The organism is Streptomyces tropicalis, assembly GCF_029269835.1.
GTDB classification, from domain to species: Bacteria; Actinomycetota; Actinomycetes; order Streptomycetales; family Streptomycetaceae; genus Streptomyces; species Streptomyces tropicalis.
Genome location: NZ_JARJBB010000003.1, coordinates 345,348 through 459,141, shown reverse-complemented (window position 1 = coordinate 459,141; position 113,794 = coordinate 345,348). Strand labels below are relative to the sequence as shown.

At 74.3% G+C, this 113,794-nt stretch carries 103 protein-coding genes and 1 pseudogene (1 of these 104 running past the window's edge); 33 read left to right on the top strand and 71 right to left on the bottom strand.

Going from position 1 to position 113,794, the window contains the following annotated elements:
* Positions 1–439 precede the first annotated feature (439 nt).
* The 7 genes from ccrA (at position 440) to pssA (ending at position 8,201) form a co-directional block, all read left to right on the top strand.
* Positions 440–1,777, top strand: a complete 1,338-nt coding sequence (gene ccrA / locus P3H78_RS08595; protein WP_276108328.1) for a crotonyl-CoA carboxylase/reductase — start codon at positions 440–442, stop codon at positions 1,775–1,777.
* Positions 1,778–1,795: 18 nt separating this feature from the next.
* Positions 1,796–3,844 (top strand): protein meaA, encoded by a 2,049-nt coding sequence (locus P3H78_RS08590; RefSeq protein WP_276108234.1) that lies wholly within the window; start codon positions 1,796–1,798, stop codon positions 3,842–3,844.
* Positions 3,841–4,806, top strand: coding sequence for an HpcH/HpaI aldolase/citrate lyase family protein (locus P3H78_RS08585; RefSeq protein ID WP_276108233.1), 966 nt, complete (start codon positions 3,841–3,843; stop codon positions 4,804–4,806). The genes P3H78_RS08590 and P3H78_RS08585 overlap by 4 nt, the downstream gene beginning before the upstream one ends.
* Positions 4,807–4,810: 4 nt before the next feature.
* The gene (locus P3H78_RS08580; protein WP_276108232.1) at positions 4,811–5,323 is read left to right on the top strand and encodes a MaoC family dehydratase; all 513 of its coding nucleotides are present in this window, start codon (positions 4,811–4,813) and stop codon (positions 5,321–5,323) included.
* Positions 5,324–6,529 (top strand): acyl-CoA dehydrogenase family protein, encoded by a 1,206-nt coding sequence (locus P3H78_RS08575; RefSeq protein WP_276108231.1) that lies wholly within the window; start codon positions 5,324–5,326, stop codon positions 6,527–6,529.
* Positions 6,530–6,700: 171 nt separating this feature from the next.
* Positions 6,701–7,357: a phosphatidylserine decarboxylase gene (locus tag P3H78_RS08570; RefSeq protein ID WP_276108230.1), complete on the top strand. Its 657-nt coding sequence runs from the start codon at positions 6,701–6,703 to the stop codon at positions 7,355–7,357.
* Positions 7,358–7,379: 22 nt separating this feature from the next.
* Positions 7,380–8,201 (top strand): CDP-diacylglycerol--serine O-phosphatidyltransferase, encoded by an 822-nt coding sequence (gene pssA, locus P3H78_RS08565; protein ID WP_276108327.1) that lies wholly within the window; start codon positions 7,380–7,382, stop codon positions 8,199–8,201.
* Positions 8,202–8,381: 180 nt separating this feature from the next.
* On the opposite strand, the gene P3H78_RS08560 is transcribed toward pssA, so the two are convergent.
* The gene (locus tag P3H78_RS08560) at positions 8,382–9,533 is read right to left on the bottom strand and encodes a glycerate kinase (protein ID WP_276108229.1); all 1,152 of its coding nucleotides are present in this window, start codon (positions 9,531–9,533) and stop codon (positions 8,382–8,384) included.
* Between the two features lie 173 nt (positions 9,534–9,706).
* Between P3H78_RS08560 and P3H78_RS08555 the strand changes: the two genes are divergently transcribed.
* Together P3H78_RS08555 and P3H78_RS08550 are read left to right on the top strand one after the other, a co-directional pair.
* Positions 9,707–10,861 carry an ADP-ribosylglycohydrolase family protein gene (locus tag P3H78_RS08555; protein ID WP_276108228.1) on the top strand — a complete coding sequence of 385 codons (1,155 nt, stop codon included), beginning with the start codon at positions 9,707–9,709 and terminating at the stop codon, positions 10,859–10,861.
* Positions 10,858–11,349, top strand: coding sequence for an NUDIX domain-containing protein (locus P3H78_RS08550; protein WP_276108227.1), 492 nt, complete (start codon positions 10,858–10,860; stop codon positions 11,347–11,349). Before P3H78_RS08555 ends, P3H78_RS08550 begins: the two co-directional genes overlap by 4 nt.
* 121 nt (positions 11,350–11,470) lie before the next feature.
* Here the strand turns inward: P3H78_RS08550 and P3H78_RS08545 are convergent, their stop codons facing one another.
* The 7 genes from P3H78_RS08545 to P3H78_RS08515 all read right to left on the bottom strand — a co-directional run bounded on the left by P3H78_RS08545 (position 11,471) and on the right by P3H78_RS08515 (position 19,138).
* Entirely contained in the window at positions 11,471–11,953 is a 483-nt protein-coding gene (locus P3H78_RS08545) for a methylated-DNA--[protein]-cysteine S-methyltransferase (RefSeq protein ID WP_276108226.1), read from the bottom strand.
* A gap of 9 nt (positions 11,954–11,962) precedes the next feature.
* On the bottom strand, positions 11,963–13,468 hold the full coding sequence (locus tag P3H78_RS08540; protein ID WP_276108225.1) for an AlkA N-terminal domain-containing protein: 1,506 nt from the start codon (positions 13,466–13,468) through the stop codon (positions 11,963–11,965).
* Between the two features lie 202 nt (positions 13,469–13,670).
* Complete coding sequence (locus tag P3H78_RS08535; RefSeq protein ID WP_276108224.1) at positions 13,671–14,180, bottom strand: O-acetyl-ADP-ribose deacetylase; 510 nt, start codon at positions 14,178–14,180, stop codon at positions 13,671–13,673.
* Positions 14,177–15,586, bottom strand: a complete 1,410-nt coding sequence (locus P3H78_RS08530) for a phytoene desaturase family protein (protein ID WP_276108223.1) — start codon at positions 15,584–15,586, stop codon at positions 14,177–14,179. Before P3H78_RS08530 ends, P3H78_RS08535 begins: the two co-directional genes overlap by 4 nt.
* Before the next feature lie 121 nt (positions 15,587–15,707).
* On the bottom strand, positions 15,708–16,547 hold the full coding sequence (locus tag P3H78_RS08525) for an inositol monophosphatase family protein (protein ID WP_276108222.1): 840 nt from the start codon (positions 16,545–16,547) through the stop codon (positions 15,708–15,710).
* A 146-nt stretch (positions 16,548–16,693) separates the two neighbouring features.
* Positions 16,694–18,505, bottom strand: a complete 1,812-nt coding sequence (locus P3H78_RS08520; protein WP_276108221.1) for a gamma-glutamyltransferase family protein — start codon at positions 18,503–18,505, stop codon at positions 16,694–16,696.
* 213 nt (positions 18,506–18,718) lie between these two features.
* Positions 18,719–19,138, bottom strand: coding sequence for a hypothetical protein (locus tag P3H78_RS08515; RefSeq protein ID WP_276108220.1), 420 nt, complete (start codon positions 19,136–19,138; stop codon positions 18,719–18,721).
* 532 nt (positions 19,139–19,670) lie between these two features.
* On the opposite strand from P3H78_RS08515, the gene P3H78_RS08510 reads away from it, so the two are divergent.
* Positions 19,671–20,033 (top strand): helix-turn-helix domain-containing protein, encoded by a 363-nt coding sequence (locus tag P3H78_RS08510; protein ID WP_276108219.1) that lies wholly within the window; start codon positions 19,671–19,673, stop codon positions 20,031–20,033.
* A gap of 57 nt (positions 20,034–20,090) precedes the next feature.
* Here the strand turns inward: P3H78_RS08510 and P3H78_RS08505 are convergent, their stop codons facing one another.
* From P3H78_RS08505 to P3H78_RS08480, 6 genes are all read right to left on the bottom strand, one after another.
* On the bottom strand, positions 20,091–20,333 hold the full coding sequence (locus P3H78_RS08505) for a hypothetical protein (RefSeq protein ID WP_276108218.1): 243 nt from the start codon (positions 20,331–20,333) through the stop codon (positions 20,091–20,093).
* A 12-nt stretch (positions 20,334–20,345) separates the two neighbouring features.
* A complete protein-coding gene (locus P3H78_RS08500) occupies positions 20,346–21,113 on the bottom strand; it encodes an IS3 family transposase (RefSeq protein WP_276108217.1) in 768 nt (255 codons plus the stop codon).
* On the bottom strand, positions 21,110–21,367 hold the full coding sequence (locus tag P3H78_RS08495) for a helix-turn-helix domain-containing protein (RefSeq protein WP_276108216.1): 258 nt from the start codon (positions 21,365–21,367) through the stop codon (positions 21,110–21,112). Before P3H78_RS08495 ends, P3H78_RS08500 begins: the two co-directional genes overlap by 4 nt.
* 193 nt (positions 21,368–21,560) lie before the next feature.
* On the bottom strand, positions 21,561–22,241 hold the full coding sequence (locus tag P3H78_RS08490) for a hypothetical protein (RefSeq protein WP_276108215.1): 681 nt from the start codon (positions 22,239–22,241) through the stop codon (positions 21,561–21,563).
* A 32-nt stretch (positions 22,242–22,273) separates the two neighbouring features.
* Positions 22,274–24,070, bottom strand: coding sequence for a hypothetical protein (locus P3H78_RS08485; protein WP_276108214.1), 1,797 nt, complete (start codon positions 24,068–24,070; stop codon positions 22,274–22,276).
* Positions 24,071–24,361: 291 nt separating this feature from the next.
* Positions 24,362–24,574 (bottom strand): hypothetical protein, encoded by a 213-nt coding sequence (locus tag P3H78_RS08480; protein WP_276108213.1) that lies wholly within the window; start codon positions 24,572–24,574, stop codon positions 24,362–24,364.
* A 784-nt stretch (positions 24,575–25,358) separates the two neighbouring features.
* Between P3H78_RS08480 and P3H78_RS08475 the strand changes: the two genes are divergently transcribed.
* Positions 25,359–25,760 (top strand): hypothetical protein, encoded by a 402-nt coding sequence (locus P3H78_RS08475; RefSeq protein ID WP_276108212.1) that lies wholly within the window; start codon positions 25,359–25,361, stop codon positions 25,758–25,760.
* 117 nt (positions 25,761–25,877) lie between these two features.
* Here the strand turns inward: P3H78_RS08475 and P3H78_RS08470 are convergent, their stop codons facing one another.
* Complete coding sequence (locus tag P3H78_RS08470) at positions 25,878–26,141, bottom strand: hypothetical protein (protein ID WP_276108211.1); 264 nt, start codon at positions 26,139–26,141, stop codon at positions 25,878–25,880.
* Between the two features lie 344 nt (positions 26,142–26,485).
* Between P3H78_RS08470 and P3H78_RS08465 the strand changes: the two genes are divergently transcribed.
* Positions 26,486–27,169 carry a hypothetical protein gene (locus P3H78_RS08465; RefSeq protein WP_276108210.1) on the top strand — a complete coding sequence of 228 codons (684 nt, stop codon included), beginning with the start codon at positions 26,486–26,488 and terminating at the stop codon, positions 27,167–27,169.
* A gap of 33 nt (positions 27,170–27,202) precedes the next feature.
* Here the strand turns inward: P3H78_RS08465 and P3H78_RS08460 are convergent, their stop codons facing one another.
* The 8 genes from P3H78_RS08460 to P3H78_RS08425 form a co-directional block, all read right to left on the bottom strand.
* Entirely contained in the window at positions 27,203–28,735 is a 1,533-nt protein-coding gene (locus P3H78_RS08460; RefSeq protein ID WP_276108209.1) for an NCS1 family nucleobase:cation symporter-1, read from the bottom strand.
* 261 nt (positions 28,736–28,996) lie between these two features.
* Positions 28,997–30,019 carry a TIGR03842 family LLM class F420-dependent oxidoreductase gene (locus tag P3H78_RS08455; protein WP_276108208.1) on the bottom strand — a complete coding sequence of 341 codons (1,023 nt, stop codon included), beginning with the start codon at positions 30,017–30,019 and terminating at the stop codon, positions 28,997–28,999.
* A gap of 11 nt (positions 30,020–30,030) precedes the next feature.
* A complete protein-coding gene (gene hydA, locus P3H78_RS08450) occupies positions 30,031–31,431 on the bottom strand; it encodes a dihydropyrimidinase (RefSeq protein ID WP_276108207.1) in 1,401 nt (466 codons plus the stop codon).
* A 55-nt stretch (positions 31,432–31,486) separates the two neighbouring features.
* Positions 31,487–32,329 (bottom strand): nitrilase-related carbon-nitrogen hydrolase, encoded by an 843-nt coding sequence (locus P3H78_RS08445; protein ID WP_276108206.1) that lies wholly within the window; start codon positions 32,327–32,329, stop codon positions 31,487–31,489.
* 180 nt (positions 32,330–32,509) lie between these two features.
* Entirely contained in the window at positions 32,510–34,093 is a 1,584-nt protein-coding gene (locus tag P3H78_RS08440) for a PucR family transcriptional regulator (protein WP_276108205.1), read from the bottom strand.
* Between the two features lie 89 nt (positions 34,094–34,182).
* A complete protein-coding gene (locus P3H78_RS08435; protein ID WP_276108204.1) occupies positions 34,183–35,466 on the bottom strand; it encodes an aspartate aminotransferase family protein in 1,284 nt (427 codons plus the stop codon).
* Positions 35,463–36,305 carry a nitrilase-related carbon-nitrogen hydrolase gene (locus P3H78_RS08430; protein ID WP_276108203.1) on the bottom strand — a complete coding sequence of 281 codons (843 nt, stop codon included), beginning with the start codon at positions 36,303–36,305 and terminating at the stop codon, positions 35,463–35,465. The genes P3H78_RS08435 and P3H78_RS08430 overlap by 4 nt, the downstream gene beginning before the upstream one ends.
* 546 nt (positions 36,306–36,851) lie before the next feature.
* On the bottom strand, positions 36,852–37,103 hold the full coding sequence (locus tag P3H78_RS08425) for a helix-turn-helix domain-containing protein (RefSeq protein WP_276108202.1): 252 nt from the start codon (positions 37,101–37,103) through the stop codon (positions 36,852–36,854).
* 32 nt (positions 37,104–37,135) lie between these two features.
* Here P3H78_RS08425 and map point away from each other — a divergent pair, with 32 nt between their 5' ends.
* Together map and P3H78_RS08415 are read left to right on the top strand one after the other, a co-directional pair.
* Positions 37,136–37,912: a type I methionyl aminopeptidase gene (gene map, locus P3H78_RS08420; RefSeq protein WP_276108201.1), complete on the top strand. Its 777-nt coding sequence runs from the start codon at positions 37,136–37,138 to the stop codon at positions 37,910–37,912.
* Between the two features lie 146 nt (positions 37,913–38,058).
* The gene (locus P3H78_RS08415) at positions 38,059–40,623 is read left to right on the top strand and encodes an ATP-dependent Clp protease ATP-binding subunit (protein WP_276108200.1); all 2,565 of its coding nucleotides are present in this window, start codon (positions 38,059–38,061) and stop codon (positions 40,621–40,623) included.
* Between the two features lie 205 nt (positions 40,624–40,828).
* On the opposite strand, the gene ggt is transcribed toward P3H78_RS08415, so the two are convergent.
* Entirely contained in the window at positions 40,829–42,631 is a 1,803-nt protein-coding gene (gene ggt, locus P3H78_RS08410; protein ID WP_276108199.1) for a gamma-glutamyltransferase, read from the bottom strand.
* A gap of 104 nt (positions 42,632–42,735) precedes the next feature.
* Here ggt and P3H78_RS08405 point away from each other — a divergent pair, with 104 nt between their 5' ends.
* On the top strand, positions 42,736–43,533 hold the full coding sequence (locus P3H78_RS08405) for a hypothetical protein (RefSeq protein WP_276108198.1): 798 nt from the start codon (positions 42,736–42,738) through the stop codon (positions 43,531–43,533).
* A 147-nt stretch (positions 43,534–43,680) separates the two neighbouring features.
* Positions 43,681–45,252, top strand: coding sequence for a CocE/NonD family hydrolase (locus P3H78_RS08400; RefSeq protein WP_276108197.1), 1,572 nt, complete (start codon positions 43,681–43,683; stop codon positions 45,250–45,252).
* A gap of 425 nt (positions 45,253–45,677) precedes the next feature.
* On the opposite strand, the gene P3H78_RS08395 is transcribed toward P3H78_RS08400, so the two are convergent.
* The 10 genes and pseudogenes from P3H78_RS08395 to P3H78_RS08350 form a co-directional block, all read right to left on the bottom strand.
* On the bottom strand, positions 45,678–46,127 hold the full coding sequence (locus P3H78_RS08395; RefSeq protein ID WP_276108196.1) for a DUF6278 family protein: 450 nt from the start codon (positions 46,125–46,127) through the stop codon (positions 45,678–45,680).
* Positions 46,128–46,356: 229 nt separating this feature from the next.
* Positions 46,357–46,725 (bottom strand): annotated as a pseudogene (locus tag P3H78_RS08390) (GtrA family protein); the annotation flags it as partial.
* A gap of 299 nt (positions 46,726–47,024) precedes the next feature.
* On the bottom strand, positions 47,025–47,804 hold the full coding sequence (locus tag P3H78_RS08385; protein WP_276108195.1) for an exodeoxyribonuclease III: 780 nt from the start codon (positions 47,802–47,804) through the stop codon (positions 47,025–47,027).
* 74 nt (positions 47,805–47,878) lie between these two features.
* Positions 47,879–48,514: an MBL fold metallo-hydrolase gene (locus tag P3H78_RS08380; protein ID WP_276108194.1), complete on the bottom strand. Its 636-nt coding sequence runs from the start codon at positions 48,512–48,514 to the stop codon at positions 47,879–47,881.
* Positions 48,515–48,619: 105 nt separating this feature from the next.
* Positions 48,620–49,921, bottom strand: coding sequence for a bifunctional 3-oxoadipate enol-lactonase/4-carboxymuconolactone decarboxylase PcaDC (gene pcaDC, locus P3H78_RS08375; RefSeq protein ID WP_276108193.1), 1,302 nt, complete (start codon positions 49,919–49,921; stop codon positions 48,620–48,622).
* Positions 49,922–50,068: 147 nt separating this feature from the next.
* Complete coding sequence (locus P3H78_RS08370; RefSeq protein WP_438827922.1) at positions 50,069–51,460, bottom strand: diacylglycerol/lipid kinase family protein; 1,392 nt, start codon at positions 51,458–51,460, stop codon at positions 50,069–50,071.
* A 107-nt stretch (positions 51,461–51,567) separates the two neighbouring features.
* Positions 51,568–51,993, bottom strand: a complete 426-nt coding sequence (locus tag P3H78_RS08365; protein WP_276108192.1) for a DUF7144 family membrane protein — start codon at positions 51,991–51,993, stop codon at positions 51,568–51,570.
* A gap of 34 nt (positions 51,994–52,027) precedes the next feature.
* On the bottom strand, positions 52,028–52,504 hold the full coding sequence (locus tag P3H78_RS08360) for an SHOCT domain-containing protein (protein ID WP_276108191.1): 477 nt from the start codon (positions 52,502–52,504) through the stop codon (positions 52,028–52,030).
* A gap of 171 nt (positions 52,505–52,675) precedes the next feature.
* The gene (locus P3H78_RS08355) at positions 52,676–54,034 is read right to left on the bottom strand and encodes a hypothetical protein (protein ID WP_276108190.1); all 1,359 of its coding nucleotides are present in this window, start codon (positions 54,032–54,034) and stop codon (positions 52,676–52,678) included.
* A gap of 235 nt (positions 54,035–54,269) precedes the next feature.
* Positions 54,270–54,932 (bottom strand): HdeD family acid-resistance protein, encoded by a 663-nt coding sequence (locus P3H78_RS08350; RefSeq protein ID WP_276108189.1) that lies wholly within the window; start codon positions 54,930–54,932, stop codon positions 54,270–54,272.
* 306 nt (positions 54,933–55,238) lie between these two features.
* On the opposite strand from P3H78_RS08350, the gene P3H78_RS08345 reads away from it, so the two are divergent.
* Positions 55,239–55,724: a potassium channel family protein gene (locus tag P3H78_RS08345; protein WP_313884390.1), complete on the top strand. Its 486-nt coding sequence runs from the start codon at positions 55,239–55,241 to the stop codon at positions 55,722–55,724.
* Positions 55,725–55,740: 16 nt separating this feature from the next.
* Here P3H78_RS08345 and P3H78_RS08340 read toward each other — a convergent pair whose 3' ends face one another.
* The 12 genes from P3H78_RS08340 to P3H78_RS08285 form a co-directional block, all read right to left on the bottom strand.
* Positions 55,741–55,938 carry a DUF8691 family protein gene (locus tag P3H78_RS08340; protein ID WP_276108187.1) on the bottom strand — a complete coding sequence of 66 codons (198 nt, stop codon included), beginning with the start codon at positions 55,936–55,938 and terminating at the stop codon, positions 55,741–55,743.
* Positions 55,939–56,065: 127 nt separating this feature from the next.
* Complete coding sequence (locus P3H78_RS08335; RefSeq protein WP_276108186.1) at positions 56,066–56,584, bottom strand: hypothetical protein; 519 nt, start codon at positions 56,582–56,584, stop codon at positions 56,066–56,068.
* Positions 56,585–56,614: 30 nt separating this feature from the next.
* Positions 56,615–58,249, bottom strand: a complete 1,635-nt coding sequence (locus tag P3H78_RS08330) for an MFS transporter (protein WP_276108185.1) — start codon at positions 58,247–58,249, stop codon at positions 56,615–56,617.
* A 68-nt stretch (positions 58,250–58,317) separates the two neighbouring features.
* Positions 58,318–60,945 carry a winged helix-turn-helix domain-containing protein gene (locus P3H78_RS08325; protein WP_276108325.1) on the bottom strand — a complete coding sequence of 876 codons (2,628 nt, stop codon included), beginning with the start codon at positions 60,943–60,945 and terminating at the stop codon, positions 58,318–58,320.
* Between the two features lie 338 nt (positions 60,946–61,283).
* Positions 61,284–63,410, bottom strand: a complete 2,127-nt coding sequence (locus P3H78_RS08320) for an SWIM zinc finger family protein (RefSeq protein ID WP_276108184.1) — start codon at positions 63,408–63,410, stop codon at positions 61,284–61,286.
* A 689-nt stretch (positions 63,411–64,099) separates the two neighbouring features.
* On the bottom strand, positions 64,100–66,958 hold the full coding sequence (locus P3H78_RS08315; RefSeq protein WP_276108183.1) for an SCO1167/SCO6262 family helicase: 2,859 nt from the start codon (positions 66,956–66,958) through the stop codon (positions 64,100–64,102).
* A gap of 111 nt (positions 66,959–67,069) precedes the next feature.
* Entirely contained in the window at positions 67,070–67,654 is a 585-nt protein-coding gene (locus P3H78_RS08310) for a sugar kinase (RefSeq protein ID WP_276108182.1), read from the bottom strand.
* A complete protein-coding gene (locus tag P3H78_RS08305) occupies positions 67,651–68,799 on the bottom strand; it encodes an ROK family glucokinase (protein ID WP_276108181.1) in 1,149 nt (382 codons plus the stop codon). The genes P3H78_RS08310 and P3H78_RS08305 overlap by 4 nt, the downstream gene beginning before the upstream one ends.
* Positions 68,800–68,939: 140 nt before the next feature.
* Complete coding sequence (locus tag P3H78_RS08300; RefSeq protein ID WP_276108180.1) at positions 68,940–69,731, bottom strand: ATP-binding cassette domain-containing protein; 792 nt, start codon at positions 69,729–69,731, stop codon at positions 68,940–68,942.
* The gene (locus tag P3H78_RS08295; protein WP_276108179.1) at positions 69,728–70,777 is read right to left on the bottom strand and encodes an ABC transporter permease; all 1,050 of its coding nucleotides are present in this window, start codon (positions 70,775–70,777) and stop codon (positions 69,728–69,730) included. The genes P3H78_RS08300 and P3H78_RS08295 overlap by 4 nt, the downstream gene beginning before the upstream one ends.
* Entirely contained in the window at positions 70,774–71,778 is a 1,005-nt protein-coding gene (locus P3H78_RS08290; protein ID WP_276108178.1) for a sugar ABC transporter substrate-binding protein, read from the bottom strand. Before P3H78_RS08290 ends, P3H78_RS08295 begins: the two co-directional genes overlap by 4 nt.
* Positions 71,779–71,956: 178 nt before the next feature.
* Positions 71,957–72,694, bottom strand: coding sequence for a GntR family transcriptional regulator (locus P3H78_RS08285; protein WP_276108324.1), 738 nt, complete (start codon positions 72,692–72,694; stop codon positions 71,957–71,959).
* Between the two features lie 129 nt (positions 72,695–72,823).
* Between P3H78_RS08285 and P3H78_RS08280 the strand changes: the two genes are divergently transcribed.
* Positions 72,824–73,846, top strand: coding sequence for a Gfo/Idh/MocA family protein (locus tag P3H78_RS08280; RefSeq protein WP_276108177.1), 1,023 nt, complete (start codon positions 72,824–72,826; stop codon positions 73,844–73,846).
* 276 nt (positions 73,847–74,122) lie between these two features.
* On the opposite strand, the gene P3H78_RS08275 is transcribed toward P3H78_RS08280, so the two are convergent.
* The 9 genes from P3H78_RS08275 to allB all read right to left on the bottom strand — a co-directional run bounded on the left by P3H78_RS08275 (position 74,123) and on the right by allB (position 82,518).
* Complete coding sequence (locus tag P3H78_RS08275) at positions 74,123–75,307, bottom strand: cytochrome P450 family protein (RefSeq protein WP_276108176.1); 1,185 nt, start codon at positions 75,305–75,307, stop codon at positions 74,123–74,125.
* A gap of 293 nt (positions 75,308–75,600) precedes the next feature.
* Positions 75,601–76,512: a phosphotransferase gene (locus P3H78_RS08270; RefSeq protein ID WP_369015718.1), complete on the bottom strand. Its 912-nt coding sequence runs from the start codon at positions 76,510–76,512 to the stop codon at positions 75,601–75,603.
* Positions 76,509–76,928 carry a helix-turn-helix domain-containing protein gene (locus P3H78_RS08265; protein ID WP_276108174.1) on the bottom strand — a complete coding sequence of 140 codons (420 nt, stop codon included), beginning with the start codon at positions 76,926–76,928 and terminating at the stop codon, positions 76,509–76,511. The genes P3H78_RS08270 and P3H78_RS08265 overlap by 4 nt, the downstream gene beginning before the upstream one ends.
* Before the next feature lie 258 nt (positions 76,929–77,186).
* Complete coding sequence (locus tag P3H78_RS08260; protein ID WP_276108173.1) at positions 77,187–77,345, bottom strand: ATP-binding protein; 159 nt, start codon at positions 77,343–77,345, stop codon at positions 77,187–77,189.
* Between the two features lie 481 nt (positions 77,346–77,826).
* The gene (locus P3H78_RS08250; protein WP_276108172.1) at positions 77,827–78,222 is read right to left on the bottom strand and encodes a guanyl-specific ribonuclease; all 396 of its coding nucleotides are present in this window, start codon (positions 78,220–78,222) and stop codon (positions 77,827–77,829) included.
* Positions 78,223–78,374: 152 nt separating this feature from the next.
* Positions 78,375–79,001, bottom strand: coding sequence for a dihydrofolate reductase family protein (locus P3H78_RS08245; RefSeq protein ID WP_276108171.1), 627 nt, complete (start codon positions 78,999–79,001; stop codon positions 78,375–78,377).
* 116 nt (positions 79,002–79,117) lie between these two features.
* Positions 79,118–79,936 (bottom strand): AIM24 family protein, encoded by an 819-nt coding sequence (locus P3H78_RS08240; protein ID WP_276108170.1) that lies wholly within the window; start codon positions 79,934–79,936, stop codon positions 79,118–79,120.
* A gap of 60 nt (positions 79,937–79,996) precedes the next feature.
* A complete protein-coding gene (gene alc, locus P3H78_RS08235) occupies positions 79,997–81,127 on the bottom strand; it encodes an allantoicase (RefSeq protein WP_276108169.1) in 1,131 nt (376 codons plus the stop codon).
* Positions 81,128–81,180: 53 nt separating this feature from the next.
* Entirely contained in the window at positions 81,181–82,518 is a 1,338-nt protein-coding gene (gene allB, locus P3H78_RS08230; protein ID WP_276108168.1) for an allantoinase AllB, read from the bottom strand.
* Positions 82,519–82,796: 278 nt separating this feature from the next.
* Between allB and P3H78_RS08225 the strand changes: the two genes are divergently transcribed.
* Positions 82,797–83,597: an IclR family transcriptional regulator gene (locus P3H78_RS08225; protein WP_276108167.1), complete on the top strand. Its 801-nt coding sequence runs from the start codon at positions 82,797–82,799 to the stop codon at positions 83,595–83,597.
* A 139-nt stretch (positions 83,598–83,736) separates the two neighbouring features.
* Here P3H78_RS08225 and P3H78_RS08220 read toward each other — a convergent pair whose 3' ends face one another.
* Together P3H78_RS08220 and P3H78_RS08215 are read right to left on the bottom strand one after the other, a co-directional pair.
* Positions 83,737–84,417 (bottom strand): ABC transporter ATP-binding protein, encoded by a 681-nt coding sequence (locus tag P3H78_RS08220; protein WP_276108166.1) that lies wholly within the window; start codon positions 84,415–84,417, stop codon positions 83,737–83,739.
* Positions 84,414–85,448 carry an ABC transporter permease gene (locus P3H78_RS08215; RefSeq protein WP_276108165.1) on the bottom strand — a complete coding sequence of 345 codons (1,035 nt, stop codon included), beginning with the start codon at positions 85,446–85,448 and terminating at the stop codon, positions 84,414–84,416. Before P3H78_RS08215 ends, P3H78_RS08220 begins: the two co-directional genes overlap by 4 nt.
* 134 nt (positions 85,449–85,582) lie before the next feature.
* On the opposite strand from P3H78_RS08215, the gene P3H78_RS08210 reads away from it, so the two are divergent.
* Positions 85,583–86,794, top strand: coding sequence for a sensor histidine kinase (locus P3H78_RS08210; protein WP_276108164.1), 1,212 nt, complete (start codon positions 85,583–85,585; stop codon positions 86,792–86,794).
* Positions 86,791–87,426 (top strand): response regulator, encoded by a 636-nt coding sequence (locus P3H78_RS08205; protein ID WP_276108163.1) that lies wholly within the window; start codon positions 86,791–86,793, stop codon positions 87,424–87,426. The genes P3H78_RS08210 and P3H78_RS08205 overlap by 4 nt, the downstream gene beginning before the upstream one ends.
* 229 nt (positions 87,427–87,655) lie before the next feature.
* Here the strand turns inward: P3H78_RS08205 and P3H78_RS08200 are convergent, their stop codons facing one another.
* On the bottom strand, positions 87,656–87,979 hold the full coding sequence (locus tag P3H78_RS08200) for a DUF5955 family protein (protein ID WP_276108162.1): 324 nt from the start codon (positions 87,977–87,979) through the stop codon (positions 87,656–87,658).
* Between the two features lie 198 nt (positions 87,980–88,177).
* Between P3H78_RS08200 and P3H78_RS08195 the strand changes: the two genes are divergently transcribed.
* Both P3H78_RS08195 and aceB read left to right on the top strand, forming a co-directional pair.
* The gene (locus P3H78_RS08195; protein ID WP_276108161.1) at positions 88,178–88,801 is read left to right on the top strand and encodes a nucleotidyltransferase family protein; all 624 of its coding nucleotides are present in this window, start codon (positions 88,178–88,180) and stop codon (positions 88,799–88,801) included.
* A gap of 240 nt (positions 88,802–89,041) precedes the next feature.
* Positions 89,042–90,667, top strand: coding sequence for a malate synthase A (gene aceB, locus P3H78_RS08190; RefSeq protein WP_276108160.1), 1,626 nt, complete (start codon positions 89,042–89,044; stop codon positions 90,665–90,667).
* A gap of 57 nt (positions 90,668–90,724) precedes the next feature.
* Here the strand turns inward: aceB and P3H78_RS08185 are convergent, their stop codons facing one another.
* From P3H78_RS08185 to P3H78_RS08175, 3 genes are all read right to left on the bottom strand, one after another.
* A complete protein-coding gene (locus P3H78_RS08185) occupies positions 90,725–91,639 on the bottom strand; it encodes a HipA family kinase (RefSeq protein ID WP_276108159.1) in 915 nt (304 codons plus the stop codon).
* Between the two features lie 217 nt (positions 91,640–91,856).
* A complete protein-coding gene (locus P3H78_RS08180) occupies positions 91,857–92,216 on the bottom strand; it encodes a hypothetical protein (protein WP_276108158.1) in 360 nt (119 codons plus the stop codon).
* A 235-nt stretch (positions 92,217–92,451) separates the two neighbouring features.
* A complete protein-coding gene (locus tag P3H78_RS08175; protein WP_276108323.1) occupies positions 92,452–93,996 on the bottom strand; it encodes an IucA/IucC family protein in 1,545 nt (514 codons plus the stop codon).
* Between the two features lie 99 nt (positions 93,997–94,095).
* Here P3H78_RS08175 and P3H78_RS08170 point away from each other — a divergent pair, with 99 nt between their 5' ends.
* The 6 genes from P3H78_RS08170 (at position 94,096) to P3H78_RS08145 (ending at position 99,972) form a co-directional block, all read left to right on the top strand.
* A complete protein-coding gene (locus tag P3H78_RS08170) occupies positions 94,096–95,628 on the top strand; it encodes an IucA/IucC family protein (protein ID WP_276108157.1) in 1,533 nt (510 codons plus the stop codon).
* Between the two features lie 9 nt (positions 95,629–95,637).
* Positions 95,638–96,903 (top strand): VWA domain-containing protein, encoded by a 1,266-nt coding sequence (locus P3H78_RS08165; RefSeq protein WP_276108156.1) that lies wholly within the window; start codon positions 95,638–95,640, stop codon positions 96,901–96,903.
* Entirely contained in the window at positions 96,903–97,706 is an 804-nt protein-coding gene (locus P3H78_RS08160) for a hypothetical protein (protein ID WP_276108155.1), read from the top strand. The genes P3H78_RS08165 and P3H78_RS08160 overlap by 1 nt, the downstream gene beginning before the upstream one ends.
* Positions 97,707–97,908: 202 nt before the next feature.
* Entirely contained in the window at positions 97,909–98,511 is a 603-nt protein-coding gene (locus tag P3H78_RS08155; RefSeq protein WP_276108154.1) for a histidine phosphatase family protein, read from the top strand.
* A 224-nt stretch (positions 98,512–98,735) separates the two neighbouring features.
* On the top strand, positions 98,736–99,443 hold the full coding sequence (locus tag P3H78_RS08150; protein ID WP_276108153.1) for a hypothetical protein: 708 nt from the start codon (positions 98,736–98,738) through the stop codon (positions 99,441–99,443).
* Positions 99,444–99,549: 106 nt separating this feature from the next.
* Complete coding sequence (locus tag P3H78_RS08145) at positions 99,550–99,972, top strand: acyl-CoA thioesterase (protein ID WP_276108152.1); 423 nt, start codon at positions 99,550–99,552, stop codon at positions 99,970–99,972.
* A 24-nt stretch (positions 99,973–99,996) separates the two neighbouring features.
* Here P3H78_RS08145 and P3H78_RS08140 read toward each other — a convergent pair whose 3' ends face one another.
* Together P3H78_RS08140 and P3H78_RS08135 are read right to left on the bottom strand one after the other, a co-directional pair.
* Positions 99,997–100,944 (bottom strand): serine hydrolase, encoded by a 948-nt coding sequence (locus P3H78_RS08140; RefSeq protein ID WP_276108151.1) that lies wholly within the window; start codon positions 100,942–100,944, stop codon positions 99,997–99,999.
* A complete protein-coding gene (locus tag P3H78_RS08135; protein WP_276108150.1) occupies positions 100,941–102,146 on the bottom strand; it encodes a LysR family transcriptional regulator in 1,206 nt (401 codons plus the stop codon). Before P3H78_RS08135 ends, P3H78_RS08140 begins: the two co-directional genes overlap by 4 nt.
* A 156-nt stretch (positions 102,147–102,302) precedes the next feature.
* Here P3H78_RS08135 and bla point away from each other — a divergent pair, with 156 nt between their 5' ends.
* Positions 102,303–103,232: a class A beta-lactamase gene (gene bla, locus P3H78_RS08130; RefSeq protein WP_276108149.1), complete on the top strand. Its 930-nt coding sequence runs from the start codon at positions 102,303–102,305 to the stop codon at positions 103,230–103,232.
* A 55-nt stretch (positions 103,233–103,287) separates the two neighbouring features.
* On the opposite strand, the gene P3H78_RS08125 is transcribed toward bla, so the two are convergent.
* From P3H78_RS08125 to P3H78_RS08095, 7 genes are all read right to left on the bottom strand, one after another.
* Complete coding sequence (locus tag P3H78_RS08125; protein WP_276108148.1) at positions 103,288–104,655, bottom strand: nucleobase:cation symporter-2 family protein; 1,368 nt, start codon at positions 104,653–104,655, stop codon at positions 103,288–103,290.
* A gap of 181 nt (positions 104,656–104,836) precedes the next feature.
* On the bottom strand, positions 104,837–106,216 hold the full coding sequence (locus P3H78_RS08120; protein WP_276108147.1) for an 8-oxoguanine deaminase: 1,380 nt from the start codon (positions 106,214–106,216) through the stop codon (positions 104,837–104,839).
* A 130-nt stretch (positions 106,217–106,346) separates the two neighbouring features.
* Positions 106,347–107,294 carry a factor-independent urate hydroxylase gene (gene pucL, locus P3H78_RS08115; protein ID WP_276108146.1) on the bottom strand — a complete coding sequence of 316 codons (948 nt, stop codon included), beginning with the start codon at positions 107,292–107,294 and terminating at the stop codon, positions 106,347–106,349.
* Positions 107,295–107,298: 4 nt separating this feature from the next.
* A complete protein-coding gene (gene uraH / locus P3H78_RS08110; protein ID WP_276108145.1) occupies positions 107,299–107,700 on the bottom strand; it encodes a hydroxyisourate hydrolase in 402 nt (133 codons plus the stop codon).
* Positions 107,697–108,212, bottom strand: coding sequence for a 2-oxo-4-hydroxy-4-carboxy-5-ureidoimidazoline decarboxylase (gene uraD, locus P3H78_RS08105; protein WP_276108144.1), 516 nt, complete (start codon positions 108,210–108,212; stop codon positions 107,697–107,699). The genes uraH and uraD overlap by 4 nt, the downstream gene beginning before the upstream one ends.
* A 177-nt stretch (positions 108,213–108,389) precedes the next feature.
* The gene (locus P3H78_RS08100; RefSeq protein ID WP_276108143.1) at positions 108,390–108,755 is read right to left on the bottom strand and encodes a helix-turn-helix domain-containing protein; all 366 of its coding nucleotides are present in this window, start codon (positions 108,753–108,755) and stop codon (positions 108,390–108,392) included.
* Positions 108,752–109,000: a YkoF family thiamine-binding protein gene (locus P3H78_RS08095; RefSeq protein ID WP_276108142.1), complete on the bottom strand. Its 249-nt coding sequence runs from the start codon at positions 108,998–109,000 to the stop codon at positions 108,752–108,754. The genes P3H78_RS08100 and P3H78_RS08095 overlap by 4 nt, the downstream gene beginning before the upstream one ends.
* A 182-nt stretch (positions 109,001–109,182) precedes the next feature.
* Between P3H78_RS08095 and P3H78_RS08090 the strand changes: the two genes are divergently transcribed.
* The 3 genes from P3H78_RS08090 (at position 109,183) to P3H78_RS08080 (ending at position 111,919) form a co-directional block, all read left to right on the top strand.
* Entirely contained in the window at positions 109,183–110,022 is an 840-nt protein-coding gene (locus P3H78_RS08090; RefSeq protein WP_276108141.1) for a TIM barrel protein, read from the top strand.
* A 185-nt stretch (positions 110,023–110,207) separates the two neighbouring features.
* Entirely contained in the window at positions 110,208–111,116 is a 909-nt protein-coding gene (locus P3H78_RS08085) for a 2-hydroxy-3-oxopropionate reductase (protein ID WP_276108140.1), read from the top strand.
* Between the two features lie 566 nt (positions 111,117–111,682).
* Positions 111,683–111,919: a hypothetical protein gene (locus P3H78_RS08080; RefSeq protein WP_276108139.1), complete on the top strand. Its 237-nt coding sequence runs from the start codon at positions 111,683–111,685 to the stop codon at positions 111,917–111,919.
* 186 nt (positions 111,920–112,105) lie between these two features.
* Here the strand turns inward: P3H78_RS08080 and gcl are convergent, their stop codons facing one another.
* Positions 112,106–113,794, bottom strand: partial view of a glyoxylate carboligase gene (gcl, locus tag P3H78_RS08075; protein WP_276108138.1) — the 3' portion only. The gene runs 96 nt beyond the window's last position; the window shows 1,689 of its 1,785 coding nt (coding positions 97–1,785); its start codon lies beyond the right edge, outside the window; the stop codon is at positions 112,106–112,108.

The following is a 113,794-nucleotide window of genomic DNA, read 5'->3' as shown; positions in this document are numbered from 1 at the left end:
GTACGCCGCTGTGATGACGGCCACCCTTCGGGGTGGCCGTTTTGGCATGTCGGAGCCCCTTTTCTGGCGGCTCCAGGACACCATTCGATCGATCATCGCTCATATGTTGCGTAAAAATTTCATCTGAGAGAAAGTTCTGGCACTCAGTGCCTTGCGAGGTGACACGCGGTGTCATACGTTGAAGGAGTCCGGGCGGCCGGCGTGCAGAGACCGATCGCACGCCGGCTGTCCCAGCAAGCCACCCCTGGCTCCCGGAGCAGGGAAACCCCCGGCCTGCCCGCCCGGACGCCTGCGTCACAGGCACCTCCCGCGCCACAAAGCGCTGCCGAAGTACCACCCGCCGAACCGACGGCACCCCCTCACCGACCCTCAGCAGCACCGACGTAACCCTCAGCGCCCCTCCCTCAGGGCGCTCTTCGCCGGAGGCAACACCGTGACCGTGAAGGACATCCTGGACGCGATCCAGTCCGCGGACGCCACGTCCGCCGACATCGCCGCCCTGCCGCTCCCCGAGTCGTACCGCGCGATGACCGTGCACAAGGACGAGACGGAGATGTTCGCGGGGATGCCCACCCGCGACAAGGACCCGCGCAAGTCGCTCCACCTGGACGACGTGCCGCTGCCCGAGCTGGGCCCGGGCGAGGCCCTGGTGGCCGTCATGGCCTCCTCGGTCAACTACAACTCCGTGTGGACCTCGATCTTCGAGCCCCTGTCGACGTTCGGCTTCCTGGAGCGCTACGGCCGCACCAACGAGCTGGCCAAGCGCCACGACCTGCCGTACCACATCATCGGCTCCGACCTGGCCGGCGTCGTCCTGCGCACCGGCCCGGGCGTGAACGCCTGGCAGCCGGGCGACGAGGTCGTCGCGCACTGCCTGTCCGTCGAGCTGGAGTCCTCGGACGGCCACAACGACACGATGCTCGACCCCGAGCAGCGCATCTGGGGCTTCGAGACCAACTTCGGCGGCCTCGCCGAGATCGCGCTGGTGAAGTCCAACCAGCTGATGCCCAAGCCGGACCACCTCAGCTGGGAGGAGGCCGCCGCCCCGGGCCTGGTCAACTCCACCGCCTACCGCCAGCTGGTCTCCCGCAACGGCGCCGGCATGAAGCAGGGCGACAACGTCCTCATCTGGGGCGCCAGCGGCGGCCTCGGCTCCTACGCCACGCAGTTCGCGCTGGCCGGCGGCGCCAACCCGATCTGCGTCGTCTCCAGCCCCGAGAAGGCGGACATCTGCCGCTCCATGGGCGCCGAGGCGGTCATCGACCGCAACGCCGAGGGCTACAAGTTCTGGAAGGACGAGCGGACCCAGGACCCGAAGGAGTGGAAGCGCTTCGGCAAGCGCATCCGCGAACTCACCGGCGGCGAGGACATCGACATCGTCTTCGAGCACCCCGGTCGCGAGACCTTCGGCGCGAGCGTCTACGTCACCCGCAAGGGCGGCACCATCACCACCTGCGCCTCCACCTCGGGCTACATGCACGAGTACGACAACCGGTACCTGTGGATGTCCCTGAAGCGCATCATCGGCTCGCACTTCGCCAACTACCGCGAGGCCTGGGAGGCGAACCGCCTCATCGCCAAGGGCAAGATCCACCCCACCCTGTCCAAGGTGTACTCCCTGGAGGACACCGGGCAGGCCGCCCACGACGTCCACCGCAACGTCCACCAGGGCAAGGTCGGCGTGCTGTGCCTGGCCCCCGAGGAGGGCCTGGGCGTGCGCGACCACGAGATGCGCGCCAAGCACCTCGACGCCATCAACCGCTTCCGGAACATCTGAGTGCGGCGGAGGCCATAGATGACTGAGCGTCAGCCTGCCGAGGCGAGGCGGGAGAAGGACCGGCCGTGGCTCATGCGCACGTACGCCGGCCACTCCACGGCCGAGGCGTCCAACGAGCTGTACCGGCGCAACCTCGCCAAGGGCCAGACCGGACTGTCGGTGGCGTTCGACCTGCCGACCCAGACCGGATACGACTCCGACCACATCCTCGCCCGCGGCGAGGTCGGCCGGGTCGGCGTGCCCGTCGCCCACCTGGGCGACATGCGCCGGCTGTTCCAGGACATCCCCCTGGAGCAGATGAACACCTCGATGACGATCAACGCCACGGCCATGTGGCTGCTGGCGCTCTACCAGGTCGTCGCCGAGGAGCAGGGCGCGGACGTCACCAAGCTCCAGGGCACGACCCAGAACGACATCGTCAAGGAGTACCTGTCGCGGGGCACCCACGTGTTCCCGCCGGGGCCCTCGCTCCGCCTGACGACGGACATGATCGCGTACACGGTCTCCCACCTCCCGAAGTGGAACCCGATCAACATCTGCAGCTACCACCTGCAGGAGGCCGGGGCCACGCCGGTGCAGGAGATCGCGTACGCCATGTCCACCGCGATCGCCGTGCTCGACGCCGTGCGCGACAGCGGCCAGGTGCCGCAGGAGCGCATGGGCGACGTGGTCGGCCGCATCTCCTTCTTCGTCAACGCGGGCGTCCGCTTCGTCGAGGAGATGTGCAAGATGCGCGCCTTCGGCCGCATCTGGGACCAGGTCACCCGGGAGCGGTACGGCATCGAGAACCCCAAGCACCGCCGCTTCCGCTACGGCGTCCAGGTCAACTCCCTCGGTCTGACCGAGGCGCAGCCGGAGAACAACGTCCAGCGCATCGTGCTGGAGATGCTGGCCGTCACCCTCTCCAAGGACGCCCGCGCCCGGGCCGTGCAGCTGCCCGCCTGGAACGAGGCGCTCGGCCTGCCCCGCCCCTGGGACCAGCAGTGGTCCCTGCGCATCCAGCAGGTGCTCGCCTACGAGAGCGACCTGCTGGAGTACGACGACCTCTTCGAGGGCTCGAAGGTCGTCGAGGCGAAGGTGGACGAGCTCGTGCGGGCCTCGCTCGCCGAGATGGAGCGCATCCAGGAGATGGGCGGCGCGATGGCGGCCGTCGAGTCCGGCTACCTCAAGTCGCAGCTCGTCGCCTCGCACGCCGAGCGCCGGGCCCGCATCGAGTCCGGCCGGGAGAAGATCGTCGGCGTGAACGCCTTCGAGGGCACCGAACCGAACCCGCTGACCGCGGACCTGGACACCGCGATCCAGACGGTCGACCCGGCCGTCGAGGCCCGTGTCGTCGAGTCCCTCCAGCACTGGCGCGACACCCGCTACCAGCCGCCCTTCAACCACCCGCGCCCCTGCAAGGCGCTGGAGCGCCTGAAAGAGGCCGCCAAGGGCACCGGCAACCTCATGGAGGCCACCCTGGAGTGCGCCCGCGCCGGCGTCACCACCGGCGAGTGGGCCGGGGCCCTGCGCGAGGTGTTCGGCGAGTTCCGGGCGCCGACCGGCGTGTCGTCCGCCCCGGTGGCCGTCGCCGCCGAGGAGGGCACCGCGCTGGCGGAGGTCCGCCGCCGGGTGGACGCCACCGCCCGGGAGCTCGGCGTCGGCAAGCTCCGCTTCCTGGTCGGCAAGCCCGGCCTGGACGGCCACTCCAACGGCGCCGAGCAGATCGCCGTCCGGGCCCGCGACGCCGGGTTCGAGGTGGTCTACCAGGGCATCCGGCTCACGCCGGAGCAGATCGTCGACGCGGCCCTCGCCGAGGACGTGCACGCGGTCGGCCTGTCCATCCTCTCCGGCTCGCACGCCCAGCTGGTGCCGGACGTGCTGGAGCGGCTGCGCGGGGCCGGCGCGGCCGACATCCCGGTGATCGCGGGCGGGATCATCCCGAACGCGGACGCCGACCAGCTCAGGGCCGCGGGAGTGGCCGCGGTCTTCACCCCGAAGGACTTCGACATCACCGGGATCATCGGCCGTATCGTCGACGAGATCCGGAAAGCGAACAAGCTCGACCCCCTGGAGGTCCCCGCATGACGACCCCTGTCAACCGCCTTCGCCCGCGGCGCTCCTGCCTGGCCGTTCCGGGCTCGAACCCCCGCTTCCTGGAGAAGGCCCAGGGCCTCCCCGCCGACCAGGTCTTCCTCGACCTGGAGGACGCGTGCGCGCCGCTCGCCAAGCCCGAGGCGCGGCACACGATCGTCAAGTTCCTCAACGAGGGCGACTGGACCGGTAAGACGCGGGTCGTGCGGGTCAACGACTGGACGACCGAGTGGACGTACCGCGACGTCGTGACCGTGGTCGAGGGCGCGGGCCCGAACCTCGACTGCATCATGCTGCCGAAGGTGCAGACGGCCCAGCAGGTCGTCGCCCTGGACCTGCTGCTGACCCAGATCGAGAAGACCATGGGCTTCGAGGTCGGCAAGATCGGCATCGAGGCGCAGATCGAGAACGCGCAGGGCCTGAACAACGTCAACGAGATCGCGCAGGCCTCCCCGCGCGTCGAGACGATCATCTTCGGCCCGGCCGACTTCATGGCGTCGATCAACATGAAGTCCCTCGTCGTGGGCGAGCAGCCGCCCGGCTACCCGGCGGACGCCTACCACTACATCCTGATGAAGATCCTGATGGCGGCCCGCGCCAACAACCTCCAGGCGATCGACGGCCCCTACCTGCAGATCCGCAACGTCGAGGGCTACCGCGAGGTCGCGCAGCGCGCCGCCGCCCTGGGCTTCGACGGCAAGTGGGTGCTGCACCCGGGCCAGGTCGAGGCGTCCAACGAGATCTTCTCGCCCTCCCAGGAGGACTACGACCACGCCGAGCTGATCCTGGACGCGTACGACTACTACACGTCCGAGGCGGGCGGCAAGAAGGGCTCCGCGATGCTCGGCGACGAGATGATCGACGAGGCCAGCCGCAAGATGGCCCTGGTCGTCTCCGGCAAGGGCCGTGCCGCCGGCATGCAGCGCACGTCGAAGTTCGAGATCCCGGAGGCCTGAGGCGATGCAGTTCGGACGCACCTACGAGGAGTTCGAGGTCGGGGCGACGTACAAGCACTGGCCCGGCAAGACGGTCACGGAGTACGACGACCACCTGTTCTGCCTCCTCACCATGAACCACCACCCGCTCCACATGGACACCAACTATGCGGAGAGGACGACGGACTTCGGCAAGAACGTCGTCGTCGGGAACTACATCTACTCCCTGCTGCTCGGCATGTCGGTCCCGGACGTCTCCGGCAAGGCGATCGCCAACCTGGAGATCGAGTCGCTCAAGCACGTGGCGCCGACCTTCCACGGCGACACGATCTACGGCGAGACGACCGTCCTCGACAAGTGGCCGTCGAAGTCGAAGAACGACCGCGGCATCGTCCACGTCGAGACCAAGGGCTACAAGCAGGACGGCACGCTGGTGTGCGTCTTCCGCCGCAAGGTGATGGTGCCCACCGAGACGTACATCAAGGAGCGCGGCGGCGAGCAGCCGGGCCGCCCCGAGCCGAAGGCACAGGAGAAGTAGATGAGCCGTCTCGCCGAGACCCACGGCCTCACGGACGTGCAGCGGGAGATCGTCTCCACCGTCCGCGACTTCGTGGACAAGGAGATCATCCCGGTCGCGACCGGGCTGGAGCACCGCGACGAGTACCCGCAGGCGATCGTCGACGGGCTGAAGGAACTGGGCCTGTTCGGCCTGATGATCCCCGAGGAGTACGGGGGCCTGGGCGAGTCGCTCCTCACCTACGCCCTGTGCGTGGAGGAGATCGCCCGCGGCTGGATGTCGGTGTCCGGCATCATCAACACGCACTTCATCGTGGCGTACATGCTCAAGCAGCACGGCACGCAGGAGCAGAGGGACCACTTCCTGCCGAGGATGGCGGCCGGTGACATCCGGGGCGCCTTCTCGATGTCGGAGCCGGCCCTCGGCTCCGACGTGTCGGCGATCTCCTCGAAGGCGGTGAAGGACGGCGACGAGTACGTCCTCACCGGCCAGAAGATGTGGCTGACCAACGGCGGCACCTCGTCCCTGGTGGCCGTCCTGGTCCGCAGTGACGAAGGTCACCCCGAGGGCACCGCGCCGCACAAGTCCATGACGACCTTCCTGGTGGAGAAGGAGCCCGGTTTCGGCGAGGTCCGGCCGGGGCTCACCATCCCCGGCAAGATCGAGAAGATGGGCTACAAGGGCGTCGACACCACCGAGCTCATCATGGACGGGCTGCGCGTCCCGGCCGACCGGGTGCTCGGCGGTGTCACCGGCCGCGGCTTCTACCAGATGATGGACGGTGTCGAGGTGGGCCGTGTGAACGTCGCGGCCCGTGGCTGCGGTGTCGCGCAGCGCGCCTTCGAGCTCGGTGTCGGGTACGCCCAGCAGCGCCACACCTTCGGCAAGCCGATCGCCCAGCACCAAGCCGTGCAGTTCAAGCTGGCGGAGATGGCCACCAAGGTCGAGGCCGCGCATGCGATGATGGTGAACGCCGCCCGCAAGAAGGACTCCGGGCAGCGCAACGACCTCGAGGCGGGGATGGCCAAGTACCTCGCCTCCGAGTACTGCAAGGAGGTCGTGGAGGACGCCTTCCGGATCCACGGCGGGTACGGCTTCTCCAAGGAGTACGAGATCGAGCGTCTCTACCGCGAGGCGCCGATGCTGCTCATCGGTGAAGGTACCGCCGAGATCCAGAAAATGATCATCGGCCGCAGGCTGCTCGAAGAGTATCGGGTCCAGAGCTGATTGTCCGGGTACGGGGTGTTTTCTTCGAGAAGAAGATCACACCCCGTCATGGACCGTCGGCAGCCGACTCGGCTGCTCGGCTTACCCAGTTACGGCCCTGAACCGCTACGATCGCCGGAAAGCCGCCGTCCCCCGTCGAGAGCGCGGCATCATCCGCTACGAAGGTCATCCATGCCCCACAGCCAAACCTCTGCACCACGCGACAGCCGAGTCGGCGTACGCCTCGCGCGCGGAGCATCGCCGTGGCTTCTTCCGACCGTCGCCACCGCAGCCCTCAGCCTGGCCCGCGCCCGCCGCTCGGGCGCAGCCAAGGCCGTGGCCCTCCCCGCCACCGCGCTCGCGGCGGGGATGCTGTGGTTCTTCCGCGACCCCGAGCGCGAGATCGCCCCCGGCCGGATCATCTCCCCCGCCGACGGCGTGGTCCAGAGCATCATGCCCTGGAAGGACGGCCGCACCCGCGTCGCGATCTTCATGAGCCCGCTCAACGTCCACGTCAACCGCGCTCCCCTCGCCGGCACCGTCACCTCCGTCGAACACATCCCCGGCGGCTTCGTCCCGGCGTTCAACAAGGAGAGCGAGAACAACGAGCGCGTCGTCTGGCACTTCGACACCGAACTCGGCGACATCGAGATGGTCCAGATCGCCGGAGCCGTCGCCCGCCGCATCGTGCCCTACATCCCCCGCGGCACGAAGGTCGAGCAGGGCGACCGCATCGGCCTCATCCGGTTCGGCTCCCGCGTCGACATCTACCTCCCCGCCGACGTCGAGGTCGCGGTGGAGGTCGGCCAGAAGACCACGGCTGGGGTGACTCGCATTGACCGTGATTGATCCCGACACACAGGCCGGCTGGGTGCCCGAGGCCGACGAGGGCGACGGCGAGGAGGAGATGCCCCTCTCGCTCCGCCTGTCGATAGCGGACACCCTCACCCTCGGCAACGCCACCTGCGGGTTCATGGCGGTGTACTTCACCACCACCGGCATCCTGATCCCGCACCTGACCGGCAACGACGAGTCGACGGGCATGGCCCGGCACAGCGCCGCCACGGCGGTCATCCTGATGCTGTGCGCGGCGGTCTTCGACCTGTGCGACGGCCTGGTGGCCCGCAAGCTGCGCTCGTCGCCGATGGGCGCCGAGCTGGACAACCTGTCCGACCTGATCAGCTTCGGCCTGGCTCCGGCGTACTTCGTCCTCGTCTACGGCATGGTCGCCGACGACGCCCACCAGCGGGTCGCCGCGCTGGGCGCCATCGTCGTCCTGCTGGCCGTGGTGCTCAGACTCGCCCGCTTCAGCTGCGTGACGATGAAGGACGGCATGTTCCAGGGCATGCCCTCGCCGTTCGGCGCGCTGACGGTGGTCTCCATCGTCCTGCTGGAGCTCCCCTTCGTGGCGACGCTCCTGGCGATCCTGGGCATCGCGTGGCTGATGGTGAGCCGCGTCGAGTACCCGAAGCCGCGCGGCCGCCTCGCCGTGGCGATGCTGTCCTGGATCGTCCTGTCGATGGGCCTCCTGGCTGCCTGGGCCTTCGACGCCCCCAGCGGCCAGCTGCTCCTCCAGACCGGCTGCGCCCTCCAGCTGGTCATGGGCGCGGTGATCCCGCTGTTCGCCACCGCCCGCCGGGTGAACAACTTCCGCGACAACCGCCGCGAGGCGAGGGCAGCGCAGCTGCCGTAGCGCGTGGGACGCGCACCGGAGTGACAAGGGGTGGGCCCCGGACCAGTGGTCCGGGGCCCACCCCTTTCGGCGTGCGGCACGCGGGGTCCCCGCGCAGGGTCCGGGGCGAGGCCCGGCCGGCTACGGGGGGGGCGGCACGTCCCGGGGGTCCGGGGCGGGGTCTCGGCGGGGGCCGTCCCGTCAGGACAGGACGTCCCGGGCGATCCCCGCCGCGACGTCCTCCAGGATCCGCCCCGCCTCCGCCACGCACCGCGCGACGTCCGGCTCGGCGTCGGTCAGCGCGTACGCGCGCCGGATCCCGGCCCCCGCGAGCTGCTCCGGGGTGAGGGCCAGCCGCCCGCACACCGCGACGACCTCCTTGCCGGCCGCCCTCGCCGCCGCGGCGACGCCCGCCGGCGCCTTCCCGTGCAGCGTCTGCTCGTCCAGCGACCCCTCGCCCGTGATCACCAGGGACGCCCGCGCCAGCGCGGGAGCGAAGCCGAGGACCTCCAGCATGACCTCGATCCCGGCCCGGAAACGCGCCCCGAGCAGCAGCGCCCCGTACCCGAGGCCGCCCGCGGCCCCGGCGCCCGGTGCGAGCGCGTGCCGGACCGCCCGCTCCCCCACGGCCTCCTCCAGCACCTTCACGTAGTGCGCCAGCGCCGCGTCGAGCGCCGCCACGTCGTCCGGCGAGGCGCCCTTCTGCGGCCCGTACACCGCGGGCGCCCCACTGGGCCCGGTCAGCGGATTGTCGACGTCACTGGCGAGCACGAGGTCGACCCCGGCGAGCCGCGGGTCGAGCCCGGACAGGTCGGCCCGGTGCAGCCGGGCCAGTCCGCCTCCGCCGGGCGGGACGGGCTCGCCCCGGGCGTCGAGGAACCGCGCCCCGAGCGCGCGCAGCATCCCCGCGCCGCCGTCCGTGGTCGCGCTGCCCCCGACGCCGAACACGACGGTGCGGGCCCCCGCGTCGAGGGCGGCGCGCAGCAGCTCCCCGCTGCCGTACGTGCAGGCCGTGAGGGGGGCGAGGGCGCCGGCGGGAAGCCGGTGCAGCCCGCCGGCCTCCGCCATCTCCACGACCGCGGTGTCGCCGCGCAGCGCGAACGCGGCCGTCACCTCGTCCCCGAGGGGGCCGGCGACCCGTGCCTCGCGCCGTTCGAATCCGGCCGCGACCGCCGCGTCCACGGTCCCGTCGCCGCCGTCGGCCACGGGCAGCGCCTCCACCGGGACGTCCGGCACGACCCGGTGCAGTCCGGCCGTCACGTGCTGCGCGACCTGCACGGCCGTCAGTGATCCCTTGAACTTGTCCGCGGCAACCAGCACCCTGCGGGTGCCCTGCTCTGCAGCGTCCGCCACCTTGCGTCCCCTTGCTCTCCGGGCCCCGCGCGGCGGGGCCAGTCGCGCCGCTGCGACCCTAACCGCACACCGCCTCCGCCGTCATGCCCCGGCGCCGCACCCCGGACCGCACGGACCCGCCCCGAAGCGGCCGATGACGCTCGGACCCCGCCCGGGGCGGGTAGAACCCCGCCATGACCCCTGCACGCACGGAGCCGGACGTCCCCGCGGGCCCGGACCTCGCCGACCGCGTCCACGGGGGCTGGCTGGGCCGGATCGCGGGCAACATGCTCGGCAAGCCGGTCGAGCAGGGCGAGGTGTGGACCCGCGACCGCATCGACCGCTACCTGCGACGGGCCGCGGCCCTCCCGCTCACCGACTACCTCCCGGAACCGGCCACCGACGACGACGCCCGGGCGCTGCGCCCCGAGTGGCGCGCCTGCGTCCGCGGCCGCGTCCACGGCAGCTGCCGCGACGACGACATCGACTACTCGATCCTGGGCCTGGACCTCCTGGAGACGCACGGCTTCGGCTTCGGCACCGAGCAGGTCGGCGACCTGTGGCTGCGCCGGCTGCCGTACCTGCAGACGTTCACGGCCGAGCGGGCCGCGTACCGCAATCTCGCGGCCGGTCTCCGACCGCCCGTGACGGCCACGTACGGCAATCCGTACCAGGAGTGGATCGGCGCCCTGATCCGCGCCGACGTCCACGGCTGGACCAGCCCGGGCGACCCGCGGCGGGCGGCCGCCCTGGCCCGCCGGGACGCGGTGCTGTCGCACACCGGCAACGGCGTCCACGGCGCGATGTGGGCGGCGGCGCTGATCGCCGCGGCGTTCACCGCGCCGACGGTCCGCGACGCGATCGACACCGCGCTCGCGGTGGTCCCGGCGGGCTGCCGGCTGGCCCGCACCGTGCGCCGGACCGCGTCGCTGCACGAGGCAGGCCTCTCCTGGGAGGAGACGCTGGCCACGCTCGCGGAGGAGACCGCGGGGCTCGGCTGGATCCACGTCGTGCCGAACGCCGCCGTGCTCACGGCGGGCCTGCTCCACGGCGACGGCGACTTCACCCGCACCCTCGCGCTGACCGTGCGCGGCGGCCTGGACACCGACTCCAACGGGGCGACGGCGGGCTCGGTGGCGGGGGTGATGACGGGGGCGCGGGCGATCCCGCCGCAGTGGAGGGACCCGTTGGAGGACACGGTCCGCAGCGCGGTGTTCGGCTTCGACGGCGTGCGGATCAGCGAGCTGGCGTCCCGCACCCTGCGCCTGGCCACGGCGCGGGGCGCGGACGCCGGTACGGGTGCGGGCCCCGGCGCCGCTGCGGCCGGCCCGGTTACCCTGCGCGCATGACGACTTCGGACTTCGCCGCGTACATCGCGGGCCTGCCCCGGGTGCTCGCCGGTGCCGCCGTCCTCCTCCGCGACGCGGCGGGGCGTGTGCTGCTGGTGGAGCCCAACTACCGTGACGGGTGGGCACTTCCGGGCGGCACCATCGAGTCCGACGACGGGGAGACCCCGCGGCTGGGGGCGCGCCGGGAGACGCTGGAGGAGATCGGCCTGGACCGCGAGCCCGGCCGTCTGCTCGCGGTGGACTGGGTGCGCGGGCCCGGACGCCCGCCCCTGGTCGCGTACCTGTACGACGGCGGTGTCCTCGGCGAGGACGAGCTGAAGGCCATCCGGCTCCAGGAGGAGGAATTGCTGTCGTGGCGGCTGGTGCCCCGGGAGGAGCTCGCGGCGCATCTGCCGGGCGCGCTGGGCGGCCGGGTCCTGGCCGCCCTCGACGTCCTCGCCGGCGGTACGGGCACGGCCGAGCTGGAGAACGGGCACCGCGTCGCCTGAGGCGCGGGCGCCGGCGCCTCGGCAGGGGCCGACGCACCGGCGCCGTCCTGGGCCGGCACGGCGCCGGGACCGCGGCCCGGGCGTCACCCGGCCGCGGCCCGTGCAGCGCGGGCGCCGTGCCTCAGAAGAGCCCGGCGCCGCGTTCGAATTCCAGCAGGCGGCGCTTGCGGGGCAGGCCGCCGCCGTAGCCGGTGAGGTCGCCGCCCGCGCCGACGACGCGGTGGCAGGGCACGATGATGCCGACGGGGTTCCTGCCGTTGGCGAGGCCGACGGCGCGGGACGCTCCCGGATTGCCGAGGGCGCCGGCCAGCTGGCCGTAGCTGCGGGTCTCGCCGTAGGGGATGCGGCGCAGCTGGTCCCAGACGCTGCGCTGGAACGGGGTGCCGTCCAGGCGCAGGTCGAGCGTGAAGTCCTTCAGGTCGCCGGCGAAGTAGGCCGCGAGCTGGTCCTCGGCCTCGCCGAAGGGGCGGTCGTCGCGTTCCCCGAAGGTCTCCTCGGGCGGGCGGTGCCGCTGGTCGGTCATGTAGAGACCGCACAGGACGCCGTCGTCGGCGACAAGGGTGAGGGGGCCGTAGGGGCTTTCGATGACGGTGTGCTGTTTCACGGGACGTCCTCAGACGGGAAGGAAGTTGATCGGGTGGCTGTCGGTCGCCCACAGGTACTGGACGGCGTACGCCCGCCAGGGCCGCCAGGCCGCGGCGCGCGCGGTGAGCGCGGCGGGTGTCGAGGGCAGTCCCAGCTCCCGCGCGGCGCGGCGGATGCCGAGGTCGGTGGGGAGGAAGGCGTCGGGGTCGCCGAGGGCGCGCATGGCGACGACGTCCACGGTCCACGGGCCGAGGCCGGGCAGCTCCAGCAGCCGGGCGCGGGTCTCGTGCCAGTCGCTCTCCACTCCCACCTGGATGCTGCCGTCGGCCAGATGCCCCACGAGCGTGGTGAACGTGGTGCGGCGGGCACGCGGCATCGCCAGCGACTCGGGGTCGAGCGCGGCGAGCGCGCCCGGTTCGGGGAAGAGGTGGGTGAGGCCGCCCTCCGGGTCGTCGACGGGGTCGCCGTGCGCGGTGACCAGGCGGGCGGCGTGGGTGCGGGCGGCGGCGGTGGAGACCTGCTGCCCGAGCACGGCGCGCAGCGCGAACTCGGCCTCGTCGACGGTGCGCGGCACCCGCCGTCCCGGTGCCTTGTCGACCAGGGGCGCGAGCACCGGGTCGGTGCGCAGCTGGTCGTCGACGGCGACGGGGTCGGCGTCGAGGTCGAGCAGGCGGCGGCAGCGGCTGATGGCGACCGGCAGGTCGCGCAGGTCGCTGAGCGTGAGGCGGCAGGCGATGTGGTCCGGTGTGGGCGTGAGCGCGGCGATGCCGTGCCCGTACGGCAGGCGCAGGGTGCGCCGGTAGGCCCCGTCGCGCCATTCCTCCACCCCGGGCACGGCGGTGGCCGCCAGGTGCCCGAAGAGGTTGTCCGGGTTCAGCGGGGCGCGGAACGGCAACCGCAGCGAGAGGGCCGCGGGGGTGGCGGGGCGCGGGCCGGCCGGGGCCGCCGCGGTACGGCGTGCGGGGACCCGGGAGCGCAGTGCGCTCGGGGAGAGCGCGAAGACCTCGCGCACGGTGTCGTTGAAGGTGCGGATCGAGCAGAAGCCCGCGGCGAAGGCGATCTCCGCCATCGGCAGCGCGGTCGTCTCGATCAGCAGCCGGGCGGTCTCGGCGCGCTGGGCGCGGGCGAGCGCGAGCGGTCCGGCGCCCAGCTCGGCGAGGAGCTGGCGTTCGACCTGGCGGGTGCTGTAGCCGAGGCGGGCGGCGAGGCCGGGGACGCCCTCGCGGTCCACGACGCCGTCGGCGACGAGCCGCATGGCGCGGGCGACGAGGTCGGCCCGCTGGTTCCGCTCGGGCGAGCCCGGGCTGGTGTCGGGGCGGCAGCGTTTGCAGGCCCGGAATCCGGCCTGCTGGCACGCGGCCGCACTCGGGTAGAAGGTCATGTTCTCCGGCTTGGGCGGGACCACGGGGCAGCTGGGCCGGCAGTAGATGCGGGTCGTCAGGACGGCCGTGAAGAACCATCCGTCGAACCGCGCGTCCTTGGACTGGACGGCGCGCACACAGCGCTCGCGGTCGGAGTGCATCCCGTTCTGCATGCCTCCAGCATCGGTCACCGGCGGCCCTGCGGCTGGCGGGAATCCGACATCAGCCTGCCCTGTCCTGCACCCGCCCGGATCACCGCCGCCGTGCCGGGCCCGCCGCGCGTCCGAGCGCAGCCCGCTGCCGCGGCCGCCCCGTCCGCCGAGGCCGCCCCGTCCGCCGGGGCCGCGCCGCGCAGCACGTCTGACCGGCCCGGCGTCAGCCGATGCGCTCGGCGAAGGCCGTGTAGGCCGCGTCGTCGAAGAGCACGAACCTGACCTCCTCGACGGCGGTGACCGTGGCGCGCACCTCCTGCACGGCGATGCGGGCGGCGTCGTCCATCGGCCAGCCGTAGGCGCCGGTGGAGATGGCGGGGAAGGCGACCGTCCGGGCGCCGAGCTCGTCGGCGACCCGCAGGCACGCGCGGTAGCAGGACGCCAGCAGGGACGGATCGGCGGTGGCCACCCGGTAGACCGGTCCGACGGTGTGGATCACCCACCGGGCTTCCAGGGCGCCCGCGGTGGTGGCGACGGCCTGTCCGGTGGGCAGGCCCCTGCCGTAGTGGGAGGCGCGCAGCTTCCGGCACTCCTGAAGGATGGCGGGGCCGCCGCGGCGGTGGATCGCGCCGTCCACGCCTCCGCCGCCGAGCAGGGAGGAGTTCGCCGCGTTGACGATCGCGTCGGCGCGCTGCCGGGTGATGTCGCCCCGGACGAGGGTCAGAGTGGTCATGTCTGCCTCAGTCTCCGCCAGACGGCTCTGGCCGCGTTGTGCCCGGACATGCCGTGGACGCCGGGGCCGGGCGGCGTCGCCGACGAACACAGGAACACGGCGGGGTGGGGGGTGTGGTACGGGTGCAGCGACAGCCTGGGCCGCAGCAGGAGCTGGAGCCCGGAGGCCGCCCCGCAGGCGATGTCCCCGCCGACGTAGTTGGCGTTGCGGGCGGCCAGTTCGGGCGGGCCGGCGGTGGCGCGGGCGAGGACGCGGTCGCGGAAGCCGGGCGCGAAGCGCTCCAGCTGGCGCTCGACGGCGTCGGTGAGGTCGCCGGTCCAGCCGTGCGGCACATGGCCGTAGGCCCAGAAGACGTGCTTGCCCGCGGGGGCGCGGGTGGGGTCGGCGACACTGGGCTGGACGGTGATCAGGAAGGGCCGGTCCGGGGCGCGGCCCTCGCGGGACACGGCGCGCAGCGCGCCGCCGATCTCGGCGCTGTCCGCCCCGACCTGCACCGTGCCCGCGCGGCGCGCCTGCCCGGCGGTCCAGGGCACCGGGCCGTCGAGCGCGTAGTCGATCTTGAAGACGCCGGGGCCGTACCGGTAGCCCTCGCAGTACCGGCCGAGGCCGGCGATGCGGGCCAGGGCGGTGGGCGAGGTGTCGAAGACGTAGGCCCGTGCGGGCGGCAGGTCGTCGAGGCGCTTGACCTCGTAGTCGGTGTGGACGGCGCCGCCGAGGTCCCTCAGGAGGCCGGCGAGGGCGTCGGAGACGGCCTGGGAGCCACCGCGGGCCACCGGCCAGCCGCGGGCGTGCGCCGCCAGGGCGAACATCAGGCCCACCGCGCTCGTGGCGAGCCCGCCGAGAGGGGCGATGACATGGGCGACGAGGCCGGCGAACAGGGTCCTGGCGCGCTCGTCGCGGAAGCGGCGCATCAGCCAGGTCGACGGGGGCAGCCCGGTCAGGCCGAAGCGGGCCAGGGTGACCGGGTCGTGCGGAAGGGGGGCCGCCGGCAGCGACATGAAGTCGCGGACCAGGGTGTCCCAGCGGGGCAGGAACGGCTCGACCAGCCTGCGGTACGTGCCCGCGTCCCGCGGTCCGAGGGAGGCGGCGGTCTCGGCGACGGACCGGGCCAGCACCGCCGCGGTGCCGTCCGGGAAGGGGTGCGCCATGGGCAGCTCGGGGTGCACCCACTCCAGTCCGTGGCGCTCCAGGGGCAGGGCGCGGAAGGCGGGCGAGCTGATGCCGAGGGGGTGGGCGGCGGAGCAGGGGTCGTGCCGGAACCCGGGGAGGGTCAGCTCCTCGGTGCGGGCCCCGCCTCCGACGGTGCCGCGCGCCTCGAACACGGCCACGGAGAAGCCGCGGCGCGCGAGCTCCACGGCAGCGGTCAGCCCGTTGGGCCCCGCGCCCACCACGACCGCATCGAGCATCGACGGCACCTTCGGACCCCTTCGTCAGCCGGTGGCAACTCGGGGCCAGGATATGCCGATGGACCGACACGGCCGGGCCGCGGGACGGAAGATCCCCGCGGCCGGTCCGGGCCCCGCCGGGTCACCGGGAGAGCAGGTCCACCACCCGCCGGGCCGTCGCGGCGTCCCGGGCCGCGGTGAAGGGCAGGGTGTTGCCTCCGGTGACACGGAAGGGGACGCCGTCCCGGGTCAGGTGGGCGCCGCCCGCCTCCTCGACCAGCAGCAGACCGGCCGCGTGGTCCCAGGCCGCCTCCCAGGAGAAGGCGGTGGCGTCCAGCTCCCCGCGCGCCACGGCGAGGTACTCCAGGCCCGCCGAGCCGCAGGGGCGGGGGGCGACCCCGTCGGACCGCAGGCCGAGCAGGCCGCGCTTCTGCGCGTCGGTGGTGTAGTCGGGGTGGGAGGTGGCCACGCGCAGGTCGCGGCCGGGCTCGGGGGCGCCCGCGTGCAGCCGCTCGCCGTCGAGGAAGGCGCCGCGGCCCCGGACGGCCCTGGCGAGCCGGTCCGGCACGGGGGCGTACGTCCAGGAGGCCACCACGACGCCGCGCACGGCGAGGGCGACCAGGGTGCAGAAGCCCGGGTCGCCGTGCACGAACTGCCGGGTCCCGTCGACCGGGTCCACGATCCAGACGGGACGGTCGCCGCGGATCGCGTCGTAGACCGCGGGGTCGGCGTGGACCGCCTCCTCACCGACCACGACCGAGCCGGGCAGCAGAGCGGCCAGCGTGTCCGTGAGATGGCGCTCGGCCAGGCGGTCGGCGTCCGTGACCAGGTCGTGCGGCCCGCTCTTCTGGTCGATCTCGTGCTCCGCGAGGCGGCGGAAGCGGGGCATGATCTCGGCCGCGGCCGCCTTGCGGACGGCCTCCTCCACGTCGACCGAGCGGCGGGCGAGAAACTCGTCGATGGTTTCCGTCTCTTCGATCATGTGCTCCATGAGAACACGCGCCGCTGACAGCGCCCGCCGCCCGGGTGCACCTCCGGTGGAATCGGGATGAACACCACGTGCCGCCGGGACCGCGGAACGCGGGCCTCCGGCCACCGGCCATGGGCGACCGGCGGCGGGCCCTGCGCTCAGCGCCCCACCGCGTACCCCTGCATCCCGCGCGGGTTGGCTGCCGCGGACAGCACGCCCGTCCGCGGGTCGCGGGCGACCGCGCACAGGCGGCCCTCCGACCAGGGGTGGCCGAGCACCACGTCGTGGCCCCGGCGCCGCAGCCCGTCGACGACCGCCGCGTCCGTCCGGGACTCCAGGACGACCCGCCCGGGCCGCATCCCGCGCGGGTAGAAGGAGCCGGGGAAGCTCTCGTTGTGCCAGTTCGGGGCGTCGACGGCGCCCTGGAGGTCGAGGCCGCCGCGCACGGGGCCGCGCCGCGCGACCTCGAGCAGGAAGTGCAGCTGCCACTGGTCCTGCTGGTCCCCGCCGGGGGTGCCGAAGGCCATCACCGGCACACCGTCGCGCAGCGCGAGGGACGGGGTGAGGGTGGTGCGCGGGCGGCGGCCCGGGGTGAGGGTGTTGGGCAGCCCCTCGTCCAGCCACGCCATCTGGAGCCGGGTGCCCAGCGGGAAGCCCAGCTCGGGCACGACGGGGTTGGACTGGAGCCATCCTCCGCTGGGCGTGGCGGCGACCATGTTGCCCCAGCGGTCCACGACGTCGAGGTGGCAGGTGTCCCCGCGGGTGCCTCCGTCGGACCCGACGCCGGGCGCGCCGGCCGCGGTCCGTGCGAGGGTCGGCTCCCCCACTCCGAGGGCGCCGAACTCCGCTTCCCCGGCCGGAGCGTGGGCGTGGGCGCTGAGCCGCGGGAAGCGCCCGCCGGGGCTGCCGGGCCGCAGCTCGGACGAGGCCCGCTCCCCGACCAGCCGTCGCCGGCCGGCGTTGTACCCGGCGGACAGCAGCTCGGCGAGCGGCACGTCGGCGGCGTCCCCGTACCAGGCCTCCCGGTCGGCCATGGCGAGTTTGCAGCCCTCGATCAGCAGATGGAGGCGGTCGGCGGTGCCGTGGGGAGGCAGTTCGGGCGGCAGCAGCGCGAGCTGCTGGAGGAGCACGGGGCCCTGGCTCCAGGGTCCCGCCTTGCACACCGTCCAGCCGTTCCAGTCGTACGCCGCCGGCGCCTCGTAGGTCGCGGACCAGGCGGCGAGGTCGTCCGCGGTGAGTGTGCCGGTGTGGTGCTCGCCGCTGGTGTCGAGCGTGGGCCGCCCGGCCTGGCGGACCAGGGCCTCGGCGACGAACCCGGACCGCCATACCGCGCGGGCGGCCTCGATCTGCGCCTCCCGGTCCCCGGCCCCGGCGGTCTCGGCGAGCAGCCGCCGCCAGGTGGCCGCGAGCGCGGGGTTGCGGAACAGCTCGCCGGGCCGGGGGGCGCGGCCGCCGGGCAGGTACACCGCGGCGGACGAGGTCCACTCGGTGGTGAACAGCTCCCGCACCGTCTCCACGGTCTCGCCGAGGCGCTCCACGGGCGGGTGTCCGTCCTCGGCGTAGGCCACGGCATGAGCGAGGACGTCGGCGAGTGACTTGGTTCCGTGGTCGCGCAGCAGCATCATCCACGCGTCGAACGCGCCGGGCACGGCGGCGGCGAGCGGCCCGGTGCCGGGGACGAGGTCCAGCCCGAGGCCCCGGTAGTGGGCGACGGTGGCCCCGGCCGGGGCGACCCCCTGCCCGCACAGCACCCGGACCTCGCCGCCGGCCGGTGCCAGCAGGATCGGCACCTCCCCCGCGGGCCCGTTGAGGTGCGGTTCCACGACGTGCAGGACGAACGCGCCCGCCACGGCGGCGTCGTAGGCGTTGCCGCCGCCCTCCAGCACGGCCATCGCCGCCTGGGAGGCGAGCCAGTGGGTGGACGACACCATGCCGAAGGTGCCCTGGAGGGTGGGGCGGGTGGTGAACAAGCTCTCTCACCTCGCTGCTGGAGCGCTCCGGCCGGTGGGGGCGGGCGCTTCGGTCCGACGCTCGGGACGGCTCCGGAGGGGGCCTCCGGTCGCACGCGAAGCATCCTGCCCATGGAGGGCACCTGTCATGGCCCCGTCCTCCGGCGGTGCGGGCGGACCCCACCGCGGCCTCCGGCGGCGGTTCCCGGCGCCGAGTGCGTGCGGGGCGGTCCCTCAGGGCGTCCCGGAACTCCGCACGCGCGGGTCGTGGCGGGAGGGCGGCGCCCCGGACTCCCCGGCCTCCGTCAGCGCCTGGAGCAGACCCCTGCGGGACGTCAGCCGCTCCTGCCCGCCGGCGGCGGTCCAGGCCATGTGCGGGTGGGGACTGCGCGGGTCCGGTGCGGCGAGCCAGCCGCCGGACGTGACGGCGTGCGGGACGGGAGGGCAGGGGAGGCCGGGCACGTCCGGCGGCACGAGGAAGTAGACGGTCCGGTACCAGCTGTCCCGCAGCGTGACCCCGACCGGGCACCCGCGGCGCAGCAGCGAGCGGTGGATCCGGTCGGCCCGCTCCTCGTCGAGCTTGACCGCGTCCCAGGCGACTCCGGCCGGAAGCAGGGCCAGGCCCTGCTGCTGACGACGCCATTCATTGAACACTCTTTCCGGATCACCGGCCGATCGGGCCAGCCAGCAAGCCAGTTCAACGGCAGGAAAGACCATCGACTTCTCCACGGAATGTACGCCATCGAATCGGCAGAAAGGTACCAGCGGGAACATCCGCCCAGGAACCCCGCGAACGACATCGGAAGTAATCGCAAGAATTGAACCGGGGAGCCCTCGAAGAAGTGGCATAAAGATGCCGCGCGAGAAGAATCAATTCCCTCGCACGGCGCGGCGGAATAGCGGCCCCAAAGGCGGACGCACCCGATCCTCCACTGAAGGAGGCGGGCACCGCTGCGTCCGCGGCCGGCCGCGTGCGGCAGGTGGTGGTGCCCGTGGCGGCCGTCGCACCGCCCCCGTCTCCTCGGCCGCAGGGCTCCGCGGGCGACCCGGGCGCCCAGGTCAGGGTGGCGGAACAGGGCGAATGGAAGAACATGCGGAACGCCCCCTGTATGGGGCCGTTAGACTCATTGACAGGCTGCCACTCCCCCGACAGGAAGAAGCGGCGGTGCCCAACACACTGCAGGAAATGATCAAGCGCAGGCTGGACCAGAACGGCTGGTCCTACAACGACGTGGCGCGCCGTGGCGGCATCTCACGTTCGACGGTGCATCATCTGGCCACGTCGGTCCGGCTGGCCCAGGTGCCGCAGCAGACGACCCTGGAGGGCCTCGCCAAGGGGCTGGGCATACCGGTGGCTCCGGTGCAGCGGGCCGCCGCGGAGGCGGCGGGGGTCAACCTCTACTTCGAGGACTCGCCCGAGATCACGGATCCCGAGGTGGAGATCCTCATCGCGAGTGTGCACAGGCTGAGCCCGAAGGACCGGCGGCACGTGGCCGTCCTGGTGGAGTCGCTGCTCGAGGCGGACGGGCACGGGGCCGACCAGGGCTGACCTCCCCGGGACGACGGCCCTTCCGGGGCCGGCCGCGCGGGACGGCGTCCCGGTCGGTCATCGCACGAAGCCGGACGTGCCCGCCGAGGCGATCCAGGCGATGACGGCCTGGACGGTGACGTAGTCCAGCTCGGCCACGTCGAAGACCGCCTGGACGTCGCCGACGTCGAGCGGGACACCCGCACCCTCCAGGGCGCAGTAGAGCAGCATCCGGTGCGCCTGGGGCGCGGACAGGCCCCGGGCCGCGCGCGACCGGGGGCCTGCGGGCAGGGGCAGGGGCAGGGGTGGGGTGAGGTCCATGTGTCCGCCGTTCTAGAGGGTGAGGTCCGGTCCGTGGACCGCGTGCCCCTGCTGGGCCAGGCGGTTCAGGACCCTGGACAGTTCCGGGCCCAGCGGGGGGAGGCCGGGAGAGGTCCACAGCGCCGCGAGCGCACGGTGCACGTGCTCCCAGAAGGCCTCGGCCACCGCGTGGTCGTACCAGTCGCCCACGGCCGCGCCGGGCGGCGCGCCGCCGGAGCGCACCGCCCGCTCGGTGAAGGCGCAGCTGAAGCCCGGGTCGCCCGGCGTCCGGGCGGGGACGTCGCCGTGCCGGTTGAGCGCCGTCCGAAGAGCCCGCGCGAGGAGGCCGGGGTCCGGCGCGGCGGCACTGCTCCAGCCGAGCAGGCGCCGTCCGGCGGTGTCGAGGACGACCGCCGTGCACAGGTCGCCGTCCCGCGTGCGGCATGCGAAGGTGTCCAGGACCCACCCGGCGCCGGGCGCGGCGCGCCGGACGCCGCCGGGCGCGGCCCGCAGGCGTCCTCGCGCCCCGCGGATTCCCGCCCGCCGCATGAGGCGTTCGACCGTCCCGTGGCTGACTCTGATCCCGAAACGGTGGTCGAGTTCCTGGCGGATGCGCCGATAGCCGTAGGCGGAGCCGGATTGCCGGTGGATGTCGATGATCAGCCGGGTCAGCCAGACGTGCCGCATGTCCCGGTCCGAGACGGGGCGTTCGCGCCACGCGTAGTAACCGGATTCGGAAACGTTCAGGAGAGCGGCGACCCTGCGCGCGGGAAATCCCTGCTCCACCACACGCGCGATCACCTCGTAACGCCTTTTGGGGGCATCACGTCGTTCAGGGCGTCGATCGTCCGGCGGCACAGCAGGAGTTCGGCCTCGAGTTCCTGAATGCGGCCGCGCGCCAGGGGCAGGCTCGACGGGGCGACGAGGGTGCGGCGCCAGCGGTAGACGGTGCTGGGCGGAATATCCAGCATGCGCGCCACCTCTCCTGCCGGGTGTCCTTCGCTGAGGAGTTCCAGAACACGGGTGCGCGATGCTGCGGGGTGCGGGGTGGTCACGGTCTCGGACCTTCCAGGTCGTGCGGTGTCGTGGGGGCTCGGGGGCGTCCGTGGGGACGCGACCGCCACGGCCGGACGCGGCCGCCCGGTGCCGGACCGGCCGGTCCGGCACCGGGCTCGGTCTGCCCCGGTTCCAGGGCCTGTGGCCGGACTCCCGCCCGCCCCAGGGCGGGCGGGAGTTCGACGACAGGTCCTAGACCACGTGGCGGTGCATCGTCACCGTGGGGTCGAAGTCGGCGCCGGGGTCGCTTCCGCCGCCCCGGGGAGCCCGTGCGGCCTCCCGGTCGAGAACGGCCTTGATCTGACGGGCGATGTCGTCGGCGGACTGCCGGATCCGGGAGACCGGCAGCGTCGAGGAGCGCAGGGCCGCTGCGCGGCGGGCCAGCCCCGCGAGTTCGCTCCGGGCGCTCCCGCCGAGGGTGAAGGCGCGCGGTGTGGCGACGACGAACTGGTAGGCGCCGGCGAAGGTCTGGCACTCGGGGCAGTGCTCGTTCACCGAACGGCCGATGTTCGTGGCGTTGATCAGCCGCGCGTTGCGGCCGGAGGTGGTGACGATCTGGAACGACAGGGCGACGGACCGGCACGGCGCCAGCGGAGAGCATCCGACCGACTCGGCCGTGGCCCGGTTGTTCGCCGTCACGGCGATGGACGGGCCGTACTCGTGGATTCTGAACGTCTCGTCGAACTGGCTCAGATGGACCCGGTCGGCGCGGCTGTGGGCGAGGTCCACAGCGGTGGCGACGTCGTGGGAGATGCCGGGGCCGGTGGCGGCCGAGGCCATGGTCGTGGTCATGACCAGACCGGCGCCGGCGGCCATGCTGATGCTCACGGCGGTCCTGGCGACGGTGCTCGTGCGGGGCTTGCGGTGGTTCATCTGCCTCTCCTGAAGTGGTGGGCGGGTCGGGGTCAGGATGTGCTGGGGCTCGGCGACGGGAGCGCGGTCAGCGGCGGGGACGGGGACGCGGGGACCGTCGCGGAGGGGGACGGCGGCACGGAGGCCGACGCCCCGGGCGAGGTGCCGGGTACGGGCGGGGTGGCCGTGGCGGACTCACGGGCCGTGGGCGGCGCGGGAGCCGTGGAGCTCGTGCGCGGGGACGCCTGCGCCGGCGTGGGCGTGGGCGGCCCGGCGGGCGTGGGCGACGGAGAGGGGACGGCCGTACGGCCGGTTCCCCCCGTGCCGTGGCCGGTGGTGCGCCCCGTGGGATCCGGGGCACCGGAGGGCCGTGCCACCGGGTGGCTCCCCGGCAGGCCGGCGGGCGGGTCCTCGGCGGCCCGGACGCGGGGAACGCCGGGCTGCAGGAGGGGAGTCACGGGCGCCGCGGGGGGAAGCGGCGCCGGTGTCATGCCCTGCCACCAGGCGGTGCCCAGGACACAGGCGGCGCCGCAGACCGCGGCGGCGACGGACAGACGCAGGGCGGGTCTGCCCCGGGTCGTCCGGACCGCGGCCCCGGCGAGCCGCACCAGCACCCGTCCCGCGAGGTAGGAGCCGCCGGCCATGGGGCAGGCGAGCATGAGGGCGCCGACGACGCCGACGGTGCCCGCGGCCGGGTGCCCCTCCCCGAAGGCCTGGACGGTTCCGGCCAGTTGTTCGGCGAGGCTGCGGAACGCGGTCGTGGCCAGCCGGGGGAGGTTCCACAGCGCGTAGCACGTCTCGGCGAGGAGCAGCGGGATCATCGTCAGGACCCAGGAGGCGACGACGACGCGTGCGGAGCGCTTCAGACCGGCCGCCTCGGCGGGCCTGCGCCCGGGAACCAGGCTCATCAGGATCGGCTTCACCTTGCCGAACAGGTCGGGCACGCCGGCCAGGTCGCCGAGGATGTAGTAGCCGTCGAGCCGGAGCGCGGGCATCAGTTGTTCCAGGACCTCGAAGTGCGCGAGGTAGACGGAGGCCAGGAAGAACGGCTGCCCGGTGAGCAGGTAGCCGGCGGTGAGCGCCAGCATGAAGACGGCGTTGAAGTAGACACCGCCGAAACCGGTGCGCAGCCGGCCGCGCCGGCCGATCCGGTACACGTCCGTGACGTCGGTGTACAGCGCGGGCCAGATCAGGTAGATGCCGCACCCGATCTTCCCCGGGACCGCACCGCTGTACCGGCAGGCGGAGGCGTGGCCGAACTCGTGGAAGACGAGGGAGAGGATCGTCAGCAGGAACACCGCGAGCATCCAGAGCGGCTGCTCCAGCACGCGCAGCAGCGGCGTCATCGCGCCGTGGACGGCGAAGAGCCACACGTCCACGGCCGCGGTGGCGCTCAGCACCAGCGCCACCACCGGCGGTCGGTGCAGCCAGCTCAGCGCGGCGGCGACACGGGCGACCCGGGCCTCGTCGAGGATCACCCGGTGGCCGCGCAGGGCCAGCAGGAGGTCGGACGTGGGGGCCTTGTCACACGTTCGCGGGGGTTCTCCGAGGGGGACCGTGACCCCGAGCGGGGTGAGCCTGTTGTCGATGAGGTAGGCGACGTCGCCCTCGGTGACCTCCTCCCCGTACCGGCCGCTGACGCGGTGGGAGATGGTCTCCGTGTCGCGGACGCCGTCGACGGAACTGACGACGAGATAGAGCAGACGGGAGAGCATCAGGACCTGACCGTCGCCGCGTCGGACGACGTACTTGCGGTCGGTGAAGCCGGAGCCCTGGTACTGGCCGAGGGCGCGCAGGCCGTGGGTGAGATGCGGGACGGGCCCGGCGGGCGGTGCGGACTCGGACGCCATGACCTGCGTCGGTGCGGTGGCCGGTTCCCGCGGCCTCACGGGCCGCCCTTCGGCCGGGGGCGGAGGGTCGGCCGCGACGGCGGTGGACTGGTTCCGGGCGTGGGACGTGCTGTGCTCTGCGGGAGGCGTCATAGTCTTCTCCACGGCGCGGGGTTCGCTCGGGCTCCATGCGGCGCCTGCGAGGGACCGCCGGGGGGAGCCGGGAGCACCGCCCGCCGGGTGCGACCCGGTGCGGACGGTGCCCGGCGGGCGCCGCGGGGCAGATTCCGGCTGCCCCGCGGCGTCGGCGTGCTACTGGTGGACGCTGATGGCCTGCGAGGCCTGGGACTGCGCGACGGCCAGCGGCGAGAACTGGTTGACGGCCGCCGACTCGTTGTGGGCGTTGAGGTTCACGAGCTTCTTCGAGATGGAAGTCGTCCTGGCCAGGTTGAAGGAGAAGCGGGCCAGCGCCTCGCGTCCGGGGAGCAGTTCCGCGGTCTCGGCCTCGAGCTGCTTGATGTCCATGGGTGTTTCCTTTCACTGGTGTGAGGGACGTGCGCCGCGGATGCGGTCGCACGACGGTCGGGAGACGCCCGCCGCGACAGGGTCGGGCCCGGGGTGGCCGCCGAGTTGCTCGCGCGACGTCCACGACGAGCACCGGTGCCGTCCGACGGGTTCTCCCTCTGCTGCGGCCGGCGCGTGGGGCGCCCGGCCGCAGCGGCCTGAACAGCGGTACTACGAGAAGGAACGCGTAGTCGTGCGTCAACCCCGCCGTCCAGACTCTCCGGACAGTTCGTCCGGAGGCCCTGGACGGTAGTGGAAAGCGGAGCTCTTATGCAAACCCCCTATGTCCGACATGTGTTCAAAATCGTTCGCCAGTTCAATGGTTGAGATCTGCACCACCGCCGCGCCGGCACGGCACTCCCTCCGCACGACCCGGCGGGCGCCCTCGGCGGAACGAGGGGCGGTACCGGCGGGGCGCTGCCACGACCGGAGCCGCCCGATCCCGCCTTTTGCCATTTCACACTCCGCGCAATGAGGGGCGCCAAAGGCGCGGAAGCGGAATCGGCCCGGCTTTTTTATCAATACCGGGGCCACCGGGGCATTCACCTGTTGGAGTGTCCAAAGAATTAAGAGCCGGAACCGGAATGCACTCCCGACCACGGCTTTGACCTGCACTTTCCCCAGCCGACGCACCGGACTCTCCGTAAGACGCGGGAATTCCGCCTTCCATGACGGCCGCGAAATGTGGGGTAACGTCGGCCCGGCCGGCGGAGCAGAAAATCGCTCCGCCCCGAAAGGAGATAAAGTGAAGAGTATTGCCAAGGGAGTGGCAGGCGCGCTCCTGGCCGTGGGTGCCGTGATGGCACCGCTGGCCACCCAGGCATCCGCCGCCACGGCCCCGGCGGCCGCGCACCGCGACCCGTCCCCGGTACGCGACCACACCGGTGACCACCGCGGGGACCGCGACTTCGGGTGGCTGCGCCACGGAGGCCGTGACGACGACCGCCGCTACGACCACGACGGGCGCCACGACCACGACGGGTGGTTCGACCGCGACCGGTACGACCGCGACGGGTGGTTCGACCGCGACCGGTACGACTTCCGGGAGTCCTGCCGGCGGTACGACGACCGCTACCGCATGACCTACCGCTACCGGTGGGACCGCCGCCACCACAGCTGGGAGTGCTACCCCTACGGGCGCCGGTAGCCGGTCCCGTTCCCCGCGCCGCCCGTGGTCAGGATTCCCCGACCACGGGCGGCGCCGTTGTACGCCGGCCCACGGACGCGGCGCGCAAGAACGACCGGGCCCTCCTGGTGCCGGACATCAGGCCGACGGCACTTTGTAGAGGGCGAGTACGTTTTCCTCGGCGGCGACATAGGAATCCGGCGTCCGCATGCTCAGGGTGCACATCGCACCCCACAGGCATTGCAGCTCGGTTGCATCCAGTACGACGGCCGCCGCCCGGACCACGTCGATCCAGCGCGCATCCAGCATTCCCGGGCACGATTCGCCGGGAAGCAGGATCACCGGTTCTCCGAGACTGCCGCGCACAACAGCGGTCACCGACGCTCCCTGCACGAAGAGCACCTGCAACTCCTCTCGCCGGGGCGTAATTCATGACCTGCCGCACCTGGCATCGCACGAGGATATCGGGAGCATCGATCCTTTTCGGCAAATTCCCCACAACAGTCCGCAGGGAACACATGGCCGACCCGAGCACGGACATCCACGGCGGCCGGGCGCGGACTCCACCCGGCCGGACGGGGGCGCAGACATATGGGGGAAAAGGAACATTCACGGGCGAGTCGCCGTAACCGCGCGGCCACGGAGCGGAGTTCACCCTTCCACCCCACCTCCGGCCGTGTGAGACTGGCGTTCCGTCCGCGGCGCGGACCCCCTCCGCACCGTCCGTCCCCCACGAGAAGTGCGCCGTGCCAGAATTCCCCCTGCCGCTCGCGCTCACCGCGAGGCTGAGCCCGGTCGTCGTGCTCGCCTGCGCGGGCTGGGCGCTGACCTCCGGCCCGTTCGCCGCGGCGCCGGCCGCCGACCACAAGTCGACCCCGCAGTCGCAGTCCCAGGACGCCGGGGGGTCGTCGTCCTCGGCCCCGTCCTCCACCGCGGCCACGAAGACGTACTCCTCCGCCCCCGCGCCGTGCGGCAGCATCAGCACGAAGACGCTCAAGTCGCTGGTGCCCGGCGCCTCGACGGCGGGCAAGGAGATCGCGTCGACCAACTCCAAGCTGCGCCGCACCTGCTCGTGGAACGCCCTCCAGGGTTACGACTACCGCTGGCTCGACGTCTCCTTCGAGCTCATGCCGTCCGACGCGGAGGCGCAGAAGGCGTACGAGGAGCGCACCGCGGAGAAGAGCGGCGGCGGCCAGGTCCCCGGCGTCGGCGACGCGGGCTACTCGGTGGTCAACCTGACGACCCAGGACAAGCAGCAGACCCGGGACGGCGAGGTGATGGTCCGCGCCTCCAACGCGCTCGTCGTCGTCACCTACAACGGCAGCAACTTCGAGACCAAGAAGGCGCCGAGCACGGACGAGATCAACACCGGTGCCATCAAGGCCGCCAAGGAGGCGGTGGCGGCCCTGGAGGGCGGGCGGTCCAACTGACCGTCCTCCAGGGCCGCCCGGCCCGCGGGCCGGTCAGGCGGTGGTGACCCGCCGCCGGCCCGGGGCGAGGAGCATGAGCACCAGGTACACCACCAGCGACGTGGCCAGGCCCACGGCCCATCCGTAGTCGGCGAGCGGCTTGAGGGCCGCGAGGGGACGGCCGTCGACCAGGGGGTGGAAGTCGGCGCCGCCGACGGCGAGGACACCGCCCGCGGCGAAGGCCGCCACGGCCCGCCAGTTCCAGCCGCCCGAGTACCAGTACCGGCCGCCGCCGCGGTAGAGGTCGGCCAGGTCCAGGGAGCGGCGGCGCAGCACCCAGTAGTCGGCGATGAGGATGCCGGCGACCGTGCCGAGCAGGCCGCCGACCAGGCCCAGCCAGGTGAAGATGTAGCCCTGCGGGTCGGCGTAGAGCTTCCACGGGCAGATCAGGACGCCCAGCACGCAGGTGACGAGGGCACCGGTGCGGAAGCTGATGCGGCGCGGCGCGATGTTGGAGAAGTCGAACGCCGGCGAGACCAGGTTGGCCGCGATGTTCACCGACAGGGTCGCCACCAGCACGGTGACCAGGGCGTAGAGCAGGCCCACCACGTTGTCGGTCTTCGCTGCCAGCTGCACCGGGTCCCAGACCGGCTTGCCGTACACCGCCTGCGACCCGGACGTCACCAGGACCGACAGGAAGGCGAACAGCGTCATCGTGGTCGGCAGCCCGAGGGCCTGTCCCCAGGTCTGGGCCCGCTGGCTCTTCCCGTACCGGGTGAAGTCCGGGATGTTCAGCGACAGGGTGGACCAGAAGCCGATCATGCCCATGAGGGAGGGCCAGAACAGCTTCCAGAAGCCGCCGCCCCAGCCCAGCCGCGACGGCTGGTCGAACAGCGGGCCGAAGCCGCCGGCCCGGTTGCTCATCCACCACAGCATCACGAACGCGCCGACGAGCACGAAGGGCGCCGCCCAGTTCTCGAAGCGGCGGATGGTCTCCATGCCCCGGTAGATGATGCCGACCTGGATCGCCCAGAAGATCGCGAAGGACAGCCACATCGTCCAGGGGTGGCCGCCGACCTGCGCGGCGCCGGACCAGCCGGTCCCGATCAGTTTCCCGGCGAGGAAGAAGATCGCCTCGCCGCCGATCCAGGTCTGGATGCCGAACCAGCCGCAGGCGACCAGCGCCCGTACGACGGCGGGCAGATTGGCGCCGCGGACGCCGAAGGAGGCGCGGGCGAACACCGGGAAGGGGATGCCGTACTTCGGTCCGGCATGCCCGGTGAGCAGCATCGGGACGAGCACGATCACATTGGCCAGGGCGATGGTGAACACCGCCTGCTTCCAGTCCATGCCGACGGCGATCAGACCGGAGGCGAGGGTCCAGGAGGCGGTGTTGTGGGCCATGCCGACCCACAGGGCGGAGAAGTTGTACGTGGTCCAGGTGCGCCGGGCGACGGGGACCGGGAGGAGGTCCTCGTTGGCGTACGGGCCGCTGGGCGGCGGGGTTCCGGCGGGGATCTCCACCCGCCCGTCGGGGAGGGTGGTCTGGTGGGACGGCGGTATCGCGGTGGGAGCGGTGTCGGTCATGGGCAGCCCAATCGATGAGGTGGGTCGATGTGAGGCGGTGCGGGCGCCCGGCCCCTTCCCGGGGAGGCGGGGAGGGGGGACTGGAGTGGGGGGCGGGTCGCAGGGTCGGGTGGGGATCACGCGGGCGGGCGGGAGTTGCCGGATCGAGAGGGTGGACAGGGGTCGCGGGAACGGGTGGGCGGGAATCGCAGGTCGGGCCCGGGGGGCGGTCCGTGGCGCATGGCCGGCGGGACGGCCCCCGGGGCGGACCGGGGGCCGGGATCAGGAGTTGACCGCGGGAATGATCTTCTCTCCGTAGGCGTCGATGACGGCCTCCCGGGCGTCGTGCATGTCGTACAGGGCGAACTGGTCGACGCCCAGGTCGCGCAGGGCGTCGAGCTTCTCGATGTGCGCCTCGGCCGGGCCGATCAGGCAGAACCGGTCGACGATCTCGTCGGGCACGAAGTCGGCGTCCGGGTTGCCGGCGCGGCCGTGGTGGCTGTAGTCGTAGCCCTGCCGGGCCTTGATGTAGGCGGTGAGTTCGTCGGGGACGGCCGCGGAGTGCTCGCCGTACTTGGCGACCAGGTCGGCGACGTGGTTGCCGACCATGCCGCCGAACCAGCGGCACTGGTCGCGCGCGTGGGCGAGCGCCTCGGGCGCGTCGTCGGCGGTGACGTAGGCGGGGGCGGCGACGCAGATCGTGACGTCGTCCGGGTCGCGCCCGGCCGCGGCCGCCGCGTCCTTGACCGCCTTCACCATGTGCTGCGTCAGATACAGGTCGGCGAGCTGGAGGATGAAGCCGTCGGCCTCCTCGCCGGCCATCTTCAGGGCCTTCGGCCCGTAGGCAGCCATCCAGACGGGGAGTTCGGCGCCGGGCGAGATCCACGGGAAGCGGACCGTGGAGCCGCCGCCGAGGTCGGCCTCCTCGCCCCGCCCGAGGGCCCGGATGACCTTCATCGCCTCGCTGATCCGCGCGAGGGTGTTGGGCTTGCGGCCGGCCACCCGCATCGCCGAGTCGCCGCGGCCGATGCCGCAGACGGTGCGGTTGCCGAACATGTCGTTGAGGGTGGCGAAGGTGGAGGCGGTGACCTCCCAGGTGCGGGTGCCCGGGTTGGTGACCATCGGGCCGACCGTCAGGGAGCGTGTGTTCGCCAGGATCTGGCTGTAGATGACGAACGGCTCCTGCCACAGCACGGCGGAGTCGAAGGTCCAGCCGTGGCTGAAGCCGTTGCGCTCGGCCCGCTGCATGAGCTCGATGACGCGGGAGGCCGGCGGGTCGGTCTGCAGGACGAGTCCGAAGTCCATGGGCGCCACTCCTAGTTGAGGTACTGACAGGTGGAGCGCGGGGTGTAGACGCCGTGGCGGGCGCGGCCGGTGTACTCCCGCTCGGTGATGACGGGCTCGCCGCGCGAGAGCACGGTCTCGACGCGGCCGGTGATGCGCCGCCCCTCGTAGGCCGAGTAGTCCACGTTCATGTGGTGGGTCTCGGCGGAGATGACCTGCTCGGCGTGCGGGTCGTAGACGACGACGTCCGCGTCGGCGCCCGGGGCGATGGTGCCCTTCTTCGGGTACAGGCCGAACATCCGGGCCGGGGTGGCGCAGGCGATCTCGATCCAGCGGCGGCGGGAGATGTGGCCGTCGACGACGGCCTGGTGCAGCAGGTCCATGCGGTTCTCCACGCCCGGCATGCCGTTGGGGATCTTGGAGAAGTCGCCGCGGCCGAGCTCCTTCTGGCCCACGAAGCAGAAGGGGCAGTGGTCGGTGGAGACCACCTGGAGGTCGTTGGTGCGCAGGCCCCTCCACAGCGCCGCCTGGTGCTCCCTGGGACGCAGGGGCGTGCTGCAGACGTACTTTGCGCCCTCGAAGTCGGGCTCGGCGAGGTTGTCGGTGGACAGGAACAGGTACTGCGGGCAGGTCTCGCCGAAGACGTTCAGTCCGTCGTCGCGGGCGCGGGTCAGTTCGGCGACGGCCTCCTGCGCGGAGACGTGGACCACGTACAGCGGCGCTCCGGCGACCTGTGCGAGCCGGATCGCGCGGTGGGTGGCCTCGGCCTCCAGCAGCGCCTTGCGGACCTCGCCGTGGTGGCGCGGGTCGGTCTCGCCGCGGGCGAGGGCCTGTTCCACGAGCACGTCGATCGCGATGCCGTTCTCCGCGTGCATCATGATCAGGCCGCCGTTCTCGGCGGCGCGCTGCATGGCGCGCAGGATCTGGCCGTCGTCGCTGTAGAACACGCCCGGGTAGGCCATGAACTGCTTGAAGGAGGTGACGCCCTCCTCCACCAGCAGGTCCATCTCCTTGAGGGTGTCCTGGTTGACGTCGGAGACGATCATGTGGAAGCCGTAGTCGATCGCGCAGTTGCCCTCGGCCTTGGCGTGCCAGGCGTCCAGGCCCTCGCGCAGCGAGCCGCCGACGCTCTGGATGGCGAAGTCGACGATCGTAGTGGTGCCGCCCCAGGCCGCGGCCCGGGTGCCGGTCTCGAAGGTGTCGGCGGCGTAGGTGCCGCCGAAGGGCATCTCCATGTGGGTGTGGCCGTCGACGCCGCCCGGGATCACGTACTTCCCGGTCGCGTCGATGGTCCGCTCGGCCGTGAAGGCCTCGGCGGCCGGGGTGCCGGACGCGGCGAGGGCGGCGATGCGGCCGTCCTCGATCAGGACGTCGGCGTGGAGCTCGTCGGAGGCGGTGACGACGAGGCCGCCGCGGATGACGGTTCGGCTCATGCTTCCTCTCCTTCCGGTCGTGGGTGCACGGGAGGTCACGCGGGGCACCCGGGGGTCAGGGGGCGGTCAGCGGGGAGTAGGTGCCGGGCTCGCGGTCCCGGTAGAACTGCCAGCGGTCGCGGACCTCGCGCAGCTTGGCCATGTCCAGGTCGCGCACGACGAGTTCGGTCTCCTTGTCGCTGGCGACCTCGCCGATGAACTGCGCCTCCGGGTCCACGAAGTACGAGGTCCCGTAGAAGTCGTTGTCGCCGTACTCCTCGACGCCGACCCGGTTGATCGCGCCGACGAAGTACTCGTTGGCGACGGCGGCCGCCGGCTGCTCCAGCTGCCACAGGTAGCCGGACAGTCCGCGCGAGGTCGCCGACGGGTTGAAGACGACCTCGGCGCCGCCGAGGCCGAGGGCCCGCCAGCCCTCCGGGAAGTGACGGTCGTAGCAGATGTAGACGCCGATCCTGCCGACGGCGGTGTCGAAGATCGGCCATCCGCCGTTGCCCGGACGGAAGTAGAACTTCTCCCAGAAGCCCTTGACCTGCGGGATGTGGGTCTTGCGGTACTTGCCGAGGTACGAGCCGTCCGCGTCGATCACGGCGGCCGTGTTGTAGAGCACGCCGGGCTGCTCCTCCTCGTACATCGGTAGGATGAGGATGATGCCCAGCTCCCTGGCCAGCGACTGGAAGCGCTGCACGATGGGGCCCTCGGGGATCTGCTCGGCGTACTCGTAGAACGCCGGGTCCTGGACCTGGCAGAAGTACGGTCCGTAGAACAGCTCCTGGAAGCACAGGACCTGGGCGCCCTGGGCGGCCGCGTCGCGGGCCGCCTGCTCGTGGACGCGGATCATCGACTCCTTGTCGCCGGTCCAGGCGGTCTGGAAGAGGGCGGCTCGGATCACTCTGCTCATCGGGACCTCCACTCGTTCGGTGTGCGGCGAGCGTAGGGAAGGGGGCGAGCCCGCTTCGATGTGCACCGTGTCACGTCTGCGCGGGTGCGGCGTGCCACTGTGTCACTCTGGCCCTGCCCCATGTTTCACCGCCGTTTTCCCAGCTCGTGCCGCGTTGCCCGGCTGTTTCGGACGTCGGGGTCACTGTTGTTGCGCATCGTGCGCGAGGAGCGCGATGTGCACCGAAGCGGCCTGCTCGAAGTCGTCGAGGTCGACGCCGAGCCGGCTCTGTATGACCTCAAGGCGGCGGTAGAGCGCGGGCCGGGAGACGTGGTGCAGCTGGGCGGTGCGGGACTTGTTGCGGCCGGTGGCGAGGTAGGTGCGCAGCACGGACAGCAGGTCGTCGTCGCCGGGTTCGAGCAGCCCGTCCAGCTCCCGCTCGGCGAAGGACTGCACGTGCGGGTCGTCGCGCAGCAGCCGGACGAGGCCGCGCAGATGGACGTCCCGCAGGCGCACCACGGGCGGCAGGGCGAGGCCGGCCGCGGAGTCCGCGACGGCGTCGGCGACGTGCCGGGCCTCGCGCAGTCCGGCGGGCACGTCGTCCCACGCGGTCCGGGCGTGCGCGGCGGCCACGACGGTGCGGGCGGTGCCGGACTCGGCGCGCAGCCGCGCCGCGAAGTGCGTCGTGAGGGCGTCCGCGTCCTGGTCGCGGGCGAGGCTGAGCAGGACGGCGGTGGCGTCGTCGGCGAGTTCGGCGACCAGCCCGGACAGGCCCAGCAGGCGCAGCAGGCGGTCGAGTTCGGCGGGTGAGCCGTGGCGGACGACGAGGGGGACGAAGGTGCGCCGGTTGACGGGCAGTCCGGCGGCGCGCGCCCGGGGCAGCAGCTGCCGGGCCGGTACCACGCCGCTGACCAGGTCGGTGAGCAGGCTCTGCGCGGACTGCTCCTCCCACGAGCAGGCGACGGTCCCGCCGAGCATGCGGTGCAGGACGAGGGCCTCGGCGGCGCGGTCGGCGAGCAGCCGTCCGGTGGCCGTGTCGCCGCGGTGCCCGCAGAGCAGGATCCGGCCCCAGCGCTCGCCGCGGCCGCCCAGCTCGGCGCGGATCCAGCCGTCGCCCTCGCTGCCGCCGGCCTGCCGGGCGATGCGTTCCCAGTCGCGCAGCACGTCGTCCACCGCCGGACGCTCCCCCGCGGTGGCGAGGACGCGGTGGGCGAGGTTGGTGACGACGACGGGGCAGGCGCTGTGCGCGGCGACCTCGTCGAGCAGCCGCTGCAGCGGGGCGCCCGCGGTGATCAGCGCGGTGAGCGCGGTGCGCACGGACTCCGACAGGCTGACGGCGGCGAACTTCCGCCGCACCAGGCGGGACTGGACCTCCTCGGTCAGCTCCGCGAAGGGGAAGGGGCGGTGCAGCACCACCAGGGGCAGTCCGCAGCGTTCGGCCGCCCGGCGCATCACGTCCGGCGGAGCGGGGAAGGCCCGGCCGAGGCCGAGGACCACGGCGGCCGCCTCCGCGCGGTGCAGCGAGCGGATGTACTCGGCCTGCTTGTCCTCGTCGCCGGCGAGCAGCACGCCGGTGGTCAGCACCATCTCGCCGCCGCTGAGCATCACGCCGACGTCGGCGGCCTCGGCGACGTGCACCCAGCGCACCGGCCGGTCGAGCTGACCCGCGCCCGCCACGACCTCCGGCTCCCCGGCCAGCACCCGCTCCAGGGTGAGGACCTGGCGGACCGACAGGGCGGATTCGGGCTGCCCGGTGGGCTTCAGGGCTTCCGAGGCGGTGGTCATGGCGTGTTCCCTTGCTCGGACCGGCTCGGACCGGTGCTTCCGACCCGGCCCCCGGTCGCCGGTCGGAGCCGGGGGCCGGGGGCCGGTTGCTACTGCGCGCTCCGCAGCGCGCGTTCGAGGATCGCGGCGCCCTCCTCGGCCTCCGCGACGGTCAGGGACAGGGGCGGGGCGATGCGCAGGGCGCTGGTGTCGTGGCCGCCGCCCTTGCCGATGAGCAGGCCGTCCGCGCGGGCCGCCTCCAGCACGGCGGCGGCCGCCCGCGGGTCGGCGCGGTCCGTGCCGGGTACGGCCATCTCCACCCCGATCATCAGGCCGCGCCCGCGCACCTCGCGCACCCCGGGAAGCTGCGCGGCGACGGCCCGCAGCCGCTCGATGAGCAGGCCGCCGACCCGCCGGGCGTTGCCCTGGAGGTCGTGTTCCAGGAGGTACGCGAGGTTTGCGAGGCCGGCCGCCATGGTGAGCTGGGTGCCGCCGAAGGTGGAGATGCTGTTGGCGTCCAGGCAGTTCATGATCTCGGCGCGGGCGACGACGCCGCCGATGGACATGCCGTTGCCGACGCCCTTGGCGAAGGTGAGCATGTCCGGCGGGCCGTTCTGTCCGTGGGCCTGCCAGCCCCAGAAGTGGTCGCCGGTGCGGCCCCAGCCGGTCTGCACCTCGTCGGAGATCCACAGCACGCCGTGCTCACGGAGGATCTCGCGGAAGGCGCCGAGGAGTCCGTCCGGGCCGGAGGTGAACCCGCCGACGCCCTGCACGGGTTCGGCGATCAGGGCGGCGGGCGGCCGGGTGTGGCCGAGCAGGTCCCGCAGGTCGTCGGTGCAGGCGGCGACGAACGCGTCGTCGTCCAGGTCGGCGAACGGGCCGCGGGTGCGGACGCCGCCGTGCACGTAGAGGGTCTGCAGCGGGGACAGCGAGGTCGGGGACCAGCCGCGGTTGCCGGTGATGCCCACCGTGCTGAAGGAGCGGCCGTGGTAGCTGTTGCGCAGGGCCAGGATCGCGTTGCTGCGGCGGTGGGCGGTGGCGAGCAGCAGGGCGGTGTCGTTGGCCTCGGTGCCGGAGGTGGTGAAGAAGACGCGGGCGTCCGGGATGCCGCTCACCTGGGCGATGCGTTCGGCCAGTTCCACCATCGGGCGGTTGAGGTAGAGCGTGGAGGAGTGGATGATCCGGCCGGCCTGCTCGCTCACCGCCTTCGTCACCTCGGGCAGCGCGTGCGCGGTCATGGTGGTGAGGATGCCGCCGAAGAAGTCCAGGTAGCGCCGCCCGTCGGCGTCCCAGACGTGGCGGCCCTCGCCGTGGGTGATCTCGATGGGGTCCTCGTAGTAGAGGGCCAGCCAGTCGGGCAGGACGGCCCGGTGACGGGCGTACAGGTCGCTCATGGCCGGACCAGCCCTTCGTAGGCGTCGGGACGGCGGTCGCGGTAGAAGGCCCACTGCTGCCGGACCTCGTCGATCAGCTGGAAGTCGAGGTCGCGGACGAGGAGTTGCTCCTTGGTGTCGTCGGCGACGTCCCCGACGAACTGCCCGCGCGGGTCGACGAAGTACGAGGTCCCGTAGAAGTCGTTGTCGCCGTACTCCTCGCGGCCCACGCGGTTGATCGCGGCGACGAAGTACTCGTTGGCGACGGCGGCCGCCGGCTGTTCCAGCTTCCACAGGTGGGCGGACAGGCCGCGGTGGGTGACCGAGGGGTTGTAGACGAGCTGGGCGCCGCCCAGACCGAGCTGCCGCCAGCCCTCGGGGAAGTGGCGGTCGTAGCAGATGTAGACGCCGACCTTGCCGACGGCGGTGTCGAAGACGGGCCAGCCGAGGTTGCCGGGGCGGAAGTAGAACTTCTCCCAGAAGCCCTTCACCTGGGGGATGTGGTGCTTGCGGTACTTGCCGAGGTAGGTGCCGTCGGCGTCGATCACGGCGGCGGTGTTGTAGTAGAAGCCCGCCTGCTCGACCTCGAAGACGGGCACGACGACGACCATGCCGGTCTCACGGGCGAGGTCCTGCATCCGGCGCACGGTCGGCCCGTCCGGGACCGGCTCGGCCCAGCGGTAGTGCTCCGGGTCCTGGACCTGGCAGAAGTAGGGCGCGTTGAAGACTTCCTGGAACCCGATGACCCGGGCGCCCTCACGGGCCGCCGCCCGGGCGTGCTCCTCGTGTTTGGCGATCATGGACGCGGTGTCGCCGGTCCAGGTGGCCTGGACCAGGGCCGCGCGGACGACGTTGGCCATGAGCTGCTCCTTCGGCGGTACGTCACAGCCTCTACGCACGTAGAGCAGGGCGTAGAGGGTCGAACGTAAGCCCCCGGGACCGCCTTGCCAAGACCATCGTCGCGAACCCGCGGAGTCGATCACGATTCACACCCCTGTGGGTGAGTGAGGGGTGACCGGGCGGGACGTCCCGCCCTGCCCGGGAGGGCCGGACGGGGTCTGAGGGGGGTGTGGGACGGGTGGGCCCGGGAGGTGTCCCGGGTGGTCGGCCGGCGCGGCCCGCGACGCGGAGAGCGTGCACGAGGTCCCCGAGGGGCTCCCCGGACACGCCCCGGGCGGCCTCCAGGAGCAGGGGGGCCGGCCGCCGCGGGCCCTCCCCCGCGCTGCGCGCCGCCCCCTCCGGGGTGCGCGCCCGGACGTAGGCGTCGAGCAGGACCGGCACCTCGCGGTGGCGCCCGAGCGCGGCGAGGCCCAGCACGGCCCTGCCGACCTCGGCGGCGGGGCGTGCGACGCCGTGCCGCGGGATGCCCTCCGCGCCGCCGGGCCGGCCCCTCGGACGGGGCGGCGTCAGACCGGGAGCGGCGTGCAGTGTTCGGCCAGCTCGTCCATGGACAGGCCGAGGGCGCGGGCCAGCGCCGCCACCGTGAAGAAGGCCGGTGTCGGGGCGCGGCCCGTCTCGATCTTGCGCAGGGTCTCCGCGGAGATCCCCGCACTCGCCGCGACCGCGGTCATGCTGCGGCCGCCGCGGGCCTCGCGCAGCAGCCGGCCGAGCCGCTCGCCGCGCTCGCGTTCTTCGGGGGTGAGGGGGGTGCGCACCATGCCGTCATTCTAATACCGGTATAGTAATTGGCATGGTGGAGCTGAAGACGGACACATCGATCGAGGCCATGTACGAGGCGGGCCAGGTGGTCGCGCGGACGCTGACCGCCGTGCGCGAGGCCGCCGGCGTCGGCGTCTCCCTGCTGGAGCTTGACGGCCTGGCGCGCGGGACCCTGCGCGAGGCGGGCGCGACGTCGCCGTTCCTCGGCTACCGCCCCTCCTTCGCCCCGGTCCCCTTCCCGGCCGTCCTGTGCGCCTCGGTGAACGACGCGATCGTGCACGGCGTCCCCACCCGGTACCGGCTGCGCGACGGCGACCTGGTCTCCCTCGACTTCGGCGCCGAGCTGGGCGGATGGGCCGGCGACTCGGCCGTCAGCTTCGTCGTGGGCGAGCCGCGCCCGGCCGACGTCCGTCTGGTGGAGACCGCCGAGCGCGCGCTGGCCGCGGGCATCGCGGCGGCCGTCGTCGGCAACCGCATCGGGGACATCGCGCACGCCGTCGGCACGGTGTGCCGGGCGGCGGGCTACGGCATCCCGGACGGATTCGGCGGCCACGGCATCGGCCGGCGCATGCACGAGGACCCGCCCGTGCCGAACGAGGGGCGCCCCGGCCGGGGCCTCCCGCTGCGCCACGGCATGGTCCTCGCGATCGAGCCGATGCTGATCGCCGGCGGCACCGACGGCTACCGCGCGGCCGCCGACGGGTGGACCCTGCGCACCACCGACGGGTCCCGCGCGGCCCACGTGGAGCACACCGTGGCCGTCACGGACGCGGGCCCGCGCATCCTCACGGAGCGGCGTCCCGACTGACCCGGCCCGCCCTCCGGGACGCCTCCTCCAGCCCGCGCCGCCCGGCGCCTTCCGGACATGCCCCGCGGTGCAGATCGTGACATCGTGGCAGGAACCACCCGGCCGGGTGACCGGCGCCGGCATGTCGTCAGGCACGGAGGGACGCGATGACCAACGGCTTCATCGGCCCGGAGGACGACCCCTTCGGTGAATTCCTCGCCCGCTTCTTCAGCGGCCCGCGCCCCGGCCCCCGGCAGATCGACATCGGACGGCTGCTGAGCCAGCCCGCCCGGGAGCTCGTCCGGGGCGCGGCCCAGTACGCAGCCGAGCACGGCAGCCGGGACCTGGACACCGAGCACCTGCTGCGCGCCGCACTGACCGCGGAGCCCACCCGGAGCCTGCTCAGCCGGGCCGGCGCGGACCCGGAGTCGCTGGCGACGCAGATCGACGAGCGGTCCGGTCCGGTGCAGCACCCCCCGGGCGAGGCCCCGCCGCCCACCTCGCTCTCGCTCACCCCGGCCGTCAAGCGCGCCCTGCTGGACGCGCACGACATGGCCCGGGCGAGCGGCGCCGGGCACATCGGGCCCGAGCACGTGCTGAGCGCCCTGGCGGCGAACCCGGACTCCGCGGCCGGCCACATCCTCAACGCGGCCCGCTACGCGGCCGGCAGCGGCCTGCCGCCGGAGCCGGCGGAGTCCGCGCAGCAGCGCGTCGAGGGCCGGCGGCCGCGGCACTCCGCGACGCCCACCCTGGACAAGTTCGGGCGGGACCTGACCGATCTGGCCCGGCAGGGGCGCATCGACCCGGTGATCGGGCGCGACCAGGAGATCGAGCAGACCATCGAGGTGCTCTCCCGCCGCGGCAAGAACAACCCCGTGCTCATCGGCGACGCGGGCGTCGGCAAGACCGCCGTCGTGGAGGGGCTGGCGCAGCGGATCGCCGACGGCGACGTGCCCGACGTGCTGGCCGGCCGCCGGGTCGTGGCGCTGGACCTCACCGGGGTGGTGGCGGGCACCCGCTACCGGGGCGACTTCGAGGAGCGGATGACGAGCATCGTGGGCGAGATCCGCGACAACTCCGACCGCCTGATCGTCTTCATCGACGAGCTGCACACCGTCGTCGGGGCCGGGGCGGGCGGCGAGGGCGGGGCGATGGACGCGGGCAACATCCTCAAGCCCGCGCTCGCCCGCGGCGAGCTGCACGTGGTGGGCGCGACGACACTGGAGGAGTACCGCCGGATCGAGAAGGACGCGGCGCTGGCCCGCCGGTTCCAGCCGATCCTGGTGTCCGAGCCGTCCGTCGAGGACGCCGTCGAGATCCTGCGCGGGCTGCGCGACCGCTACGAGGCGCACCACCAGGTCCGCTACACCGACGAGGCGCTGGTGGCCTCGGTGGAGCTGTCCGACCGCTATCTGTCCGACCGGCGGCTGCCGGACAAGGCGATCGACCTGATCGACCAGGCAGGCGCGCGGGTGCGGCTGCGCGCGCGGACCAAGGGCACGGACGTCCGGGCCATGGAGCGCGAGCTCGAGCACCTCGTCCTCGACAAGGACCACGCGGTCGCGGACGAACAGTACGAGCAGGCCACGCAGTTGCGGGACCGGATCAACGAGCTGAAGCAGCAGATCACGGCGGCGAGCGGGGACGAGGAGGCCGACGAGGGGCAGAACCTGGTGGTCACCGCGGAGGCGATCGCCGAGGTGGTCTCGCGGCTGACCGGCATCCCGGTGAGCAGCCTCACCCAGGAGGAGAAGGACCGGCTGCTCGGCCTGGAGGAGCATCTGCACCGGCGGGTCGTCGGGCAGGACGAGGCCGTCGCCGCCGTCGCCGACGCGGTGCTGCGCTCCCGCGCCGGGCTGGCCAGCCCGGACCGGCCGATCGGCAGCTTCCTGTTCCTCGGCCCGACCGGCGTCGGCAAGACCGAGCTGGCCCGGGCGCTGGCGGAGGCGCTGTTCGGCAGCGAGGACCGGATGGTGCGACTGGACATGAGCGAGTACCAGGAGCGGCACACGGTCAGCCGGCTGGTGGGCGCCCCGCCCGGATACGTGGGGCACGAGGAGGCCGGGCAGCTGACCGAGGTGGTGCGGCGCCACCCGTACTCGCTGCTCCTCCTGGACGAGGTGGAGAAGGCGCACCCGGACGTCTTCAACATCCTGCTGCAGGTGCTCGACGACGGGCGGCTCACCGACGCGCAGGGCCGCACGGTGGACTTCACGCACACCGTGATCGTGATGACCAGCAACCTCGGTTCGGAGGCCGTCTCCCGGCGCGGCGCCGGGATCGGTTTCGGGGCGGGCGACGGCGAGGCGGACGAGGAGGCGCGCCGGGAGCAGGTGCTGCGGCCGCTGCGCGAGCACTTCCGCCCCGAGTTCCTCAACCGGATCGACGAGATCGTCGCCTTCCGCCGGCTCAGTCCCGAGGAACTGCGGCAGATCACCCAGCTGCTGCTGGAGGGGACCCGCAGGCTGCTGAAGGCGCAGGGCGTGGGCGTGGACTTCACGGAGGCCGCGGTGGACTGGCTGTCGCGACGCGGGTTCCAGCCGGAGTACGGCGCGCGTCCGCTGCGCCGCACCATCCAGCGGGAGGTGGACAACCACCTGTCCCGGCTGCTCCTCGACGGCCGCATCGCCGAGGGCGGGCGGGTCATGGTGGACGCGGTGGACGACCGGCTGACCTTCCGCACGGACGGCACCGGGGACCCGGCGGCCGCACCGGCCCCGTCCACCCCCTGACCCGAACCCGGCGCCGCCCGGGATCCCCCGGCGCGTCCGGCGCGCGGCGCGCCCGCCACGGCCCCGGTATGCGGCCCCGCACGATCCGACGGCGGATCGTGCCGGAAGGCGCCGGAAGCCGGACGGCGGCCACCACGTGACCCGCTCGGCCCGGTGCCGGGTGGTGCGGCGGGGCGGACCGACGACCGGCCCGCCCGCGACGTCGTCACGGGGCCGGGTCCACCACCATCGCCGAGCCGCCGCCCCGGCGCACCTTCTCCGCCGCGGCCAGCCACTTGCCGTTCGGCAGCCGCTGTACTCCGGTGGCGGCGCCGATCTCGGGGTTGAGGGTGAAGGAGTGCCCGATCGCCTCCAGTTGCCTGCGCGTCGCGCTGTCGTACAGGCCGGGTTCGAGTTCGGTGGTCGCCGCGTTGCGCTGGCTGGCGCGCGGCGCGGCGATCGCGTCGACCAGCGGCAGCCCTCGGTCGAGGAACTCGGTCAGCGTCTGGAGCACGGTGGTGATGATGGTCGCGCCGCCGGGCGAACCGAGCGCGACCACGGGCCGGTCCTGCCGGTCGAGGACGATGGTCGGCGAGATCGACGAGCGCGGCCGCTTGCCCGGACCGGGCAGGTTCGGGTCGTGCACGGCCGGGCTGGCCGGGGCGAAGGAGAAGTCGGTCAGCTCGTTGTTGAGCAGGAATCCCCGGCCGGGGACGGTCATGCCGCTGCCGCCGGTCTGCTCGATGGTGAGGGTGTAGGACACGACGTTGCCCCACCGGTCGGCGACCGTGAGGTGGGTGGTGTTCTGCCCCTCGTAGGTGGTCGGGGCCGCCTTGCCGCCCTTCTGGCAGGGTGCCGGGTGGCGCGGGTCGCCCGGGGCGAGGGGGCTGTGCAGGACCGCGTCGTCCTTGATGAGGCAGGCCCGCGAGTCGGCGAACCGCTGCGACAGCAGCCCCTTCGTCGGTACGTCCTCGTAGGCCGGGTCGCCGACCCAGCGTCCGCGGTCGGCGAAGGCGATGCGGCTGGCCTCGATGTAGTGGTGCAGGTACTGGACCTCGCTGGCCTTCGAGAGGTTCGTCCGCTCCAGGATGTTGAGCGCCTCGCCGACCGTGGTGCCGCCGGAGGAGGAGGGCGCTATGGAGTAGACGCCGAGGCCGCGGTACGAAGTCCTGGTCGGTGCCTGGTACTTGGCGCGGTAGGCGGCGAGGTCCTGGTCCGACAGCTTGCCGGGCCGGGCGTTCCAGCCGGACTTGGGGTCGACCGGCGGGTGGTCGGCGGTGCGGGTGATCGCGTCGCCGATGTCGCCGTGGTAGACCGCGTCGGTGCCCTTGTCGCCCAGTTCCTCGTAGGTGCGTGCCAGTTCGGGGTTCTTGAAGGTGGAGCCGACGGCCGGGAGCTGCCCGCCGGGCAGGAACAGGCGTGCAGTGTCCGGGAAGTAGCGGAACCGGGTCTCGTTGGCGGCCGTCTGCGAGCGGAAGGTGTCGTCGACGGTGAAGCCGTCGCGGGCGATCCGCTCGGCGGGCCGCAGCACCGAGCCGAGCCGCCGGGTGCCCCAGGCGTCCAGGGCGGCCTGCCAGGTGGCGGGGGTGCCGGGGGTGCCGACGCTGAGGCCGCTGCTGACGGCGTCGTTGAAGGCGAGGGGTTTGCCGTTCTCCAGGAAGAGGCCGGAGTCGGCGGTCCGCGGAGCCGTCTCGCGCCCGTCGATGGTGTGCACCGAGCGGGTCCGGGCGTCGTAGTAGACGAAGTAGCCGCCTCCGCCGATGCCGGAGGAGTAGGGCTCGGTGACGCCGAGGGCGGCGGCGGTGGCGACGGCCGCGTCGACGGCGTTGCCGCCCTTGCGCAGCACCTCGATGCCGGCGGCGGAGGCGTCCGGGTCGACGCTGGCCACGGCGCCGCCGTAGCCGACCGCGACGGGAGTCTTCTCGGCGGCCGGCCGGGCTCTGCCGTCCGGGGGCGCCGTGGCCCCCACCGACACCAGGGCGGCCGACACCGCGAGAATGGCCAGTTTGCGTGCGACAGGGCGACGCATCCGCACCTCCAGTCCGAGACCGTCCGCGCAGCCTAAACCATTGCCATGGCCTCGTCAGGACCGTCTCGAACACTGTTCCGCCCGAACCGCTAGCATGCGCGGGCATGACCGACGACGTGCGCAACATCGTCCTGGGTGTGATAGCCGCCGGCATCAGTGCCGCGCTGGGCTGGCTCGCCCGCACCTACCTGTGGCGGCGCAGGCTCCGCCGCAAGCAGGCCTTCTTCGGGATGCCGGACAACTCCGAGTCGCTGCTCGTGGTCAACCGGGACGCCGGCGGGCCGGAGTTGACGGTGACCCGGCACGACGTGTTCGCCCTGCTGGAGCTGTCCGCCCTCATCAAGGACTGCCACGCCGCCGCCCAGGTCGTCGCGCACGACGCGACCCAGCAGGGCTTCGGCGAGCGCACCGAGTTCTGCGTCGGCGGGCCCGCCTCGAACCGCCGGATGGCCGCACACCTTCACTCCCTGCTGCCCGGCGTCCGGGTGAACGTGGAGGCCGAGCCGGGGCCGGACCGCGGCGCGTTCCGGATCGGCGGCGAGCAGTACCGGATGGAGGCCGGGCGCAGCGAGTACGTGCTGCTGGCGCGCCTGACCGTCGGGGAGCGCCGCACGTCCCGGCCGGTGTTCCTGTTCTGCGGCCAGCGGGCGATCACCAACCAGGCCGCCACCCGCTACCTCGCCCGCCACCACGAGCGGCTGACCCGCAAGTACGGCAACGGCTCCTTCGTCCTGCTGCTGAAGGTGGTCAACTCGCAGGCGTACGGCCCCGACGTGGTGGAGCTGGTCGCGGACGTGACCCGCGCGGCGCAGACGCCGCTCCCGGAGCCGGAGCAGGCGCCGGCCCGGCCCCCGGCCCGCACCTCGCGCGCCTCGCGTGCCTCGCACCGCGCGGCCGACTGACGGGCGGGCGGTCCGCCGGGCCCGGCGGACCTGTGGTGGAGGCGTCAACAAGCTTTACCCGTACGTAACTTACCGACAGGTTACTTCCGGTAAGGCGCCGAGGTTACCGTCTGGTCACTTTGCACTGACACGAGTGAGGAGTGGTCCGTGGGAACCCACCGCACGAAGACCCTGCGCACGACCGCCGTGGGCGCCGTCTCGGCCGCCCTGATCGCCGGCGGCGTCCTCGGCTCCGCCCCCGCCGCGCAGGCGGCCCCGGGCGGCGTCCGCTTCGTCGACATCACCGGCGACGGCGGCACCGTCCTGAAGTGCAACGTGGTGACCCCGGCGGGCGCCGACGGCTCCCGCCGGTACCCGCTGGTCGTGATGCCCACGAGCTGGAGCCTGCCGCAGGTGGAGTACCTCGCCCAGGCGCAGAAGCTCGCCGACGCCGGCTATGTGGTCGTCAGCTACAACGTGCGCGGCTTCTGGCAGTCCGGCGGGCAGATAGAAGTGGCCGGCCCACCGGACTGGGCCGACGCCTCGAAGGTGATCGACTGGGCTCTCGCCCACACCCCGTCGGACCCGCGCCACATCGGCATGGCGGGCGTGTCGTACGGCGCCGGCATCAGCCTGCTCGCCGCCGAGCACGACCCCCGGATCAAGGCGGTGGCCTCGCTCAGCGGCTGGGCCGATCTGATCGCCTCGATCTACTCCGGCCGCACCCAGCACGTCGAGGCCGCCGCCCTGCTGGACGGCACGGCCACCGTCACCGGCCGCGAGAGCCCCGAGGTCCGGCGGGTCTTCGACGACTTCTACGCCGGCGACCTGGCCAAGGAGCCGCAGTTGATCGCCTGGGGGCGCAAGCGCTCCGCCGCGACCTACGTCGACCGGCTCAACCGCAACGGCACGGCGGTCATGCTCGCCAACGCCTGGGGCGACAGCATCTTCTCGCCCAACCAGTACACCGACTTCTACGAGAGACTGACCGGCCCCAAGCGCCTGGAACTGCGGCCCGGCGACCACGCGACCGCCGAACTGCCCGGCCTGTTCGGACTGCCCAACGACGTGTGGAGCGACACGCGGCGCTGGCTCGACCACTACCTGCGGGGTGTGGACAACGGCATCGACCACGAGCAGCCGGTGCAACTGAAGTCCCGCTCCGCGGGCGGCTACGAGGGCTACCCGGACTGGAAGTCGGTGGGCGCGACCCGGCGGAAGGTCGACCTGGCGGGCACCTCCACCGTCCACGCCAACGTCGACTCCGGGGCGGACGGCGGGGTGGTGTTCCTCTCCAGCACCCTCGACCAGGTGGCGAGGATCCCGCCGATGGCCTGGATGCCGCTGCTGCCGCGCCGCTGGGCCGCGGTGTGGCAGTCGGAGCGGTACGCCGCCCCGCAGCAGGTGCGGGGCGCCGCCACGGTCCACACCACGCTCACCCCGAACCGGGAGCGCGGCACCTTCATGGCCTATCTGTACGACGTGGGCCCGCTCGGCCTCGGCAAGCTGGTCACGCACGCGCCGTACACCTGGTACGGGCGGACACCCGGCCGCCCGTTCGGCGTCGACCTGCCGTTGTACTCGACGGCCTACGACGTCCCGACCGGTCATCGGCTGGCCCTGGTGGTCGACACGGTCGACCCGCTCTACAGCGAGCACAACCCGTCCGGCGCGCAGCTGACCTTCTCCTCGCCTGCGGACGATCCGTCGTACGTGTCCGTCCCGCTGCGCGAGAAGTGATCTCCGGCTGCCGCCGGCCGGGTATGGCTCTGTGGACTGCTGCCCCCTGCGGTCGAGGGCCGTGGGGGGTACCCACCCGGCAGCAGCGTCCCGTTCCCCGTGGAGTTCGGCCGGATCACCGACAGCACAGGGATGAACGGCACATCCTAGTCGAGGTCCGACGCGTCGGGCCGGGCGGTGGGGCAACCGCTCGTCGGCGAGCGGGAAGCGGGACGTGGCGCGCCCTTCAGCGGCACCACCAGCCGCTTGATGAGGTGACGTCACGCAGCTCGATCAACGGATCGACGGCCATACCCAGCCCCACTCGCTCTCAGCTGTGTCGTGGTTGCCGCAAACTATCCAGCTCCGACCGGACTTGACACCCGACACGCACCCTTCTGGCATTAGCCGTATTTACGTGGTGCCGTCGTGCGAGGACCCCGGGGCTATGCCTCGGCGGCCTCCGCGTACACCTGCGAGAGCTCCGGGACCCCGGCGACGGCCCAGCCCTGACCGGCCGTCACCACGTCGACCTCACGTCCGGACGCCAGCCGCACGACCGGCGTCCCGCCCGGCAGGATCCGCCATCCGGCGCCGGGGACGGTGCGCACCACGACGGTGCCGAGGTAGAGCCCCGCGTCGTTGCCCAGCCGGGGCAGGGTCTCCTCGTCGTCGCGCCAGCGCGGCAGCAACTGGTCCAGCGCCTCCAACGAGGCGGCGGTGTCGTCGAGTCGGAGTCCGGCCCCGGCCGCCTGGGAGCGCAGCAGCTCGCATTCGGAGAGCAGTTCGGCCGGGCTCTCCCGGCCCCCGGTGTCCTCGGCGTCCTCGGAGAACACCGCGACCGCCGAGGCGGACCCGTGCCTCCTGCGCCATCTGCCCAGAAAGGGGATGTCCATCACCCCAGCGTGGCACTCCCACCGGCCTCCGCACCACAGGCGCGCGGCCCTGGTTCCCGCAGCCGTGCGGGCCCGGCACGCGGGGGCCTCAGTCGGGACCGGCCGGCTCCAGGGCGGGCCGGAGTGCCGGGTCCGGGAGGGGCAGCGGGGGTGCCGGGGGCGGAAGCGGGAGTGCCGGGGCACGGAGCGGGAGCGGGGATGCGGCCGGTGCGGGGCGGCCGCGGCCCCGCTCGGCGCGGGACAGCATGATCGTGCGGGACAGCAGGAAGGTGACCGGGACGGCCGCGGCCGACGCGAGCAGCGGGCCGAGGCGGCTCCCGGTGTGCAGGAGGTCGACGCTCACGTACACACCGGCCGTCGTGACGAGGAAGGTGGTCGCGTTGGTCAGCGGGAAGAGCAGGAACTTCCGCCAGGTGGGCCGGGTGCGGTAGGTGAAGCGCGCGTGCAGGAAGAAGGCCGTGGTCATGCTCAGCAGGAACGCGAGGACGTGCGCGGCGAGATACGGCAGGGCCGTCAGGAGCAGCAGGTAGAGGCCGTAGTACGTCGCGGTGTTGACCGTGCCGACCAGGACGAAGGCGAGGGCCTGGCGCCGGATCAGGTGCGGGGGCGCGGTGCGCGCCGGGGGGCGGGGCCCTTCGTGGTGCCGCACGGCGTCCGGTTCTCCGTTCCTCGTGTGCCGGCCGCCTCCGCGCGGAGGTGCGGGCGCCCCGGGGCTGCGTCGCGGGAGGGGCACGGCTCGGCGCCGGGCCCCGATCCCTGGCGGATCCGGCCGGGGTGCGCCGGGGGTCCGCCGTAGGAGACGGACGGCGGGCCCGGAGGGTTGCACGGCGGGGGCACGGCGGCCGGAGCGCCGGACGAACCGGGGCGCGCGGGCGGCCCGGCGCGCCGTACGGTCCGCTACGCGTCCAGGTCCACGACCACCGGTGCGTGGTCGGAGGCGCCCTTGCCCTTGCGCTCCTCGCGGTCCACGTAGGCGTCGGTGACCGACTTGGCGAAGGGCGCGTTGGCGTACACCAGGTCGATGCGCATGCCGCGGTTCTTCGGGAAGCAGAGCTGGCGGTAGTCCCAGTACGTGTACGGCCGGTCGTACTTCAGGGGGCGCGGGACCACGTCGCTCAGGCCGGCCTCGCGCAGGCCGGCCAGGGCGGCGCGCTCGGCGGGGGTGACATGGGTGCTGCCCTCGAAGGCGGCCGTGTCGTAGACGTCGTCGTCGGTGGGGGCGACGTTGTAGTCGCCGAGGACGGCGAAGGGGCGGTCGCCGGACGCGTCGCCCGCGACCGCCGCGCGCAGCGCCTCGAACCACTGGAGCTTGTACGCGTAATGGGGGTGGTCGACCTCGCGGCCGTTGGGCACGTAGACCGACCAGACGCGGACCGGGCCGCAGGTCGCCGCGAGGGCGCGGGGCTCCTGGACGCCGTCGTAGCCCGGGTCGCCGGGCAGGCCCTTGACCACGTCGGTGAGGCCGACGCGGGAGAGCACCGCCACGCCGTTCCACCGGCCGGTGGCGTGGACGGCGGCCTCGTAGCCCGCGTCGCGCAGCTGCTCGAACGGGAACTGCTCCTCGGCGATCTTGGCCTCCTGGAGGCACAGCACGTCGGTGCCGCTGCTCTCCAGCCAGGCCAGGAGCCTCGGGAGGCGGGCGGTGATCGAGTTCACGTTCCAGGTCGCGATGCGCATGTCCTCCAAAGTACCGGGCGGGTACGACAACGCCCCCGTCCGGCCGCCGCGCCCCCCGGCCGCCGCTCCGGGCGTCAGACCTCGGCGGACGTGCCGGGCGCGAGGCGCAGGTGCTCGGCGCCGCCCAGGGCGCCGATCTGGCGGTCGTAGATCGGGCGGGCGAGGTCGGTGAGGAGGGCGTCGTGGACGTCGTAGGCGCGCTGCGGCGCGACCTCGCGGACGTAGTCGATGACTTCGGCGATCTTGTTCCAGGGGGCGTGCACCGGCAGCATCAGCGTTTCGACGGGGCGGCCGGGCACGGTGAGCGCGTCGCCGGGGTGGAAGACGCGGCCGCCGTCGATCAGGTAGCCGACGTTGGTGACGCGCGGGATGTCCGGGTGGATCACCGCGTGCAGCTCGCCGTGGACCTCGACGTCGAAGCCGGCGGCGGTGAAGGTGTCACCGTGGCCGACGGTGCGGACACGGCCCGGGAAGGCCGCGGTGAGCTGCTCCGCCACGGACCTCAGGGTCCAGATCCGGCAGTCCGGGTCGGCCTCCAGCGCGGCGCGCAGCCGGCCCTCGTCGAAGTGGTCGGGGTGCTCGTGGGTGACGAGGATCGCGTCCGCGCCGACCGCTGCGTCCTCCTCGCTGAACCCGCCGGGGTCGACGACGAGGGTCCGCCCGTCCTTCTCGAGGCGGATGCAGGCGTGCGACTTCTTCGTGAGCTTCATGCGTCCCATCCTGCCCCGCGGGCCCGCACGCGGGGCGCCGCCCGGGGGTGTTCCCGGTCCCCGGACCGGGCGGACGCCGGCCGGGGGGACAGGCGGCGGGGCCGCTCACTCCGTCGGGGTGGTCTCCTCGCGGATCACCTGCTGGGCCACCCGGAAGGCGCGGCCGGCGGCCGGGACGCCGCAGTGCACGGCGGTCTGCAGCAGCACCTCCTTGATCTCGCCCGGGGTGAGGCCGGTGCGCAGGGCGGCCCGCAGGTGGGAAGCGAGGTCGTCCTGGTGGCCGCCCGCGACCAGCGCGGTGAGGGCGACGGCGCTGCGGGTGCGGCGGTCGAGGCCGGGCCGGTTCCACACCTCGCCCCAGGCGTACCGGGTGAGGAGCTCCTGGAAGTCGCCGGAGAAGTCGTCGGCCCCGGCCAGCTCATGGTCCACATGGGCGTCGCCGAGGACCTCGCGGCGGAGCTTGAGCCCGGCGTCGTGGGGGTCCGGACGGCCGCCGCCCGCGACGGCGGGCGGCGCGGCGGCCGGGGCGATCTCGGCGACGGGTACGGGCTGCGGGGGCGCGGCCAGGACCGGCTTGACCGGGGGCGCCACGATGGCCATGTGGCCGGTGCTCCGGTCGTAGCCGGGCTGCCATGCGGTGGAGAAGTGCCGCACCAGCAGGTCGGTGACGGCGCCGGGCTGTTCGACGGGCACCAGGTGGGAGGCGCCGGGGACCACCGCGAGGCGGGCGTCGGGGACGCCGGCCACCAGGGTGCGGGCCTGGGCGGGGCCGGTGACCTGGTCCTCGGAGCCGACCAGGACCAGCGTCGGCACGCCGATGCGGGCGAGTTCGGCGCGGACGTCGAAGGAGGCGAGCGCCTCGCATGCGGCTATGTAGCAGCCGGGGTCGGTGGTGCGGACCATCTGCACGGCCCACTCGGTGATCGCGGGCTGCGCCGCAGCGAAGCCGGCGGTGAACCAGCGGTCCGGGGAGGTACGGGCGATGGGGTCGAGTCCGTTGGTGCGGACGATCACCCCGCGCTGCCGGAACTCGTCGGCGGTGCCGAAGCGGGGCGATGCGGCGATCAGCGCGAGGGACGCCAGGCGCTCGGGGTGGCGGAGCGCCAGCTCCATGCCGATCGCGCCGCCGAGGGCGCAGCCCGCGTAGCCGACGCGCTGCACGCCGAGCCCGTCCAGGGTGGCGAGCAGACGGTTCGCCAGGTCCGCGACCGAACCGGTGGGGTGCGCGGGGGCGCCGCCGTGGCCCGGGAGGTCGAAGCGGAAGACGCGCCACTGCTTGGTCAGTTCGGGAATCTGCCGGTCCCACATGTGCCAGGTGGTGCCGAGGGACGGTCCCAGGATCAGGACCGGGGCGTCTTCCGGTCCGTCAAAGCGGTACTGCAGGGGTGCGGCCGTCTTCTCACTCACTCGGCTCACGCTCTCATGCCCCACGCATTCTCACGCGGCTGGGTGCGGTTGCCGCGCACTCCCTCCCAGATTGTGGCGAGTTCGCGGAGATCCTCTGCCTGCCCACCTCCCCTCTGTCGCCCGTGGGCCGTGGCGTGATAAGCGAGTTCACCCGCCGGTCCGGGTGCGGTGCCGGGCCAGGTCCCGGACGCGGCGCCAGTCGGCGGGCGGGCGGCGGGGCGGGGTGCCGGGGCGGCGGCGCGGGACGCGGACCCGCAGGGCCCCGGGGACGATCCGGCACACGACGGGTGCGGGCAGCCGGACGGACTCGCCGTCGATGCCCACCGCGACCGTGGGGGTGTCGGCCTCGACGACGACGTCGGGCGCGGTCAGCCGCAGCACCCCGGCGGCCGGCCCCTCGCCGGGGCCGTCCGGGGTGTCCGGGGCGTGGGCGCCGGCCAGGACGCCGACGGCCTCGGCGGCGTTGTCGACGCGGACGCACAGGACGCCGAGCAGCCCGGAGTCCAGCCGCTCCCGGCGCCCGGGGTGCGCGGTGTCGACGAAGCGGCGGTAGGGGTTGTTGCTGACCAGCAGCGCCTGGAGGCCGTCGAGGCGGGTGGCCCCGGCGCGCATCCGCAGCCGGGGCGCGGCGTCGCCGGTGAGGAGCGGCGGCAGTGCCTGCAAGGTGGTGCGCAGCTTCTCCTCCCGGTAGGCGGGATCGCCGACCACGGCCGCGTAGACGCCGAAGGAGGCGTTGTTGACGAACACCCGGTCGGCGGCGAAACCGAGGTCGACGCGGAGTTCCACGCCGTCGGTGAGGGCCTCCAGGGCGGCCGCGGGGTCCTCGCGGTCGAGGCCGAGGTCGAGCGCGAAGTGGTTGCGGGTGCCGGCCGGGATCACCAGGAACGGCAGGTCGTGGGCGGCCGCGACCTCGGCCACCAGCGCCTGCGTTCCGTCGCCTCCGGCCACCGCGAGCAGGTCGGCCCCGTCACGGACCGCCTGCCGGGCCCGCTCGGCGACGTCGTCGTGGCCGCCGGGGTCGAGCAGGACGACGTCGGCTCCCGCCGCCCGCGCCCGCTCGGCCAGCCGGAACCTGGCGACCTTGCCGTCGCCCGAGCGCGGGTTCATCGCGACCCAGGGCCGCAGCGGCGGCGCGACGGCCGCCTCCGGAGGCGGGGACGCGGCGGCGCGCGGGGTCAGCGCGACGCGCGCGGCCGCCAGGGCCAGCGCCCAGAGCGCCAGGGAGAGCACGGCCGGCATCAGCAGCCCGTGCCGGGCGTAGAGGGCGAGGACGGCGAGCGGGGCCGCGACGACCAGGACGAGGCCCGCGATCCGTACGAGTCCGGCGTGGGCGAGCGCCCACCACAGGCCGGCGGCCGCGAGGACCAGCCCGGCGACGCCGAGCAGGACCCACGCCGCGCCGGCCGCGCCGGCCGCGGCCGGCGGGACGAGTGCGGCGGCGAACAGGGTGATCAGGGCCAGGCGCGCCCAGACCGCGGGGGTCCAGCGCGAGGCCGCCGCCGGCCGTCCGGCGGACCGCTCCCGGCGTCCGGTCCGCACCGCGCTCCTCCTTTCCCCGGCCGGGCCCCGCACGACGGAGGGCGCGGGGGCCTCGTCGGCCCGCCGCACCCTCCTCCGGCGCAGCCCGGTCCCGGTCGGCACGGGGCCTACCGGGCGCCGGCGGGTCCCTCGGGGCGCACCACGCAGAGCGCCCAGATCACGAACCCGGAGATGGCGATGGCCACGATGGACCACACCGGGTAGTACGGCAGGGAGAGGAAGTTGGCGATGATGATGAGCCCGGCGATGACCACGCCGCCGACGCGTGCCCACATCGCTCCCTGGAACAGTCCCAGGCTGACGACCACGGCGGCCGCTCCGAGGAGGAGATGGACCCAGCCCCATCCGGTGAGGTTGAACTGGAACACGTAGTTGGGCGTGGTCACGAAGACGTTGTTCTTGGCGATGCCCATGATGCCGCGGAAGATGTCCAGCACGCCGCCGATCATGAGCATGACGGCGCCGAACATCATCAGCCCGGTTGCCCACTGCTGCTTCGCCGACTCCGGCTGAGCGTGGTGTGTGGTGGTCATCCTGGTGCCTCGTTTCCTTGTCGTCCGGCGTGTTCTAGCGGCCGGGGGTGGAGGGGGTGGAGGAAGGGGTGGAGGAGGAGGCCGGCCTGCCGGCGGGTGCGCCGCCGCTCAGGAGCTGGTCCTTGGCGCGGCCGAACTCCTCGTCGGTGATGTCGCCCCGGGCACGCATCTCGGAGAGCCTGGCGAGGTCGTCGACACCTCCGCCGCTGCCCGCGGTCTCGCGGATGTAGGAGTCGAACGCCTGCTGCTGGGCGCGGGCCTGCGCGACCTCGCGGCGGCCCATGTCCTTGCCGCGGGCGATGACGTAGACGAGGACCCCGAGGAAGGGCAGCAGGACGCAGAAGACCAGCCAGCCGGCCTTGGCCCACCCGCTCATGGAGTCGTCGCGGAAGATGTCGACGATGATCCGGAAGAGCAGGATGAACCACAGAATCCACAGGAAGAACCACAGCATGGTCCAGAAGGCGCTCAGCAGCGGATAGTCGTACGCCAGGTAGATCTGTGCGTTCATGTCTCTCCTCCGTTCCGGTCCTCGGCCCGGCTGCGGCTCGGTGCCGTTCTCAGCGTGCGCACGGCAAGAACCCCTCGGCCTCACCCGGGACGGGTGAGCGTGGGACGGCGCGAGCCCGGACCGCCGGACCCGCCGCCCCGCACCGTCGCAGGGGCCGCGTCGCGGCCCCGGTCACGGCACCGCACGGCCCGCTCCGCCCGAGGCCGGGGCGGCGTCCGGCCCGGCCGCGTCCGCGAGGACCGCCAGGGCGAACAGCACCACCAGGACGACGGCGAGGACGAGCGCCACCACCGCCGTGGTCGGGTAGTTCCAGAGCACCAGGGTCAGGGCGCCCGCGCCGATCACGATGCCGGTGGTCCAGGCGCGGTGGGTGTCCAGCCAGTGGCCGGCCGTGCCGGTGTGCAGGCCGCCGCGCTCCAGGGCCCGGCCGGTGGCGCCGGTGCCCTTCCGGGTCAGCGTGCGGACGCCGCGCGCGCCGCGTCCGGGTCCGTACAGGTAGGCGGCCAGGGCGGTGATCACGGCGACGACCAGGAGGGTGCGCGCGCTGTCGCGCAGGAAGCGGACGAAGGTGTCGAAGACGGCCGCGGCGGCGTCCGCAGGCAGGGCCGTCGGGGGGACGCTGTTGAGGTAGATCTGGCGCGCGACCGCGAGGGCGACCAGCAGCACCACCATCATCACGCCGATGCCGGAGGCGGTGACCAGCAGCATGAAGCGGTGCGCCGGGGCGGCCCAGACGGCGGCCGCGGCGAGGACGACGGCCAGCACCGGCAGCCAGATCCCGACGATGTTCAGCAGCCGCACCGCGTTCTGCGCCTTGGTGAGCTGTTCGGTCTGGAAGAGGGTGATCTGGCGGTCGGGGGTGGGGATGGCCGACGCCTTCTGGAAGCCGGCGTTCACCAGCTGCTGCTTGACCTGGTCCACGACGACCCCGATGTCCAGCTTCACCGTGTCGCCCTGGGCGCGCAGGGCGCCGTTCTGGTTGCCCGAGAGCATGCCGACCACCGCGGAGTGCGCACGCCGGTTGGCGTTCACCCACACCTCGCGGAACAGGTCGCTGGTGATCACCTTGTTGACGGTCCGGCGCACCACGTCGGTGACGGCGCTGCGCAGCGGACCGGTGAGCACGGTGGAGGCGTCGACGACCTTGGGCGGCGCCCCGGCGTTGGCGAGCGCCTTGGTCAGCGAGGCGGTGATCGCCTGCACGTCGATCTCGTCCACGACGCGGGTGGTCAGCCGGTCGGTGACGGCGTTCTGCACCACCGGGTCGGAGGCGAGCGGGGCGACGGTCTGGACGTAGCGGCCGGTGTCGAAGACCTGCGAGTGGACCCAGGCCGCGACGACGGCGAGCGGGGCGAGGACCAGCGTGAGGACCAGCAGGAGCGACGCCCCCACGCGGCGGGACCGCCGGTGGCGCAGTGTCGCGGCCCGGCGCAGGCGCTCGTACTCCTCGCGCTCCGCGGCGGACAGGGCGGGCCCGGGTTCCGGGGTGCCGCCGGGATCCGGCGGGCCGGAGGCTGGGGTCGGGGCCATGGGTCCTCCTGGGTCGTTCGGGCCGGCCGGTGGCCCGGCGGTGCGGGACCGGCCTCGTCCCGGGTGCGGTGCGGGGCGGCCCGGTCCCGGTGCGGTGGCCGCCCGGTCCGGTTCCCGGGCGGCGCGTGGCCCGTCGCCCGTGCGGTGCGTGTACGGTCCGTGCTTCGGTGGTGCGTGGCCGGTCCGCCGCCCGCGCAGGATCCGGGCGGGCGTGGCCGGCCGGGGCCGGCCCGGCTCAGGCCGGTGCGTGCGTGCCGGGCGGGGGTCCGCCGCCGTCCCGGCGCAGCGCGGCCCGCAGGGCGAAGGCGACGCCGATCTCCACCAGGCCGAGCAGCACCAGCCACAGGCCGAGCAGCCGGGTCAGCGCGACCGCCGACTGGAGCGGAAGCGCCAGCACCACGATCCCGGCGATCACACCGAGGGCCGCGGTGGCGAGGACGAGACCGCGGTGCGGCAGGTCCTTGGCGCCGATGGCCGTGTACGCGGTGAGCATCCCGGTGACCAGCCAGACGATCCCGACGATCAGCGACAGGGCCGCGACGGTCTGCATCGGGTGGCGCAGGCAGAGCACACCGGCGAGGACGAACAGCACCGCCATGAGCAGCCGGGGCAGGCGCTCGCCGTGCTCCGCCCGGGAGAACGCGGCGACGAACCGGAACGCGCCCACCACCAGCAGGTACAGCCCGATGACGACGGCCAGCACGTGCAGGGTCTCGTCGGGCCAGACCAGGATCAGCACGCCCGGCACGAGCGTCGCCAGCGCCGAGCCGAGCATCCAGCTCCAGGACCCGCCGAGTCCGGCGAGCATCTCCTCGGGGTCGCCGGCGGCACCCGTGGCCGTCCCGCCGGGGGTGTGTTCCGGCCCGGGTCGCGGTGCCGGATCACGCGATACGGTCATGGCTCCTCCTCGCGTGATCGGATCGGGTCGCTGCCCGGGCCGCCGACGGGACGGCGTGCGGGGACCTCACCCGGTCACGCTCCCTCGGCCGCGGGACGGCCGGGTCACCCGTGACGGGTGATTCGTCCGCACCGCCGCCGGAGTGAGGTCGCGGCCCGCCCCGCGCGGCGAGCGCGCGTACGGGGAACGGAACAGGTCGAGATGACCGAACCACCAGGTGCCGGGGCTCACGGCGCCCCTCGCGAGCCGTCCACGGGCCCGCCCGACCGCCGTCCTCGCCGGGGCCGGCGGGACGCCGTCGCGTCCGTGGTCCGGACCGTCCTCATCACCAGCGGCCTGGTGGCCACGTACTACTGGCTGCCGATGGACCAGGCCAACACGGTGACCACGTCGCTGATCCTGGTCGGCGGCCTGGTGGCGGTGGCCGCGGTGTTCGGCTGGGAGATCCGCGTCATCGTGCGCTCGCCGCACCCGCGGCTGCGGGCCGTCGAGGCGCTCGCCGCGACGCTGCCGCTGTTCCTGCTCCTCTTCGCCAGCGCCTACTACCTGCTGGAGCGTGCCGTGCCGGGGTCCTTCACCGAGCCGCTGACCCGGACGGACTCCCTGTACTTCGCGCTGACCACCTTCACCACGGTCGGCTACGGCGACATCGTCGCCCTGACGGAGCTGGGCCGGGTGATGGCGATGCTCCAGATGCTGGGCGGGCTGCTGCTGGTCGGCGTCGCGGCGCGGATCCTGGCGGCCGCCGTCCAGACGGGGCTGCGGCAGCGGGACCGGCGGCCGCCTCCGTAGCCGGGGCGTCCCGGCCTCACTCGGGCAGCCGGCGCATCTCCAGGACCTTCAGGCCCAGGGACTGGCAGCGGGCGAGCAGCTCGTAGAGGTGGGCCTGGTCCACGACCGGACCGAACAGCACGGTCTGGCCGGAGATCACGACATGGTCCAGCTCCGGGAAGGCTTCCGCGAGCGTCTCCGAGATGTGCCCGTCGACGCGGATCTCATAGCGCATGAGCTGCTCTCCCACGCGCGGCCCGGGGGCGGACCGCGCCGTTGCAGCGATCGTGCGCCGGACGCACCCGGCGGGGCCTCACCCGGCGCAGGTGATGCCGCGGCACGCCACCGGTCCGGACGGGCGTTCAGTGCTTGAGAGCCAGCTTGAAGGCGATGATCAGGAGGCCGATGACCAGGTTCACCGCCGCGCTGGAGGCGACCATGCCCCACGAGGCCCCGGCACGCCGCGCCGCCGCCGCGGACCAGCCCACCTGCCCGGCGACGGCGACCGCGAGCGCCAGCCAGACCGTGCCGCGCAGGTCCAGGCCCAGCAGCGGACTGACCGCCACCGCGAGCGCCGGGGGCACCGCCGCCTTCACGATGGGCCACTCGTCGCGGCACACGCGCAGCACGGTGCGGCGGTCCAGGGTCCGCTGGGCCAGCCGCGCGCCGAACAGGTGGGCGTGCACATGGGCGATCCAGAAGACCACTCCCGTGAGCAGCAGCAGGACGACCAGCTCCAGGCGGGGGAAGGCACCGAGCGCGCCCGCGCCGACGATCACGGAGGCGGCCAGCAGCGATCCGTAGACACCGCCGGTGTAGTCGGTGCGGGCCCGCCGCTCGGCGGTGCGGGCCTCGGCCTCGGCGGTACGGGTCCTGACCATGGCGGCGCCTCCGGGGGACGGCGGGTGCGCTCAGCGGTCCGTGCCGGGCGCGGCGCCGGCCTGCGGCCGGGGCTCCTTCGGCCGGGCGGTGCGGCCGGTCCGTCCGCCGGGCAGGTCCCCGGTGAACAGGAAACTGGCCAGCGTGATGCCTCCGGTCACCAGGATCGCCGCCTTCAGCCCGGCCAGCTGCGCGGCGGCGTAGGAGTCCGTGACCGCCTCCACCTGGGACGGGGGCAGGCCGGCCTGCTGGGCCGCGGTGCGGACCTGGGCGGTGGGCACGAAGCTCACCCCGGACTCCAGCGCGATCCCGGTCTGCCGGCGCGCCTCGTCGGACAGTGCCGGGTTCCCCGCGACCTGGGTGGTGAAGGCCTGGGCGAGGGCGCCGATGAGCACCGATCCGATGAGCGCGGTGCCCAGCGCGGAGCCGAGGTTCTGCGCGGTGAACTGCAGCCCGCCGACCTCGCTGCGTTCCTCCTCCCCCGCGCCGGACTGGACGACGTTGCCGAGCTGCGAGGCGAGCAGCCCCATGCCGATGCCGAGCAGCGCCATCGCCCCGGCGAACTGGGCGTCGTCGATGACCGGCTTGATGGAGGCCAGCAGCCAGGCGATGGCGCCCGCCAGGCAGGTCAGGGCGAGCCGGACCATGCGCCGCGGGCCGACGGACCGGCCGAGGCGGGAGGCGATCGCGGACGCCAGCAGCATGGTCGCCGAGACGGGCAGCAGCCGCAGGCCGGTCTGGAAGGCGTCGAAGCCCTGCACCACCTGGAGGTAGAGCGGGATGGCGAAGAACAGCCCGAGCAGGATCAGGTTCTGGTTCAGCAGCGACGTCAGGCCCGAGCGCAGGACGGGGCGTCCCAGCAGGGCCAGGTGCACCAGCGGGTCCTCGCCGCGGGACTCGCGGCGGCGCTCCCAGCCGCGGAAGCCGGCCAGGACGAGCAGGCCGGCGGTGATGACGAAGGTCGTCGGCGCGAACCCGAAGACGGTGAAGGGGGCGTTGCGGGGCTGGAGCCACCCCCAGGTGCTGCTCTGCAGCACGCCGAAGACGCACAGCGCGAGCCCGAGGGCGGACAGCACGGCGCCCACGGCGTCCAGCCGGGGCCGCGGCCCGCCGCGGCCGGAGGCGGTGAGCACCCGCTGGAAGCACAGCATGACCACCACGACGACGACCTCGCCGGCGAAGACGAGCCGCCACGTCAGGTACGTGGTCACCCAGCCGCCGAGCAGCGGGCCCACGGCGATGCCCGCGCCGGCGAGGCCGCCGATCACGCCGTAGGCGACGGCCCGGTCGGGGCCGCGGTAGGTCTCCGCGACGAGCGCGGCCATCGCGGGCAGCACCAGGGCCGCACCGAGCCCCTCGATGAGGGACCAGCCCAGGGTGAGCACCCAGAGCGTGGGGGCGACGGCGGTCAGGGCCGAGCCGGTGCCGTAGACGACGAGACCCAGCAGGAACAGGCGGCGCCGGCCGAAGATGTCGCCGAGCTTCCCCCCGACGATCATGAAGGCGGCCATCACCAGCGCGTACAGCGTGATGACCGCCTGGATGGCGGTGACCTCGGTGTCGAAGTCCTTCACCAGCCGGCTGATGGACACGTTCATCACCGAGGTGTCCAGCACCATCAGGAACTGGGCCGTGCCGAGGAGGATCAGAGCCCGCCAGTGCCTCACCGTGTCCACCTCGCCGCGTCGTCCCGAGCGCCGGCCGCCGGTCCGGGTCCGTTCCCCGGTCCGGGGCCTCACATGAGGCGGAGTTCGCGGGCGCGGCGCACCGCGTCGTTGCGGCGGTTGACGCCGAGCTTGCGGTACGCGGTCTTCAGGTGCGTCTTCACCGTGTTGACGGAGACGAAGAGGTCGGCGGCGATCTCCTCGGTCGACATCATCTGCGCGAGGCGCTGCAGCACGTCCCGCTCGCGGGCGCTGAGCGGCTCGACGACGGGGGCCGGGGAGAGGGCCCCGTCCGGTGGGCCGCCCGCGGGCGGGCCGGGGCGCTGGGTGAGCCAGTCGGCGGCGAGCTCCTGCGCCGGTTCCGCGGCCAGCAGACGGCGGATCCAGGGGCCGGCTTCGAGGAACGGACGCCGCAGCAGTTCGCGGCGGGCCTGCCGGAGCGCCTGCACCACCAGGCGCAGGGCGGCCACCGTGTCCCCCGCCAGGTCGGCTGCCTGGGCCCGCACCAGCAGCGCCCGCACGGTCACGGCGGGGCCGCCGGGCTCCACGGTGCGGACGTCGTCGAGCAGGCGCAGTGCCTCGTCGGCCCTTCCGGACGCCAGGAGGGCGCGGGCGGCCGCGGCCGCGCAGGCCGGGTGGAGCCGGGCCGCGTCGTCCAGGACCTTCGCCGCCGCCTCGGGGCGGCCCTCGGCGAGGTGGGCGGCCGAGGCGATCAGCGCCGCCTGCTGCTCGGCCCACGGCGAGGACACGGCGGCGGCGACGGCCGACTCCGCGGTCTCCAGGGCGGCGGGGGCGTCGCCGCGGGCCAGCAGCAGCCGCCCGCCGGCGATGACGTGCGCCGCCGCCGCGACCGGGTCGGGCGCGCCGTGCCGCGTCGCCGCCTGGTCCAGCAGGGCCTGGGCCTCGTCCAGCTCGTTGCGCTCGACGGCGACGGCCGCCAGGACGAGCTGGCCGAGGCCGGACCCGGAGGGCTGCGGCACGCTGAAGCGCTCCGCGTCGCTGATCGCCGCGCGGGCCTTGCGCTCGGCGCGGCCGGGCCGGCCGTCGATCTGGTCGATGAGCGCGAGGTGGTTCAGGGCCTCTTCGCGGGGGAGGGCGGTCGCGGCGCCGCCGGGGCTCGCGACCGCCGCGGACAGGGCGGTGCGCGCCTCCTCGAAGCGTCCCGCCCACAGCAGGGCGGAGCCGAGGTGGGTCTGGAGCAGGGCGGGGAGCTCCGGGTGCCGCTCCAGGGTGTCGGCCGGGACGTCCTGCTCGGCGAGGCGCGCCTTCCGCGCCGCCTGCTCGGCCCGTCCCGGCGAGCCGGTGAGGCGGGCCGCCAGGGCCTCCAGCAGGGCGCAGTTCAGCTGGACCGCCGCCGTGTCGGGGGCGGGCAGGTCCGGCGCGGTGCCCTCCTCGGCGCCCCGCAGATGGGCCAGGCCGTGCTCGATGTCGCCCGTGGACAGGGCGCGTGCGGCACGGACCAGGTGTGCCTGGGGGCCGTCGGCGTCCGGGGCCATCCGGGAGAACAGCTCACCGAGGTCGTCCGAGCGCAGCCCCAGGAAGAGCTGCCCGATCGCCAGGTCGTCCACGAGGACGCGGGCCGTGAACTCCCAGTCGCCCGCCGCGGCGCCGTGCGCCAGGGTCTCGGACAGGGGGCCGGAGCGGTGCAGCCAGGCGGCGGCCCGGCGGTGCAGCTCGCGTTCCAGGCCGGGGAGGCGGACACGCTGATGGGCCCGGAGGATCTCCGCGAACAGCGGGTGCAGCCGGTACCAGGAGTGGCCCAGGTGGTGCACGAAGGCGTTGGCCCGGTGCAGTGCGGCCAGCCGGGGTTCGGCGTCCTGCTGCCCCGTCACCGCGTTCGCCAGGTCGGGGCAGAACCGGTCCAGGACGCTGACCCGGAGCAGCAGCTCCTGCGTCTCGGGCGGCTGCTGCTTGAGCACCTCGGCCAGCAGGAAGTCGGCGACGGCGCTCTGCCCGGCCTCGAACTCCTTCAGGTACGTCTCCGGGTCGTTGCTCTCCTGCGCGGCCAGCGCGCACAGCCGCAGGCCGGCGGCCCAACCCTGGGTCCGGCCCACCAGGGCCCGCACACCGGCCCCGCTCAGCCGCAGGCCGTGCAGGTCCAGCAGGGTGGCCGCCTCCTCGGGGGTGAAGGCCAGCTCGGCGTCGCGGATCTCGGTGAGGGTGCCCAGGGCCCGGTAGCGGTGCAGGGGCAGCAGCGGTTCGGTGCGGGTGACGAGGACCAGGCGCAGGCCCGCCCCGGCGTGGCGGAGGACGAACTCGAGCTGGTCGGCGATCTCCGGTGTGGTCACGAGGTCGTACTCGTCGAGGATCACGACCGCGGGCCGTTCGCGGCCGCTGAGCCCGGCGGCCAGCCGGGCCAGCAGGGTGTGGTCGACACGGCTCGGGTCGGCGGGGCTGCCGACCTCGTCGGCGGTGCGCACCCCGCTCGCGCGCAGGGCCTGCAGGAGGTACGCCCAGAAGACGCCGGGGGCCCGGTCGGCCGGGTCGCAGGTCAGCCAGGCGACGGGCTGCCCCAGGGTCTCCGCCCAGTCGGCGGCCAGCAGGGTCTTGCCCGCCCCGGCCCCGCCGTTGATCATCGTCAGCGGCGTGTCGAGGGCCCGGTCCAGGTGTGCGACCAGGCGCTCGCGGCGGATGAAGGTGTCCGGGCGGAGCGGAAGGGCGAACCGGGTGCGAAGGAACGGGTCGCCCACCGGATCCATCCGCGGACCGCTCGGTTCCCGGGGGGTGTCACCGAGTGCAGCCACGACGCTCACCACCACTGTTCGTCAGGCCATGGGCAGCGCTCTTTAGGCAATGATCCCAGTGTTCGCGCCGACGGGCGCGCGGAGCAGGGCCCGACGACCTGTGACCTGGTCCGACCGGATACCCCTGCGGGGTTTCCATGCGCCGCCGTCGATCTTCCGGACGGGGGCGACGGGGCGGGGGCCGCCGGGGCGGGCGGGGCGTGCGGTTCACGGGGGCCGGTGGGGCGTCCTGGCCGTCCGCGGTGCGGGGGGTCGGCGGGTCGGCCGATGCCGGGCGTCGGGCCGGTCGGCGGTCAGGGGTACGTGACGGCCGCCAGGCCGGTGAGGGCGCCGACCGGGTCGAGGTCGGGGGTGCCGCGCGGCCACCAGTCGTCGTGGCCCGGCTCGGACTCGTAGCCGTACCAGAGGCCGTCCCGGCCGAACCGCAGCTGGACGTGACCGCCGGGGTGGGTGAGCCGGTTGCGCACCGGGCGGAAGGCGGGGAGGTCGGCGGCGAGGAGGAGGGAGCGGGCCCGGTCGAACCGCCCCGCCGGCGGGTCCCAGGGCTCCTCCAGGACCGCGAGCCCCTCCGGCCCGCCCTGCCGCCAGGCGGCCACCGAGCGGGCCAGGTCGCCCGTGGTACGTCCGGTGGCGGTGGCCAGCGACGCGTACAGCGAGCGGGTGGCGGCGGTCAGCCCGGAGCCGGGGCGTGCCGCGGCGAGGCGCACCGCGTCGGCCCAGAGCGTCAGCCCGTCCAGGGGGTCGCGGCCGGTGGTCAGCAGGGCGTGCGCGCGGGCGGCCGCGTCGGTCGCCAGCTGGTCCAGCGCGAACGGGTCCGGCCCGCCCGGGGCAGCCGGGTACGCCGGCGGCTGCTCGGGGTGCGGGGGCGGCGGCAGCGGCGCCGGAAGCGGCGGCAGGCTGCGCGGTGCGACGGCCTCACGTGCGCGGAGGCCCGGCAGGGGCGCCGGACCGCGCTCCTGGGCGGCACGGGCCGCGCGGGCGGCGCTCAGCCGGGACAGCGCGTCCAGCAGCTCGCGCTCGCCCCGGCCGCGGAGCAGGAGCAGCACGAAGGGATCCGCGTCCAGGAGGCGGGCGGTCTGGTAGCAGAGCGCGGCGGCGTGCTTGCAGGGGTGGCCGCGGTCGGGGCAGCTGCAGTGCGGCTCCAGGTCACCGGGCCCGGGGAGCAGGGGCACCCCGCAGTCGGCGAGCGAGTGGGGCATCTCCCGGTCCAGGAGCGCGGCGATGTGCCCCGGCCGCTCGGCGGCGGCGTCCAGGAAGCGGTCCCACGCCGCGTCGTCCAGAGTCCGCAGCCGCACCTGCACCCGGTACGGGCGCGGGCGGCTGCCCTGCACGTACGCCAGGACCAGTCCGGGCGTCACGGTGATGGCGTCGACGTGTCCCGTCTCCGCGTATCCGCGCCCGCGGGCCAGCCGGGCGGCGTCCAGCGCGCCCTCCTCCAGCGCGGAGATCCAGGCATGCCCCCACCAGGTCGAGGCGAGCCCGGGACCGCCGGCCTCCCGCGCCCCGGGGGCGGCGAAGGTCCGCCGCAGCTCGCCGTCCCGGCGGGGGTCGGCCATGGTGCGGCGAACCCGGGGGGCGGCAGGGGCTGCGGCGGAGCCCGGGGCGGTGGCCCGCGGCGCAGTGGTGCCGCGGCCGGCCCCGCCCTCGGGGGCGGGGACCGGGCCACCACCGGCGGCGGGTACGGGTCGTCCCTCGGCGACGGGGGCGATGCCCGTGCCCGTGGCGGGGGCGGTGCCCGTGGCGGGGGCGGTGCCGCGGTCGTCGGGGTGGACGGGGTGGGGGACGGAGTCCGGACGGGAGGTGGACGCCGGGGACGGTGGAGCGTCTGCCGCCTGTGCCGCCGCGCCCGCGGGCGGGACAACGGCCCCCGCCCCGCCACCTGTCGTCTCCGGGGGCATGCCTCCCGGTGGCATCTCCTCCGACGGCATCCGGAGGGCGCCCGCGATCAGCTCCCGCACCTCGCGGGCCCGGCGCCCGGGATCCCCGAGGGGGGCGTCACCGCGGGTGCGGCGGGGGGCGGACGGGGTGCGGCGCGTCCGGCCGCGGCTCCCGCCGCGCGGGTCGGCGACGCCGGCCCCGTCCTCGGCCCGCCAGGAGTCCACGGCAGGCCCGGCCTCCCGTGCCGCCGGCTCCCCCCTGCCCGGGCCTCCGGCCGTACCGGGAACTTCGACGGCGGGCGTGCCCGCCTGTGCCTCGCGCCGGGACCTGGCCAGCCGCAGGGCCTCACGGGCGGCGTCGGCCGGGCGGACATCCGGGACGCGCGCCCCGCTCCCGCGCGGGGGTGCGGGACTGTCCGACGGCTCACCGGAGACGTCGGCCGAGGGCCGGGCCGCCCGGGTCGAGCCGTCGGAGGCCGCGCGTCGCAGAGCCGCGCGGGCGGCGTCACCGGGCCGGGCGGGCCGGGCCGCCGCCGCGTGCACCGCCGGATCGCCGGGCGGCCCGTCGTCCGCCGAGGCCTCATCCGTCAGCGCAACGACCGCTGAAGCAATGTCCGCTGACGCGACGTCGGTTGACGCAACATCCGCTGACGCTGCACCCGTTGAGGCTGCGTCCGTCGGCGCTTCCCCTGTCGCGGACCCGCCCGTCGCGAAACTGTCCGTCGCGGAGCCGTCCCTCACGGAGCCGTCCGCCGCCCGCTGCTCTGCCGCAGGAGTTCCCGTGACCGATCGGTCCGTTGCAGGAACGTCCGTGACCGACCGGTCCGTTGCCCAGCCGTTCGTCTCCCGCGTGCCGTGCGGGGACCTGTGCGACGCAGTTGCGCCCTGCGAGGGTCGGCCCGCCTCCGCTACGCCCTCGGCGTCCTCCACGCCCTGCGACGACCGGTGTGCCGCGGGACCGTGCCCGGGTGGGGCCTCCCCCGCCCCGGTACCAGCCGCCGCACGGGCCGCCCGCAGCGCCTGCCGTGCCGCGTCGGCGGGCCGCGCCTCCCCCTCCGAGCCGCCCTCCGGAGAGGGCCCGCCGGCATGCGTCGCGCCGGCCGAGTCCGCCCGCTCCCCAGGCGCACCCCGACGGGCCGGGCGCCTCGCGGCCTCCCCCTCATCCCCCGCAGCGTCGAACTGCTGCCGCGCGTCCGGGGGATCGGAGGCGCGGGCCCACTCAGGGGTGTCCATCACGCCTCCCTGCGCAGCGACACGAGGTCGGTCAGTTCACGGTCCGTCAGCTCGGTGAGGGCGGACTCGCCCGAGCCGAGGATCGCGTCGGCGAGGGCGCGCTTGGCGGCGAGCATGTCGGCGATGCGGTCCTCCACGGTGCCCTCGGTGATCAGGCGGTGGACCTGCACGGGCTGGGTCTGGCCGATGCGGTAGGAGCGGTCGGTGGCCTGCTCCTCCACGGCCGGGTTCCACCAGCGGTCCACGTGGACGACGTGGCCCGCACGGGTGAGGTTGAGGCCGGTGCCGGCCGCCTTCAGGGACAGGACGAGCACGGGTGTCGCACCGCTCTGGAAGCGGTCGACCATGCGCTCGCGGTCAGGCACCGGTGTGCCGCCGTGCAGCAGGTCCACCGGGACCGCGCGCGCCCGCAGATGCGCGGTGACCAGCCGGGCCATGCCGACGTACTGCGTGAAGACCAGCACGGAACCGTCCTCGGCGAGCACCGTGTCCAGCAGTTCGTCCAGCAGGGCGAGCTTGCCGGAGCGGGCCACGAGCCGGTCGCCCGGCGGATGCTCCTCCTTCAGGTACAGGGCCGGGTGATCGCAGATCTGCTTGAGCGAGGTCAGCAGCTTGAGCACCATGCCCCGGCGGGCGATGCCCTCCGCCGTCTCGATGGCCAGCAGCGCCTCGCGCACCACCGCCTCGTACAGCGCGGCCTGTTCGCGGGTGAGCGGGACGGGGTGGTCGGTCTCCGTCTTCGGCGGCAGCTCCGGGACGATGCCCGGGTCGGACTTGCGGCGGCGCAGCAGGAACGGGCGCACCAGGCGCGCGAGCCGCTCCACCGCCTCGGCGTCCTCGCCGTTCTCCACCGCGCGCGCGTGCCGGGCGCGGAAGGACTTGAGCGGGCCCAGGAGGCCGGGGGTGGTCCAGTCGAGGAGCGCCCACAGCTCGGAGAGGTTGTTCTCGACCGGGGTGCCGGTGAGGGCCACGCGGGCGGGCGACGGGATGGTGCGCAGGGCGCGGGCCGTCGCCGAGTACGGGTTCTTCACGTGCTGTGCCTCGTCGGCGACGACCATGCCCCAGGGGTGCTCGGCGAGTCGGGGCGCCGTGGACCGCATGGTGCCGTAGGTGGTGAGGACGAACCCGCCGTCCGCGCCGTCCAGGGTGCGGTCGGGTCCGTGGAACCTGCGGACGGGCACACCGGGCGCGAAACGCTCGATCTCCCGCTGCCAGTTCCCGAGGAGGGATGCGGGGCAGACCACGAGCGTCGGTTCGCTGCGGGCGCGCTTCAGGTGCAGGGCGATGAGGGTGACGGTCTTGCCGAGGCCCATGTCGTCGGCGAGGCAGCCGCCGAGGCCGAGGGAGGTCATGAGGTCGAGCCAGGCCAGGCCGCGCAGTTGGTAGTCGCGGAGGGTGGCGTGCAGGCCGGGGGGCGGTGCGGCGGGGTGCACACCGGCCGTGAGGCGGGTGCGCAGTGCGGCCAGGGCGCCGACCGGCACGGCCTCGACCGTCTCGCCGTCGACCTCGGCGCTGCCGGTGAGCGCGACGGACAGCGCGTCGACCGGGTCGAGCAGGCCCAGGTCGCGGCGGCGGGCCTTGCGGACCAGCGCCGGGTCGACGAGCACCCACCGGTCCCGCAGCCGGACGACGGGGCGGTGCGCCTCGGCGAGGGCGTCCATCTCGGCCTCCGTGAGCGGCTCCCCGCCGAGTGCGAGCTGCCAGCGGAACCGGAGCAGCTCCTCCCCTTCGAAGAAGCCGGTGCCGTCGGTCGCGGAGCCGGGCGCGGGCCGCACCTCCGCGGTCGCGGTCAGGTCCTGCGCCAGGTCGCGGGGCCAGTGGACGGCGACCCCGGCGGCCGAGAGCCGGGTCGCGGCCACGCCGAGCAGCTCCGTGACCTCCTCCTCGGACAGGGCGAGCACGTCGGGCACCGCCTGCTCGGCGAGGCGGTCCAGCGGTGGCCAGACGCGGGCCGCGCGGCGCACCGCGAGGGCGGCGTCGACCCGCGCGCGGGGGCCGAGCGCGGCGTCGGCCTCGCCCGCCCACAGTGCCGCCGCGTCGGCGACGAGCGTGGGGTCGGCGAGGCTGTGCACCTGCACGATCGCGGCGCCCGCGTGGCGTGTGGGGCCGGTGGTGCCCGTGTCCTGCGAGGCCTGGTCGCGGTCGAAGAGGCTGTGGGCGGACAGGTCCAGGCGGAGCGAGATCCGCACGCCGGCGTCCATGCCGGCGGCGACCTCCGCCGCCCAGTCGTGGGCGGCGGGGAGGTGCTGGGGCGCGCGGTCCGCGAAGGGGCGGCCGCAGGCGTGCGGGGCGGCAGGGGTGCGCGGCAGGGTGTCGGCGACGGCGTCGAGGAAGGTGCGCAGCAGCGCTTCCGGCTCGGGCAGCCGGAGCGGTCCGGAGCCGGGCAGCGGGACGGCGTGGCCCTCGAAGGGCAACGCGGCGGCGATCGCGCGGAGATGGGCGATGTCGTCGGGGTCGAGGGGGCCGGCGCGCCAGGCGTCCTGTCCGGCGGCGGTCAGGCCGGGCAGCAGGCGGCCGCGCGCGGTGAGCCGCAGCGCGTGCAGGGCGGCCGCGCCCCAGCAGGCCGTGGCGGGGTGGGCGGCCGGGTCGTGCCGCGCCCGCACGAGATGCGGCAGCGCCTCCTCCAGGGGCAGGGAGAGCGCGGGGGCGGAGGCCCGGCGGGCGCCCGCTCCGTGCCTCCGGACGACCGTGAGCTCGGTGTCCTGCGGCGGGGTGTCCGCGGGCCAGTCGCGGCCCTCGGGGTCCCAGAAGGCGACGCGGCCCTCGCGCGGGAGGGGTGCGGGCAGGAAGACGGCGGCCAGCCGCACGGACACGGTGTCCGCGGACGCGGGCGCCTCCTGCACCGCCGTGTCGCTCATACGTCCTGTCACCTCCCGCTCCGCCGGTCGAACCGATCGTCCTCGACTCTACGGGCGGGGTCTGACAACCGGCTCCGCCGCCGAGGACCCGGCAGGGTCCGCCCGGGCCCGTCAGGGAACCGTGCGCGAGACGACGTAGACCATCGGCAGCACCGGGTTGGACAGGTTCACGACGACGTCCTGCGTCGGTGCCGGGTTCTTCTGGGCGTGGTGCAGGCCCCACCAGGGGCCGGCGGACGTGAAGGTCCAGCCGGTGACCTTCCGGTCGCGGGCGCCGACGGTGACGGTGCCCTTCTTCAGGTCGCTGCGGTTGACGCCCATGGCGTTCAGGAAGGTCTCCAGGCCGGGCTGGGTGGTCCGGAACCGGACGTAGAGCCTGCTGGTCTTCCAGTTGTTGGTCTCGTAGGAGGCGACCCGGTCCGCGGGGTGCGGCATGGGCACCTGGTAGAGGCGCTGCTGCACCTTGGAGGGGTACGTGGCGGTGAGGCCGGTCGCCGCGTACTTGGCCTCCTTGTCCTTGCCGCTGTTGCGGCTCTGGTTGGCGGAGATCACCAGGTAGCCCGCCGGGACGCCGATCAGCAGCACGATGATCAGCAGGGTGAGGGTCCTGCGGCGGTTGCGGTGGCGGCGGTCCTCGGTGGGCCGGGGAGGCGGTTCGTCCGGGGGTGCCGCCTGGCGGGGCAGGGACATCGTCACAGCGCCCCCCGGGTCGCGCGGCGGGCCTGCGCGTAGCGCTCGTACCGCTCGTGGCGCTCGGCCCGGCGCCGCTTGGCGCGCCGGAAGCGGCGGGCGACCAGCCGCGCGAGGTCGGCGGCGCCCACCATGCCAGCCTCCGGGCCGAGCTGGGCGCGGACGATGCGGGCCTCGGGGCGGTAGCCGCGGCCGGTGAGGTGGCGCTTGAAGGCGTCCCGGGCGGGGCCGATGAGCAGGTCGTCGGCGGCGGAGACCCCGCCGCCGATCACGAAGCAGGACGGGTCCAGGGCGGCGGCCAGGTTGGCGATGCCGACGCCGAGCCACTGGCCGATGTCCTGGAGCAGTTCGATGCACATGGCGTCGCCCTCGCGGGCCAGCTCGGTGATCATCGGGCCGGTGATGTCGGCGACGTTGCCCTTGACGTGCTCGATGATCCCGTAGGCGACCGGGGAGTCCGCGGCGGCCAGCTCGCGGGCCTCGCGGACGAGGGCGTTGCCGGAGCTGTACTGCTCCCAGCAGCCGCGGTTGCCGCAGGGGCAGCGGTGGCCGCCGGGCACGACCTGCATGTGCCCGAACTCCCCGGCCACCCCGTACTTGCCGCGCTTGACCTGGCCGTCCTCCAGGATCGCGCCGCCGATGCCGGTGCCGAGGGTGATCATCACGAGGTGGTCCTCGCCGCGGCCGGCGCCGAAGCGCCACTCGGCCCACGCGGCGGCGTTGGCGTCGTTGTCGACGAGGACCGGGACGGAGAGGCGCTCGGAGAGGCGGTCGCGCAGCGGCTCGTTGCGCCAGGCCAGGTGGGGGGCGAACAGGACGCGGTTGCGGTCGGCGTCGACCCAGCCGGCCGCGCCGATGCCGACCGCGTGCACGTCGTGCCGGTCGGACAGGTCCAGGACCAGCTCGGAGATCGTGTCCTCGACGACCTGGGGGCTCTTGGACTTGTCCGGCGTCTCCGCGCGGAGCTTCTCCAGGATGTTGCCGTCGGCGTCGACGACGCCCGCCATCACCTTGGTGCCGCCGATGTCGATGCCCACCGTGGGCACCCGGGGTGCCGTCAGGTGGGAGCGGCGCTCCCGCGTGCCCACCGTGCGCAGGACGGGGGTGCGCCGGGAGCCGATGGGGGCGGAGAGGTCGCGGTAGGTGCTCATCGCGCCCGATTCTGCCGCACGGCCGGTAAGGACGCCGTACGGGGGAGGCGGCCCGCGGGCTGCGCGGAGGCCCGGTGTGCGGGCGTCGTGCCTGGTCACGCCGCCCGCGCCGGAGAGGGGCCGGTCAGCGCCCCGGGCCGTCAGGTGTGCCGCAGCTCATGGCGCAGGTCGTCGAGGTCGCTGCCGCCCGCCATCTGCCGGGTCAGCTCGTCCAGGGTGATGTCGTCCCGGGTGTGGCTGCCGGCCATGGTGCCCCGGCGCAGCAGCACGAACCGGTCCCCCACCAGGTACGCGTGGTGCGGGTTGTGGGTGATCAGCACGACGCCGAGGCCCTGGTCGCGGGCCGCGGCCACGTACTTCAGCACCACTCCGGACTGCTTCACGCCGAGGGCCGCGGTCGGTTCGTCGAGGACGAGGACCTTGGCGCCGAAGTACACCGCCCGCGCGATGGCGACGCACTGCCGCTCACCGCCGGACAGGGTGCCGATGGGCTGGTCGACGTCGCGCAGGTCGATGCCCATGCGCAGCAGCTCGGCGCGGGTGGTCCGGCGCATGAGGTCGACGTCCAGGCGGCGGAAGGGGCCGGCGCCCTTTCGGGGCTCGGAGCCGAGGAAGAAGTTCCGCCACACCGGCATGAGCGGGACGACCGCGAGGTCCTGGTAGACGGTCGCGATGCCGCGGTCCAGGGCGTCGCGCGGGGAGGCGAGGCGGGTCTCCTCGCCGTCGATGCGCAGCACGCCGCCGTCGTGCCGGTGCAGGCCGGAGATGATTTTGATCAGGGTGGACTTGCCGGCGCCGTTGTCGCCGAGGACGCACGTGATCCGGCCGGGGTGGACCTCCAGGGAGACGTCCTCCAGGGCGCGTACGGTGCCGTAGTGCCGGCTGACGCCGGACAGCTCCACCAGGGGCGCGGACGGGTCGGTCGCTGTCATGCCGTGGCCTCCGCACGCTTGCGGACCCAGGCGTTGACCAGGGTCGCGAGGAGCAGCATCGCTCCGAGGAAGAACTTGAACCAGTCGGGGTTCCACTCCGCGAAGACGATGCCCTTGCTGGTCATGCCGAACAGGAACGCGCCGACCGCCGCGCCGACGGCGCTGCCGTAGCCGCCGGTGATGAGGCAGCCGCCGATGACGGCGGCGATGATGTAGATCAGCTCGTTGCCGACGCCCTCGCCGGACTGCACGGCGTCGAAGGAGAAGAGCAGGTGCTGGCCGGAGATCCAGGCGCCGAGGGCGACGCCCATGTAGAGGCCGATCCGGGTCCGGGTGACCGGCACGCCGACCGCGCGGGCCGCGTCCTTGTTGCCGCCGACGGCGAAGATCCAGTTGCCGGTGCGGGTGCGCAGCAGGATCCAGGACCCGAGGGCGACCAGGGCGAGCCACCACACGATGGTGACCTTGAAGTCGACGCCGCCGATCGTCAGCGTGGAGGCGAAGACGGCGTGCGCGGCGGGGAAGCCCTCCATGTCGCCGACGGTCTTGGTGGAGACCGTGCCGTCGATCAGCTTGGTGAAGCCCAGGTTGAGGCCGGTCAGCATCAGGAAGGTGCCGAGCGTGACGATGAAGCTGGGCAGCCCGGTGCGGGTCAGCATGTAGCCGTTGAAGGCGCCGACGGCCAGGGTGACCAGCAGGGAGACGCCCACGCCGACCCAGACGTTCGCCGTCATCTGGTAGCTGGACATGGACGAGACGAGCGCGGAGGTCGTGACCAGCACGCCGGCGGAGAGGTCGAACTCCCCGCCGATCATCAGCAGCGCCACCGGGACCGCCATGATGCCGATCGTGGAGGATGCGTAGAGCACGGTGCTGAGGCTGGAGGCCCGCAGGAAGCCGTCCGCGGCGCAGGCGAAGAAGACGAGGACGGCGAGCGCGCCGACCACCGAGCCGAGTTCGGGCCTGGCCAGCAGTCTCCGCAGCGGCGAGCTCGGCAGGATCCTTTCATCGGAGGGTGCGGCCGGGGTCTCCGTGGTCGTGCTCATCGGGTGCCCCGCTTGGTGTACTGCTCCAGCGCGGCCGCCTGGTCGCGGGTCACGATCTGCGGGCCGGTCAGCACCGGCCGGCCGCCGCCGAGGACGTCGCCGTTGTACTTGTAGAGCCACAGCAGGTCGACGGCCTGGTAGCCCTGGAGGTACGGCTGCTGGTCGACCGCGAAGCCGAGCGTGCCGTCCTTCAGCTCCGACGCCACCTGGGCATTGAGGTCGAAGGTGTCGATCTCGGCCTTGCTGCCCGCGTCCGCCTTCGCCTTCACCGCGGTGTCCGCGTACGGGGCGCCCAGGGTCACGACCGTGTCGACGGACGGGTCGGCCTGGAGCCGGGCCTCGACGGCGGACTGGACGTCGGGCATGTTCGTGCCGTTGACGTAGAGGTTGTCGACCTTGCCCCTGAAGGTCTTCGCGACGCCCGCGCAGCGCTGCTCGTGGCCGACGTTGCCCTGCTCGTGCAGGATGCACAGCGCCTTCCTGCGGCCGCGCTTGTTCAGTTCGTCGCCCACGGCCTCGCCGGCGACGGTCTCGTCCTGGCCGACGTGCGTCAGCGCGCCGAACGCCTTGGACTCCGCGGAACCGGAGTTCACCGTGATCACCGGGATGCCGGCCTTCTCGGCGCGGGCCACGGACGCCTTCAGCGCGTCGGGCTTGGCGAGGGTGACGATGATGCCGTCCACCTTCTTGTCGACGGCCGCGTCCACGAGCTGGGCCTGCTGCTGCGCCTCGGCGTCGTGGGAGTACAGGAAGGAGACGTTGTCCTTGACGGCGGCCTGCTTGGCGCCGCTCTGCACGATGTCCCAGAAGGTGTCGCCGTCACCGGAGTGGGTGATCATCGCGAAGGTCCAGCGGGGCGTGTTCACCGCCGCCCTGCCCTGGGCCGTGGCGGCGTTGCGGGCGTCCTCCGCGCGCTTGCCGCCGGTGCTGCTGCAGCCCGCGAGGGACATGGTGAGTGCCCCCGCGAGCACGATGCCTGCCCAGGTTGGAAACCGTGCCACGAGGCCGTGCCCTTCTTGCCGTGTTCGAACGTACGCACGGGGCCGATGAACCTCGCATCAGCCCCGAACAGTGCATTATCGAACACCGGGCCGCACGGCCGGCGACCGGGGAGCACCGTCCGGTCACCTTGTCCGGACATGAAGGGGGAGGGGCCGTGACGCCGCGGGCCCGCCCGCGTCAGGACCGCACGAGCAGCTGGAACTCGAAGGAGTAGCGGGAGGGGCGGTAGAGGTGGGTGCCGAACTCGACCGCGCGGCCGGTGTCGTCGAAGGTGGCGCGCTCCATGGTGAGCAGCGGCGCGCCCTCGGGCTCGCCGAGCCGCTCCGCCTCCTCCGCGGTGGCGGCGCGGGCTCCGATCGACTGGCGGGCGCTGTGCAGGGTGATCCCGGACGCCCGCATCAGCCGGTACAGGCCGGTGGCCTCCAGCTGTCCGGTGTCGAGGTCGATCAGGCCCGGCGGCAGGTGGTTGACCAGGTACGCCATCGGCTCGCCGTGGGCGAGGCGGAGCCGCTCCACCCGGTGCACCTCGCCGCCCTCGGCCACCCCGAGTGCCGAGGCGACCTCGGCGGACGCCGGGACGACCGTGTTGACCAGGACCTTCGTGGCGGGACGCCGGCCGGCCGCCTCGAGGTCGTCGTAGAGGCTGCTCAGCTCCAGCGGGCGCCTGACCCTGCTGTGCACGACCTGGGTACCGACACCGCGCCGGCGCACCAGGAGGCCCTTCTCGACGAGGGACTGGATGGCCTGGCGGACGGTCGGCCGGGACAGGCCGAGCCGCCCGGCGAGCTCGATCTCGTTGCCCAGCAGACTGCCCGGGGTGAGGGTGCCGTGCTCGATCGCGGCCTCGAGCTGCTGCGCCAGCTGGAAGTACAGCGGCACCGGCGAGCTGCGGTCCACGCCGAGCTCCAGCGACAGGGTCGGATCCACTCCTGGTTTGGGCACGCGCCGAGCGTAGCCCCGTGGCCGGTTGACGGGAAGTCGTGTAGTCAGATTGTCCGGACATTCCCATTGACAGGGCGTGGGGTGGGGCCCCACGTTGTTCCCATGCGCATCGGGGTCATCGGTACGGGTCGCATCGGTGCGATCCACGCCCACACGCTCAGCCGTCATCGCGAGGTCGGTTCGCTGATCCTCACCGACCGGGATCCGGCGCGGGCGCAGGAGCTCGCCCACCGCCTCGGCGAGACCGCGGCACCGGGCACGGACGAGATCTTCCGCTGGGGCGTGGACGCCGTGGTGATCACGACGGCGACATCGGCGCACGCCGATCTGATCGGCCGCGCCGCGCGCTCGGGCCTGCCGGTGTTCTGCGAGAAGCCGATCGCCCTGGACCTGCCCGGCACACTCCACGCGCTCGCCGAGGTGGACACCGCGGGGACGGTCCTGCAGATGGGCTTCCAGCGCCGCTTCGACAGGGGCTACGCGGGCGCCCGGGAGGCGGTGCGCTCGGGCCGGCTCGGCCGGCTGCACACCGTCCGGGCGGTGACCTCCGACCAGGCGCCGCCCCCGCCGTCCCGTCTGCCGCTGTCCGGCGGCCTGTTCCGGGACGCGCTGATCCACGACTTCGACGTCCTGCGCTGGGTGACGGGGCGTGAGATCGTCGACGTGTACGCGGCCGGGTCGGACGCCGGTCCGGCGATGTTCCGTGAGGCGGGCGACGTCGACACGGGCGCCGCGCTGCTCACCCTCGACGACGGCACCCTGGCGACGGCGACGGCGACCCGGCTGAACGGCGCCGGGTACGACGTGCGCATGGAACTCGCCGGGGAACGGGACCAGATCGTGGTCGGCCTGGACGACCGCACGCCGATCGCGTCCACCGAGCCGACCGGTCCCCCGGCGGCGGACAAGCCGTGGACCGGCTTCCTGGAGCGCTTCGCGCCGGCCTACGAGGCCGAGGTGTGCGCCTTCGTCGACGTCGTGCGGGGCGAGCGGCCCAATCCGTGCGACGGGCGCGAGGCCCTGCAGGCACTGCGGGTCGCCGAGGCGTGCGAGCTGTCCCGGCGCGAGCGCCGCCGGGTCGCGCTCGCCGAGATCCCGGGCGGGACGGCGGCCGCGTCCCGCTGAGCGGGGCGCGCGGGCACAGGGACACGCGCTCGGGCGCAGGAACGCGTGGGGGCGTGAGCGCACAGGCCCACGGGTGCGCGAGCGCAGGGGGCGCAGGCCCCGCCGGCCCCTGCCTGTCGGCCCGCCCACTCCCGTGCACCGGCCCGGCCCGCTCCCGCTCACCCGGCAGCCCGCTCGCGCTCACCGGACCCGCCGCTCGCGCCCACCGGCCCCCCGTGCCGTCCTGTGCCGCCCGCGCCCCGGCTGGGCGGTGGCCGGCGGGTGTGCCGTGCGCGGCTACCAGCGCACCGGAAGCGTCCTCCTCCCCCGGATCAGCATGCCCGGGAGCCACTCCCCCGGCGGGCCGTCGAGGGCGAGGTCCGGGGCGCGCCGCAGCAGGGTGCGGATCGCGGTGCGGGCCTCCAGGCGGGCCAGCGGTGCGCCCAGGCAGAAGTGGATGCCGTGCCCGAAGGCCAGGTGCCCCCGGGACTCGCGGCCGATGTCGAAGCGGTCGGGGTCCGGATACCGCCCGGGGTCCCGGTCGGCGGCGGCCAGGGCGACCACCACCGCCTCGCCCTTGTCGACGAAGGCACCGGCGATCTCCATCGGCTCCGCGGCGAAGCGGAACGTCGCCGTCTCCACCGGGCCGTCGTACCGGAGCATCTCCTCGACCGCGTCGTCGATCAGCTCGGCGTCGGCCCGCACGGCCGCCAGCTGATCGGGGTGCGCCAGCAGGTCGTGCACCCCGTTTCCGATGAGGTTGACGGTGGTCTCGTGGCCGGCGACGAGGAGGAGGAAGGCCATGCCCCGCAGCTCCGTGGACGAGAGCCGGTCGCCGTCCTCCGCCGTCGTCCGGATCAGGACGCTGAGCAGGTCGTCGGCCGGTCCGGCGCACCGCTTGTCCTCGATCAGCCCGTCGAGGTAGTCGCCGAGACGGCCGAAGGCCCGCTCCATGGCCTCCTCGCTGCTGGGGGCGACGACCTCGTTCGACATCTCCCGGAACGCCGTCCGGTCGACGTCGGGGACGCCGAGCAGCTCGCAGATGACGGTGATCGGCAGCGGATAGGCGAACGCCTCGACGAGGTCGGCGCGGCCCCGGGGCAGCATCGCGTCGAGCAGGTCGTCGGTGATCTCCTGGACGCGCGGGCGCAGGGCCTCGACCCGGCGCGCGGTGAAGGCGCGGGAGATCAGCGACCGCAGCCGGGTGTGCTGCGGCGGGTCGGTGTTCAGCAGGTGCCGGCCGATCAGCCGGGCCTCGGCGGCCTCTTCGAGGGCCGCGCCGATGTCCTTGGACAGCCGGGGGTCGGAGAGCGCGGCGCGCGCCTCCTCGTATCCGACGACGAGCCACGCCTCGTATCCCGCGGGCCGGGGAAGGCGCACCCGGTGCACGGGTCCGCGGGCGCGCAGCTCGGCGTAGACGGGATACGGGTCCGCGCGGAACCCGGGTCCGTACTCCTGGAGGTCGATCACGACTGCCTTCACCCCTGATCCTCCGGCGCGCCGCCTGCGGCGCACCCGGTGTCCGTGTCCCTCGACGGTCTCCGGGGCCGCGTCCCCGCGACGCGTCTGCGCGCCCCGTGTCGCCCCGTTCCCGGACAACGCGTGGGGCACCCGCAAAGTGCCTCGGCCGGCTGCCTTTCCCGGATCGGGCGAGCCCCGCGGGAGCGTCCGGACGCGGCCGCCGCACGGCGGGGCGTGGAGCAGCGCGACCGGCGGGGAGACGGGCGCGACCGCTGCCTACGGTGGCGGGGAGACGGAACCCGCCGCCGGAGGCGTCAGCCGGTACGGCGCTCGGCGAGGTCGAGCCAGTGCTCCACGTCGACCGGGGTGAAGTGCCGCACGGCCCAGTCGACCATGCGCAGGCTCATGTGCGCCCACAGCGGACGCAGGACGTCCTCGGGGTACGCGTCGAGGACGTCGTCGAGCCGGGCCGTGACGTCGGGGTCGGTCTCCTGCGCATGGATGCCGAAGCGCAGGGTGACCAGGTCGAGGCGGCGGTCGCCGCGGGCCGCGCCGTCCCAGTCGACGACGCCGGTGACCGCTCCGCCGCTCGCCAGCAGGTTGCCGGGATGGAAGTCCAGATGCACGGCGTCCGTCCCCGCCATGCGGGGCCCGGCGTCGGCGCCGACGGCGGCGACCCAGCGCTCCAGTGCCGCGCTGCGGCGGTTGTGCCGGCGCAGCGGCTCGTGGAGGCAGTACCCGGCGCCGTCGTCCCGCAGGTGGAGGTCCACCGCGGGAATGCCGGGGTGGTCGGCGAGCCGGCCGGCCTGCCGGGCGTTGAGGTCGAGCACCTGGTCCAGGGTGCGGTGGTCCAGGCGGTCGACCTTCGTGCCCGGCAGCAGTTCCTGCACGATCACGACGGCGTGGCCGATCTGGGCGACCAGCTCGGTGGCCGGAGCCGGATAGCCCGCCGACCGCAGCGCCTCGGCGACGGCCAGCGGTCCCGCCCGCATCTCCTCGGCCGAGGCGTGGGGCCGCCAGGTGAGGACGGAGCGGTGGCCGTCCGCCCGGCGCACGTAGGCGGCGCCGACCTGCCCGCCGGGGCAGGCGCCGTCGAGGGTCAGGCGGACGCCGGTCCGCGCGTGCAGGGCGTCGACCGCCCGGGCGGCGTCGAGCCGCTCGGCCCGCTCCCACCGCCCGGCGGCGGGTGCGGCGCCGGTGCCGCGGCCCGGAGGGACGGGGGTCAGGGGGTGTCCTCCTCGGTCGGTCCCGCATCGTGGGCGGGGAGGGCGATCTGCACCCGGTCGCTGAGGCCGAGCTCGGCGAGGACGCGGGAGACGCGGGTCTCGACGGTGGCGACGCCCGTGAACAGCCCTGCCGCTGACTCCGCGTCGGCGGGACCCGGTCCGCCGTGCACGGCGAGGTCGCGCTCCCGGTCGTCGAGGGCGTTCAGGCGGGCGCGGTCCCGCCTGCCGCCGGCCGCGGTGCCCGCCGCGTGCCGCATCAGCCGGCGGGCGGCCGCCGGCGGCAGCACGGGGTCGCCCGCCGCGACCTGGCGCACCGCCTCGGCGATCTCGGCGTCGTCGGCGCCGCCCGGCAGGACGCCCGGCCCCGCCCTCACCAGGGGGTCGTCGTCGACGAGGAGCACCCGGATCGCGGTCATGGCACCCACCCAACCAAAGGACGGCGGTGCCGACCACACCGGCGCACGGACCACGACCGCGGCGGCGCGGCGGCCGTGTCCCCGCCGCCGGCGTCCCGACGCCGGCGTCCCGCCGCCCGCAGTCGGCGCCGCGCGCCCACGGGCCGCACGGGGGCCACGGCCGCCGTCGCCGGGACGACGGCCGCGCGTTTCACAGGCGGCCACCGTGCCACGCCGCCCCCGGGGCGGATGCGGAGCGGGGACGACGACGGCCGTCCGTCACGAGGGGGCGGGCCTCTCCCACGGCAGTGCGGCCCGTACCTCGAAGCCGCCGTCCGGGATCGTCCCGTGGGTCGGGGTGCCGCCGGCCAGGGTGGCCCGTTCGGTCGGCCCGATCAGGCCCGTCGTCGTGCCGCCCTTCACGGTCGACCGATCCACGCAGCGGCCGGGCAGGCCGGAGGCGTCGGGCGCGGCGGATCGGCCCCTCGGGTCGCACCGGCGCCGACTTCCGTCGCGCCGGCCGGTGCCGTCCCGCGCGCCCTCCGGGGCCGGTCGGCGACTTCGGCCGCACGGGACTCGCCCCGCGGCCGAGGTGCGAGGGGGGTCCGCGGGGCGAGAGTCGTGCCGTGAAGCAGGTGCCGGAGTTCCTCGGATGCGTCGCCCCGGTGCAGGGCGTCTTGGGCCTGGTGCGTTCGCCCACCGGCGGGTCCGGTGCGGCGGCTGTCCTTCCTGGACGGCCACGGGGTGTGCGCGAGCGTCGGCCTCCCGGCGCTGTCCGACACCCTGTTCGCCGCCGCGGAGCGCCGCGGTCCGGGGTGGCCGGACCGCCGGGCCGGGTCCGGGGCCGCGGGCCGGAGGCCGCGCCGGCTCGGCGGGCCTCCGGCGCGTCGCGCCGTTCCTCGGGGCCGGTGCGGCCCGGTCAGCAGCCGAAGTCGACCAGGTCGAACGTCGCGTAGTGGTCGGAGGTGTAGTAGTCCTCCCGGCTGCGCTCACCGGTGACGATGCGTCGCGCGCCGCGGGTGGGGGAACCGGGCGTGATCACCGTGTACTCGTGGTAGTAGCCGCCCGACTGCTGGGGCAGCACGCTCTCGCGGTTGTCGAAGACCGTGCCGTCCTGCGCGTACGGGTAGGGCCCGCCCTTGGCGATCAGGTCGAGCGTGTCGTGCGCCTGGGAGGGCAGCGCGCCGTAGCAGATGCTGCCGACCGAGGCGGGGGCCGCGTCCGCCGTTCCGGCGGTGACGGTGCCGCCCACCAGGAGGGCGGAGAGGAGGGCGCCCGCGGCGCCGATGCGGATGATTCGTGGGGGGAATCTCATGACGTCATGATGACGCGCGTAGACAGTGGCATGTCAACGACAACTTCATGGATTTTCCCGTCAAGTCCGGTGAGTTTTCGTGAAGTTAACCCGGGGCGGACCGCACTCACGGCTCCCCCACATCCGCGGGGGCTTCGGCGCCCGGCCGCCGGTCAGGACGGCCGGGGAAGCTCGTAGGAGCCGTAGCGCGCACGGCCCGCGAGGTCGTACGACTGGATGGACACGCCCGCCGCGGTGACGTGTCCGCCGGTGTGGGTGAAGGCGGTGGGGACGGCGCCGTCGGCGAACAGCCGGCGCCCGGCGCCCAGCACGACGGGGAACGTCACCAGGTGCACCGTGTCGACGAGGTCCCGGGCGAGCAGCCCGCGGGCGAGGGCGCCGCTGCCGTGGACCTGGAGCTCGCCGTCGGTGCGCTCCTTGAGAGCCGGGAGTTCCTCGGCGGGATCGCCGGCGAGCACGGCGGTGCCCTTCCATTCGGGGTCGGTCAGGGTCGTGGAGACGACGTACTTCGGGAGGGTGTTCAGCCGGGTGGCGACCGGGTCGGCGGGGTCGGTCACCCGCGGCCAGTGCCCGGCGAAGATCTCGTAGGTGCGGCGGCCGAGCAGGAAGGCGCCGGCGCGGCCGAAGACCCCGGCGACGAAGCGGCCGAAGTCGGCGTCCCCGTACGGCACGCTCCAGCCGCCCTGCGTGAAGCCGCCGGAGAGGTCCTCCCGGGGGCCGCCGGGGGCCTGGTGGACGCCGTCGAGGGTGACGAAGGAGGTGAGGACGAGCTTGCCCATGGCGGTGCCTCTTTCCCGGTGGCGTGGTGCGCTGTCACCGAAGAAGACCCCGCCGGGCCCCGCGGCTCATCGGTCGCGGGCCGCACCGCCCCCGGCCGCCCGGCCCGTCCGTGCGCTCAGCCCACGTGGGTGGAGAACAGGCCGCCCGCCGGTCCCTGCTTGTCGCCGCCCTGCGCCTTCTTCAGGGCGTTGGCCAGGCCCTCGATGGTGAGGGACTGCAGGATGACGCGCCCGTCGCCCTCCAGGGTGGCCAGGGAGAGGCCCTCACCGCCGAACACGGCGTTCATCAGGCCCTGCCGGTTCAGTCCGCCGATGCGCTGGACGCCGTACTGGATGCCCTCCTCGAAGGCGACGACGCAGCCGGTGTCGACCTCGATGCGGCCGCCGAAGTCCGCGGGGTTGAGGTCGATGAAATTGCCCGCGCCCGCGATGACGACCGTGCCGTGGCCGGTGAACTTCTCCAGGATGAAGCCCTCGCCGCCGCTCATGCCGGTGCGGCCGCCCGCGAAGGCGATGCCGAAGTCGACCGTGGACTCGGCGGCGACGAAGGCGTCCTTCTCCGCGAACCACGCGCGCGTGCCGTCCAGTTCGAGCGCGCGCATCTCGCCGGGCAGCACGCCCGCGAAGCCGACGGTGCCCTGGCCGCCCTGCGCGGTGAAGTGCTGGAAGGCGAGCGACTCCCCCGCCAGCGCGCGCTGGCCGACGGCCATGGCCGTGCCCATGGCCTGGCGCAGCAGCCCGCCCATCCCGCCGGCGCTGCCGCCGCCCGTGGGCTGCCCCCCGCCGTTCGACGAGCCGGACAGGCGGGTCTCCATGGTCACGTTGGCCGTCTTGAACAGGAACTTGCCCGCCTCGCAGTACACGGTCTGGCCGGGCTGGAGGCTGACGACGGCCATCTGCATGGCATTGCCGACGATCTCTTGCTGAAGGGTCACGCCGGGACAACGCGCGACGCACGCCGAAGAGTTCCGGCCGCCCCGGCGGGACCCCCGGTATCAGCCGCCCAGTTCCTGGTGCCGTGCGGCCAGACGGGCGGCACCGTCCTCGGTGAGCGCGCCGAACAGGCGCAGCCGGGAGATGCCTCCGTCCGGGAAGATGTCCACGCGCGCGTGGGTGCCGACGGCGGGCTCGGGCAGCACGAAGCGGTGGTCGGTGTCGGGCTGGAGGCGGGTGCGCGGCAGGATCTCCGTCCAGTCGCCGTCCTCCCCGTCCCGCACGGAGACCGACGCCCAGCCGGCACTGTTGCCCTTCAGGTACGCCGTGTCGATGCCGACGGCGCGGATCCGTGCCTGCGCGGACAGCCGGTAGCGGATCCAGTCGTGGCCGCGGTCGCGGCGGCGGCGGGTCTCCCAGCCGTCCTCCATCGTGCGGGAGCGGCCGGGCCGGATGGTGTTGGTGGCGGGCGAGTAGAAGCGGTCGGAGGCGTCCTCGACCAGGCCGCCGTTCTCCAGGGCGACCACGTCGAACGTGCCGAGCGCGGCGAGCCACTCCGGATCCGGCACCACCTCGCCGTGGACGCGCAGGCGCGCGATGCCGCCGTCGGGGTGCTGGTTGAGGCGCAGGTGCGTGAAGCGCTGCCGCACGCCCACCTCGAACCCGTTGGCCGCGTGCCCGCCGACGGGGGTGCGCGGGACCAGGGGCGTCCACGTCACGTCCTGCGCGAGGAGGTCCTCGGGGGACGGGGAGCCCGGCAGGCACGCGCCCTCGACGGACACGGCCTGCGGGTGGTTGCCGCGGAAGTGGGCGGTGTCGACGACGATGCCGTGGACGACTCCCGGCGCGCCGAGGCGGACCAGTGCCCAGTCGTGGTCGTCCTCGGCGGGCCAGGGTTCGCCGGCCGAGGCCCCGCGGCGGCGGCGGGTCTCCCAGCCGTCCATGACCTTGCCCTTGTGGCCGAAGCGCTCGGGGTCGAAGGCGGCGCGCCCGGGCACCAGCAGGTTCTCCCGCTGGGCGAAGAACTCGTCGTTGGCGGCCACGACGCCCGCGCCGAGGCGCCGGTCGGCGAGGTCGGCGTGGTGGGTGAACGGGAAGTCGGCGGTGCGGTAGTCCGCGTACGGGTCACCGCCCGCGTAGGGCTGTGCGTCGCCGGTGAATCGGGCCGGTGCCGCGTGCTGCTGGGCCGTCACGGTGATCAGGTCGTCCTTTCGGGGGTGGGGACGGTACGGGTGCGGACGCACGGTCAGCGGGGCCGGGTGAGCAGCCTCCCCCTCGGCTCGGTGAAGTCGCCGTCCGCCACGATGCACTCGCCGCGCAGCCAGGTGGAGCGCACCACGCCGTGCAGGGTGCGGCCCGCGTACGCGGTGACGCGGTTGCGGTGGTGGAGGGCGGCCGGGTCGACGGTGAACGTCTCCTCGGGGGCGAGGACCGCGAAGTCGGCGTCGCGGCCCGCCTCGATGGCGCCCTTGCGGTCGAGGCCGACGAGGGCGGCGGTGCGGGTGGACATCCAGCGGACGACGTCCTCCAGGCCGTGGCCTCGCCGGCGGGCCTCGGTCCACACCGCGGGCAGGCTCAGCTGGAGTCCGGAGATACCGCCCCAGGCGGTGGCGAAGTCGCCGGTCTTGAGGTCGGCCGTGGACGGCGAGTGGTCGGTGACCACGCAGTCGACGGTGCCGTCCGCGAGCGCCTGCCACAGCAGGTCCTGGTTGGCGGCCTCGCGGATGGGCGGACAGCACTTGAACTCGCTGGCCCCGTCCGGGACTTCCTCGGCGGTCAGGGTCAGGTAGTGCGGGCAGGTCTCCACGGTCAGGCGGACGCCCTCGGCCTTGGCGGCGGCGATCAGCGGCAGGGCGTCGGCCGAGGACAGGTGCAGCACGTGCACCCGGGCGTCCAGCCGCTCGGCCTGCTCGATCAGGGCGGCGATCGCGGTGTTCTCGGCGTCGCGCGGGCGGGAGGCGAGGAAGTCGGCGTACCGGGGGCCGCCGTGCTGCGGGGCCGCGTCCAGGTGGCGGGGGTCCTCGGCGTGCACGATCAGCAGGCCGCCGAAGCCGGCGATCTCGGCCAGCGAGCGGGCCAGTTCGTCCTGGGTGAGGTGCGGGAACTCCTCGACGCCGGACGGCGACAGGAACGCCTTGAAGCCGAACACCCCGGCGTCGTGCAGCGGGCGGAGGTCCTTGACGTTGCCGGGCAGCGCGCCGCCCCAGAAGCCGACGTCGATGTGGGCCCTGGCACGCGCCACCTCCTGCTTGGTGCCCAGGTGGCCGACGGTGGTGGTGGGCGGGAGGGAGTTCAGGGGCATGTCGACGAGGGTGGTGATGCCGCCGGCCGCCGCGGCGCGGGTGGCCGTCCAGAAGCCCTCCCACTCGGTACGGCCGGGGTCGTTGACGTGCACGTGGGTGTCGACGAGGCCGGGCAGCAGCACGTCGTCGCCGAGGTCCTCCAGGCGGGCCCCGGTGGGTACCCGGGCGCCGTGCGGCAGGACGGCGGTGATCCGGCCCCGTGCGACCGCGACGGACGCGGCGCGCGTCCCCTCGGGTGTGATGACGCGTGTGGAGCGCAGCACCAGTTCAGCCTCGGACACCCCGACCCCTCTCCTCTGCCGCCGTGCACCGCCCGGACCGCTCCGGGAAACGGGAGACATGCCCACGTACCGGACTTCAACGTTCTGTTGAAGGAGTCTTCCCCGCCGCCCGCACCCCGTCAAGAGGCGTCCCGCGCCGGACACCGACGCTCCCGCTCTGGACGTTTCCACAAGACGGAATTAGAATTCCAATAACCAGAACGTAGTTCCGCACGATCAGGGAGTCAACCGGCTCCCGGGTACGCTTTGGCCCTTGCCAGTCCCGAAAGGAACGTGCCGTGCCGACGTCCCGCGCCAGCACCACCGACTCCGCCAAGTCCTCCGCCGGCGGCGGGGTCCAGTCGCTGGAGCGCGCCTTCGATCTGCTCGAACGGATGGCGGACGCGGGCGGCGAGGTCGGCCTCAGCGAGCTCTCCGCGAGCAGCGGACTGCCCCTTCCGACCATCCACCGCCTGATGCGCACGCTCGTGGTCTGCGGCTATGTGCGCCAGCAGCCGAACCGGCGGTACGCGCTCGGCCCCCGCCTCATCCGCCTCGGCGAGTCCGCCTCCCGGCTGCTGGGCACCTGGGCCCGGCCGTATCTGGCGCGCCTGGTCGAGGAGACGGGCGAGACGGCGAACATGGCCCTGCTCGACGGCGACGAGATCGTCTACGTGGCGCAGGTGCCGTCCAAGCACTCCATGCGGATGTTCACCGAGGTCGGCCGGCGGGTCCTGCCGCACTCCACCGGGGTGGGCAAGGCACTGCTCGCGCACACCCCCGACGACGAGGTGCGGGCCCTGCTGTCCCGCACCGGGATGCCCGCCGCGACCGAGCGGACGATCACCACGCCGGACGGTTTCGTGGCGGCGCTGGAGGAGGTACGGCGGCTCGGCTACGCCCTCGACGACAACGAGCAGGAGATGGGCGTCCGCTGCCTCGCGGTCTCGGTGCCCGACTCCCCCACCGCCGCCGCGATCTCCATCTCCGGCCCGGCGGGCCGGGTCACCGAGGACGCGACGCAGAAGATCGTGCCGGTGCTCCAGGAGGTCGCGGTGGACCTGTCCCACGCCCTGGCGAGCTCGGGCACGGCGGGCTGACCCGGCGGGCGGGGCCGGCTCGGCACCCGGCCCCGGCGGGACCGGCCGCAGGACGGCCGGGGCGGTCAATCCGGTCGAGTCGGGCGACTCGGCCGGATTGACCGGCCCGGCTGCTGCACGGGGCGCCCCCGGGCCCGGGTCAGCCCGAGCGCACCCGCAGGGGCGTCAGGCGGCCGTCGCGCATCTCGTGGGCCGTGTCCGCCGCGTCCAGGTGGGTGTGGTCGTGGGTGACCAGGACGGTCGCCGTGCCGCGTTCCCGGGTCAGCCGGGCCAGGAGGTCGAGGACGGCCGCACCGCGCTCGTGGTCGAGGGCGCTGGTCGGCTCGTCGACGAGGAGCACCGACGGCTCGTTCACCAGCGCGCGGGCGATGTTCACCCGCTGCCTTTGCCCGCCGGAGAGCTGGTGCGGGCGCCGGTGGGCCCGGTCCCCCAGGCCCACCGCGTCGAGCAGTTCCCGCGCCCGCCCGGCGGCCGCGCGCCGCCCGTCCAGCCGGGCCATCACCTCCAGCTGTTCCAGCGCCGTCAGCGACGGCAGCAGGTTCGGCTGCTGGAAGACGATGCCGATGCTCCGCCGCCGCAGCACGGCCCGGTCGGCTGCCGACAGTCCGGCGGTCGGCACGCCGTCCACGGCGACCCGCCCGCCGTCCGGCGTGATCAGCGTGGCCGCGACCGCGAGCAGGCTCGACTTGCCCGAGCCGGACGGCCCGACGACCGCGCCGAGGGTGCCCGCGGGCACCTCCAGCCCCACCCGGTCCAGGGCGGTCAGCCGGCCGTCGCCGTCCGGGTAGGTCAGGGTGACGTCGTCGAGGAACAGGCTCATCGCACGCCTCCCAGCGCGGTCAGCGGATCGACGGCGGTGATCCGCCGTACGGACAGGGCGGCGCCGGCCACGCCCAGCAGGACGGTCACGGCGGCGGGCAGCAGCACGGTCGGCAGGTCCAGGGCGAAGGGCACGTCGCCGCCCCGGACCGCGGCGCCCGCGGCGACGGCGAGCCCGGTCCCGCCGAGCGTCCCCGCGGTGAGCAGCAGGACGGCCTGGCCCAGCGCGTCGCGCAGCAGGTACGGGGTGGAGGCGCCCAGCGCCTTGAGCACGGCGATGTCGGGCGCCCGCTGGATCGTCCACACCGTGAAGAAGGCCCCGACCACCAGCGCGGAGATGGCGAAGAGGAAGCCGCGCATCAACTGGAGGGAGCCGTTCTCGGCGCGGTAGGAGCCGATGGCGCTCAGGGCGTCCTGCCGGGTGAGGGTGCGGGTGCCGGCCGCGCGGTCCGCGGCCGGGACGTCCGCGCCGTGCGTCCGCAGGGCGATCACGGTGGCCGGGCCGCCGGCCCACGCCGTCCAGACCACCGGGGTGTGACTGTACGAGGCGCCGCCCGCGACGGCCGCCACGGTCCACTCGGCGGCTCCCAGGCGCACCCGGTCACCGGCGGTGGCACCGAGCGCGGCGGCCGCCTTCACGGACAGCACCGCCCGGCCGGGGGCGACGCCGCGGGGCGCGATGCCGGACTCGGGCCGGACGGCGAAGACCGACACCGCCGCGGTCCGGCCCTGGGCCTGCGCCTGGAGGGTGCGGACGGCGACCGGCTCGGCCCAGGCGGCCCGCGCCGCCCAGCGCTCCACCGCGCCCGGCGGCAGCGAGGACCCGGTGAACGACACGGGCTGCCCGCCGGGCGGCGCGGCGAAGGCGAGGTGGTCGGCGGGCAGGTCCCGGACCGCCGAGGTGTTCTCCCCGGCGAGCCCGGCGGTCAGCCCGGACAGCAGCCCCACGAGCAGGGTGATCAGTACGACCACGGTTCCCATCAGGGCGAACCGCCCCTTGGCGAACCGGAGGTCTCTCCATGCGACGAACATGACCCCACCCTGCGGCGCGCGGCCCCGGCCGGGCATCGGGCGGCGGCACGCACCTGCCGGTCCGAAGGGCGCACCCCGCTTTCCACCTTTCGGTTGACGGGCACCGGCCGCGGTCCGCTTACGCTGGACAGGCCATGGACCTCCGCCCGCACACCCCCGTCGTCGTCGCCCTGCGCCTGTGCCTGTACGCGCTGTTCGCCGGCCTGCTCGTGCTCGCCGCGGTGCGCGCGGACGGCCCCGCCGCCGTGACGGCCGCGCTCGGCACGGGCGCGGTGCTCGCGTGGGGCGCGCTGAGCCCGGCCGTGCGGAGCTCCCGCCGGGCCGCCGCGGGATGGGTGGCGGCGCTGACCGTGTCCTGGCTGGCCCTGCTGGTGCTGTCGCCCGACGCGCTGTGGGCCGCCTTCCCGCTGTACTTCCTCCAGCTGCACCTGCTGCCGGTGCGCTGGAGCCTGCCCGCGGTCGGCGGGACCGCCGCGGCGGCCGTCGCCGGGTTCGTCGGGCACGGGGCGCGGCTCACTCCTGGTGCGTGCATCGGCCCGCTGCTCGGCGCCGCCGTCGCGGTCGCCACCGTCCTCGGCTACGAGGCGCTGTTCCGGGAGAGCGAGCGGCGGCGCGAGCTGATCGAGGAGCTCGTCGCCACCCGGGCCGACCTCGCGGACGCCGAGCGCACGGCGGGCACCCTGGCCGAGCGGGAGCGGCTGGCCCGGGAGATCCACGACACCCTCGCGCAGGGCCTGTCGAGCATCCAGCTGCTGCTGCGGGCCGCCCAGCGCGAGCTGCCCGCCGGGTCCCCGGCCGCCGCCCACATCGAGCAGGCCCGCTCCGCCGCCCAGGACAACCTCGCCGAGGCCCGCCGCTTCGTGCACGCGCTCACCCCGCCGGACCTGGAGCACGGCTCCCTGGCGGGCGCGCTGGAGCGGCTGTGCGCGGCCGCGGCGGGCCCGCCGGCAGTCCGCTTCTCGGTGAGCGGCACACCGGTCGAGCTGCCCACCCCCTACGAGGTCGCACTGCTGCGCATCGCCCAGTCCGCGCTCGGCAACACGCAGCGGCACGCCCGGGCAGGCCGCGCGGAGATCACGCTGAGCTTCATGGACACGGCGGTGGCGCTGGACGTCGTCGACGACGGCGCCGGTTTCGTGCCCGGGGCAGAGCGGGCTCCCGTCCCCGGCGCCGGGGCGGACGGCGGCTTCGGGCTGCCCGCGATGCGCTCCCGGGCCCGGACGCTCGGCGGGACGTTCACGGTGGAGTCGGCGCCGGGCGAGGGCACGGCGGTGGCGGTCACGCTGCCCTACCCGCCCCTGGAGGCGGGCCGGGAGCAGGCCCTGGCGGCCGGGGGACGGGCATGACGATCCGGCTGCTGCTGGCGGACGACCACCCCGTCGTACGGGCCGGACTGCGGGCCGTGCTGTCCGCCGAGCCCGACTTCGAGATCGCCGGTGAGGCGCCGACGGCGGAGCGGGCGGTGGAACTCGCCGCCGCGGGCGATGTGGACGTGGTCCTGATGGACCTGCAGTTCGGCACCGGGGCGCACGGGGCGGAGGCGACCGCGGCGATCACCGCGCGGCCGGACGCCCCGCGGGTCCTGGTGCTGACGACGTACGACACCGACGCCGACATCCTCGCCGCGGTGGAGGCGGGCGCGGCGGGCTACCTCCTGAAGGACGCCCCGCCCGCGGAGCTGGCCGCCGCGGTGCGCACCGCGGCGTCCGGCCGCTCGGCCCTCGCGCCCGCGGTCGCCCACCGGTTGATGGACCGGATGCGCACCCCCGCGGCCGCACTGAGCCGCCGCGAGCTGGAGGTGCTGGAACTGGTCCGGGAGGGGCTGTCCAACCTCCGGATCAGCAAGCGCCTGTTCCTGAGCCAGGCCACGGTGAAGTCCCACCTGGTGCACATCTACGCCAAGTTGGGCGTGGAGTCGCGCACGGCGGCGGTGGCGGCGGCCACGGAACGCGGCGTGATCCGCCGCAGCGGACCGTGACCGGACTCCACGGAGCACGACCCTCCGGCCCCTGACCGGCCTCCGCCCGGCGTGACCTCCGGGCCCGCGCCGGTGCCCCCGGCGGGGACATGCGCGGAGCGCAACCCGACGGCGGGGACGGGCGTGCACGGCCTCCTCGCTCGGTGCACGGACCCGCGAGCCGGAAGCCGGGCGGCGGTCGGCCGCGGTACGCCCCGTTGTGCGGGCCGCGCACCGGCCGGCCCGCCCGTCACCTCCGCCGCGGCGCCCCGAACAGCTCCACCGCGGCGCGCAGTTCCGCCATCTCGGGGGCCAGGGCGCTGACCGAGCCGATGGATCCGGCGACCAGCAGCAGACTGCGGCGCAGGCGCGCGGCCTCGGGCGTCCCGTGGCCGGTCATCGCGGCGAGGGCGGCGAGTTCGTCCTCGCCGGTCGCGCGGTCGGGGAAGTCGACCGGATGGGCCGCGAGGCGGCGGCGCAACCGGGAGACGGCGCGGCGCAGTTCCGCGGTTCTCGGGTCGTCGGTGCCGCCGGTCGCCGGCCTGGGCTCCACCTGCTCCGAGCTGCGCACCACGGCCCTCCCCTTCGCACGCCCCGGCGCGCGTACACGGTGCCCCCGCCCGGGCATCGCTGCCGGCCGGGTGGGCGCCGGGGGCCGCGGGCCAGTAAACGCCACCCCGGGCGGGCCGCGCCACCACGCGGACCGAAATTCAGTCCTCGGTCAAACGCACGATCGAGCACGGATCGGGGGCGGCTCGGGTATGCAGGACCCATGAGACGGACCGGCGAGGAGCAGAGCGGGGAGACGGGCGCGGAGATCGCGGGCCTGGTGCTGGCCGCCGGCGGAGGGCGGCGGCTCGGTGGCCGCCCCAAGGCGTTGCTCACCCATCGGGGGCGCCCTCTGGTGGAGCACGCGGTGGGGGTGCTGCGGGCGGCCGGGTGCAGCCCGGTCCACGTGGTTCTCGGGGCGCGGGCCGACGCGGTGCGGGAGCGTGCGGAGCTGTCCGGATGCGTCCTGGTGGACAACCCGGACTGGGAGCAGGGCATGGGGTCCTCACTGCGGGCGGGACTGGACTCCCTGGCCCGGACGGCCGCCCGTGCGGCCCTCGTGCTGCTCGTCGACCAGCCCGGCGTCGGCGCCGAGGCAGTGGCCCGGGTGTGTGCCGCCGGACGCGGTGCGGACTCGCTGGCGGCGGCCGCCTACGACGGGGTGCGGGGCCATCCCGTCCTGCTGGGCGCCGACCACTGGCCGGGCATCGCGGCGACCGCGACCGGCGACCGGGGTGCGCGCGCCTACCTGAAGGAGCACGAGTCGGCGATCACCCTGGTGGAGTGCGGGGACGTGGCGCGGGCGTACGACATCGACACGGAGGCCGACCTGCGGCATCTGGAATGAGCGGGGCGGGGCACCCGGTGTGAGCGGGGTGGCACCGAGCGCCACCGCGCCCCCACCCGGAGACTCTCGACATCAACAGACCATTGACTTCCACCATGAGGAAACTAGTATCCACTGATCAGAAGCACCCGTCCGCTCCGCGCGCACGCTATGCCCCCTTCACGCAGGTTGGCATCCCGTGCCACGGCAGGGTGGCGACGCACGTGGTCCGCTGAAGAAGCCCGAAGGAAGTGACAGCTCATGTCCGCACCAGCGCCGTCCCCGCTGGCCATCGTCGACGCCGAGCCCCTGCCCCGGCAGGAGGAGGTCCTCTCCGACGCGGCACTCGCCTTCGTGGCCGAGCTGCACCGGCGGTTCACCCCGCGCCGCGACGAGCTCCTCGCCCGCCGCGCCGAGCGCCGCGCCGAGATCGCCCGCACCTCCACCCTCGACTTCCTCCCGGAGACGGCCGCGATCCGCGCGGACGACTCCTGGAAGGTGGCTCCCGCCCCGCCCGCCCTGCAGGACCGCCGGGTGGAGATCACCGGCCCGACCGACCGCAAGATGACGATCAACGCCCTCAATTCGGGCGCCCGCGTGTGGCTCGCCGACTTCGAGGACGCCTCGGCCCCGACCTGGGAGAACGTCGTCCTCGGTCAGCTCAACATGATCGCGGCCTACACCCGCGCCATCGACTTCACCGACGCGGCGTCCGGCAAGTCGTACGCCCTGCGCCCCGACGACGAGCTGGCCACGGTGGTGATGCGCCCGCGCGGCTGGCATCTGGACGAGCGCCATCTCGTCGACGCCGACGGGACACCGGTCCCCGGCTCCCTGGTCGACTTCGGCCTGTACTTCTTCCACAACGCCCGGCGCCTGCTCGACCTCGGCAAGGGCCCGTACTTCTACCTGCCGAAGACGGAGTCCCATCTGGAGGCGCGCCTGTGGAACGACGTCTTCGTGTTCGCGCAGGACTACGTCGGCATCCCGCAGGGCACCGTCCGCGCCACCGTCCTGATCGAGACCATCACCGCGGCCTACGAGATGGAGGAGATCCTCTACGAGCTGCGCGACCACGCCTCCGGCCTGAACGCCGGCCGCTGGGACTACCTGTTCTCCATCGTGAAGAACTTCCGTGACGGCGGGCCCAGGTTCGTCCTGCCGGACCGCAACGCGGTCACGATGACGGCCCCGTTCATGCGGGCGTACACCGAACTCCTCGTCCGCACCTGCCACAAGCGGGGCGCGCACGCCATCGGCGGCATGGCCGCGTTCATCCCCTCCCGCCGGGACGCCGAGGTCAACAAGGTCGCCTTCGAGAAGGTCCGCGCCGACAAGGACCGCGAGGCCGGCGACGGGTTCGACGGCTCGTGGGTGGCCCACCCCGACCTCGTGCCGATCGCGCTGGAGTCCTTCGACAAGGTGCTCGGCGACCGGCCGCACCAGAAGGACCGGCTGCGTGAGGACGTCCACGTCGAGGCCGCCGACCTGATCGCCGTCGACTCCCTGGAGGCGAAGCCGACGTACGCGGGCCTGGTCAACGCCGTGCAGGTGGGCATCCGTTACATCGAGGCCTGGCTGCGCGGCCTCGGCGCGGTCGCCATCTTCAACCTCATGGAGGACGCGGCCACCGCCGAGATCTCCCGTTCCCAGATCTGGCAGTGGATCAACGCGGGGGTCGAGTTCGAGAACGGCGAGAAGGCCACGCCGGAGCTCGCCCGCCGGATCGCCGCGGAGGAACTGGACGCCGTCCGCGGGGAGATCGGCGACGAGGCCTTCACCGCGGGCCACTGGCAGCAGGCCCACGACCTGCTGCTCCAGGTCGCCCTGGACGGGGACTACGCGGACTTCCTGACCCTGCCGGCGTACGAGCAGCTGCGGGGCTGAGCGCCGCTGCGGCCCGCCGGGTCCCGGCGGGCCGGTGCCCCGGCCGGGGCGTGCGCCTCATCCCAGGTGTGCGGACCAGTCCCGCTCGGCGGACGGCTTGCCGTGCAGGTCGGGGACCTGCTTCAGCCAGTCCGGCCGCTGCTGCCGGGTCCGGTCCGTGCGCCGGGCCTCCTCCGCGGCCAGTTCCTCCCGGCTCGGGAAGCCGTCCGGCAGCCAGGACGCGGAGGCCCGCGCCCGCGCGAGCAGGTATCCGGCGTAGGCCTCCCGCAGCTCGCCGGGGCCGGCGAACCCGGGTTCGTCCTGCAGCCAGGCGTCCGGCACCCGCGCCGTGACGCTCCGCAGCAGGTCCTCGGTGACGCGCGGGGCGAGTTCGGCGTCGGCGGCCCGGACGTCGGGCGCCGCATGGCCGAGGGCGTGGTGGCGGAAGTCGTACGCCTTCGCGGGCTCGGAGGCGTCCCAGCGGTGGTGGAAGACCAGGGCGGCCCCGTGGTCGATGAGCCACAGCCGCGGCGGCACGGTCCCGAGCGTCGGCCACACCATGAGGTTGGAGCTGTGCACGGTGCGGTCCACGTTCACCGTGAGGGCGTCGAGCCAGACGATGCGGCCGGCCTCCCGGGCGTCCACCGGGAAGCGCGCCGCGACCTCGGGGGTGTAGTCGCGCGCCCCGGGGAGGAGGTCCATGCCCAGGTTCGTCCCGGGGCTGGCGTCCAGCAGGTCGCGCACCTCCTGGTGCGGCTCGTGCGCGCCGAGCCGCGGGTCGAAGTGGGCGAGCACCAGTTCGGGCACCCGCAGCCCCAGGGCCCGCGCCAGCTCCCCCACGATCACCTCGGCGACCAGCGCCTTGCGCCCCTGCGCGGAGCCGGTGAACTTCACGACGTACGTGCCGAGGTCGTCGGCCTCGACGACGCCGGGCACGGAGCCGCCGGAGTGCAGGGGCGCGACGTAGCGGGTCGCGGTGACCTCTCTCAGCATCTTCCCGGGCCCCGTTCTCCCCGCCTCCCCGGTCGTCCGTCAGTGGCGGTACATCCGTTGCTTTCCAGCTTCCGGCATGACGTGAACATAGTAACCAAGCGTGACAGCGGGGCAGCCGCGGCCGAGCCGTCCAGCAGGCGGCAGTCTCGCCCGGCGGGGCCGGGACGCACCAGGTGCGGGCCCGACCCCGCGCCCGGGCCGGGGCCCGTCCGGCGGATCATGGACGGCGCCGGGGCGGGATCGTGGCGCCGGTGGCGGTGCCGTGGAAGACGTCGGCCTCGCTCCCCCGCCTTCCGTCAGCTCCTGACGACGGGTGCGGACGCGGGCGCGGGTCGGGGGATGTCGCGCAGGCGGCGGAGGGGGAGAAGAACACGAACCAGCCGGCCGCCCAGGAGCCGACGAACGCCAGCCGGAGTGCGGGCCGCACCCCGATCAGCGTGCCGAGCAGCCCGCCGAGGACGCCGCCGATCGGCAGCGTGCCCCACACGACCCAGCGGACGGCCGCATTCGTCCGGCCCATCATCTCCGGCGGGGTCACCGACTGCCGGTAGCTGAGCTGGGCGATGTTGTAGACCATCCCGGCGAAGTACGGCCGGACCGCACGGCGGCGGCCCGCCGGCCGGTCGCAGCCGTGCCGGCGCCGCTGCGGGCGTACCGGCCCGGTGTGATGCCCGGCGCGGCCGCCGCGTCCACACCGGCAGCGGGCGCATCGGTGACGGTCGAACAGGTGCCCCACCGAGACGAGGCGGGTACTCCGGCGTGTACTCCGATTCGGCGGCGGGGCGCCGGAACCGGCCCTCCTGCTGCTGTTCTCAGGATGCGGTCCGGGCCCCCGGGCCCGCGGCCAGGGGGTTCGGGAGGGGGAGGTAGCGGGCGGCGGCGCCGTCCGCACCCGTCCAGCGCAGGAGGAGGTTCGTCTTGCCGGGGAGGGTCGGTGCGGTGAGGAGGGCGGTGATCTCGGGGAGGTCGTGGCGGGTGAGTGCGCGGCGGACGGCGGGCCACGGGTCCAGTCCGGGGTGGCGCTCGGCGAGGGCGGCGGCGATCTCGGCGAGGTGGTTCACGACGAGGCAGTACACCAGCCGCTCCCACCCGGCGTCCCGGGAGACCTCCGGGAGCAGTTTCACGCCCTCGGCGTCCCGGAACAGCGCCTGGACGGGCAGGCCGTCGGCGTCGACCGCGACCAGCGCGTTCTGCAGGTGCGCCTCCAGCACCACCCCGTGCCGGGCGAAGGCGCCGATCACCGGGGGTACGACGTGCGTCAGATACGCCTCCCACCAGTGCGCCGGGTCCGCGGGCCCGTCCAGCGGGTTGCCGTCGAAGCCCTCGGCCAGGGCCGCGGCCAGCAGCGGGGTCGCCCCGGGGCGGACGTGGTCGCGCACCCCGTCGCGGACCAGCACGGCCAGTTCCTCGAAGGCGAAGGCGGCCGTGCGGTAGCCGCGGTCGCTCAGCCAGGCCGCCGGGCCGGACCCGGCGAAGGCACGGGTCACGGCGGCGTCGGTGCGGCGCAGCCGCAGCAGATCGCGGCGCCACAGCCGCCGCACGTCGTTGGTGATGCGCACGTCGAGGCTGAACTTGAGGAACAGGTCCCGCCCGGGGGCCTGTTCCGGGGCGTACGCGGGGGCGTGGACCGTGCGGACCGCGGCCGTCGGCCAGACCGTGCACGCGGTGGAGCCCAGCCGCAGCAGACGGCCGTCCGCGAAGGCTCCGGCCAGCTCGCGGCCGGCGAGGTCGAGCTGCCAGGGGTGGGCGGGCAGCAGCCGGTAGCCGGCCGGGGCCCGGCCGAGGGCGTCCAGGGCGGAGGTGTCGCCCTCCTCGACGACCTGGTCCTCGCGCACCCCGAGGAGCGCCAGCGGGAAACGGGCGTGGGCCTCGGGGGCGTAGGGCAGCCAGGAGGCGAGGGGTCCGCCGCCGCGGGCCTTGGGCGCGGGATGGTAGGGGTGGCCGGTGACCAGCGCCTGCTCGGAGCGCAGGTACGGGTCGGCGGGGGCTGCCGCCGTGGCGCGCGCGGCCAGCAGGGCCGCGACCGCGTCCCGGCTGTCGATCATCTCGGCGGGCAGCTCGTCGTTGGTCAGGCCGGTGTGCCGGCGCAGTTCCTCGGCCACCAGCTTGACCAGTTCGGTGTGGCCGATCCGGTGCCAGGCGCCCGCCGCGAACACCTCGGGTTCCGCGGGGCGCCGCCCCCCGCGCACCCGCAGCAGCCGGCCCCCGCCGGGCAGCCGGTACCGGCGCCGCCCGTCCGTGTCCGGGCAGGGCTGCGCCACCTCCCGGAGCAGGCAGTTCAGCAGGGGCGCGGCCGCGTACGCGTCGGCGCGCGCTCCGACGTCGTCGCTGGGGGGCATGAGCTCCACGCGTTCCATTCGTTCCATACGTCCACACGGTGCGAGGGTGATCAGTATGTCCGGCCGGAGCCCGCCGCCGAGACGCCCGACCCGTGTCCGCAGCCGAGGAGCCCGACCGTGCACCGTCCCCCCACCGCCGAGGCCGAGGTCGCCGAGGAGCTGGCCGTCACGCGCCCCGGCCTCGTGCCACGCTACGCGCAGGAGCTTCCCGGTGCCCGGGCGGCCGTGCTGACCCGGCTGTGGCGGGCGCTGGCCCACGAGCCGCTGCCGTGGGTCGCCGGGCGGGAGCCCGTGCGCGACGGGCTCGTCGTGCGGCTGGCCGACGGCCGCCGGCTGCACGGCCCGGTTCCGGACCCGTACGCCACCGGCGACCGTGTCGCCGTCCTCGACCTCGACGGCACGGCGTACGCCGATCCCGTGCGCCTGACGGTGGACCTCGGGGTGCCGCACAGTGCTGCGCTGGCTGGCGAACTCGGGCACAGCGTCGCCTCGTTGGCGCTGTCCCGGGCCAACCGGGCCGCCCCGGAGGCGACTCACCCGAAAGAGTGGCCGAGCGCGGACTGGGAGTGGGAGCAGCGCGTGGTCGACGGCCATCCTTTTCACCCCAACTGCCGTTCCCGGCCGGGTTTCTCGGTGGCGGAGCAACTGGCGTACGCGCCGGAGCACCGGCCGGTGGTGGAGCTGGGCCTGGTGCCGGTGCCGGCGGAGGAGTGCCTGGTGACCGGGGTCTGGCCGGCGGAACTCCGGGACGGCGGGCGGCTGCTGATCCCGGTGCATCCCTGGCAGGCTGCTCACGTCCTCAAGGACGCACCGGTCTCGGGCGGCCCGGCGGCGCATCCGCTGATGGCGCTGCGCACCCTGGCCCTGCCGGACGGTCCGCACGTCAAGACCGCGCTCAGCGCCCGGCTGACGTCGTCGGTGCGGGACATCTCGGTCGCCTCGGTGGCCGCGTCGGCGGTGCTGTCGGACTTCGCGGAGGACCTCGCGGCCCGCACCGGGGGCCTGCTGCACATCACCCGCACCCTGTCCGCGGCGACCGCGCACTCCCCCGACCTGGCGGCCGTCCGGCGCGAGTCCCCGCAGGCGTACGCGGCGCCCGGGGAGCGGGTGCTGCCGGTCGCGGCCCTGGCCACCACCGGCCTGCCCCGCTCGCCCGGGTGGCTGGACGGGTTCGCCCGGCTGGCCCTGACCGCGGGACTGCGACTGCTGGACCTCGGCGTGGCCCTGGAGGCGCACGGGCAGAACCTCCTGGTGGTGCTGGACGCGTCGGGCACTCCGCTGCGGCTGGTGTACCGGGACCTGGCCGACGTCCGCGTCTCGCCGTCCCGGCTGGCCCGCCACGGCATCCCGGTGCCCGATCTGCCCGCACGCATCCTCACCGACGATCCGGTCGCGCTGCGGCGGAAGTTGTTCGGCTCGCTGGTCGCGGGCGCGCTGGCCGGAGCGGCGGGCTCGGCGGGGGCGCTGGGGACGGCGCTGGCGGCCGCGACGGCGGCCGCGGAGCCCACCGACGACCTGGCGGCACTGCGCGAACGCCCTGTACCCGCGAAGGCGCTGACGCTGATGCGGCTGTCACCCGGAACTCCGGGAGACCAGTGGGCCGAGCTTCCGAACCCGCTCGTTTTGGATCCCGGTCCGTCCGGTCAATAGGATCCGCCGATGATCACAAGACAACGGCTGGCGGCAGGGGTCTGTGCTCTGCTCGCCGCCCTGGCGGCCGGGCTGGCCCTCCCTGCCGGCGCCGCCGCCGACGACACCGGCGACCGGCCGGACCCGAAGGTCGAACTCGTCCTGGACGTCAGCGGTTCCATGCGCACGCGGGACATCGACGGCGGTACCCGGATGGCCGCGGCCAAGCAGGCCTTCGACGAGGTGCTCGACGCCACGCCCCAGGAGGTCCAGCTCGGCATCCGCACGCTCGGTGCCAACTACCGCGGGAACGACCGGCGGACGGGCTGCAAGGACACCGCACAGCTCTACCCGGTCGGCCCGCTGGACCGCACCGGGGCCAAGACCGCGGTCGCCACGCTGGCGCCGACCGGCTGGACGCCGATCGGACCCGCGCTGATGAAGGCGGCCACCGACCTCCAGGGCGGTGGCGGAACCCGCCGCATCGTCCTGATCAGCGACGGCGAGGACACCTGCCAGCCGCTGGACCCGTGCGAGGTGGCGCGCGAGATAGCCGCCAAGGGCATCGGCCTGACCATCGACACCCTCGGCCTGGTCCCCGACGCCAGGACCCGCGACCAGCTCAGCTGCATCGCGGACGCCACCGGCGGCACCTACACCTCCGTACGGCACAAGGAGGAACTCACCGACCGTGTGGGCCAGTTGGTGCACCGGGCGGCCGACCCGGTGGTGACCCCGGTCGCGACGCAGGGCGCCGCCGAGTGCACCGGCGCGCCGGCCCTGAAGTCCGGTCTGTACACGGACCGGGAGGAGTTCGGGCAGCAGCGCTGGTACCGCGTGGACGTCCCGCCCGGCAAGGAGCTGCGGACCTCGGTGAGCGTGGCGGCCGACCGGGCCGTGAATCCGGCCTACGGGGTGCTGCTGCGCGCCGTGACGCTGCACGGCCGGGAGATCGTGCGCGGCGAGGCCGAGGGCAACGGCCGTACGGACGTGGTCTCCACCGGCCTGCGCTACCCCAAGCCGGCGGCCGACGACGACAACGCCCCGGCCGAGACCGTGTGCCTGCAGGTCACCCACTCCTTCTCGGCGGCCGCCGGGGTCAGGACCGCGCCGGGTCTGCCGCTGGAACTGACCGTGGACGTGGTGGACGCGCCGAGCCCGGCCCACGACGTGGCCGCCTTCGGGCTGGGCCGCGGCTGGTGGCTGCTCGGCGTGCTGGTGCTCACCGGCTTCGTCGCCGGTCTGCTGTGGGGCTGGCTGTCACGCTGGCGGGTCGCGGTCTGGAGGACGAACTGATGCGCTTCACACATGTGCTGAGCACGGCCCTGCTGGCGGTCGGTCTGGCCGCGGCTCCCGCCGCGGCCGACCCCTCGCCCTCGGCGAGCCCCTCCGGCGACGGCGGCGCCCCGACGCAGGCGGGCACCTCCTTCCGTACGGCGACGGGGATCGAGCCGGGGCAGCGGGCCACCGCGAACGGCTCGACCGGCGACTACCTGTACTGGTCGTTCGCCGCCGACGCCGGTGTGCGCCCGACCGTGCGGGCGACCGTCAAACTGCCCGCCACCCACGCGGCCCAGACCTGGCAGGTCGACGTGTACGACGGTCTGCGCCGCCGCCAGGCGTGCCAGTACGGCGCCCAGACCCGCACCGCCGACGCGGGCAGCGCCTCCGTGGACCTCGCGTGCACGCTGCGCACGGTGCGCGCCTGGTCGGAGCCGTGGGCCGACGACCCGCTGCCGGGGACGTACTACGTCCGGCTGACGGTCGTCGGCCTGCAGCCGTCCGACCTCGGTCAGCCGGTCGGTGCCGAGGTGCGCGTCGACAGCAAGGACGTCGGCGGCGCGGCCGCCGTGGACGGCTCGCTGGCCGAGCCGCTGGTGCCGGGCATCGCCGTCACCTCCCGGCAGCACCAGGAGGGTTCGTCCGAGTCGGCGGTCCTGTCGGCGGTGGAGCCGGACGGCGGCTGGTCCTCCGGCTGGTGGTCCGACCGCTGGGTGTGGACCGCGCTCGGCGGCGCGCTGGCCGCGCTCGCCGGTGTCGGCGGGTACGCCCTGACCCGCGGGTCCGGGCGGCCCTCCCGGGTGCCGCCGGGCGCCTGACCGCAGCGTCCGGGGAGGGCCCGCCGGTGTTCCGGCGGGCCCTTTGCCGTGCCGGGGCCCTCCGTCATGCCGGGAGCGTCCTCGCACCCGGCCCTCCGTTGCGGTGGGCATCCGCGGGAGCCGCCGTCCGGGCGAGTCCGTTCTGCGGGCGGCGGTCGGGGTGTGCCACGGTGCTGGGGAGCACGGTGAGGAGGGGCAGGACGTGAGTGATCTCTTTCTGGTCCGGCACGGCGAGACCGAGTGGTCGCGGACCGGGCGGCACACCGGCCGGACGGACGTCCCGCTGACGGAACGCGGCCGCGAGGAGGCGCGCGGGCTCGCGCCGCTGATCCGCTCGCACCGCATCGGTGCCGCCTTCGTCAGCCCGTCGCAGCGGGCCCGGGAGACGGCCGAGCTGATCGGCGTGCCCGACGCCCGGATCGACGCGGACCTGCGGGAGTGGGACTACGGCGGCTACGAGGGCGTCACCACCGTCGAGATCCAGCGCACCCGGCCCGGCTGGTTCCTGTTCGCAGACGGGGTGACGCCCGGCCCGCCGGACCACCCCGGGGAGACACCGGAGCAGGTCGGCGAGCGCGCGGACCGGATGCTCGCCAAGGTGGACGCCGCGTTCGCCGAAACGGAGGGCGTCGTGCTGCTCGTGGCGCACGGTCATCTCCTGCGCGTCCTCACCGCCCGCCGCCTCGGCCTGCCGCCGTCGCAGGGCGCGCTGTTCCAGCTGGCCACGGGCACCCTGTGCCGGCTGGGCACCGAACACGGCCGCCCCGTGATCGCGGGGTGGAACGTCCGTTCCGCCGCGCGCTGACCCCGCCGGAGCCACCCGCCCCGGCCGGGCCGGGGACTCCCTCCGGAGGACCCGGGTCCGCCGCCGGCCCCGTCCGGTCCGAGTCCCCCGGGCCGTCCCGGGAGGACCGGCCCGGCCCCGTTGTCGGACCCCGGTCGTAGGCTTCCCTCAGTCGGCCGGGTGTCGGTCGGCCCGTCGGACGGGGCAGGCCTCCCGCCCGCCGCAGCGACCGGGAGGAGCGCGCCGTGACCCGACCTCCGACCGCCGCGCAGCAGCGCCTCGTCGACGCCGCCGACCCCGTGACCGGGCGGCTCGGCGGCACCCCGGCGCAGCTCGCGGCACTGGTGCGGCGGGGGCTCGCCTTCCGTCATCCCCGGCCGCCGCACGACCACTTCCTCACCCCGGCGGGGCACCGGACGCGGGAGGCACCGGCAGCGGGTCCGGCGGTTCCGGCCGCCGGCCCGGACCGGACGCCCGCACCGGCCGGGGCGACCGGGCCCGCCGGCGCGTCCGGTGCGGTCGCGGCGACCGGGGCCTCCGCCGCTCCCGGGGTGTTCTCCGCGCGGGTGGGCGGCGAGCCGGAGTCCGGCGCCGGCGGTCCCGCGCGCGCCCGGGAGGTGCACAGCGCCTGGCAGGGCCTGCTGGAGCTGCGCCGGATGACGGGGGCGCACGGCGCCGTGGACCGTCCGTGCGGCTGGGAGCGCAGTCATCTGGTGCAGGCCGCCGCGCTCGCGCTGGAGGCCGGCGGCCACCCTCCGGCGGGACCGGACACCGACGGGTACCGGGTCCGGGCGACCCCGCAGCCGGAGGCGGTGGCCGTGTACGGCACGGAGGGAGGAGCGGGGCCGGCCGGCTGGGCGGCCACCCTGGAGCGGGCCGGATGGCAGGTCGGCGAGCACGCGGAGCCCCGGACGGGCCGCCGGTACCTGCTGGCCTCCCCGCGCCGGGCGTGACGGACGGGCCGGGCCGCCACGGGCGGACGGCGCGTGCCAGGATCGGTGGGTCGAATTCTCCGCGGGCGGACGCGCCCCGGGGCAGAGCAGACGAGAAGGGGATGCAGTGAGCGAGCCGTTTTCCGTCCGGGTGACCGTCCGCGGGTACGAGACCGACGTCCAGGGCCACGTGAACCAGGCGGTCTACCTCAACTACGCCGAGCACGCCCGCTGGTCGCTGCTGCAGGCGGCCGGCATCAGCCAGGCGCGGCTGAACGCCCAGGGCATCGGCCCGGTGGCGCTGGAGACGACCATCCGCTACCGGCGGGAGCTGCTCGCCGGTGAGGACGTGGACGTGACGTGCGCCTTCGTCTGGGACGGCGGCAAGACCTTCCGGATCGAGCAGACGGTGCGCAGGACGGACGGCACGGTCGCGGCCGAGATCACCGCCGTGGGCGGGCTGCTCGACCTCACGTCCCGCCGTCTCGTCGCCAACCCCCAGGACGTCTTCAAGGAGTTGGCGACGGATCCGGGGCTGTTCGGCATCTGAGGGGGCTCCCGGGATGCGTCGGCGTCAGTCGCGCAGGGCCTCGAAGGCGTGGCGGGCCGCGGTGCCGATGGCCAGGTCGATGTCCGGGGCCAGGGCGGCCCGGCGGCCGGAGCGGGTGAGGGCCGCCAGGGCCACCCGGTGGCCCGACGCGGCCTCGACCACGCCCACCTCGTGCCGCAGGTGCAGGAAGGTACCGGTCTTGCCGCTGACCCGGAGGGTGTCCGCACGCAGATCGCTCGACAGCCGCTGGGTGTAGACCTGCAGGCCCATCGCACGTCGCAGCCCGGCGGTCGCCTCGGGGTGGGCGATCTCGTCGCGCCACACCCGCTGGAGCAGGTCGACGAGCGAGCGTGCGGTGCCGAGGTTGGCGTGCGCGGGGTCCAGCGTCCCGATGGTGTGCCGTCCGGAGTGCTCGTCGCGGACGGCCAGTTCCAGCGCGAGGGAGAAGTCGTCCCCGGCGACACCGGCGGCGCACTCGTACAGGCGGTTGAGCCGGTGCCGCATCCGGATGTCCGGGCACCCCCAGGCCCGCAGGGACGCGTCGACCGCGTCGACGGGGACCAGGTCGAGCAGCGCGTCCGCCGCCGCGTTGTCGCTGACCGACAGCATCAGGAGCACGAGATCGCCGACGGCCACGGTGGCCGGATGCCGGAAGGCGGACAGGCCGGCGGAGCCGACGCTGCTGGTGGCCGGGTCCACGGTGACCGGCCGCGCCGCGTCGAGCTCCCCGGCCGCGACGCGCTCCAGTACGGCGAGGGCCAGCGGCACCTTGACGACCGAGGCGAGGGGCACCGGTGTGTCGGTGTCGAAGCCGAGCTGCACGCCGGTGTCGACGTCCCGGGCCAGGAACGATCCGCGGATCCCCAGCCCGGCCCAGTCCGCGGCGATGGTCTCGGCGACGTCGAGGAGGGCGCCGTCGTCGGCCGTGAACACCGGCCGGTGCGCGGGCCCCCCGGTGGCCGGCGCGCTCATCCGCGTGCCGCCAGCCGGGCGGATGCCTCGTCGCCGGCGGGGCGGGAGGCGCGCGGGGCGGGTGGGGCGACGGCGGCGCCCACGGCGGCCGCCAGCAGCGGCAGCAGCCAGTCCGGCACCCGTGCCTCGCCGTGCGGGCGGGGCGCCGCGGCCGGGTCGTACCCGCGGTGCAGCGAGACGTCGGCCAGCGGGGCCCAACTGGCGCCGTGGCGGCGGGCGAACGGCTCCGTGCACAGCAGCGTCGCGCGACCGGCGAGGGTCTCGGCGAGCGCGGTCGCGGTCGCGGCGGCGGGCCGCAGCAGCCCCTCCGGGAGCCCGGCCCGCACCGTCGCACGCTCCAACCAGTCCTGCGCGTGGGCCACTTGGTCCTCGGGGAGGGTCAGGAGGGGCAGTGGGGCGGGGGGTCGGCGCGAGGTCCCGGGCGTACGGCGGGGACGCAGGTTCTCCAGGTGCACCGGGCGCGGGCCTCCGGCCCGGCGGGCAGCCCGGCCACCCGGGACGAGCGGCGCACCCGGGACGAGGGAGGCATGCGGGGTGCCCCGGCCGACGGTGACACCCGGCCCACCGTGGCCGTCCGCGCCGTCCGCGCTGCCCGGGCCGACCGCGTCATCCCGGCCCCCCGGAACTGCCCCGCCGTCCGGGCCGTCCGCGCCGACCGGGCCGAGCGGGTGGTCCTCCGCGTGCGGACTTCCCGCGGCCCCCCGGCCGACCGCCGCCGGGGCCGACGCGAGGCCCAGCGGGACGCGCAGCGCGGCGTGCTCCGGCGGCACGCGGAGCAGCGCGTACGTCAGGGAGCCGTCGGTGAGGCCCGCCGCCCGTGCGTCCGGCGGGAGTTCGTGCACGCCGAGGACGGTGCCGCGGTCCGCACCGGCGCGGATGACGCGGGCCAGCGCGTCCGGGCCGCAGTCCGCGGGCACCGCGACCGCCCGCACGGCCGAGCGCCCCGCCGACTCCGCCGCCTGCCGCAGCCGCTGGGCGCGGTCCAGGACGTCCTGGGCGTACGGCAGCAGCAGGACGCCGAGTTCGGTGGTGGCCACCTGGCGCCGCGAGCGGTCGAAGAGCAGGCCGCCGAAGTGCTCCTCCAGCGTCTTGATACGGCGGCTGAGCAGCGGCTGCGCGATGCCGAGCCGGTCGGCGGCTCGCGAGAAGCTCGCCTCGTCGACGGCGGCGACGTACGCCTCCAGGTGCGCCAGCAGATCCATCCCGCATTCATACCAATAAGGCATGAGGCCCTCAAAGTTCACTCTTGGACATGGACGGGGGGCTGCTGATTCTCTGGGCCCGTCGACGCGGCGCGGTGCCGGGACCGGACCGGCACGGTCACCGCGCCCACCGGACCGAACGGGAGAGCTCCGCACATGACCAGTGCCACCCCCCTGCCGCGGCGCGGCCTGCTCCAGGCCGGCCTCGCCGCCTCCACCGCCCTGCTCGTCCCCGCCGCCGCGGCGTCGGCCGCGCCGGGCACGGCCGGTCCCGCGGCGGGGTCCGCGGCCGCGTCCCTGCGCGCGGGCGAGGCCGCGCTGCGCGAGCTGGAGCGGCGCCACGGCGCCCGCCTCGGCGTCTACGGACGCAACGTCCGTACCGGCCGGGTCCTGGCGTACCGCGCCGGTGAGCGGTTCGCGATGTGCTCGACCTTCAAGGCGCTCGCCGCCGCCGCGGTGCTGCACGGCCGGGTGCCGCTGGACCGGGTCGTCGTCTATCCCCCGGCGGACCTGCTGCCCAACTCCCCGGTCACCGTGCGGCACGTGGCCGACGGCATGACGGTGGGCGACCTGTGCGCCGCCGCGATCCGGTACAGCGACAACACCGCGGGGAATCTGCTGCTGCGCCAGATCGGCGGCCCGGCCGGCCTGACCCGATTCCTGCGGCGGCTCGGCGATCCGGTGACCCGGCTCGACCGCTGGGAGCCCGACCTGAACGCGGCCGTCGCGGGCGACCCGCGCGACACCACCACGCCGGAGGCGCTCGCCCGGTCCGTCGAGCGGCCGGCGCTGGGCCGCGTCCTGCCGGACCGGGACCGGGCGCGGTTCGTCGACTGGATGCGGGGGACGACGACCAGCGGGGAGCGGTTCCGCAAGGGGCTGCCGGCCGGCTGGACCGTCGCGGACAAGACCGGCACCGGCGACTACGCGTCGGCCAACGACGTCGGTGTCGCCTGGACGACGCGCCGGACCCCGCTCGTGCTGGCCGTGCTCACCACGAAGCCGGACCGGGACGCGGCCGCGGACGAGCCGCTCGTCGCCGCGGCGGCGCGGGTCCTGGCGCGCACGCTGGCCCCCGGGGAGTGACCCCGGGCGGCCGCCCCCGGGGGATGCCCCGGCGCGGCCGCCCCCGGCGACGGGCTCAGTGGACGGCCGCGATCTCCTCCGCCGCCTCCCTCGACTGCATCGCGTCCGCCGTCCCGCGGCCCCGGCCCAGGTGGTTGAATACGAGGTTGAGCAGGACGGCGGTGACGCAGCCGGTGGAGATCCCGGAGTCCAGGACGATCCGGGCGGTCGCGGGGAAGGCGTGGTAGAAGCCGGGGGTGGTGATCGGGACGAGGCCGGCGGCCAGGGAGACGGCCACGACGACCGCATGGCCGTCCTGGTCGAGACCGGCCCGCACCAGGGTCTGGATGCCGCCGGCGGCCACCGAGCCGAAGAGCACGACGCCCGCGCCGCCGAGCACGGGGCGCGGGACGACGGCGATGAGCGAGGCGGCCGCCGGGCACAGTCCGAGCAGCACCAGGAAGCCGCCGCCGCAGGCGACGACGTAGCGGCTGCGGATCCGGGTCATCGCGACCAGGCCGATGTTCTGCGCGAAGGCGCTGCACATGAACCCGTTGAACACGGGGCTCAGGGCGGAGCCGAGGGTGTCGGCGCGCAGGCCGGCGGCGATCGTCCGTTCGTCCGCGGGGCGTTCGACGATCTCCCCCAGCGCCAGCATGTCCGCCGTGGACTCGGTCATCGAGACGACCATCACCACGCACATGGACAGGATGGCGGCGAGGTGGAACTGCGGGGCGCCGAAGTGGAAGGGGGTGGGGAAGCCGAGCAGCGGCGCACCGGCCACCGGGCCGAGGCGGGCGGCGCCGAACGGGAGGGCGAGGAGCGTCCCGGCGGCCAGGCCGAGCAGGACGGCGATCTGCTGGACGAACCCGCGGGTGAAGCGGCGCAGCAGCAGGACCGTCAGGAGGGTGCCGCCCGCGAGCGCGAGGTGGGCCGCCGAGCCGTAGTCGCGGGCGGACGGATCGGGGCCCTGCGCCCAGCCGAAGGCGACCGGGAGCAGCGAGACCCCGATGAGCGTGATGACCGTGCCGGTGACCACGGGCGGGAAGAAGCGGACCGCCTTGCAGAAGACGGGGGCGGCCAGGAAGCCGAGGGCGCCGGCGACCATGACCGCGCCGAAGATCACCGGCAGGGCGTCGGCCTTGTCGCGGGTGGAGGCGACGACGGCGGTCATGGGGGCGACGCCGGCGAAGGTGACGCCGTTGACGAACGGCAGGCGGGCGCCGATGTTCCACAGGCCGAGGGTCTGCAGGACGGTGGCGAGGCCCGCGGTGAACAGGCAGGCGCCGGTGAGGAAGGTCAGGTCGGTGGCGGACAGGCCGGCGGCCGCGCCGACGATCAGGGGCGGGGCGACGACTCCGGCGTACATGGCGGCCACGTGCTGCAGGCCGCTCGTCGCCATCTTCAGGGCGGGGAGTTTCTCGTCGACGGGGTGGGCGCTCACTGCGGCTCCTCCGGTCGGGTGCACGGACGCCCGGGGTGGCGCCGTGGGTGTCAGGGAGGTGGTGCGCGTGGTCGTGCGGGACCGGGGCCCCTGGCGGGGCGGGGACGGCCGCCGTGGACCCCGCTCGGGTCCGCGGCTGCCGGCCGGGAGCCGTCCCTCCCGGCCGGAGTCCTGGGGTGGTTCAGTCCTGGGCGGCGATCCGCGCCAGGCGGCGGGCCTCGTCGCGCGCGGCGCGGGCGACGGCGTCCTCGTCGACGGTGAGCAGGCGGCCGTTCTCGACGATCTGCCGTCCGTCGACGAAGGAGGCGGTGACCGGGGCCGCGGCGCCGAGGACCAGCGCGGCCACCGGGTCGGCGATGGAGGAGTGGGCGAGGGTGTCCATCCGCCACAGCACCAGGTCGGCGAGCTTGCCCGGTTCCAGGGAGCCGGTCTCGGCGGCCCGGCCGAGGACCCGGGCGCCGCCGTAGGTGCCCAGGCGCAGTGCCTGACGGGCGGTCAGGGCGGCCTCCCGGTGGGCGCCGAGGCGGTTGATGAGGAGGGCGTTGCGCAGCTCGGTGTGGAGTTCGCCGGACTCGTTGGAGGCGGTGCCGTCGACGCCGAGGCCGACCGGGACGCCGGCGGCCAGCATGTCGGGGACGCGGGCGATCCCGGCGGCCAGGCGGGCGTTGGAGGAGGGGCAGTGGGCGACGCCGGTCCCGGTGCGGGCGAAGGCGGCGATGTCGGAGTCGTTCATGTGGACGCAGTGCGCCATCCACACGTCCTCGCCGAGCCAGCCGGTGGACTCGAAGTAGTCGGTCGGGCCCATCCCGAACAGCTCGTGGCAGAACTTCTCCTCCTCGACCGTCTCCGAGCCGTGGGTGTGCAGCCGTACGCCCTTGCGGCGGGCGAGTTCGGCGCCCTGCCGCATCAGGTCGGTGCTGACGGAGAAGGGCGAGCAGGGGGCGACGGCCACCTGGGTCATGGCGTCGGAGGAGGGGTCGTGGTGCGCGTCGACGGTCGCCTCGGTGGCGGCCAGCGCTTCGTCCAGGGTCTCCACGGCGAAGTCCGGGGGCAGGCCGCCGTCCGAGGCGCCGCGGTCCATCGAGCCGCGGGCGAGGGTGAAGCGGACGCCCATGTCGCGGGCGGCGCCGACGATCGCGCCGGACAGGTCGCCGGAGCCTCGCGGGAAGACGTAGTGGTGGTCCGTCGCGCAGGTGACGCCGCCGCGGGCCATCATCGCGAGCGAGCCCTGGGCGGCCGCGCGGACCATCGGCTCGTCGATGCGGGCCCAGGTCGGGTACAGGGCGACGAGCCAGTCGAAGAGGTTGTGGTCGGTGGCCAGGCCCCGGGTGATCCACTGGTAGAAGTGGTGGTGGGTGTTGATCAGGCCCGGGGTGACGAGGTGGCCGGAGGCGTCGATGCGGCGTACGACGTTCTCCAGGCCGTCGGGGGCCCGGCCCGCGCCGAGCGCCTCGATCCGGTTGCCGGCGAGGACGACGTACCCGGAGGCGTACTCGGTGTCCTGCGCGTCGACGGTCGCGATCGCGCCGTTCTCGATGACGGTGCGCTGGGCTGCTGCCATGGTTCGTTCGTCCTGTTCGCTCGGGGGGCTGCGGGGGCGGGCGCGGCGGGACCCGGGGAGCCGGGTGCCGCCGCCGGGGGCGGGCCCGCCGGTCGCGGGTGCCGAGGGAGGTCCGGCCGGAGGAGACGCGTCAGAGGTTGCTGTGGTCCACCGGGATGCGGGCCTCGCTGCCGTCGCGCAGGACGGTCGCCTCGATGAGGCCGTAGGGCCGGTCGGCCGCGAAGTAGACCTCGTTGTCGTTCTCCAGCCCGAAGGGCTCCAGGTCGACGAGGAAGTGGTGCTTGTTCGGGAGGGAGAAGCGGACCTCGTCGATCTCGTCGCGGTGGTCGATGATGCGCGCGCCCATCTGGTACAGCGTCTGCTGCAGCGACAGCGAGTACGTCTCGGCGAAGGCCCGGAGCATGTGCTTCTTCGTCTGCTCGTAGGACTCGTCCCAGTGCGGCATCCGCTCCGCGTCGCCGGTCCAGCCGAACCGCCACCGGCCGGACACCTCGGTGGCCAGGATGCGGTCGTGGGCCTCCTTCAGCGTCGTGTACCTGTCCTTGGCGTAGCCCCAGAACTCCGAGTCGGTCGTGTTCATCACCACGAGGTCCTTCAGGCCGGAGACCACCTCCCACGACGCGCCGTCGTAGGTGACCTGGGTGAGCCGGGTCTCCTGGCCGGTGCGGACGAAGGAGTGGCGGACCTCGTCGGCGCCGAGGGGGCGGGAGCCGGCGTCCGAGGACGCGATCCGCTCCCAGGCGTACTCCTCGATGCGGATGCGGGCCCGGTGGATCGGCCCCTGCGAGGTGACGAAGTGGCGGGCGAGGTGGATGCCGAACTGCTCGGCGGACTCGATGCCGTGCTCCTTGGCGAAGGCGTACACCGTGTTCTTGGTGGTGTCGGTCGGCAGCACGTGGGCGTTGGAGCCGGAGTAGTGGACGTCGTCCATGTCGCCGCTGAGGGAGACGGAGACGTTGAGGTCCTTGATGTGGTGCGTGGCACCGTCCCGAGTGACCTTGACGACCCGGTTCTCGGCCTTGCCGTACTGGTTCTGCCCCAGGACGACCGGTCGGGCGGGGCGGGGATGGGCGGTCATGTAGCTAGCTCCCTCGGTAAACGGAGTAGCCGAACGGGTTGAGCAGCAGCGGTACGTGGTAGTGCTCGCCGGGGTGCACGGCGAAGGTGACCGTCACCTCGGGGAAGAACACGGCACCGCTGTCCCGATTCGCGGGGGCGTCCTGCTGCGCATCGGCTTGCTTCTCGGCGATGTGGGCGAAGTACGGCTCGACGGCGAAGTCCAGCCGTACGTGGGTGGTGCCCGCCGGCAGGGCGGGGAGGTCCTTGCACCGGCCGTCGGCGTCGGTCGCGGAGCCGCCGAGCGCCTGCCAGTGGGCCGCGGACCCGGAGCGGGCGCGCAGGTGGACGGCGACGCCCCCGGCGGGCCGGCCGGCGCTGGTGTCCAGGATGTGCGTGGACACCGAGGCGGTGGTGTCGGTGCTCATGGGGTGTCCTCCTGCAGCAGTCGGGCGAGCCGGATGCGGTTGATCCTGCCCAGTTCGGTGCGGACGATCTCGCGCTCCCGCTCCGGCGTGTTGGCGATCCGCTCCTTGAGGGCGTCGCGCATCTCCTCGCCGGTCCGGCCGGTGGCGCAGATGAGGAAGACGTGGCCGAACCGCTCCTGGTAGGCCAGGTTGAGTTCGAGCATCTCCGCCCTGAGACCGGCGGAGGCGCCGGCCATGCCCCGCTGTTCGCGGGCGGAGGCCGGATCGCCGGGCCGGGGGCGGCCGATGGGCGGGTGGCCCGCCATCGCCTCGTCGAGGTCCTTGTCGCTCAGCTCGGCCGTGGCGGCCTCGCCGGCCGCGCAGAGGTCCTCGGCGGTGGCGTACGGGCGGCCGGCCAGCAACCGTGCGCCCCAGGCGCGGGCGGCGCACACCTCGTGGAGCGCGGCGCCGGCCGCGTGCTCCTCCAGGGAGTTGAAACGGGCGAGGCCCTGCGGCGTGGAAGGGGACGTCACGGGAGCCTCCGTGGCCTGGTGCGGTACGGGCTGCCTGTAGCTAACGCCCTCCGGATGACAACGTCAACACTTTGTTGAAAATTCTGCGCGGCAGTCCGGCCCCGCCGCCGCGCGCCCGGCACGGGCAGCCGCCCCGGCCCGCGGCGGAGCCCGCCCCGGGGCCGGTGACGACCCTGGTCAGCCCTTGTCCCGGTTGAGGTAGTTGTAGACGGTGAAGCGGCTCACCCCGAGCGCGCCCGCCACCGTCTCCACTCCGTGGCGCACCGCGAAGGCGCCGCGCGCCTCCAGCGTGCGGACGATCTCCTGCTTGGCCCTGCGGTCGAGTTCGGCCAGCGGGCGGCCGCGCCTGCGCTCCATCGCGGCGAGGATGTGGTCGAGGGAGTCCGCCAGTTGCGGCAGCCGTACGGCGAGGGCGTCGATCCCCTCCCAGGACAGGACGACGTCGTCGGGGCCGGCCTCGTCGGGCGGGAGCAGCTCGCCGCCGATGGCGTCGACCAGCGGCTTCACGGCCGCGATGAAGGACTCGCCGCCGGCCCCGGTCACCGCTCCTCCCCGACCACGTTGACCTGGAGCGAGATCCGGGTGGCGCCGGCCCGGAGGGCCTGGCGCAGCAGGGCGTCGACGGCGGTGAGCACGGCGTCCGCACCCCCTTCCGCGGTGTTGCCGAAGGGGCCGACGTCGACCGCGTCCAGCGCGGCCGCCTCGATCACCTCGCGGGCCACCAGCGCGTGCGCCGGCGCCTCGTCGAGATCGAAGGGCTCGGTCGTGAACTCCACTCTCAATCGCACGCGCACAACCTAACCCGGGCCGCCGCTCCCGGGGGATGCCTCCGGCTCCCCGAACCCTGCCGCACCGCGGCCACCCCTTGACAGGCCGCGACACCCGACGGCACTCTTCCGTTGAACAGAATTAGACTTCCACTATCCGAAATAAGCGTCAGGGATACCTCACGGAAGGGAGCGCGGCCCCGATGGGATTTGCAGACCAGCGCTTCAACGTCAACCTGTCGATCCTCTTCACCGAACTCCCGCTCCTGGAGCGCCCCGCGGCGGCCGCCGCGGCCGGCTTCACCGCGGTCGAGCTGTGGTGGCCCTGGATCGACACCCCGGTCCCCGCACGGTCCGAACGGGACGCGCTGCGCGGGGCGATCGAGGCCGCGGGGGTCCGGCTCACCGGCCTGAACCTCTACGCCGGACGCCTCCCCGGGCCGGACCGCGGCGCGCTGTCGGTCCCGGGCGCCGAGTCGGAGCGGTTCCGCGCCAACGTCGAGGTGGCGGCCGGCTTCGCCGGCGAGCTGGGCTGCACGGCGCTCAACGCCCTCTACGGCAACCGGGTCGAGGGCCTGGACCCGGCCGAGCAGGACGCCCTGGCCCTGGAGAACCTGACCCTCGCGGCCCGGGCCGCCGACCGGATCGGTGCGGCCCTGCTGATCGAGGCGCTGAACCGGCCCGAGTCGCCGGACTACCCGCTGGTGTCGGCGGCGGCCGCGGTCGGCGTCGTCGACCGGGTCAACGCGGCGACGGGACTCGGCAACGCGAGGTTCCTGATGGACCTCTACCACCTGTCCGTGAACGGCGAGGACCTGCCGGCCGTGATCGAGGAGCACACCGCGCGGACCGGGCACGTGCAGATCGCCGACAACCCCGGCCGCGGAGCACCCGGCACGGGCTCGCTCCCGCTGGAGGACCTCCTCGACCGGCTGGGCGACGCGGGCTACGCGGGATGGATCGGTCTGGAGTACAAGCCCGGCGACCGCCCGAGCGCCGAGTCCTTCGCCTGGCTGCCGCCCGCGGCCCGCGCGGCGCGCTGAGCACCGGCGGGCAGGCTCCGCCGACCACTCGACCGCGCGGCCTCCGGGCACCGTCCGGTGCGACCTCCGGGCACGGTCCGGCCCGGCCGTCCGGCACCGGTCCGCACGGCACGCCGCGCGCCGCCCCGAGCGGCCCGCCGAGCACCGACCACCCGACGCAGCAGAGCACTTGGAGAGGCACCCCCATGACCACCCACCCCACGGACACCGCCCGGCCCGCGATCGCCTGGATCGGCCTCGGCATCATGGGATCCCCGATGTCCGAGAACCTGATCAAGGCGGGCTACGACGTCACCGGCCACACCCTGGAGCAGGACAAGCTGGACCGCCTGACCGCCGCCGGCGGGACCGCGGCCGGCTCCGTCGCCGAGGCGGTGCGGGAGGCCGACGTGGTGATCACCATGGTGCCCGCGTCCCCGCAGGTCGAGGCGGTCGCCCACGGACCCGGCGGCATCCTGGAGAACGCCCGGCCCGGCACCCTGCTGATCGACATGTCCTCGATCACCCCGCAGACCTCCGTCGATCTGGCCGCGACCGCCCGGGACAAGGGCATCCGGGTCCTGGACGCCCCGGTGTCCGGCGGCGAGGCGGGTGCCGTCGAGGCGGTGCTCTCGATCATGGTGGGCGGGGAGCGGGACGACTTCGAGCGGGCCCGGCCCGTCCTCGAGGCGCTGGGCCGGACGGTCGTGCTGTGCGGCCCGCACGGCGCGGGCCAGACGGTCAAGGCCGCCAACCAGCTGATCGTGGCGGTGAACATCCAGGCCTGCGCCGAGGCGGTGGTCTTCCTGGAGAAGTCCGGCGTGGACCTGGAGGCGGCCCTGGAGGTCCTGGGCGGCGGCCTGGCCGGCTCGACCGTGCTCGCCCGCAAGAAGGAGAACTTCCTGCGCCGCGACTTCGCGCCGGGCTTCCGCATCGACCTGCACCACAAGGACATGGGCATCGTCACGGACGCGGCCCGCGCGGTCGGCGCCGCGCTGCCGGTCGGCGCCGTGGTGGCCCAGCTGGTCGCCGCACTGCGCGCCCAGGGCGACGGTGGCCTGGACCACTCGGCGCTGCTGCGGGCCGTGCAGCGCCTCTCCGGCGACCGCGTCTGACCGGCCCCCCACGAACTCCGGGCGGCGGCGCCGCCGACACCTGTCCTGTCGCGCCCAGGCGACGGCGCCGCCCGGACCCCCTTCACCCCACCGTGGACGCCGTGTTCACGGCACACGGTCGAAGCTCCCCGGACCGCGCACGGGGTCCCACCGGAGGTCACGACTCCGTGCGCAGGGCCCGCACCGCCGAAGGACGACTCCCCCGAGGGGTGGTCGCCCGGCGGCCGTGCGGGCCGGACGAGGACCGCGGCGGCGTGCGAGCCAGTGCGGTGGTGAAGGCCCCGGGCCGCCCTCCCGACCAGAGGGAGGCCGGCTCCGGTGCCGTCGCACCCGCCGCGGCCCCCGTCCGCCCCGCCCCCGCGGGGCCACGGGACCCCGTCCGGCGGCGCGAACGTCCTGGCCCGCCCAGCCTCGCGCCGTCGGACGGTCACCACCGGACACGGAGGGCGCCCACCGCGGACCACCCGCGCAGGGCGCCCTCCGGCGTCCCGGTGCCCCCCGGACCCGGGCTGGTCCGATGGCCGTTCCGGCGTGCGGATCCGCCGCGGCGGCAGGAGGCTGAAGACATGAGCCACCCCGCGCAGCACCCCCACATCGTGGTCCACGCCCCGGCCCTGGACGGCTCCCGGCGGGTCACCGAGGGCGAGGTGACCCTCGGCCTCGCCTCCCACCTGGACGACGTGGTCGAGATCCTCCGCATGGCCGACCTGGACCGCATCGAGGTCGAGGAGAGCGACCTCGTCGAATGGCAGGGCGGCGGCCCGGAGGACTGGCCGGGCCTGACGGAGCACGACGACGTCTGATCCGGCGGGGGACGGCGTACGGCGCCGTACGGCCCGGCCGTTCACCCCTGGACGCCCGCCCCCTCCGCCCGGCGGGCCGTGTCCCGGCGGCCGACGGCCGTCATGCCCGCGCCGCACGGCGCCGCGCCCGTACGGGAGAAGGGGCGGCCCCCTCACGGGTGGGCCGCCCCGGGTGGTGGGTGCGGGTCAGGACGTGAGGGCCCTGATGGCGGTCGGGGCGTGGGCGGGCTCGGTGGCGAGGGCCTCGAACTCGACGACCGCGCCGATGTCGTTGGTGGTCGACATCGCGATGTTCGTGACCCGCTCCAGGATCGCCTCGACCACCACGGGCACCCGGTGCTCGGCGGCGAGCTTCTTCGCCTGCTCGAAGGCGGCGCCCAGCTCGCCCGGTTCGGTCACGCGGATCGCCAGGCAGCCGAGGCCCTCGGCGACCTTGACGTGGTCGACGCCGTAGACGCCCAGCTCGGGCGCGTTGAGGTTCTCGAACTCGAGGTTCACCTGGAAGTCGATGTCGAACGCCTGCTGCGCCTGACGGATCAGGCCGAGGTAGGAGTTGTTCACCAGCACGTGCACGTACGGGATCCGGTGCTGCGCGCCGACGGCCAGTTCCTCGATCATGAACTGGAAGTCGTAGTCGCCGGAGAGCGCCACCACCTGCGCCCCGGGGTCGGCCTTCGCCACGCCCAGCGCGGCCGGCACGGTCCAGCCGAGCGGGCCCGCCTGGCCGCAGTTGATCCAGTGCCGGGGCCGGTAGACGTGCAGCATCTGCGCGCCGGCGATCTGGGACAGGCCGATGGTGGAGACGTAGCGGGTCCCGGGGCCGAAGGCCTTGTTCATCTCCTCGTAGACGCGCTGCGGCTTGATCGGCACGTCGTCGAAGTGCGTGCGGCGCTGCAGCCGCGCCCGGCGCTCCTGCGCGGCGGCGGCCCACTCCCCCCGCCCGGGCAGCCGGCCGGCCGCCTTCAGCTCCCCGGCCACCTCGACGAACAGCTCGAGGGCGGCCTTCGCGTCGGAGGCGATGCCGTAGTCGGGGGCGAAGATCCGTCCGATCTGGGTGGGGTCGACGTCGACGTGGACGAAGGTGCGGCCGCGCGTGTAGACGTCGAGGCGGCCGGTGTGGCGGTTGGCCCAGCGGTTGCCGATGCCGAGGACGAAGTCCGACTCCAGGAAGGTCGCGTTGCCGTACCGGTGCGCGGTCTGCAGGCCGACCATGCCCGCGTTCAGCTCGTGGTCGTCGGGGATCGATCCCCACCCCATCAGGGTCGGCACGACCGGAATCCCCGTCAGTTCGGCGAACTCCACGAGCAGTGCGCACGCGTCGGCGTTGACGATGCCGCCGCCGGCCACGATCAGCGGGCGCTCGGCCGCGTTCAGCATGCCGATCGCCTTCTCGATCTGGGCACGGGTGGCGGCCGGCCGGTGGACCGGCAGCGGGGCGTAGGTGCCGGGGTCGAACTCGATCTCGGTCTGCTGGACGTCGACGGGCAGGTCGATCAGGACCGGGCCGGGGCGGCCGGAGCGCATCAGGTGGAAGGCCTGCTGGAAGACGCCGGGGACCTGCGCCGCCTCCAGCACGGTCATGGCCATCTTGGTCACCGGCCGGGCCACGGCGGCGATGTCCACGGCCTGGAAGTCCTCCTTGTGGATCACTGCGGTCGGGGCCTGGCCGGTGATGCAGAGGATCGGGACGGAGTCGCCGACGGCCGAGTACAGACCGGTGATCATGTCGGTGCCGGCCGGGCCCGACGTGCCGATGCACACGCCGATGTTGCCCGGGGCGGTGCGGGTGTAGCCCTCCGCCATGTGCGAGGCGCCCTCGACGTGCCGGGCGAGGGTGTGGTGGATGCCGCCGGACTCCTTGAGCGCCGCGTAGAA

Excerpts from the sequence above, each read along its gene's own strand:
- P3H78_RS08530 (WP_276108223.1), bottom strand. The coding sequence starts at position 15,586 with ATGCTCGATGCGGTCGTGGTGGGCGCGGGGCCCAACGGGCTGACCGCT.
- P3H78_RS08505 (WP_276108218.1), bottom strand. The coding sequence starts at position 20,333 with ATGGACCTCACCCCACCCCTGCCCCTGCCCCTGCCCGCAGGCCCCCGG.
- P3H78_RS08510 (WP_276108219.1), top strand. The coding sequence starts at position 19,671 with ATGATCAAGCGCAGGCTGGACCAGAACGGCTGGTCCTACAACGACGTG.
- P3H78_RS08555 (WP_276108228.1), top strand. The coding sequence starts at position 9,707 with ATGACCCCTGCACGCACGGAGCCGGACGTCCCCGCGGGCCCGGACCTC.
- P3H78_RS08525 (WP_276108222.1), bottom strand. The coding sequence starts at position 16,547 with ATGATCGAAGAGACGGAAACCATCGACGAGTTTCTCGCCCGCCGCTCG.
- P3H78_RS08120 (WP_276108147.1), bottom strand. The coding sequence starts at position 106,216 with ATGGCAGCAGCCCAGCGCACCGTCATCGAGAACGGCGCGATCGCGACC.
- P3H78_RS08550 (WP_276108227.1), top strand. The coding sequence starts at position 10,858 with ATGACGACTTCGGACTTCGCCGCGTACATCGCGGGCCTGCCCCGGGTG.
- P3H78_RS08480 (WP_276108213.1), bottom strand. The coding sequence starts at position 24,574 with ATGGACATCAAGCAGCTCGAGGCCGAGACCGCGGAACTGCTCCCCGGA.
- P3H78_RS08535 (WP_276108224.1), bottom strand. The coding sequence starts at position 14,180 with ATGACCACTCTGACCCTCGTCCGGGGCGACATCACCCGGCAGCGCGCC.
- P3H78_RS08220 (WP_276108166.1), bottom strand. The coding sequence starts at position 84,417 with ATGAGCCTGTTCCTCGACGACGTCACCCTGACCTACCCGGACGGCGAC.
- P3H78_RS08360 (WP_276108191.1), bottom strand. The coding sequence starts at position 52,504 with ATGAACGCACAGATCTACCTGGCGTACGACTATCCGCTGCTGAGCGCC.
- P3H78_RS08445 (WP_276108206.1), bottom strand. The coding sequence starts at position 32,329 with ATGAGCAGAGTGATCCGAGCCGCCCTCTTCCAGACCGCCTGGACCGGC.
- P3H78_RS08085 (WP_276108140.1), top strand. The coding sequence starts at position 110,208 with ATGACCACCCACCCCACGGACACCGCCCGGCCCGCGATCGCCTGGATC.
- P3H78_RS08455 (WP_276108208.1), bottom strand. The coding sequence starts at position 30,019 with ATGGACTTCGGACTCGTCCTGCAGACCGACCCGCCGGCCTCCCGCGTC.
- P3H78_RS08205 (WP_276108163.1), top strand. The coding sequence starts at position 86,791 with ATGACGATCCGGCTGCTGCTGGCGGACGACCACCCCGTCGTACGGGCC.
- P3H78_RS08245 (WP_276108171.1), bottom strand. The coding sequence starts at position 79,001 with ATGGGCAAGCTCGTCCTCACCTCCTTCGTCACCCTCGACGGCGTCCAC.
- P3H78_RS08165 (WP_276108156.1), top strand. The coding sequence starts at position 95,638 with ATGATCACAAGACAACGGCTGGCGGCAGGGGTCTGTGCTCTGCTCGCC.
- P3H78_RS08250 (WP_276108172.1), bottom strand. The coding sequence starts at position 78,222 with ATGAGATTCCCCCCACGAATCATCCGCATCGGCGCCGCGGGCGCCCTC.
- P3H78_RS08350 (WP_276108189.1), bottom strand. The coding sequence starts at position 54,932 with ATGACCGTATCGCGTGATCCGGCACCGCGACCCGGGCCGGAACACACC.
- P3H78_RS08540 (WP_276108225.1), bottom strand. The coding sequence starts at position 13,468 with ATGCAGAACGGGATGCACTCCGACCGCGAGCGCTGTGTGCGCGCCGTC.
- P3H78_RS08175 (WP_276108323.1), bottom strand. The coding sequence starts at position 93,996 with ATGGAACGCGTGGAGCTCATGCCCCCCAGCGACGACGTCGGAGCGCGC.
- P3H78_RS08080 (WP_276108139.1), top strand. The coding sequence starts at position 111,683 with ATGAGCCACCCCGCGCAGCACCCCCACATCGTGGTCCACGCCCCGGCC.
- P3H78_RS08355 (WP_276108190.1), bottom strand. The coding sequence starts at position 54,034 with ATGGCCCCGACCCCAGCCTCCGGCCCGCCGGATCCCGGCGGCACCCCG.
- hydA (WP_276108207.1), bottom strand. The coding sequence starts at position 31,431 with ATGAGCCGAACCGTCATCCGCGGCGGCCTCGTCGTCACCGCCTCCGAC.
- P3H78_RS08425 (WP_276108202.1), bottom strand. The coding sequence starts at position 37,103 with ATGGTGCGCACCCCCCTCACCCCCGAAGAACGCGAGCGCGGCGAGCGG.
- P3H78_RS08325 (WP_276108325.1), bottom strand. The coding sequence starts at position 60,945 with ATGGATCCGGTGGGCGACCCGTTCCTTCGCACCCGGTTCGCCCTTCCG.
- P3H78_RS08435 (WP_276108204.1), bottom strand. The coding sequence starts at position 35,466 with ATGAGCGACCTGTACGCCCGTCACCGGGCCGTCCTGCCCGACTGGCTG.
- P3H78_RS08305 (WP_276108181.1), bottom strand. The coding sequence starts at position 68,799 with ATGAGCACCTACCGCGACCTCTCCGCCCCCATCGGCTCCCGGCGCACC.
- P3H78_RS08265 (WP_276108174.1), bottom strand. The coding sequence starts at position 76,928 with ATGACCGCGATCCGGGTGCTCCTCGTCGACGACGACCCCCTGGTGAGG.
- P3H78_RS08140 (WP_276108151.1), bottom strand. The coding sequence starts at position 100,944 with ATGAGCGCGCCGGCCACCGGGGGGCCCGCGCACCGGCCGGTGTTCACG.
- P3H78_RS08160 (WP_276108155.1), top strand. The coding sequence starts at position 96,903 with ATGCGCTTCACACATGTGCTGAGCACGGCCCTGCTGGCGGTCGGTCTG.
- P3H78_RS08340 (WP_276108187.1), bottom strand. The coding sequence starts at position 55,938 with ATGCGCTATGAGATCCGCGTCGACGGGCACATCTCGGAGACGCTCGCG.
- P3H78_RS08380 (WP_276108194.1), bottom strand. The coding sequence starts at position 48,514 with ATGAAGCTCACGAAGAAGTCGCACGCCTGCATCCGCCTCGAGAAGGAC.
- P3H78_RS08180 (WP_276108158.1), bottom strand. The coding sequence starts at position 92,216 with ATGGTCTACAACATCGCCCAGCTCAGCTACCGGCAGTCGGTGACCCCG.
- aceB (WP_276108160.1), top strand. The coding sequence starts at position 89,042 with ATGTCCGCACCAGCGCCGTCCCCGCTGGCCATCGTCGACGCCGAGCCC.
- P3H78_RS08135 (WP_276108150.1), bottom strand. The coding sequence starts at position 102,146 with ATGGATCTGCTGGCGCACCTGGAGGCGTACGTCGCCGCCGTCGACGAG.
- P3H78_RS08365 (WP_276108192.1), bottom strand. The coding sequence starts at position 51,993 with ATGACCACCACACACCACGCTCAGCCGGAGTCGGCGAAGCAGCAGTGG.
- P3H78_RS08280 (WP_276108177.1), top strand. The coding sequence starts at position 72,824 with ATGCGCATCGGGGTCATCGGTACGGGTCGCATCGGTGCGATCCACGCC.
- bla (WP_276108149.1), top strand. The coding sequence starts at position 102,303 with ATGACCAGTGCCACCCCCCTGCCGCGGCGCGGCCTGCTCCAGGCCGGC.
- P3H78_RS08430 (WP_276108203.1), bottom strand. The coding sequence starts at position 36,305 with ATGGCCAACGTCGTCCGCGCGGCCCTGGTCCAGGCCACCTGGACCGGC.
- map (WP_276108201.1), top strand. The coding sequence starts at position 37,136 with ATGGTGGAGCTGAAGACGGACACATCGATCGAGGCCATGTACGAGGCG.
- P3H78_RS08440 (WP_276108205.1), bottom strand. The coding sequence starts at position 34,093 with ATGACCACCGCCTCGGAAGCCCTGAAGCCCACCGGGCAGCCCGAATCC.
- ggt (WP_276108199.1), bottom strand. The coding sequence starts at position 42,631 with ATGCGTCGCCCTGTCGCACGCAAACTGGCCATTCTCGCGGTGTCGGCC.
- P3H78_RS08195 (WP_276108161.1), top strand. The coding sequence starts at position 88,178 with ATGAGACGGACCGGCGAGGAGCAGAGCGGGGAGACGGGCGCGGAGATC.
- P3H78_RS08580 (WP_276108232.1), top strand. The coding sequence starts at position 4,811 with ATGCAGTTCGGACGCACCTACGAGGAGTTCGAGGTCGGGGCGACGTAC.
- P3H78_RS08185 (WP_276108159.1), bottom strand. The coding sequence starts at position 91,639 with ATGCTGAGAGAGGTCACCGCGACCCGCTACGTCGCGCCCCTGCACTCC.
- P3H78_RS08585 (WP_276108233.1), top strand. The coding sequence starts at position 3,841 with ATGACGACCCCTGTCAACCGCCTTCGCCCGCGGCGCTCCTGCCTGGCC.
- P3H78_RS08415 (WP_276108200.1), top strand. The coding sequence starts at position 38,059 with ATGACCAACGGCTTCATCGGCCCGGAGGACGACCCCTTCGGTGAATTC.
- P3H78_RS08210 (WP_276108164.1), top strand. The coding sequence starts at position 85,583 with ATGGACCTCCGCCCGCACACCCCCGTCGTCGTCGCCCTGCGCCTGTGC.
- pucL (WP_276108146.1), bottom strand. The coding sequence starts at position 107,294 with ATGACCGCCCATCCCCGCCCCGCCCGACCGGTCGTCCTGGGGCAGAAC.
- P3H78_RS08295 (WP_276108179.1), bottom strand. The coding sequence starts at position 70,777 with ATGAGCACGACCACGGAGACCCCGGCCGCACCCTCCGATGAAAGGATC.
- P3H78_RS08395 (WP_276108196.1), bottom strand. The coding sequence starts at position 46,127 with ATGGACATCCCCTTTCTGGGCAGATGGCGCAGGAGGCACGGGTCCGCC.
- P3H78_RS08405 (WP_276108198.1), top strand. The coding sequence starts at position 42,736 with ATGACCGACGACGTGCGCAACATCGTCCTGGGTGTGATAGCCGCCGGC.
- uraH (WP_276108145.1), bottom strand. The coding sequence starts at position 107,700 with ATGAGCACCGACACCACCGCCTCGGTGTCCACGCACATCCTGGACACC.
- P3H78_RS08315 (WP_276108183.1), bottom strand. The coding sequence starts at position 66,958 with ATGAGCGACACGGCGGTGCAGGAGGCGCCCGCGTCCGCGGACACCGTG.
- P3H78_RS08090 (WP_276108141.1), top strand. The coding sequence starts at position 109,183 with ATGGGATTTGCAGACCAGCGCTTCAACGTCAACCTGTCGATCCTCTTC.
- P3H78_RS08575 (WP_276108231.1), top strand. The coding sequence starts at position 5,324 with ATGAGCCGTCTCGCCGAGACCCACGGCCTCACGGACGTGCAGCGGGAG.
- P3H78_RS08215 (WP_276108165.1), bottom strand. The coding sequence starts at position 85,448 with ATGTTCGTCGCATGGAGAGACCTCCGGTTCGCCAAGGGGCGGTTCGCC.
- P3H78_RS08460 (WP_276108209.1), bottom strand. The coding sequence starts at position 28,735 with ATGACCGACACCGCTCCCACCGCGATACCGCCGTCCCACCAGACCACC.
- P3H78_RS08385 (WP_276108195.1), bottom strand. The coding sequence starts at position 47,804 with ATGCGCATCGCGACCTGGAACGTGAACTCGATCACCGCCCGCCTCCCG.
- P3H78_RS08335 (WP_276108186.1), bottom strand. The coding sequence starts at position 56,584 with ATGGTCAGGACCCGTACCGCCGAGGCCGAGGCCCGCACCGCCGAGCGG.
- P3H78_RS08490 (WP_276108215.1), bottom strand. The coding sequence starts at position 22,241 with ATGAACCACCGCAAGCCCCGCACGAGCACCGTCGCCAGGACCGCCGTG.
- P3H78_RS08590 (WP_276108234.1), top strand. The coding sequence starts at position 1,796 with ATGACTGAGCGTCAGCCTGCCGAGGCGAGGCGGGAGAAGGACCGGCCG.
- P3H78_RS08570 (WP_276108230.1), top strand. The coding sequence starts at position 6,701 with ATGCCCCACAGCCAAACCTCTGCACCACGCGACAGCCGAGTCGGCGTA.
- P3H78_RS08300 (WP_276108180.1), bottom strand. The coding sequence starts at position 69,731 with ATGACAGCGACCGACCCGTCCGCGCCCCTGGTGGAGCTGTCCGGCGTC.
- P3H78_RS08485 (WP_276108214.1), bottom strand. The coding sequence starts at position 24,070 with ATGGCGTCCGAGTCCGCACCGCCCGCCGGGCCCGTCCCGCATCTCACC.